This window comes from Pseudonocardia alni (assembly GCF_002813375.1).
Classification (GTDB): Bacteria; Actinomycetota; Actinomycetes; order Mycobacteriales; family Pseudonocardiaceae; genus Pseudonocardia; species Pseudonocardia alni.
In genome coordinates this window covers 3,485,749-3,595,729 of the sequence record NZ_PHUJ01000003.1, presented here as the reverse complement: position 1 = coordinate 3,595,729, position 109,981 = coordinate 3,485,749, and the positions used below count along the sequence as shown (strand labels likewise).

Annotated in this window: 116 protein-coding genes, 3 tRNA genes and 3 pseudogenes (2 of these 122 running past the window's edge); 54 read left to right on the top strand and 68 right to left on the bottom strand. The window is 73.7% G+C overall.

Annotation, left to right across the window (positions count from 1 at the left end; genetic code table 11):
* Both trpB and ATL51_RS17830 read right to left on the bottom strand, forming a co-directional pair.
* Positions 1-17 carry the beginning of a tryptophan synthase subunit beta gene (gene trpB / locus ATL51_RS17835; protein WP_208623018.1) on the bottom strand. 1,246 nt of this gene lie to the left of the window's left edge, so only the first 17 of its 1,263 coding nucleotides appear in the window; it begins with the start codon at positions 15-17; the stop codon falls past the left edge of the window.
* A 159-nt stretch (positions 18-176) separates the two neighbouring features.
* Positions 177-1,421 (bottom strand): CynX/NimT family MFS transporter, encoded by a 1,245-nt coding sequence (locus ATL51_RS17830; RefSeq protein WP_312888636.1) that lies wholly within the window; start codon positions 1,419-1,421, stop codon positions 177-179.
* Positions 1,422-1,470: 49 nt separating this feature from the next.
* On the opposite strand from ATL51_RS17830, the gene ATL51_RS17825 reads away from it, so the two are divergent.
* From ATL51_RS17825 to ATL51_RS17815, 3 genes and pseudogenes are all read left to right on the top strand, one after another.
* Positions 1,471-2,241: a FadR/GntR family transcriptional regulator gene (locus tag ATL51_RS17825; RefSeq protein WP_167410013.1), complete on the top strand. Its 771-nt coding sequence runs from the start codon at positions 1,471-1,473 to the stop codon at positions 2,239-2,241.
* 161 nt (positions 2,242-2,402) lie between these two features.
* Positions 2,403-2,780, top strand: a pseudogene (gene mscL / locus ATL51_RS29905) (large conductance mechanosensitive channel protein MscL); the annotation flags it as partial.
* Between the two features lie 638 nt (positions 2,781-3,418).
* On the top strand, positions 3,419-4,831 hold the full coding sequence (locus ATL51_RS17815; RefSeq protein WP_100879273.1) for an APC family permease: 1,413 nt from the start codon (positions 3,419-3,421) through the stop codon (positions 4,829-4,831).
* A gap of 9 nt (positions 4,832-4,840) precedes the next feature.
* On the opposite strand, the gene ATL51_RS17810 is transcribed toward ATL51_RS17815, so the two are convergent.
* Complete coding sequence (locus ATL51_RS17810; protein ID WP_073575685.1) at positions 4,841-5,821, bottom strand: zinc-dependent alcohol dehydrogenase family protein; 981 nt, start codon at positions 5,819-5,821, stop codon at positions 4,841-4,843.
* 124 nt (positions 5,822-5,945) lie between these two features.
* Between ATL51_RS17810 and ATL51_RS17805 the strand changes: the two genes are divergently transcribed.
* The 4 genes from ATL51_RS17805 to ATL51_RS17790 all read left to right on the top strand — a co-directional run bounded on the left by ATL51_RS17805 (position 5,946) and on the right by ATL51_RS17790 (position 8,566).
* The gene (locus ATL51_RS17805; RefSeq protein WP_100879271.1) at positions 5,946-6,305 is read left to right on the top strand and encodes a hypothetical protein; all 360 of its coding nucleotides are present in this window, start codon (positions 5,946-5,948) and stop codon (positions 6,303-6,305) included.
* A 127-nt stretch (positions 6,306-6,432) separates the two neighbouring features.
* The gene (locus ATL51_RS17800) at positions 6,433-6,825 is read left to right on the top strand and encodes a GntR family transcriptional regulator (protein WP_100879270.1); all 393 of its coding nucleotides are present in this window, start codon (positions 6,433-6,435) and stop codon (positions 6,823-6,825) included.
* Positions 6,822-7,700 (top strand): ATP-binding cassette domain-containing protein, encoded by an 879-nt coding sequence (locus ATL51_RS17795; protein WP_100879269.1) that lies wholly within the window; start codon positions 6,822-6,824, stop codon positions 7,698-7,700. Before ATL51_RS17800 ends, ATL51_RS17795 begins: the two co-directional genes overlap by 4 nt.
* A complete protein-coding gene (locus tag ATL51_RS17790) occupies positions 7,697-8,566 on the top strand; it encodes a hypothetical protein (RefSeq protein WP_073575681.1) in 870 nt (289 codons plus the stop codon). The genes ATL51_RS17795 and ATL51_RS17790 overlap by 4 nt, the downstream gene beginning before the upstream one ends.
* A gap of 12 nt (positions 8,567-8,578) precedes the next feature.
* On the opposite strand, the gene ATL51_RS17785 is transcribed toward ATL51_RS17790, so the two are convergent.
* From ATL51_RS17785 to ATL51_RS17775, 3 genes are read right to left on the bottom strand one after another with little or no spacing between them, the layout of a single operon-like run.
* Positions 8,579-9,535, bottom strand: a complete 957-nt coding sequence (locus ATL51_RS17785) for a TIGR03557 family F420-dependent LLM class oxidoreductase (RefSeq protein ID WP_100879268.1) — start codon at positions 9,533-9,535, stop codon at positions 8,579-8,581.
* 55 nt (positions 9,536-9,590) lie between these two features.
* Complete coding sequence (locus ATL51_RS17780) at positions 9,591-10,538, bottom strand: NADP-dependent oxidoreductase (protein WP_100879267.1); 948 nt, start codon at positions 10,536-10,538, stop codon at positions 9,591-9,593.
* 47 nt (positions 10,539-10,585) lie between these two features.
* Entirely contained in the window at positions 10,586-11,881 is a 1,296-nt protein-coding gene (locus ATL51_RS17775) for an amidohydrolase family protein (protein ID WP_100879266.1), read from the bottom strand.
* Positions 11,882-12,055: 174 nt separating this feature from the next.
* On the opposite strand from ATL51_RS17775, the gene ATL51_RS17770 reads away from it, so the two are divergent.
* From ATL51_RS17770 to ATL51_RS17750, 5 genes are all read left to right on the top strand, one after another.
* Positions 12,056-12,466, top strand: coding sequence for an STAS domain-containing protein (locus ATL51_RS17770; protein WP_083658628.1), 411 nt, complete (start codon positions 12,056-12,058; stop codon positions 12,464-12,466).
* Positions 12,430-12,909 carry a DUF7002 family protein gene (locus tag ATL51_RS17765; protein ID WP_392567403.1) on the top strand — a complete coding sequence of 160 codons (480 nt, stop codon included), beginning with the start codon at positions 12,430-12,432 and terminating at the stop codon, positions 12,907-12,909. Before ATL51_RS17770 ends, ATL51_RS17765 begins: the two co-directional genes overlap by 37 nt.
* Positions 12,906-13,622 (top strand): hypothetical protein, encoded by a 717-nt coding sequence (locus ATL51_RS17760; RefSeq protein WP_100879263.1) that lies wholly within the window; start codon positions 12,906-12,908, stop codon positions 13,620-13,622. Before ATL51_RS17765 ends, ATL51_RS17760 begins: the two co-directional genes overlap by 4 nt.
* 121 nt (positions 13,623-13,743) lie before the next feature.
* Positions 13,744-18,216, top strand: a complete 4,473-nt coding sequence (locus ATL51_RS17755; protein ID WP_208623016.1) for a Pls/PosA family non-ribosomal peptide synthetase — start codon at positions 13,744-13,746, stop codon at positions 18,214-18,216.
* A gap of 93 nt (positions 18,217-18,309) precedes the next feature.
* Positions 18,310-18,711 carry a group I truncated hemoglobin gene (locus tag ATL51_RS17750; protein WP_100879262.1) on the top strand — a complete coding sequence of 134 codons (402 nt, stop codon included), beginning with the start codon at positions 18,310-18,312 and terminating at the stop codon, positions 18,709-18,711.
* A 125-nt stretch (positions 18,712-18,836) separates the two neighbouring features.
* On the opposite strand, the gene ATL51_RS28695 is transcribed toward ATL51_RS17750, so the two are convergent.
* Together ATL51_RS28695 and ATL51_RS17745 are read right to left on the bottom strand one after the other, a co-directional pair.
* Positions 18,837-19,004, bottom strand: a complete 168-nt coding sequence (locus ATL51_RS28695; protein WP_167410012.1) for a hypothetical protein — start codon at positions 19,002-19,004, stop codon at positions 18,837-18,839.
* Between the two features lie 84 nt (positions 19,005-19,088).
* Positions 19,089-19,979, bottom strand: a complete 891-nt coding sequence (locus tag ATL51_RS17745) for a LysR family transcriptional regulator (protein ID WP_100879261.1) — start codon at positions 19,977-19,979, stop codon at positions 19,089-19,091.
* A 71-nt stretch (positions 19,980-20,050) separates the two neighbouring features.
* Here ATL51_RS17745 and ATL51_RS17740 point away from each other — a divergent pair, with 71 nt between their 5' ends.
* The gene (locus ATL51_RS17740) at positions 20,051-21,220 is read left to right on the top strand and encodes a TDT family transporter (protein ID WP_100880777.1); all 1,170 of its coding nucleotides are present in this window, start codon (positions 20,051-20,053) and stop codon (positions 21,218-21,220) included.
* A gap of 129 nt (positions 21,221-21,349) precedes the next feature.
* On the opposite strand, the gene ATL51_RS17735 is transcribed toward ATL51_RS17740, so the two are convergent.
* The 5 genes from ATL51_RS17735 to ATL51_RS17715 all read right to left on the bottom strand — a co-directional run bounded on the left by ATL51_RS17735 (position 21,350) and on the right by ATL51_RS17715 (position 24,231).
* Positions 21,350-22,219 (bottom strand): sulfite exporter TauE/SafE family protein, encoded by an 870-nt coding sequence (locus tag ATL51_RS17735; RefSeq protein ID WP_100879260.1) that lies wholly within the window; start codon positions 22,217-22,219, stop codon positions 21,350-21,352.
* Positions 22,216-22,557, bottom strand: coding sequence for a rhodanese-like domain-containing protein (locus tag ATL51_RS17730; protein WP_100879259.1), 342 nt, complete (start codon positions 22,555-22,557; stop codon positions 22,216-22,218). Before ATL51_RS17730 ends, ATL51_RS17735 begins: the two co-directional genes overlap by 4 nt.
* Positions 22,554-23,363: a GntR family transcriptional regulator gene (locus ATL51_RS17725; protein WP_301549067.1), complete on the bottom strand. Its 810-nt coding sequence runs from the start codon at positions 23,361-23,363 to the stop codon at positions 22,554-22,556. Before ATL51_RS17725 ends, ATL51_RS17730 begins: the two co-directional genes overlap by 4 nt.
* A gap of 190 nt (positions 23,364-23,553) precedes the next feature.
* A complete protein-coding gene (locus ATL51_RS17720) occupies positions 23,554-23,751 on the bottom strand; it encodes a hypothetical protein (protein ID WP_157818414.1) in 198 nt (65 codons plus the stop codon).
* A gap of 288 nt (positions 23,752-24,039) precedes the next feature.
* Positions 24,040-24,231 carry a hypothetical protein gene (locus ATL51_RS17715; protein WP_100879257.1) on the bottom strand — a complete coding sequence of 64 codons (192 nt, stop codon included), beginning with the start codon at positions 24,229-24,231 and terminating at the stop codon, positions 24,040-24,042.
* Positions 24,232-24,332: 101 nt separating this feature from the next.
* Between ATL51_RS17715 and ATL51_RS29485 the strand changes: the two are divergent.
* From ATL51_RS29485 to ATL51_RS17700, 4 genes and pseudogenes are all read left to right on the top strand, one after another.
* A pseudogene (locus ATL51_RS29485) lies at positions 24,333-24,596 on the top strand (hypothetical protein); the annotation flags it as partial.
* 76 nt (positions 24,597-24,672) lie between these two features.
* The gene (locus ATL51_RS17710; protein WP_100879256.1) at positions 24,673-26,055 is read left to right on the top strand and encodes an MBL fold metallo-hydrolase; all 1,383 of its coding nucleotides are present in this window, start codon (positions 24,673-24,675) and stop codon (positions 26,053-26,055) included.
* A 4-nt stretch (positions 26,056-26,059) separates the two neighbouring features.
* Positions 26,060-26,929, top strand: coding sequence for a sulfite exporter TauE/SafE family protein (locus tag ATL51_RS17705; protein WP_100879255.1), 870 nt, complete (start codon positions 26,060-26,062; stop codon positions 26,927-26,929).
* 73 nt (positions 26,930-27,002) lie between these two features.
* On the top strand, positions 27,003-27,629 hold the full coding sequence (locus tag ATL51_RS17700; protein WP_100880775.1) for a class I SAM-dependent methyltransferase: 627 nt from the start codon (positions 27,003-27,005) through the stop codon (positions 27,627-27,629).
* A 4-nt stretch (positions 27,630-27,633) separates the two neighbouring features.
* Here ATL51_RS17700 and ATL51_RS17695 read toward each other — a convergent pair whose 3' ends face one another.
* The 7 genes from ATL51_RS17695 to ATL51_RS17665 all read right to left on the bottom strand — a co-directional run bounded on the left by ATL51_RS17695 (position 27,634) and on the right by ATL51_RS17665 (position 32,752).
* Entirely contained in the window at positions 27,634-28,137 is a 504-nt protein-coding gene (locus ATL51_RS17695; RefSeq protein ID WP_301549066.1) for a L,D-transpeptidase, read from the bottom strand.
* On the bottom strand, positions 28,134-28,607 hold the full coding sequence (locus ATL51_RS17690; protein WP_208623015.1) for a hypothetical protein: 474 nt from the start codon (positions 28,605-28,607) through the stop codon (positions 28,134-28,136). The genes ATL51_RS17695 and ATL51_RS17690 overlap by 4 nt, the downstream gene beginning before the upstream one ends.
* Positions 28,604-29,464, bottom strand: a complete 861-nt coding sequence (locus tag ATL51_RS17685; protein ID WP_100879254.1) for a cytochrome c biogenesis CcdA family protein — start codon at positions 29,462-29,464, stop codon at positions 28,604-28,606. The genes ATL51_RS17690 and ATL51_RS17685 overlap by 4 nt, the downstream gene beginning before the upstream one ends.
* Positions 29,461-30,204 (bottom strand): DsbA family protein, encoded by a 744-nt coding sequence (locus ATL51_RS17680; protein WP_100879253.1) that lies wholly within the window; start codon positions 30,202-30,204, stop codon positions 29,461-29,463. The genes ATL51_RS17685 and ATL51_RS17680 overlap by 4 nt, the downstream gene beginning before the upstream one ends.
* A gap of 90 nt (positions 30,205-30,294) precedes the next feature.
* On the bottom strand, positions 30,295-31,233 hold the full coding sequence (locus tag ATL51_RS17675; RefSeq protein WP_100879252.1) for a M56 family metallopeptidase: 939 nt from the start codon (positions 31,231-31,233) through the stop codon (positions 30,295-30,297).
* On the bottom strand, positions 31,230-31,592 hold the full coding sequence (locus ATL51_RS17670; protein ID WP_100879251.1) for a BlaI/MecI/CopY family transcriptional regulator: 363 nt from the start codon (positions 31,590-31,592) through the stop codon (positions 31,230-31,232). Before ATL51_RS17670 ends, ATL51_RS17675 begins: the two co-directional genes overlap by 4 nt.
* Positions 31,593-31,603: 11 nt before the next feature.
* Positions 31,604-32,752, bottom strand: a complete 1,149-nt coding sequence (locus ATL51_RS17665) for a cysteine--tRNA ligase (protein ID WP_208623014.1) — start codon at positions 32,750-32,752, stop codon at positions 31,604-31,606.
* Positions 32,753-32,886: 134 nt separating this feature from the next.
* Here ATL51_RS17665 and ATL51_RS17660 point away from each other — a divergent pair, with 134 nt between their 5' ends.
* Positions 32,887-33,948: a YeiH family protein gene (locus tag ATL51_RS17660; protein WP_100879249.1), complete on the top strand. Its 1,062-nt coding sequence runs from the start codon at positions 32,887-32,889 to the stop codon at positions 33,946-33,948.
* Between the two features lie 6 nt (positions 33,949-33,954).
* Here the strand turns inward: ATL51_RS17660 and ATL51_RS17655 are convergent, their stop codons facing one another.
* Entirely contained in the window at positions 33,955-34,356 is a 402-nt protein-coding gene (locus ATL51_RS17655; RefSeq protein WP_073575656.1) for a hypothetical protein, read from the bottom strand.
* Between the two features lie 134 nt (positions 34,357-34,490).
* On the opposite strand from ATL51_RS17655, the gene ATL51_RS17650 reads away from it, so the two are divergent.
* Entirely contained in the window at positions 34,491-35,090 is a 600-nt protein-coding gene (locus tag ATL51_RS17650; protein WP_073575655.1) for a rhodanese-like domain-containing protein, read from the top strand.
* Positions 35,091-35,115: 25 nt separating this feature from the next.
* Here the strand turns inward: ATL51_RS17650 and ATL51_RS17645 are convergent, their stop codons facing one another.
* Positions 35,116-36,039 carry an ATP-binding cassette domain-containing protein gene (locus ATL51_RS17645; protein WP_157818413.1) on the bottom strand — a complete coding sequence of 308 codons (924 nt, stop codon included), beginning with the start codon at positions 36,037-36,039 and terminating at the stop codon, positions 35,116-35,118.
* 88 nt (positions 36,040-36,127) lie between these two features.
* Here ATL51_RS17645 and ATL51_RS17640 point away from each other — a divergent pair, with 88 nt between their 5' ends.
* A complete protein-coding gene (locus ATL51_RS17640; protein ID WP_100879247.1) occupies positions 36,128-36,802 on the top strand; it encodes a TetR/AcrR family transcriptional regulator in 675 nt (224 codons plus the stop codon).
* On the opposite strand, the gene ATL51_RS17635 is transcribed toward ATL51_RS17640, so the two are convergent.
* The 9 genes from ATL51_RS17635 to ATL51_RS17595 form a co-directional block, all read right to left on the bottom strand.
* Positions 36,799-38,016, bottom strand: coding sequence for an NAD(P)/FAD-dependent oxidoreductase (locus tag ATL51_RS17635; protein WP_100879246.1), 1,218 nt, complete (start codon positions 38,014-38,016; stop codon positions 36,799-36,801). The genes ATL51_RS17640 and ATL51_RS17635 overlap by 4 nt on opposite strands.
* Positions 38,017-38,092: 76 nt before the next feature.
* The gene (locus ATL51_RS17630; protein WP_062399393.1) at positions 38,093-38,293 is read right to left on the bottom strand and encodes a ferredoxin; all 201 of its coding nucleotides are present in this window, start codon (positions 38,291-38,293) and stop codon (positions 38,093-38,095) included.
* Positions 38,293-39,636, bottom strand: coding sequence for a cytochrome P450 (locus tag ATL51_RS17625; protein WP_301549065.1), 1,344 nt, complete (start codon positions 39,634-39,636; stop codon positions 38,293-38,295). Before ATL51_RS17625 ends, ATL51_RS17630 begins: the two co-directional genes overlap by 1 nt.
* A gap of 190 nt (positions 39,637-39,826) precedes the next feature.
* Complete coding sequence (locus tag ATL51_RS17620; RefSeq protein ID WP_100879245.1) at positions 39,827-41,350, bottom strand: aldehyde dehydrogenase family protein; 1,524 nt, start codon at positions 41,348-41,350, stop codon at positions 39,827-39,829.
* Positions 41,347-42,402, bottom strand: a complete 1,056-nt coding sequence (locus ATL51_RS17615; RefSeq protein ID WP_100879244.1) for an alcohol dehydrogenase catalytic domain-containing protein — start codon at positions 42,400-42,402, stop codon at positions 41,347-41,349. Before ATL51_RS17615 ends, ATL51_RS17620 begins: the two co-directional genes overlap by 4 nt.
* Positions 42,403-42,441: 39 nt before the next feature.
* Positions 42,442-42,849, bottom strand: a complete 408-nt coding sequence (locus tag ATL51_RS17610) for an SCP2 sterol-binding domain-containing protein (protein WP_100879243.1) — start codon at positions 42,847-42,849, stop codon at positions 42,442-42,444.
* Between the two features lie 176 nt (positions 42,850-43,025).
* Entirely contained in the window at positions 43,026-44,570 is a 1,545-nt protein-coding gene (locus tag ATL51_RS17605; protein ID WP_100879242.1) for an acyl-CoA synthetase, read from the bottom strand.
* 140 nt (positions 44,571-44,710) lie between these two features.
* A complete protein-coding gene (locus ATL51_RS17600; RefSeq protein ID WP_100879241.1) occupies positions 44,711-45,100 on the bottom strand; it encodes a hypothetical protein in 390 nt (129 codons plus the stop codon).
* Positions 45,101-45,160: 60 nt separating this feature from the next.
* Complete coding sequence (locus ATL51_RS17595) at positions 45,161-45,580, bottom strand: hypothetical protein (RefSeq protein WP_100879240.1); 420 nt, start codon at positions 45,578-45,580, stop codon at positions 45,161-45,163.
* Positions 45,581-45,705: 125 nt separating this feature from the next.
* On the opposite strand from ATL51_RS17595, the gene ATL51_RS17590 reads away from it, so the two are divergent.
* Positions 45,706-46,644 carry an ABC transporter ATP-binding protein gene (locus tag ATL51_RS17590; protein WP_100879239.1) on the top strand — a complete coding sequence of 313 codons (939 nt, stop codon included), beginning with the start codon at positions 45,706-45,708 and terminating at the stop codon, positions 46,642-46,644.
* Positions 46,645-46,679: 35 nt separating this feature from the next.
* Positions 46,680-47,168, top strand: a complete 489-nt coding sequence (locus ATL51_RS28310) for a COG4315 family predicted lipoprotein (protein ID WP_157818412.1) — start codon at positions 46,680-46,682, stop codon at positions 47,166-47,168.
* 67 nt (positions 47,169-47,235) lie between these two features.
* On the opposite strand, the gene ATL51_RS17580 is transcribed toward ATL51_RS28310, so the two are convergent.
* From ATL51_RS17580 to ATL51_RS29480, 14 genes are all read right to left on the bottom strand, one after another.
* A complete protein-coding gene (locus ATL51_RS17580) occupies positions 47,236-47,457 on the bottom strand; it encodes a hypothetical protein (protein ID WP_100879237.1) in 222 nt (73 codons plus the stop codon).
* A complete protein-coding gene (locus ATL51_RS17575) occupies positions 47,454-48,572 on the bottom strand; it encodes a peptidyl-prolyl cis-trans isomerase (protein WP_100879236.1) in 1,119 nt (372 codons plus the stop codon). Before ATL51_RS17575 ends, ATL51_RS17580 begins: the two co-directional genes overlap by 4 nt.
* Positions 48,572-50,941, bottom strand: coding sequence for an RND transporter family protein (locus tag ATL51_RS17570; RefSeq protein ID WP_100879235.1), 2,370 nt, complete (start codon positions 50,939-50,941; stop codon positions 48,572-48,574). Before ATL51_RS17570 ends, ATL51_RS17575 begins: the two co-directional genes overlap by 1 nt.
* Positions 50,942-51,027: 86 nt before the next feature.
* Complete coding sequence (locus ATL51_RS17565) at positions 51,028-52,455, bottom strand: MlaD family protein (RefSeq protein WP_100879234.1); 1,428 nt, start codon at positions 52,453-52,455, stop codon at positions 51,028-51,030.
* A gap of 15 nt (positions 52,456-52,470) precedes the next feature.
* A complete protein-coding gene (locus ATL51_RS17560) occupies positions 52,471-53,766 on the bottom strand; it encodes an MlaD family protein (RefSeq protein ID WP_100879233.1) in 1,296 nt (431 codons plus the stop codon).
* Positions 53,766-55,097, bottom strand: coding sequence for an Mce/MlaD family protein (locus ATL51_RS17555; protein ID WP_100879232.1), 1,332 nt, complete (start codon positions 55,095-55,097; stop codon positions 53,766-53,768). Before ATL51_RS17555 ends, ATL51_RS17560 begins: the two co-directional genes overlap by 1 nt.
* The gene (locus tag ATL51_RS17550) at positions 55,097-56,458 is read right to left on the bottom strand and encodes an MlaD family protein (RefSeq protein WP_100879231.1); all 1,362 of its coding nucleotides are present in this window, start codon (positions 56,456-56,458) and stop codon (positions 55,097-55,099) included. Before ATL51_RS17550 ends, ATL51_RS17555 begins: the two co-directional genes overlap by 1 nt.
* Complete coding sequence (locus tag ATL51_RS17545) at positions 56,458-57,852, bottom strand: MlaD family protein (protein ID WP_100879230.1); 1,395 nt, start codon at positions 57,850-57,852, stop codon at positions 56,458-56,460. Before ATL51_RS17545 ends, ATL51_RS17550 begins: the two co-directional genes overlap by 1 nt.
* Positions 57,849-59,135: an MlaD family protein gene (locus tag ATL51_RS17540; protein WP_073575634.1), complete on the bottom strand. Its 1,287-nt coding sequence runs from the start codon at positions 59,133-59,135 to the stop codon at positions 57,849-57,851. Before ATL51_RS17540 ends, ATL51_RS17545 begins: the two co-directional genes overlap by 4 nt.
* A 1-nt stretch (position 59,136) precedes the next feature.
* Positions 59,137-59,883, bottom strand: a complete 747-nt coding sequence (locus ATL51_RS17535) for an ABC transporter ATP-binding protein (RefSeq protein WP_051050105.1) — start codon at positions 59,881-59,883, stop codon at positions 59,137-59,139.
* A 476-nt stretch (positions 59,884-60,359) separates the two neighbouring features.
* Complete coding sequence (locus tag ATL51_RS17530) at positions 60,360-61,241, bottom strand: ABC transporter permease (protein WP_062399364.1); 882 nt, start codon at positions 61,239-61,241, stop codon at positions 60,360-60,362.
* Positions 61,242-61,253: 12 nt separating this feature from the next.
* On the bottom strand, positions 61,254-62,123 hold the full coding sequence (locus ATL51_RS17525) for an MlaE family ABC transporter permease (RefSeq protein ID WP_301549064.1): 870 nt from the start codon (positions 62,121-62,123) through the stop codon (positions 61,254-61,256).
* Between the two features lie 96 nt (positions 62,124-62,219).
* Positions 62,220-62,819 (bottom strand): hypothetical protein, encoded by a 600-nt coding sequence (locus ATL51_RS17520; RefSeq protein WP_100879229.1) that lies wholly within the window; start codon positions 62,817-62,819, stop codon positions 62,220-62,222.
* Entirely contained in the window at positions 62,816-63,994 is a 1,179-nt protein-coding gene (locus ATL51_RS29480; RefSeq protein ID WP_157818411.1) for a LuxR C-terminal-related transcriptional regulator, read from the bottom strand. The genes ATL51_RS17520 and ATL51_RS29480 overlap by 4 nt, the downstream gene beginning before the upstream one ends.
* 493 nt (positions 63,995-64,487) lie before the next feature.
* On the opposite strand from ATL51_RS29480, the gene ATL51_RS17510 reads away from it, so the two are divergent.
* The 4 genes from ATL51_RS17510 to ATL51_RS17495 all read left to right on the top strand — a co-directional run bounded on the left by ATL51_RS17510 (position 64,488) and on the right by ATL51_RS17495 (position 68,533).
* Entirely contained in the window at positions 64,488-65,111 is a 624-nt protein-coding gene (locus ATL51_RS17510; RefSeq protein WP_073575631.1) for a TetR/AcrR family transcriptional regulator, read from the top strand.
* A gap of 79 nt (positions 65,112-65,190) precedes the next feature.
* Positions 65,191-66,030 carry an SDR family NAD(P)-dependent oxidoreductase gene (locus ATL51_RS17505; RefSeq protein ID WP_073575630.1) on the top strand — a complete coding sequence of 280 codons (840 nt, stop codon included), beginning with the start codon at positions 65,191-65,193 and terminating at the stop codon, positions 66,028-66,030.
* A 71-nt stretch (positions 66,031-66,101) separates the two neighbouring features.
* Complete coding sequence (locus tag ATL51_RS17500) at positions 66,102-67,763, top strand: flavin monoamine oxidase family protein (RefSeq protein ID WP_100879227.1); 1,662 nt, start codon at positions 66,102-66,104, stop codon at positions 67,761-67,763.
* Positions 67,763-68,533 (top strand): carbon-nitrogen hydrolase family protein, encoded by a 771-nt coding sequence (locus ATL51_RS17495; RefSeq protein ID WP_073575628.1) that lies wholly within the window; start codon positions 67,763-67,765, stop codon positions 68,531-68,533. Before ATL51_RS17500 ends, ATL51_RS17495 begins: the two co-directional genes overlap by 1 nt.
* Here the strand turns inward: ATL51_RS17495 and ATL51_RS17490 are convergent.
* Entirely contained in the window at positions 68,524-68,895 is a 372-nt protein-coding gene (locus tag ATL51_RS17490) for a hypothetical protein (RefSeq protein WP_073575627.1), read from the bottom strand. The genes ATL51_RS17495 and ATL51_RS17490 overlap by 10 nt on opposite strands.
* A 102-nt stretch (positions 68,896-68,997) precedes the next feature.
* On the opposite strand from ATL51_RS17490, the gene ATL51_RS17485 reads away from it, so the two are divergent.
* Complete coding sequence (locus tag ATL51_RS17485; protein ID WP_100879226.1) at positions 68,998-69,963, top strand: sugar-binding transcriptional regulator; 966 nt, start codon at positions 68,998-69,000, stop codon at positions 69,961-69,963.
* Positions 69,964-70,054: 91 nt separating this feature from the next.
* On the top strand, positions 70,055-70,456 hold the full coding sequence (locus tag ATL51_RS17480; RefSeq protein WP_157818410.1) for a hypothetical protein: 402 nt from the start codon (positions 70,055-70,057) through the stop codon (positions 70,454-70,456).
* Between the two features lie 48 nt (positions 70,457-70,504).
* On the opposite strand, the gene ATL51_RS17475 is transcribed toward ATL51_RS17480, so the two are convergent.
* From ATL51_RS17475 to ATL51_RS17460, 3 genes are all read right to left on the bottom strand, one after another.
* Positions 70,505-71,764 carry an acyl-CoA dehydrogenase family protein gene (locus tag ATL51_RS17475; RefSeq protein ID WP_100879224.1) on the bottom strand — a complete coding sequence of 420 codons (1,260 nt, stop codon included), beginning with the start codon at positions 71,762-71,764 and terminating at the stop codon, positions 70,505-70,507.
* A gap of 41 nt (positions 71,765-71,805) precedes the next feature.
* Positions 71,806-72,879, bottom strand: coding sequence for a helix-turn-helix domain-containing protein (locus ATL51_RS17470; protein ID WP_100879223.1), 1,074 nt, complete (start codon positions 72,877-72,879; stop codon positions 71,806-71,808).
* Between the two features lie 604 nt (positions 72,880-73,483).
* Positions 73,484-74,344 carry an endonuclease/exonuclease/phosphatase family protein gene (locus ATL51_RS17460; protein ID WP_157818409.1) on the bottom strand — a complete coding sequence of 287 codons (861 nt, stop codon included), beginning with the start codon at positions 74,342-74,344 and terminating at the stop codon, positions 73,484-73,486.
* Between the two features lie 144 nt (positions 74,345-74,488).
* Here ATL51_RS17460 and ATL51_RS17455 point away from each other — a divergent pair, with 144 nt between their 5' ends.
* Positions 74,489-74,665, top strand: a complete 177-nt coding sequence (locus ATL51_RS17455) for a CsbD family protein (protein WP_062404020.1) — start codon at positions 74,489-74,491, stop codon at positions 74,663-74,665.
* Between the two features lie 128 nt (positions 74,666-74,793).
* Here ATL51_RS17455 and ATL51_RS17450 read toward each other — a convergent pair.
* From ATL51_RS17450 to ATL51_RS17435, 4 genes are all read right to left on the bottom strand, one after another.
* Positions 74,794-74,866 (bottom strand) — tRNA-Arg (locus ATL51_RS17450).
* Between the two features lie 69 nt (positions 74,867-74,935).
* A tRNA-Ser gene (locus ATL51_RS17445) sits at positions 74,936-75,025 on the bottom strand.
* A 99-nt stretch (positions 75,026-75,124) separates the two neighbouring features.
* Positions 75,125-77,131 carry an acetoacetate--CoA ligase gene (locus ATL51_RS17440; protein ID WP_100879220.1) on the bottom strand — a complete coding sequence of 669 codons (2,007 nt, stop codon included), beginning with the start codon at positions 77,129-77,131 and terminating at the stop codon, positions 75,125-75,127.
* 91 nt (positions 77,132-77,222) lie between these two features.
* The gene (locus tag ATL51_RS17435) at positions 77,223-78,269 is read right to left on the bottom strand and encodes an aldo/keto reductase (RefSeq protein WP_100879219.1); all 1,047 of its coding nucleotides are present in this window, start codon (positions 78,267-78,269) and stop codon (positions 77,223-77,225) included.
* A gap of 89 nt (positions 78,270-78,358) precedes the next feature.
* Between ATL51_RS17435 and ATL51_RS17430 the strand changes: the two genes are divergently transcribed.
* A complete protein-coding gene (locus ATL51_RS17430; protein ID WP_208623013.1) occupies positions 78,359-78,976 on the top strand; it encodes a TetR/AcrR family transcriptional regulator in 618 nt (205 codons plus the stop codon).
* On the opposite strand, the gene ATL51_RS17425 is transcribed toward ATL51_RS17430, so the two are convergent.
* Positions 78,948-79,649 carry a dienelactone hydrolase family protein gene (locus ATL51_RS17425; RefSeq protein WP_073575620.1) on the bottom strand — a complete coding sequence of 234 codons (702 nt, stop codon included), beginning with the start codon at positions 79,647-79,649 and terminating at the stop codon, positions 78,948-78,950. The genes ATL51_RS17430 and ATL51_RS17425 overlap by 29 nt on opposite strands.
* A 59-nt stretch (positions 79,650-79,708) precedes the next feature.
* On the opposite strand from ATL51_RS17425, the gene hisC reads away from it, so the two are divergent.
* Positions 79,709-80,761, top strand: coding sequence for a histidinol-phosphate transaminase (gene hisC, locus ATL51_RS17420; RefSeq protein WP_073575619.1), 1,053 nt, complete (start codon positions 79,709-79,711; stop codon positions 80,759-80,761).
* A 10-nt stretch (positions 80,762-80,771) separates the two neighbouring features.
* On the opposite strand, the gene ATL51_RS17415 is transcribed toward hisC, so the two are convergent.
* On the bottom strand, positions 80,772-81,446 hold the full coding sequence (locus tag ATL51_RS17415) for a response regulator transcription factor (protein ID WP_202417453.1): 675 nt from the start codon (positions 81,444-81,446) through the stop codon (positions 80,772-80,774).
* A gap of 514 nt (positions 81,447-81,960) precedes the next feature.
* Here ATL51_RS17415 and ATL51_RS17410 point away from each other — a divergent pair.
* Positions 81,961-83,577 carry a glycoside hydrolase family 16 protein gene (locus ATL51_RS17410; protein WP_083658615.1) on the top strand — a complete coding sequence of 539 codons (1,617 nt, stop codon included), beginning with the start codon at positions 81,961-81,963 and terminating at the stop codon, positions 83,575-83,577.
* Positions 83,578-83,646: 69 nt separating this feature from the next.
* Here the strand turns inward: ATL51_RS17410 and ATL51_RS17405 are convergent, their stop codons facing one another.
* Genes ATL51_RS17405 through ATL51_RS17390 form a run of 4 tightly spaced genes read right to left on the bottom strand, consistent with a single transcriptional unit; the run spans position 83,647 to position 88,265 of the window.
* Positions 83,647-85,677 carry a M3 family metallopeptidase gene (locus ATL51_RS17405; RefSeq protein ID WP_100879218.1) on the bottom strand — a complete coding sequence of 677 codons (2,031 nt, stop codon included), beginning with the start codon at positions 85,675-85,677 and terminating at the stop codon, positions 83,647-83,649.
* 26 nt (positions 85,678-85,703) lie between these two features.
* The gene (locus tag ATL51_RS17400; RefSeq protein WP_100879217.1) at positions 85,704-86,294 is read right to left on the bottom strand and encodes a GNAT family N-acetyltransferase; all 591 of its coding nucleotides are present in this window, start codon (positions 86,292-86,294) and stop codon (positions 85,704-85,706) included.
* On the bottom strand, positions 86,291-86,770 hold the full coding sequence (locus ATL51_RS17395; RefSeq protein WP_100879216.1) for an SRPBCC family protein: 480 nt from the start codon (positions 86,768-86,770) through the stop codon (positions 86,291-86,293). Before ATL51_RS17395 ends, ATL51_RS17400 begins: the two co-directional genes overlap by 4 nt.
* Complete coding sequence (locus ATL51_RS17390; protein ID WP_073575614.1) at positions 86,763-88,265, bottom strand: GMC family oxidoreductase; 1,503 nt, start codon at positions 88,263-88,265, stop codon at positions 86,763-86,765. The genes ATL51_RS17395 and ATL51_RS17390 overlap by 8 nt, the downstream gene beginning before the upstream one ends.
* A 19-nt stretch (positions 88,266-88,284) precedes the next feature.
* Between ATL51_RS17390 and ATL51_RS17385 the strand changes: the two genes are divergently transcribed.
* Positions 88,285-89,541 (top strand): M18 family aminopeptidase, encoded by a 1,257-nt coding sequence (locus ATL51_RS17385; protein ID WP_208623012.1) that lies wholly within the window; start codon positions 88,285-88,287, stop codon positions 89,539-89,541.
* 4 nt (positions 89,542-89,545) lie between these two features.
* Here the strand turns inward: ATL51_RS17385 and ATL51_RS17380 are convergent, their stop codons facing one another.
* Positions 89,546-89,953 (bottom strand): YccF domain-containing protein, encoded by a 408-nt coding sequence (locus tag ATL51_RS17380; protein ID WP_100879215.1) that lies wholly within the window; start codon positions 89,951-89,953, stop codon positions 89,546-89,548.
* Here ATL51_RS17380 and ATL51_RS17375 point away from each other — a divergent pair.
* Positions 89,940-90,907 (top strand): annotated as a pseudogene (locus ATL51_RS17375) (oxygenase MpaB family protein). The gene ATL51_RS17380 and the pseudogene ATL51_RS17375 overlap by 14 nt on opposite strands.
* A 105-nt stretch (positions 90,908-91,012) precedes the next feature.
* On the opposite strand, the gene ATL51_RS17370 reads toward ATL51_RS17375, so the two are convergent.
* Complete coding sequence (locus tag ATL51_RS17370) at positions 91,013-91,366, bottom strand: hypothetical protein (protein ID WP_100879214.1); 354 nt, start codon at positions 91,364-91,366, stop codon at positions 91,013-91,015.
* A 30-nt stretch (positions 91,367-91,396) separates the two neighbouring features.
* On the opposite strand from ATL51_RS17370, the gene ATL51_RS17365 reads away from it, so the two are divergent.
* Together ATL51_RS17365 and ATL51_RS17360 are read left to right on the top strand one after the other, a co-directional pair.
* Positions 91,397-91,831: a DUF6924 domain-containing protein gene (locus ATL51_RS17365; protein ID WP_100879213.1), complete on the top strand. Its 435-nt coding sequence runs from the start codon at positions 91,397-91,399 to the stop codon at positions 91,829-91,831.
* A 19-nt stretch (positions 91,832-91,850) separates the two neighbouring features.
* Positions 91,851-92,252 (top strand): VOC family protein, encoded by a 402-nt coding sequence (locus ATL51_RS17360; protein ID WP_301549063.1) that lies wholly within the window; start codon positions 91,851-91,853, stop codon positions 92,250-92,252.
* A 31-nt stretch (positions 92,253-92,283) separates the two neighbouring features.
* On the opposite strand, the gene ATL51_RS17355 is transcribed toward ATL51_RS17360, so the two are convergent.
* Complete coding sequence (locus ATL51_RS17355; protein WP_208623011.1) at positions 92,284-92,784, bottom strand: DinB family protein; 501 nt, start codon at positions 92,782-92,784, stop codon at positions 92,284-92,286.
* A gap of 66 nt (positions 92,785-92,850) precedes the next feature.
* On the opposite strand from ATL51_RS17355, the gene ATL51_RS17350 reads away from it, so the two are divergent.
* Together ATL51_RS17350 and ATL51_RS17345 are read left to right on the top strand one after the other, a co-directional pair.
* Positions 92,851-93,309 (top strand): SRPBCC family protein, encoded by a 459-nt coding sequence (locus ATL51_RS17350; RefSeq protein ID WP_100879210.1) that lies wholly within the window; start codon positions 92,851-92,853, stop codon positions 93,307-93,309.
* Positions 93,310-93,362: 53 nt separating this feature from the next.
* Positions 93,363-93,785 carry a DUF6194 family protein gene (locus ATL51_RS17345; RefSeq protein ID WP_100879209.1) on the top strand — a complete coding sequence of 141 codons (423 nt, stop codon included), beginning with the start codon at positions 93,363-93,365 and terminating at the stop codon, positions 93,783-93,785.
* Between the two features lie 229 nt (positions 93,786-94,014).
* Here the strand turns inward: ATL51_RS17345 and ATL51_RS17340 are convergent, their stop codons facing one another.
* The gene (locus ATL51_RS17340; protein WP_100880770.1) at positions 94,015-94,611 is read right to left on the bottom strand and encodes a TetR/AcrR family transcriptional regulator; all 597 of its coding nucleotides are present in this window, start codon (positions 94,609-94,611) and stop codon (positions 94,015-94,017) included.
* Between the two features lie 105 nt (positions 94,612-94,716).
* Between ATL51_RS17340 and ATL51_RS17335 the strand changes: the two genes are divergently transcribed.
* Both ATL51_RS17335 and ATL51_RS17330 read left to right on the top strand, forming a co-directional pair.
* Positions 94,717-95,493 carry an SDR family oxidoreductase gene (locus ATL51_RS17335; RefSeq protein WP_100879208.1) on the top strand — a complete coding sequence of 259 codons (777 nt, stop codon included), beginning with the start codon at positions 94,717-94,719 and terminating at the stop codon, positions 95,491-95,493.
* A 10-nt stretch (positions 95,494-95,503) separates the two neighbouring features.
* Positions 95,504-95,902 (top strand): GlcG/HbpS family heme-binding protein, encoded by a 399-nt coding sequence (locus tag ATL51_RS17330; protein WP_208623009.1) that lies wholly within the window; start codon positions 95,504-95,506, stop codon positions 95,900-95,902.
* A 441-nt stretch (positions 95,903-96,343) separates the two neighbouring features.
* Here the strand turns inward: ATL51_RS17330 and ATL51_RS17325 are convergent.
* Both ATL51_RS17325 and ATL51_RS17320 read right to left on the bottom strand, forming a co-directional pair.
* Positions 96,344-96,429: transfer RNA gene (locus tag ATL51_RS17325), tRNA-Ser, on the bottom strand.
* A 23-nt stretch (positions 96,430-96,452) separates the two neighbouring features.
* Positions 96,453-97,148: a class I SAM-dependent methyltransferase gene (locus ATL51_RS17320; RefSeq protein WP_157818408.1), complete on the bottom strand. Its 696-nt coding sequence runs from the start codon at positions 97,146-97,148 to the stop codon at positions 96,453-96,455.
* Between the two features lie 80 nt (positions 97,149-97,228).
* On the opposite strand from ATL51_RS17320, the gene ATL51_RS17315 reads away from it, so the two are divergent.
* Together ATL51_RS17315 and ypfJ are read left to right on the top strand one after the other, a co-directional pair.
* Positions 97,229-98,095, top strand: coding sequence for an AraC family transcriptional regulator (locus tag ATL51_RS17315; protein WP_301549062.1), 867 nt, complete (start codon positions 97,229-97,231; stop codon positions 98,093-98,095).
* An 81-nt stretch (positions 98,096-98,176) separates the two neighbouring features.
* Positions 98,177-99,112: a KPN_02809 family neutral zinc metallopeptidase gene (gene ypfJ / locus ATL51_RS17310; protein ID WP_100879205.1), complete on the top strand. Its 936-nt coding sequence runs from the start codon at positions 98,177-98,179 to the stop codon at positions 99,110-99,112.
* Here the strand turns inward: ypfJ and ATL51_RS17305 are convergent.
* Complete coding sequence (locus ATL51_RS17305; protein ID WP_100880768.1) at positions 99,109-99,699, bottom strand: TetR/AcrR family transcriptional regulator; 591 nt, start codon at positions 99,697-99,699, stop codon at positions 99,109-99,111. The two genes, ypfJ and ATL51_RS17305, sit on opposite strands and share 4 nt — an antisense overlap.
* Positions 99,700-99,781: 82 nt before the next feature.
* Here ATL51_RS17305 and ATL51_RS17300 point away from each other — a divergent pair, with 82 nt between their 5' ends.
* The gene (locus ATL51_RS17300; protein ID WP_100879204.1) at positions 99,782-100,636 is read left to right on the top strand and encodes an alpha/beta fold hydrolase; all 855 of its coding nucleotides are present in this window, start codon (positions 99,782-99,784) and stop codon (positions 100,634-100,636) included.
* Positions 100,633-101,250 (top strand): VC0807 family protein, encoded by a 618-nt coding sequence (locus ATL51_RS17295; RefSeq protein ID WP_100879203.1) that lies wholly within the window; start codon positions 100,633-100,635, stop codon positions 101,248-101,250. The genes ATL51_RS17300 and ATL51_RS17295 overlap by 4 nt, the downstream gene beginning before the upstream one ends.
* On the opposite strand, the gene ATL51_RS17290 is transcribed toward ATL51_RS17295, so the two are convergent.
* Positions 101,243-101,929, bottom strand: coding sequence for a GNAT family N-acetyltransferase (locus tag ATL51_RS17290; RefSeq protein WP_100879202.1), 687 nt, complete (start codon positions 101,927-101,929; stop codon positions 101,243-101,245). The genes ATL51_RS17295 and ATL51_RS17290 overlap by 8 nt on opposite strands.
* A 54-nt stretch (positions 101,930-101,983) precedes the next feature.
* On the opposite strand from ATL51_RS17290, the gene ATL51_RS17285 reads away from it, so the two are divergent.
* The 6 genes from ATL51_RS17285 (at position 101,984) to ATL51_RS17260 (ending at position 107,336) form a co-directional block, all read left to right on the top strand.
* Complete coding sequence (locus tag ATL51_RS17285; protein WP_100879201.1) at positions 101,984-102,970, top strand: NAD(P)H-quinone oxidoreductase; 987 nt, start codon at positions 101,984-101,986, stop codon at positions 102,968-102,970.
* 15 nt (positions 102,971-102,985) lie between these two features.
* The gene (locus ATL51_RS17280; protein ID WP_073573815.1) at positions 102,986-103,531 is read left to right on the top strand and encodes a bacterial proteasome activator family protein; all 546 of its coding nucleotides are present in this window, start codon (positions 102,986-102,988) and stop codon (positions 103,529-103,531) included.
* 87 nt (positions 103,532-103,618) lie between these two features.
* Complete coding sequence (gene wzm / locus ATL51_RS17275) at positions 103,619-104,485, top strand: galactan export ABC transporter permease subunit Wzm/RfbD (protein ID WP_083657999.1); 867 nt, start codon at positions 103,619-103,621, stop codon at positions 104,483-104,485.
* Between the two features lie 6 nt (positions 104,486-104,491).
* Positions 104,492-105,244 carry a galactan export ABC transporter ATP-binding subunit Wzt/RfbE gene (gene wzt, locus ATL51_RS17270; RefSeq protein WP_083657998.1) on the top strand — a complete coding sequence of 251 codons (753 nt, stop codon included), beginning with the start codon at positions 104,492-104,494 and terminating at the stop codon, positions 105,242-105,244.
* On the top strand, positions 105,241-106,146 hold the full coding sequence (gene glfT1 / locus ATL51_RS17265) for a galactofuranosyltransferase GlfT1 (protein WP_100879200.1): 906 nt from the start codon (positions 105,241-105,243) through the stop codon (positions 106,144-106,146). The genes wzt and glfT1 overlap by 4 nt, the downstream gene beginning before the upstream one ends.
* Before the next feature lie 176 nt (positions 106,147-106,322).
* Positions 106,323-107,336, top strand: coding sequence for a hypothetical protein (locus ATL51_RS17260; protein WP_100879199.1), 1,014 nt, complete (start codon positions 106,323-106,325; stop codon positions 107,334-107,336).
* A gap of 22 nt (positions 107,337-107,358) precedes the next feature.
* Here the strand turns inward: ATL51_RS17260 and ATL51_RS17255 are convergent, their stop codons facing one another.
* On the bottom strand, positions 107,359-107,814 hold the full coding sequence (locus ATL51_RS17255) for a GtrA family protein (protein WP_100879198.1): 456 nt from the start codon (positions 107,812-107,814) through the stop codon (positions 107,359-107,361).
* A 160-nt stretch (positions 107,815-107,974) separates the two neighbouring features.
* Between ATL51_RS17255 and ATL51_RS17250 the strand changes: the two genes are divergently transcribed.
* The 4 genes in view from ATL51_RS17250 to ATL51_RS17235 are tightly spaced (each overlapping or abutting the next) and all read left to right on the top strand, a layout consistent with a single transcriptional unit that may run on beyond the window.
* On the top strand, positions 107,975-108,586 hold the full coding sequence (locus ATL51_RS17250) for a hypothetical protein (protein WP_100879197.1): 612 nt from the start codon (positions 107,975-107,977) through the stop codon (positions 108,584-108,586).
* The gene (locus ATL51_RS17245; RefSeq protein ID WP_073573850.1) at positions 108,583-108,900 is read left to right on the top strand and encodes a transcriptional regulator; all 318 of its coding nucleotides are present in this window, start codon (positions 108,583-108,585) and stop codon (positions 108,898-108,900) included. Before ATL51_RS17250 ends, ATL51_RS17245 begins: the two co-directional genes overlap by 4 nt.
* Entirely contained in the window at positions 108,897-109,769 is an 873-nt protein-coding gene (locus ATL51_RS17240; RefSeq protein ID WP_100879196.1) for an ABC transporter ATP-binding protein, read from the top strand. The genes ATL51_RS17245 and ATL51_RS17240 overlap by 4 nt, the downstream gene beginning before the upstream one ends.
* Positions 109,766-109,981, top strand: partial view of an ABC transporter permease gene (locus ATL51_RS17235; RefSeq protein ID WP_100879195.1) — the 5' portion only. 525 nt of this gene lie beyond the right edge of the window; only the first 216 of its 741 coding nucleotides appear in the window; the start codon lies at positions 109,766-109,768; its stop codon lies off the right edge, out of view. Before ATL51_RS17240 ends, ATL51_RS17235 begins: the two co-directional genes overlap by 4 nt.

Sequence of the window (109,981 nt, the reverse complement as noted above, 5' to 3'; positions counted from 1 at the left end):
AGGGCGGTGTCGGTCACGAGTACTCCCTGACGGATCGAGGACCCCGATCTCGGGCCCCCGCCGGGCGGGGATGCGCCGGGAGATCGGACGGTCACGACGGTACACCGGGCCCACGACGCCGGACGCGGCACCGGGGGCTCTCATATATCAGCGGCCCGGCGCCGCACGGGCGGACCTCAGACGTAGCGCGGGCGCCCCGCGACCCAGCCCAGCACCATCTCGGCGACGATCACCGCGCCGAGCAGCACCAGCGACGGCGTCCAGGAGCCGGTGAGCCCGTGCAGGATCCCGAACAGGAACGGGCCGGTCGCGCCGATGAGGTAGCCGAAGCCCTGCGCCATCGCCGACAGGTCGGTGGTCTCTGCGGCCTCGCGGGTGCGCAGCGCGATCACGCCGAGCCCCAGCGGGAAGACCGCCATGCCGACGCCGAGCAGGACCGTCCACAGCCAGGGCGCGGCGGCCGGGGCGATCGCGAGTCCGGCGACGGCGGCCAGCGAGCAGCAGGCGAGCCCGACGATCCAGCCCGACTGCGACGCCCGGTTCAGCGCGATCGGCGGGATGACGAAGCTGAGCGGGATGCCGATCAGGTTGATCAGGGCGAGCATCAGCCCGGCGTCGGTGCGGGTGACCCCCACGGAGACGAACAGCTCCGAGAGCCACCCCATCGCGACGTAGGCGACACAGGCCTGGAGCCCGAAGAACGCGGTGACCACCCAGGCCAGCGGCCGGCGCACCATCGGGCGCCGCTCCTCCGCGTCGGCGGCGCGCACGACCGGCTCCGGCTCACCGTGCCGGGCCCCGATCGTCCAGACGACCAGCGCGGCCAGCGACAGCAGCGCCCACGCCCCGACCGCGCCGCGCCAGCCGCCGAGCAGCGGTTCCAGCGGCGGCGTGAACGCGGCGCCGATCCCACCGCCCGCGGCCAGCGCGGCGGTGTAGACGCCGGTGACCCGGCCGACGGCGTGCGGGAAGGACTGCTTCACCACGACCGGGATCAGCACGTTGCCGATCGCGATGCCCGCCGCGGCGACGAAGGTGCCGCCGAGCACGACCCACGGGCCGTCGACGACGCGCAGCACGAGCCCGGCGGTCAGCACCGCCATGGCGAGGCCGATCGCGCGGGCCATGCCGAGCCGGCGGGAGAGCAGCGGCGCGGCGATCGCGGCGAGGCCGAAGCAGATGGTGGGCACCGCGGTGAGCACACTGGTCCAGACCGCGGAGGCACCGAGGCCGTCACGGACCTCGCCGAGCACCGAGGACATCGAGGTCACGGCCGGGCGGAGGTTCGAGGCGGCGAGTGCCACCCCCACGACGAGCAGCGGGGTCCCGACGAGCGCACCGCGACGCGACGGCCCGGTCTCCTCGGCCCGTCCGGTGGCGATGGTCTCCTCCGCGCGTGTCTCCTGCTCAGCAATGCTCACGAAACAGTATTGTTACAGACGTAGGATGTTCGGATGGAAGGATGATCCGGTGCCTCTCGTCACAGCGCGCCGCGGTGGCCTGGTCGACCAGGTCATCGACCAGCTCCGTTCCGCCATCACCGGCGGGGAGTGGCCGGTCGGTGCCCGGATACCGCCGGAGTCGGAGCTGGCCTCGTCGTTGGAGGTCGGCCGCAACACCGTCCGCGAGGCCGTCCGCGCCCTCGCCCACGGCGGCCTGCTCGAGGTGCGTCAGGGCGACGGCACCTACGTGCGGGCCACCACCGAGCTGTCCGGGGCGCTGCGCACGCTGTGCGGCCCGGAGCTGCGCGAGGTGCTGGAGGTCCGACGCACCCTGGAGGTCGAGGCGGCCCGGATGGCGGCCGCCCGCCGGACCGACGCCGACCTGACCGTCCTGCGGGCGGCGCTGGCCGGGCGTGACCGGGCCGTCGCGGCCGTCGCGGCGTACGGCCGTCGCGGGGAGCAGCCGGACGCCGCGGACCTGGAGCGCGCGGCCCGTGCGGACACCGACTTCCACGTGGCCGTCGTCCGGTGTGCGGGCAACGGCCTGCTCGTCGAGCTCTACCGGGGTGTGGTGGAGGCGGTCGCGGACAGTGTGAAGACCACGATGCCCGGCACCGCGGGCACCGAGGACGACATCTCCCACACCGGGATCGTCGAGGCCATCGCCGACGGCGACGTGGACCGTGCCGCCCGCGAGGCCGGGGACTTCCTGGACCGGCTCATCGCGGCCCGCCCGGTCACCCCGCAGGGCCCCGCCGGGGAGCGCGGCCCGGACGCCGGGACCGGGCCCACCGCCTGACCCGCGACCCCGCGCCCGGGCCGCCCGTCGACCGGCGCGTCCCGTCCGCCGCGCCGGGCCGCACCGTGCGGGCGCAGGCCCGGCGCGGAGGTCACGGTCCGGTTAGCCTCCTTCGCCGGACCCACCCCCGCCCCCGACCCGATCTCGAGGAGTGCTCCGGCGTGCTGAAGGGCTTCAAGGAATTCCTGCTGCGTGGCAACGTGATCGACCTGGCGGTCGCCGTCGTCATCGGTGCGGCGTTCACGGCCGTGGTCACCGCCTTCACGAAGGCGTTCCTGGAGCCGCTGCTCCGGCTGTTCTCCGGCGGGGAGAACGCCGTGCCCCCGGGCACGATCCCGCTGACCGACGAGGTGCAGCTCGACTACGCGAGCTTCCTCAACGCCGTCATCACGTTCCTGATCACCGCCGCGGTCATCTACTTCCTGGTCGTCTTCCCGATGAAGTGGCTCCAGGAGCGCCGCAAGCGCGACGCCGGGGACCCGGCCCTGGAGACCGACCTCGACCTGCTGAAGGAGATCCGCGACCTGCTCCGCGACCAGGCCGAGCGGGACCGCGAGCGAGCCCTCGCCCCCGCACCCCGCGCCGTCGGACAGCCGACGGTGCCGGCGCCGCCGATGCCGTCCGGCCCGCCGCAGGGCCGTCCGGTGCCCCCGTCGCACGCGTCGCAGCCGCCGCAGCCCGGCCCGGTCGACGACGGCTACCCCGAGCCCTACCCGGACACCCCGCGCCGGTCCCGGCACCGCGGCTGAGCCTGCTCACTCCGGGTCGCTGCCCGACGGCCGCCGACCCGGTACGGCGTGGGCACCCCCTCGTACACGAGGTGCGCCATCAGGCCCTCCGACAGGTGCGTCGGGGTGCACCGCGCCGCTGCCGTCGGCGATCCGCATCCGCACCACGTCGCCGCGGGCGACCATGAACATCGGCACGTCCGGCCACATGCCGGCCTGGAGCAGGGCCTCCGGCGGGACGAGACAGGCGATCACTCGGTAGCGGTACACACGGCGACCTCCGGCTCCTGCGACGAGCGCACGCCGGACAGTGAACGCCACGTGAGCGGGGCCACACACGCGCCCTCCAGATGAACACTCCACCCTTTCGACTCGACACGGCACGAACCCCCCACCAGGCTGAGCCGGTCGCGGGCGGCACGGGCCGCCGCGGAGGGGAGCGCACCACGATGGCGGACGCCACCACGTCGACGGCGGAGGACGGGCCCGCGCTGAAGCGGGTCATGGGGCCCAGGCTCCTGCTGCTGTTCATCGTCGGCGACATCCTGGGTACGGGCATCTACGCCCTGGTCGGCCAGGTCGCCGAGGAGGTCGGCGGGGCGGCGTGGGTGCCGTTCCTGGTCGCCTTCGCCGTCGCCATGATCACCGCGTTCTCCTATCTGGAGCTGGTCACGAAGTACCCGCAGGCGGCGGGCGCGGCGCTCTACACGCACAAGGCGTTCGGCATCCACTTCCTGACGTTCATGGTCACCTTCGTGGTGATGAGCTCGGGGATCACCTCGGCGTCGACGGCGTCGCGGGCGTTCGCGGCGAACCTGAACGAGGGCTTCGGGCTGGACCTGGGCAACGGCGGCATCGTGCTGATCGCGCTGGGATTCATGCTGCTGGTCGCGGCAGTGAACTTCCGCGGCGTCGGCGAGAGCGTGAAGGTCAACGTGGTGCTCACGATCGTCGAGCTCTCCGGCCTGCTCCTGGTGATCCTGATCGGGCTCTACGCGATCGCCGGCGGCGACGCCGACTGGTCGCGGGTCGTCGCCTTCGACACCCCCGAGGACAAGGGGGTGTTCCTGGCGGTCACCTCGGCGACCTCGCTGGCGTTCTTCGCGATGGTCGGCTTCGAGGACTCGGTGAACATGGCCGAGGAGTGCCACGAGCCGCGCCGGATCTTCCCCAGGATCATGATCACCGGGCTGACCATCACCGGGGTCATCTACGTGCTCGTCGCCATCTGCGCGGTGGCGCTGGTCCCGGTCGGCCCGCTGGCGGCGAGCGAGACGCCGCTGGTCGAGGTCGTCCGCGCCGGGGCGCCCGGCATCCCGGCCGACCTGGTCCTGCCGTTCATCTCGATGTTCGCCGTCGCCAACTCGGCGCTGATCAACATGTTGATGGCCTCGCGGCTGCTCTACGGGATGGCCAACCAGGCCGTGCTGCCCAAGCCGCTGGCACGGGTGCACCCGTTCCGCCGCACGCCGTGGGTGTCGATCATCTTCACCACGCTGATCTCGTTCGCGCTGATCAGCTACGTGTCGCTGGACTCGGACTCCGACGTCGTCTCCGCGCTCGGCGGCACGACCTCGCTGCTGCTGCTCGCCGTGTTCACGATCGTCAACATCGCGGTGCTGGTGCTTCGCCGCGACCGGATCCCCGAGGACCACTTCCGGGCCCCGCCCGGCCTGCCGGTCGTCGGCGCCGTCGCCAGCCTGTACCTGGTCCTGCCGTTCTCCGGGCGGGACGCGATCCAGTACGAGCTGGCCGGGCTGCTGCTCCTGCTCGGCCTGGTCCTCTACGGGATCACGCTGCTGCTCAACCGCAGGCTCGGGGTCAAGAAGGCGACCCTGGACCCGTCGAAGCTGGACGGCTGAGCCGCCCGGTCAGGGCCGCAGGACGATCTTCCCGACCTGGGCGTTGGACTCCAGGTGCTCGTGCGCGGCGACGACCTGGTCGAGCCCGTCGAACACCCGGTCCACCTGTGGGGCGAAGTCCCCACCGCGCATCCCCGCGGCGACGAACGCGGCCGCCCGGCGCAGGCGTTCGGCATCGCGGGTCATCGCGAACAGGGTGAACGAGCGGACGACGAGGTCGGGCAGCGTCGCCGTCGGGAAGATCGTCGGTTCACCGGAGAGCCTGCCGTGGATGACGATCGTGCCGTCCGGGCGGACCGCGTCGGCCATCGTCTCGACGGCGGGTCCGGCGACGGCGTCGAACACGACGTCCAGGCCCCGCCCGCCGGTGATCTCCCGGCAGCGCGCGACCAGGTCCTCCTCCCCGGTGGCGACGACGTGTGCGGCCCCGGCGTCGAGCAGCGCCTGCGCCTTGGCGCGGCTGCGGCTGGTGGCGATCGGGACGGCGCCGATCCGGTTCGCGGTCGCGATCGCCGCCAGCCCCACGCTCGACGACGCCGCCGTGACCAGCACGTGGTCGCCCGGCTGCAGGACGCGCGGTTCGAGCAGCCCGGCGTAGGCGACGAGGAACGGCATCCAGGTCGCGGCCCCGGTCACCGCGTCCACCGGCCGCGGGACCAGGGCACGGGCCGGGACGAGGGCATGGTCGCCGTAGACGGTGTGGTCGTTCATCGAGAACGCCGGGACGATGCTCACCGGGTCCCCCGCCGACCAGCGGTCCACGCCCGCGCCGACGGCGGCGACGGTGCCCGCGGCCTCGTAGCCCAGACCGGCCGGGAGCCGGGTCGGCTCGATGTACTCACCGCGCCGGAACATCGACTCGGCCCGGTTCAGCCCGATCGCCTCGACGGCGACGACGGCCTCCCCCGGCCCCGGCTGCGGCACCGGCTCCTCGACGACCGTCAGCACCTCGGGACCGCCGAGCTCGGTGAAGCGAACGACCCTGTTCATGGCCGCCACCCTGCCGCCCGCCGGACACGCGCCGCCCCCTCCGACCGGAGGGGTTGCGCTTCCCTGCTTTCACTAGTTAACTAGTGAAAGCAGGAATCAGGCGACACCGAGGGGGAGACACGACATGCACGCACGACGCACGATCATCGGGTTCCTGGCCGCCGCGATCGCGATGGGCGGCGCCACCGGCACCGCGGTCGCCGACCCGGTCACCATCGACCCGACACCCCTGACGGTCACGTCGGGCCACGGACCGGTGGACGTGACGGTCCTGGGCCCCCACGGGAGCGGGTACTCCTTCACGCTTCCCGCCGGAGGCCGGAGCGACATCCCGACCGAGGGCGGCGGCTACGAGCGGATCGTGGTCAGCGAGAACGGGGTGACCATCGGTGAGCGGACACTGCTCAACCCGGATCTGCGCACCTACTGCGACGTCCGGCCCGCCGCCGAGGAGACGCGACTGAGCTGCGGGATCATCGCCTGAGCCACGGCCGGCGCTCCCCGGACGGAGGGGATCCGGGGAGCGCCGGCCGTCCGCCGGGCCGGGTGCCGGTGGGGGATCGGCACCCGGCCCGCATGATGTGGCACCACCGTCCGGAGAGGAGGCACCGGTGATCGAGTACCGGATCGACCGGCGCTCCGGGGTGGCTGCGTACGCACAGATCGTCCGGCAGACGCGGGAGGCGCTGCTGCTGGGCACGCTGCGGGCCGGGGACCGGCTGCCGACGGCCCGTGAGGTCGTCGAGGCCACCGCGATCAACCCGAACACCGTGCTCAAGGCCTACCGGGAGCTGGAGCGGGACGGGCTGGTCGAGGCGAAGCGCGGTGTCGGGACCTTCGTCCGCCCCGACGCCACGGCCTCGGGGCCCGCCACGAACTCGCCGCTACGGGCCGAGCTCGAGGACTGGGCGGCCCGCGCCGTCACGACCGGGCTGTCCCGGGAGGAGGCCGACGCGCTGGTGCGTGCAGCCCTCGACCGGCACTACGACCGAGGAGACGCATGACCACCGCCACGACCGATGCGGTGCGCACCTCCGGGCTCGGCCGCCGCTTCGGCGGGACCCCGGCGCTGCGCGACTGCTCGCTCACCGTCGAGCCCGGCTCCGTCGTCGCCCTGACGGGCGCCCCCGGCGCCGGGAAGTCCACGCTGCTCGGCCTGCTGGCCGGGCTCGACCTCCCGACGGAGGGCACCGCCGAGGTGCTCGGTGCACCGGTGCCCACCGGCGGGCCGCACCCGGCGGTCGGCCACCTGGCTCCGTCGAAGCCGCTGCCCGACGACTTCACCGTCGCCGAGACGCTGCGGCTGGGGGCGGCGCTCAACCCCGGCCGCTGGGACGACCGCCGGGTCGCCGACCTCACCGGGCAGCTCCCGGCGGAGCGCCGGACGGCGGCGCTCTCGAGCGGGCAACGGGCGGTGCTCGCGCTCGCGCTGGTCCTGGGCCCCGGGCCGGACCTGCTGCTGCTCGACGAACCACTGGCCGGGCTCGACCCGCTGACCCGCCGCCGGGTGCTGGCCGCGGTCACCGCGCACGTCGCGGGCACCGGGGCGACCGCGGTGCTCGCCTCGCACGAGGTCGAGGACCTGCAGGACAGCTGCGACCGGCTGCTGTTCCTCGACCGCGGGCGGGTCCTGATCGACGCCGACATCGACGACCTGCTGGCCGAGCACCGGATCCTCGACGGTCCGGCCGGGGACACCGGCTGGCCGGACGACCACACCGTCGTCGAGCAGCGGGTGCACGGTCGCGGGCAGACCGTCCTCGTCCGCGGCCGCAGCCGGCCGGAGCCGCCCGCCGGGTGGCGGGCGCACGCCCCGGGGTTGCTGGAGGTGGTCGTGGGTCATCTCCGCGCGGCCGCCGGGCGGGAGCGGTCCCGATGACGTGGGTCGTCTGGCGCACCCACCGCGGCGCGCTGCTCGTCACCGCCGGGCTGGGGGTCGCACTGTGCCTGGCGCTCGTCGTGCTGGCCGCGGTGGACGCACTCGACACCGTCGCCCGCGACCCGTTCGGGGTGATCGAGAACCCGGTGTCGGACGTCGCCGGGTACCTGGTGCTCGCGGCACCGGCCCTGGTGGGGGCGTTCCTCGGGGCTCCCCTGCTGGCCGGTGACCTGGAGCGTGGCACGCACGTGCTGCTGCTGACCCAGTCCGTGTCCCGGCGTCGCTGGGCGGGCTCGGCCCTGCTCGTCGGCGGGGGCGTCGCCGTCACGACCGTGGTCACCGCGGCCGCGGTGTACGCGGGTCTCGCCGCGACCGAACCCTGGCACGACGCGCGCACCGTCGCCGCGACCGGGCTCGTCCCGCTCGCCCGCACCCTGTCCGCGCTCACGATCGGTGTACTGACGGGGCTGCTGCTGCGCCGGGTCCTGGCCGCGTCCGTGCTGACGCTCGCGACCGTCGTCGTGACCGAGGTCGCGATCACGGCCCTGCGGGGCCACATGGTCGCGCCCCGGCTGCGGACCGGCCCGCTCCCGCTGGGGGGTTCCTCGGGCGCCGGGGAACAACGTCTCGACTCCGGCTACACCCTGACCGGTGGTGGCCTGCGCAGCGGTGCGTCCGGCACCGGCTGCACCCAGGACGACGTCGCCTGCCTGCGGGCCGCGGGCATCGACGGGAACTACGTGCTCGTGCACCCTGCGACCGACCGCTGGCCGCTGCACTGGGCGGAGGTCGCGCTGCACCTGGTCCTGGCGGCCGGCGCCGCCGCATGGCTGTTCGCACGACTGCGCCGGCCACTGGGCCGGTGAGCCGCCTGCGCGTCAGAGCGCGCGCAGCCGGCCCGCCAGCTCACCCTCGAAGAACGCGAAGAACTCCTCGACGTCCGGTCCGGCGCTGATCAGTGCGAGCCGGTCGTAGCCCGCGTCGGCGAAGCCCTTCACCGTCGCGACGTGGGTCTCGACGTCCGGGCCCGCCCCGAACGCGTCGGCCATGTCCTCCCTGCGGACGAAGGCCGTCGCAGCCTCGAAGTTGCGCACGTTCGGCAGCTCGGCCTGGATCTTCCAGCCGGTCGGGCCGAACCGGAACAGCCGGTGCGCGGACTCCAGCGCGGCGTCGACGGTGCCGGCGTAGGCCAGCGGGACCTCGGCCCAGCGGGAGCCGGTCCCGCCGGCCGCGGTGTAGGCGTCGATCAGGTCGGTGCGGGGCTCGGTGGCGAAGAGGCCGTCGCCCAGTTCACCGGCGATCCGCGCCGCCTTCGGCCCGCCCGCGGCGACGACGATGTCCGGCAGTGTGTCCGGCAGGTCGAACACCTGCGCGTCCTCGATGGACAGGTGGTTGCCGCGGTAGGTGCGGTAGCCGCCGGACCAGAGCAGCCGGATGATCTCCAGCGCCTCGCGGAGCATGGCGTGCCGCACCCCGACGACCGGCCACGGGTGTCCGGTGATGTGCTCGGACAGCTGTTCGCCGGAGCCGACGCCGAGGGTGAACCGGCCGTCGGACAGCAGTGCGGTCGTCGCCGCGGCCTGGGCGATGATCGCCGGGTGGTAGCGGATCGTCGGGCAGGTCACCCCGGTGGCCAGGCCGATCCGCTCGGTCCGCATCGCGATCGCGGCGAGGATCGACCAGGCGAACCCGGAGTGCCCGTGACTCTCCAGCCACGGGTGGTAGTGGTCGGAGATCTCGACGAAGTCGAAACCGGCCTCCTCCGCCCGGACGGCCTGGCGGACCATCTCCTGCGGCGTGTGGGCCTCGGCGAAGAGCTTGAAGCCGATCTGCACGACGGGTGTCCTCTCCTCGGGGGTGGCCCCGGCGGGGTTCCCGGCAGGCGTCGGATCACTCCTGCGGCAGCAGGACGATCTTCCCCGCGGTGTGCCGCTTCTCCAGCTCGGTGTAGGCCTCGCGGACCCCGTCGAGCGGGTACCCGGCCGCGATCGCGACCTGCAGGGCCCCGTCGGCGACGAGCGCGCCGAGCGCGGCGAGGTCGTCGCGGCCCTCGGAGTCGGCGGTGCCCCGGGTGGCGGCGCCGTGGGCCTGCGCACCCTCGAAGTCGATGATCGTGTTGATCCGCTCCGGGGCGACACCGAGCTCGCGGGCGAGCGCGACGTAGCCGCCGCCGACGAGGTCGACGACGGCGTGCACCCGGTCCGGCGTCGCGGCGCGCAGGTTCGCCAGCGTCTCCTCGGGCGAGGACCCGTAGGCGACCGGGGTCACGGCCAGCTCGCGCAGCCGGTCGTGGTTGCGCTCGGAGGCGATCCCGACGACCTCCACGTCGCGCAGCGTCAGCAGCTGCACCGCGATCTGCCCCACCCCGCCCACGGCACCGGCGACGACGACCGTCTCCCCCGGCTGCGGGTCCACCGACGCGACCGACGCGGCCGCGGCCGTCCCGGCGATGTAGAGCGCACCGGCCGTCGCGACGTCAAGACCGGCCGGGCGGCGCAGTACCTGCTCGGCGGGCACGTCGACGTGGGTGGCCTGGGAGGCGCGGTCGTCGGTCCAGCCGAAGACGTCGTCGCCGGGCTCGACGTCGGTGACGCCCTCCCCGACCGCCGCGACGACCCCGGCCCAGTCGCTGCCCTGCCCGCTGGGGAACGTGCTGGGCCAGGACTCGGCGAACACGCCTTCGCGCAGCGCGGTCTCGCCCGGGTTGATCCCGGCCGCGTGCACCTCGACCAGCACACGGCCCGGACCGGGGCCGTCGAACCCGACACCGGTCACGTACAGCTCGTCGACGCCGCCGTAGCGGTCGTACCGCACGGCCCTGCCCTCACGTGTGCTCATGTCGGGCAGCGTTCCCGCTGCGCGATCGCCTGCACCGATGAGCCGGGTCACACCGGTGGGTGCAGCTCCACGGCCGCGCCGGTGACGGTCCGGCGACCGCCCTTCAGCACCCAGCGGACCGGTGCGACGGCGGCGACCGCCGTGCCCGGGTCGGGTGCATCGAGGCAGACCAGGTCGGCCGGGGCCCCCGCGACGACCCCGGTGGCGGCGGCCGGGGTGCCGAGCACCCGGGCGGCGCGCGGGCCGACCAGGTCCAGGCAGGCCGACAGCTGCTCCGGCGACGCCTGGTGGGTCAGGTTGGCGTAGAGGTTCGCCATGCGGACCAGGGAGCCGTCGCCGTAGGGGGTGAAGGCGTTGCGGACGTTGTTCGTGGCCACCGCGGCCGCGGCGTCGCGCTCGACGAGCCGGTCCAGCACGACGACCCCGCGCGGCGCCCCGGCGCCGGTCTCCCGGCCGGTGAGGAACAGGTCCGTCGACGGCAGGGAGACCACGCCGACCCCCGTCCCGGCGCACCGGTCCAGCACCGCGGCGCGCTGCTCGGGCTCCAGGAACGACCACGCCGTGCCGTGGCCCGCGGTGACCCGGCCGCCGAGCCCCGCCCGTTCGGTCAGGTCGCACACCGTGCCGATCAGCGCGCCCTCGGCGGTGCCGTCGAACAGGTCCAGGTGCAGGTCGACGTCGGCGTCGTGGTCCGCGGCCAGCCCGAACACGCGGTCCAGCTGGCCCGCGGGGTCGTCGTCGGCGTAGGGGGCGCCGCCCACGACCGCGCGCCGGCCCGCCGCGCGGGCCCCGGCGAGCGCCTCGTCGAGCAGCCGGGCCGTCTCCGGCGAGCCGGTCAGGCCGTCCTGGGCGAACACGCAGACCTCGACGTCGACGGCCCAGGCCCAGTCCGCCGCGGCCGCCAGCACACCCTCCAGCCCGCGTCGCCCGACGGTCGGGTCGAGCTCGACGTGGGTCCGCACCCGGGTGGTGCCGTGCGCGACGCAGGACGCCAGGACGGCCCCGGCGCGGGCGGCGACGTCGTCGACGGTGAAGTCCGCCTTCATCGCCGCGGTCTCGGCCATCGCGTCGTCGACGGTGCCGCCGGACCAGGAGCAGCGGTCAGCGGTGAGCGCCTTATCCAGGTGCAGGTGCGCGTCGACGAGACCGCCGACGACGAGCCGGTCCCCCGCGTCGGTACCGGGTGCCCCGGCGGGGGCCGGGGCACCCACCGACCGGATCCTGCCGCCGGACATCACGATGTCGACGGCGCCGTCGTGGCCGGGGACGCGGGCACGCCGCACGACGGCCACGGCGCCGTCGCCGGCCGGGTCCGGGGGGCGCGGTGATGTGGAGGTGGTCACCCGGTGAAGACTCTCTCCCCGGACGGGATCCCGCAGGTCGACCGGTGGACAACGACCCGGCGCCCGGTACGGTGAACCCATCGGAAACTCGGCCGTACGTCCCCGGACATCCGGCCCCGCACCATCCGGCGGGCGGGGTCGTGGGCGAGCCGTGCCCGAATCCGGGTGGCCGTCGTGACGTCGGCCGAGCCCGGCCGCCGGCGGCTCGGCCACACGGGCAGCTGGCCGGAGCCGCACTCCCGGGTGAGCCTGCGCGAGCACACCCCGGCGCCCGGTGTGACCGTCCTCGAGGTGATCGGTGACGTCGACCTCGCCGAGGCCGAGGCGATCCGGGCCCGGATGTCGGAGATGCTCCACCAGACGCGACCGGCGCGGGCCCTGCTGGACCTGTCCGGCGTCGGATTCCTCGGGTCGCACGGTCTGACCGCGGTGGTCCGGTCCTCCCGGGCGGCCGGTGAGGCCGGGGTCCGTCTCGACGGGGTCACCGGCCCGGGCAACCGTGCGGTGATCCGGCCGGTGCGGATGACCGGGCTGGACCAGGTCATCACCTGGTACCCGGATCTCGACACGGCCCTGGGGGCCTGAGTCTGCACCCCGACGATCTCGTCCGCCGCGCGCCGCGTCTGTTCCACACCACGCCCGCCGCGTCGTGGCCCGGGATCGCCACGCACGGGCTGCTGCCGGTCGCGGGGCTGCTCGACCTGTTCGGGGTGACCGGCGACGAGCGGGAACGGCTGCTGACCACGCGTCGCCCGCGGGCGGTGCGGCTGCACCACCCCGAGCACGGCGTCGTCCTCACCGTCGACACCGCGTCGCTGCTGGCCGCGCACGGCGACCGGGTGCTCGTGACCCGGATCAACTCCGGCGCCGCGCTGTTCGCGCGGGGGCGGCGCGGGCCGGACACCTTCCTGCCGGTCGACCGGGTGCCGTCGTCGTGGCGGCCGGTGGAGGTGGCCGTGCCCGGCGGCGTCCGGGACCTGCTCGCGCACCTGGTGGACGCCCCGGCCGTACCGGAGCGCTCCGGATGAGCCGGCCGGTCGCCGTCGTGCTCGCCGACGCCTGGACCCGGCCGTCGGCCGGCGACCACACCGACGACACCGAGGCCGTCGCCGACCTGCTGCGCCGCAGCGGGCACGGGTTCGACGTCCGGACCGCGGGCCCGGCGGGCGACCGTCCGCTGCGGGAGGCACTGTCCGACCCGGACACGGTGCTGTTCGCCCACCCCGGTGCCTCCGGCGACGACGAGGCCGCGTTCCGGCGGCTGCGCGCGGACAAGGGCGCGATCCGCCGGTTCGTCCACGGGGGCGGGTGCTACCTGGGCGTCTGCATGGGCGCGTTCCTGGTGGAGCGCGGCTTCCTCAACCTCGTCGGCCTCGCCGTCGACGAGTACTGGTCCCGTCCGGGGGCCGATCCGTGCACCCCGGACCCGGCCCTGGTCACGGTCCGCTGGCGCGGAGCCGAACGACGGATGTATTTCCAGGACGGGGGCGTGATCCGGCCGACACGCCGGGCGCTCGCGGAGACCGAGATCCTGGCCACATACGCCGACGGCACGGTGGCCGCCTGCGTCACCCGGTGCGGTGACGGCGCGGTCGGTGTCGTCGGCCCGCACCCGGAGGCCCCGCCCTCGTGGTTCCACGACCACGGTGTCGACCTCCCGGCCGACCATGATCATGACCTCGGGATCGATCTCGTCGACACGCTGTTCCGGACGGTCCACGGGTCGTCGTCGCCGCCCTGACGACGGCGGACCCCTCGTCTGGCTACGCACTCCACCCGACCGGGGTTCATCGGTTTGCGAGTGATGATCGCCACGCCCGACCTGCACTTTCCGTCCCCGCGGGAAGGGGTAGGCCGGTGTCATGTCCGACGTGTCCAACCGGTCGGCCCTCACCGGTGGGGTCGACGGCGGCGACGACCGCGCCACGCAGCCGGGGCAGCCCCAGGTGATCCGCCGGGACCTGCCGTACCGCCCCTCGCCGACCCGCCGTCCGATACCGAGCCCCCGCCCCCGCCGCGGCGCCGTGCCGCTCGACGACCGCGTGCTCGTCCCCGGGGCGGCCCTGGAGGCCTCCCGGGCCCGGCCCGGCGAGCAGCTCGCCGAGGTGTTCGAGGAGGCCGTCGACCACCACCCGGACGCCGTCGCCGTCGACACCGGCGACGCCACGCTGACCTACCGCGACCTCGACGGGCGCACCAACCGTCTCGCCCGGCACCTGCGCGGGCGCGGCACCGGCCCCGGCGACGTCGTCGGGCTGCTGCTCGACGACCCGGTGGAGAGCTACACCGCCATGCTCGCGGTGCTCAAGACCGGGGCCACCTTCGTCCCGATGGACGCGGGCTTCCCCGCGGACCGCGTGGCGTTCATCCTCTCCGACTCCGCGGCCGGTCTGCTGCTGGTCACCGACAGCGCGCTGGCGAAGGTCGGCGACCCCGTGCGGGGCGACGTCGAGATCCTCTCGGTCACCGGTGCGGCTGCCGCCGACATCGCCGCCTGCTCCGACGAGCGGCTCGGGTCGGACAGTCGTCGCGCACCGGGCCGCGAGCACCCCGCCTACCTGATCTACACCTCCGGCTCCACCGGCCGGCCCAAGGGCGTCGTGATCGGACACCCGGCGATCTGCAACTTCGTGCGGGTCGCCGCCGACGAGTACGGCGTCCGCGCCGACGACCGCATGTACCAGGGCCTGACCCTGGCCTTCGACTTCTCCGTCGAGGAGATCTGGACCTCGTTCCTGACCGGCGCCACCCTCGTCCCCAAGCCGGCCGGGGTGTCGCTGGTCGGCGAGGACCTGCACGACTTCCTGATCGAGCGCCGCGTCACCGCGATGTGCGTGGTGCCGACGCTGCTGGCCACCGTCGAGGCGGACCTCGACGACCTGCGCTTCCTGCTCGTGTCCGGCGAGGCCTGCCCGCAGGACCTCATCCGTCGCTGGTGGACCCCGCAGCGCCGCTTCCTCAACGTCTACGGCCCCACCGAGGCCACCGTCACCGCGACGATGGCGCAGGTCCACCCGGACCGGCCGGTGACGATCGGGCGGCCGCTGCCGACCTACGCCGCCCTCGTCCTGGACACCACCGACCCGACCCGGGTGCTGCCGTTCGGCGAGACCGGGGAGCTGGCCGTCGCCGGGGTGGGGCTGGCCGACGGCTACCTCAACCGCGACGAGAAGACCGCCGAGGTGTTCGTCCCGGCCCCGGTCGACCTGCCGAACAACCCGTCCGGGCTGATCTACCGCACCGGGGACCTCACGCGGATCAACGCCGACGGCGAGATCGAGTACCGGGGCCGCATCGACCTGCAGGTCAAGATCCGCGGCTACCGCATCGAGCTCTCCGAGATCGAGGCCGTGCTGCAGGACCACCCGTCGGTCGCGATGGCCGTGGTGGACACGTTCGAGCCGACGCCCGGCACGAAGGAGCTCGTCGGCTACTACAGCCTGGTCCGCGGCGCGGAACCGCCGACCGACCTGCGGGCCCGCCTGCAGGACCGGCTGCCGTCCTACATGGTGCCCGCCTACCTCGAGCACCTCGAGCTCATCCCGATGACCACCAGCGACAAGGCGGACCGCAAGAACCTGCCCGCGCCGACCGGCAGCCGTGTGGCCGCGACCGGCCCGGTCGTGGGCCCGGCGACCGACGTCGAGCGCGGCCTGGTCGCCGAGCTCGCCACCGCGCTGCGGGTCGAGCCCGCCGAGATCTCGGTCGAGGCCGACTTCTTCGACGAGCTCGGCGCCACCTCGCTGCTGCTGGCCGGGTTCGCCGCCGCCGTGCGCCGTCGTGACGACCTGCCGTCGGTGTCCGCACGCGACGTCTACCGCCACCCCACCGTGCGCCGGCTCGCCGCCGCGCTCGGCGACGTCGTACCGACCGTGGCCGCCGAACCGGTCGAGCCGGTGCGCGCCCGCCCGGTGGCGCACGCGCTGACCGGGATCGCGCAGCTGCTGTTCCTGCTCGCGTCCGGCTTCGCCGCCGCCGCGGTACTGGTCCTCGGCTACCGCTGGATCTCCACCGCGCCCGACGCGGTGTCGCTCACCGGCCGGGCCGCGCTGTGGACCGCGGGGGTACTCGTCGCCGTCGTGCTGCTGCCGGTGCTCGCGAAGTGGACGCTCGTCGGCCGCTTCCGCGAACGGACCGTGCCCCTGTGGGGCGCCGCCCACCTGCGGTTCTGGGTCGTCTCGACGCTGATCCGGACCAACCCGATGGCGCTGGCCGTCGGCACCCCGCTGTACACCGCCTGGCTGCGGCTGCTCGGCGCGCGGATCGGCCGCGGCAGCGCCCTGTTCGGGGCCGTCCCGGTCGCCACCGACCTCGTCCGGGTCGGCGCCCGCACGATCGTGCACCCGGAGGCGTCGCTGCAGGGCTACCGGGCCGTGCCCGGTGCGCTGGAGTTCGGTCCGGTCGGCGTCGGCGACGACTGCGTGGTCGGCGAGGCCGCCGTGCTCGACATCCGGACCTGGATGCAGGACGGGTCGCAGCTGGGCCACGCCTCGGCGCTGCGCCCCGGTGTCACCGTCCCGGCCGGCGAGGTCTGGCACGGCTCGCCCGCCGGTCCGTCCGGCTCGGACTACCGCGGGCCCGACGCCGTCGGCGCGGGACGGCTGCGCCGGGTCGTCTACTCGGCGGTGTTCGCCGGGCTGTCCTGGGCCGTCGCGACGGCGGTGTTCGCGCTGCTCGTCGGCCTGTTCGCCCGCTTCGCCCCGCAGGTGGCCGGGCTGATCGGGCTGACCGGTGCCGACATGGGCGCGCACTGGTGGTTCTTCCTGATCGGCGCGATCGCGGTGGTGGCGCTGGTCGTGGCCGCCCTGCTGGTGGGCGTGCTCGCCGTGCTGACCCTGCCGAGGCTGGCCGCCCTGTTCGTGCCGGTCGACCGCACCTTCCCGCTCTACGGCGTGCGCCACGTCGCCCAGCAGATCGTGACCGGCGTGTCGAACGCGCGGTTCCTGGTGCTGCTGCTCGGCGACAGCTCGTTCATCACCGGCTACCTGAAGGGCCTCGGTTACGACCTGGACGACCTGCGGCAGACGGGGTCGAACTTCGGCACCCAGCTCCGCCAGGAGTCGCCGCGGCACGCCCGCGTCGGCACCGGGACGATCGTGTCCGACGGCCTGCGGATGATGAACACCGAGCTGTCGCACGACTCGTTCCGGATCCGCCCGGTGCGGCTGGGCCGGGACAACTTCGTCGGCAACGACGTGCACCTGCCGCCGGACGCCCGGATCGGCGACGACGTGCTGCTCGCGACCAAGGTCATGGTCCCGGTGGACGGGCCGGTGCGGACCGGGGTCGGCCTGCTCGGCTCGCCGCCGATGGAGATCCCGCGCACCGGCGCGGGGCCGCACCCGAACCATCCGGCCACCGACGAGGAACTGGCCCGCCGGCTGCGCTCCAAGAACCGCTACAACGCCTCGACGCTGGTCGTCACGGTTCTGCTGCGGGCCCTCGGCGTCGCGGTCGCGCTGGTCCCGCTCGGGATCTCGGTGGCGCTCTGGCCGGTGTGGGGGCTGTGGGCCCTCGGTCCGGCCGTGTTCCTCGGCCCGCTGCTGCTCATGGTGTGGTCGGCGCTGCTGGAGCGCGCGACGCTCGGCTTCCGCGGCCTGCAGCCGCGCACCGCGTCCATCTACGACCGCTACTTCTGGTTCCACGAGCGGCTCTGGAAGCTCTACGTCCGGCCGGTGCTGGCCGGGACCCCGCTGCTCGTGTGGCGCAACCGCCTGGCCGGTCTGCGCGCCGGGAGGCGCGTCTTCGACGACGGCGCCGCCCTGCCGGAGAAGAGCCTGGTCTCCCTCGGCGACGACGTCGTGCTCAACTCCGGGTCGGTCCTGCAGTGCCACTCGCTGGAGGACGGCCGCTTCGAGTCCGGCCGGATCCGGGTCGGCGACGGCGTGGCCGTCGGCGTGCGGGCGTTCGTGCACTACTCCACCGACATCGGCGACGGCGCGACGCTGGCCGCCGACTCGTTCCTGATGAAGGGCGAGCAGGTGGCCCCGGGTGAGCGCTGGGGCGGGAACCCCGCCGAGCCGGAGGCGGACGACGCCCCGGTGCCCGACCACCGCGCGCCGGCGGAGCCCGCGGTCCCGGTCTCGGTCGTGCCCGTGCTGGCCCAGCCGTTCACCGAGGAGGTGTTCCTCTCGCGGGTGCAGCAGTACCTGGAGCTGCACGACGTCGCCTGGGCCACCAACGCCTCGGTCGCGGTGCTCGACACCCTGGCCCGCAGCCTCGGCGCGGACGCCCGTGACGACCTGGCCCGGCACCTGCCGTCCGGGTTGCGGGCCCAGGTCCCGTCGCTGACCGGCTACGGCCCTGGACACGGGCAGCACGCGGTCGACGACTGACCGTACGGCCGGGAAACCGGTTGTGCACTATTGACGACACCCGCACCACCCGGGATTGTGATCGGGTCCCGACAACGGAGTGGGAGCGTCGTCATGCCCGAACAGCAGTCCCTGTACGACCGCCTCGGCGGCATCTACGCGATCGCCGGGGCGGTCGACATCCTGGTCGACCGGCTCTTCGCGAACGCCTCGGTCAACGCGAACGAAGGGGTGCACGCCCACCACGGCGACCCGGCCAACGCCCCCGGCTACAAGTTCCTGGTCACGGCCTGGTCGGTGCAGGCCGCGGGCGGCCCGCGGTGCTACCCGGGCATGGACATGATCACCGCGCACGAGACGCTGGAGATCACCGACGAGCAGTTCGACGCCGTCGCGCTGGAGATCTCCTCGACGCTGAACTTCTGCGGGGTGCCCACGCCGGAGCACACCGAGTTCATGGACATCATCGAGAGCTACCGGTCCGAGGTCGTGGAGCAGCGACCGAAGGTCGCCTGACCCGCCCGTCCCGCCGGCGCCGACGGGCGCCGGCGGGATCCGCTCACCGCGTGTCGCCGGTGAGGAGGGAGTACCTCGCCGACGCCGCCGCGCACGGCCTGACGATCGTCGGGCGGAGGTCCCGCTCAGGACCGGCCGAACAACCTCGCGAGCAGGCCGCCGCCGGAGCGCTCGGCCGGCGCGCAGCGACAGCGCTCGGCCGGCCGCACACCGGCCATGACCTGGTCCACGTGCTGCCCGCAGCCCTGCCAGGTGACCATGCCGCAGTTCCGGCAGGTGGCGCGTCGGCACATCGCGATCGTCTCCTCATATCGGTCCCGGTCGGCTGAATACCCCCGGGGGTACCCTCGAGGATACGCCGTCGCGCATGTCCGGGATCAGCGTCGTGACGCGATCCGCACCAGCACCAGCGCCGGGCCCGACGGTGCCCGGCCGCGGCGCCAGGCCGCCCGCAGCCGTCGCTGCAGGTCCGCCCCGCGCACCGGCACCGTCCGCAGCGTCCCCGCCGCGACCTCGGCCGCGACGGCGAGGCCGCTGATCACCGCGGGACCCGCCCCGCCGGCGACGGCGTTCTTGATCGCCGTCGTCGATCCCAGCTCCAGCACCGGCGGGGCCAGGGCGCCCAGCGCACGCTCCAGGAAGTCGCGGGTGCCCGACCCGGGCTCCCGGGCCACCAGCGGGGTCGACGCCAGCCGGGACGCGTCCACCGCCCGGCGCCCCGCCCACGGGTGGTCCGGAGCGACGACGAGCACCAGCCGGTCCCGCGCGACGACCTGGCCGTCGAGGTCGGCGGGCAGCTCGGGCCCCTCGACGAAGCCGAGGTCGGCGTCCCCGGAGCGGACGTCGTCGACCACCTCGGCCGTGTTGTGCGAGGTCAGGGTGACGGCGGTACCGGGCAGCTCCGCCCGCAGCGCGACCAGCCAGCGTGGCAGGAGGTACTCGGCGACCGTCACGCTGGCCGCCACCCGCAGCCGGGCCGCGCGGTCCGTCCGCAGCGCGGCGACCCCCTCGTCGAGAGCGTGCGCGGCGTCGAGCGCGGCCCGGGCCCGCTCCACCACCAGCGCGCCGTCCGGGGTGAGCCGGGTGCCCCGCGGGGACCGCTCCAGCAGGGTCAGCCCGAGCGCGGACTCCAGGCTCCTGATCCGGGCGCTGACCGCGGCCTGGGAGACGCCGTGCGCCACGGCAGCCCTGCCCATGCTCCCCAGGGTCGCGACGGAGACCAGCAGGTCGTAGGGCACGAGGTCGGCCACACGCGGAGACAGAGCCACAACCACAGCTTATGACTTCGCAACCCGGCGACGGGTACCGTCCGGCGCCTGCCGCGCGCACCGTGGAGACCATGACGACCCACCTGGACCGCCCCGCAGCCGAGGTCGGGGCCCTGCCCCGGCGGCCGCACGCGCTCGCCCGGATCGGGCTGCTGCGCGACCTCGACCGCCCCGGCGACGCCGTCTCGTCGCTGGGACCCAACTGGTTCGCGTCGGTGATGGGCACCGGGATCGTCGGCGGCGCGGTCGCCACGCTGCCGCTGCGCTCGCCCGTCCTGACGGCCTGGGGCACCACGGTGTGGGGGCTGGCCTCGGTCCTGCTCGTCGTGCTGGTCGTGGCGACCGCGGCGCACCGCCTGCGCTTCCCCGCCCGGGCCCGCGGGCACGCGGCCGATCCGGTCGCCGTGCAGTTCTACGGCGCCGTCGCGATGGCCCTGATGACCGTCGGCGCCGGTGCCGTCCAGTTCGGGATCCCGGTCCTCGGTGCCACGGCCGCACTCGCCACGAGCTGGACGCTGTGGCTGACCGGCACCGCGTTCGGCCTGGTCACCGCCGTCGGCGTGCCCTACCTGATGATCACCCGCCACGAGATCGGCCCGGACGCCGCGTTCGGCGGCTGGCTGATGCCGGTCGTGCCGCCGATGGTGTCGGCGGCCGACGGCGCCCTGCTCGTCGCCCACCTCGCCCCGGGGCCGGGCCGGGCGACGCTGCTGCTCGCCTGCTACGCGCTGTTCGGGATGAGCCTGTTCGCGACGCTCGCGCTGCTCCCGCAGATCTGGAACCGGCTGGTCGTGCACGGGACCGGCCCGGCCGCGACCGTCCCCACCCTGTGGATCGTCCTCGGCCCGCTCGGCCAGTCGGTCACCGCGGCGGGTCTGCTGGCGAACGTCGCGCCGGACACGCTGCCGGAGCCGTTCGCGATCGGCACCGCCGTGTTCGCCGTGCTCTACGGCGTGCCGGCCTGGGGGTTCGCGATGCTGTGGATGGCGCTGGCGGCCGCGGTGACCGTCCGGACGGCGCGGCGCGGGCTGCCGTTCGCGCTGACCTGGTGGAGCTTCACCTTCCCGCTCGGCACCTGCGTGACCGGGACGAACCTGCTCGCGGCCCGGCTGGGGACACCGGCGCTCGCCGTGGTGGCGGTGGCGCTCTACGGGCTGCTCGTCGCGGCGTGGGCCGTGGTCGCGGCCCGGACGGCACACGGTGCGCTGGTCCGCGGGCACCTGCTCGCCCCCGCGTCCTGACCACCGCCCCCCTTCCCGCCACCCGCCGGCTGCTTCCAGGGGAACCATCGGGGCTTCTAGGGCAACGAGAGTTCCCCTGGGAGCACCCGGAGGGGCCGGAGAGCCACAACGGCGCGGTCCCGGGGGCGGTCAGAGGGCGAGCAGGCTCTGCACCCCGACGAACAGCCCGACGACGACGAGCAGCCCGGCGAACGTCCGGTTGAGCGCCGCGCCCGACATCCGGTCGGCGACGAGCTTGCCGCCGAGCGCGCCGAGCACCGCGACCGCGGCGAACGGCCCGATGACCGCCCAGTCCAGGTCGAGGTGCCCGATCCGGGCGCCCAGCGAGCTGATCGAGTTGAAGGTGAGCACGAGCAGCGAGGTGCCGATCGCCGCGGGCATCGACAGGCCCATGAGCATGGTCAGGGCCGGGACGACGAGGAACCCGCCGCCGACCCCGAGGAACCCGGTCAGGAAGCCGACGACCGAGCCGGCCGCGACGATCTTGCCGACACGGCGGGCCACCGACCGTCGCGCGGGGGCCGCGAGGACGGCGGTCGCGCCGGCCGTCCCCGGGCCCCCGGCGGTGCGGGGTGCCGGCCCCCCTCCGGACACCGCGCCGGTCTCCGCGAGCGCCGCGCCGTCGGCCTGCTGCGCCGACGCCCCGCCCTTGACCAGCATCAGCACGGCGATGGCGAGGGTGAGGGCCGCGAAGGACAGCAGCAGGACGGGCTGGGGCACGGCACGGTTGAGCAGCGACCCCGCCCAGGCGGTGGGCACGCCGACGATCCCGAACCCGACACCGGTCCGCCAGTCGATCGTGCGCCCTCGAAGCCGGGCCAGGACGCCGACGGCGGCGATGATGCCGACGATGACGATGCTGCCGGTGGTGGCGGTGCGGGCGTCCTGGCCGAGCGCGTAGACCAGCGCGGGCACGGCGAGCACGCCGCCACCGCCGCCGAGGGTCCCGATGACGAGCCCGACGACCAGGCCCAGCGCTCCGGCCAGGACGCCGGTCACGCGACGGTCCCGGGTTCACCGTCGTCGTCGACGCACGGGAGGCCGGCCTCGGACCAGGCCGTCATGCCGCCGGCCAGGTTCCGGACGTCGACGCCGGCGTCGGCCAGCGCCGCGGCGGCCTTGCCGGACCGGTTCCCGGAGCGGCAGACGGCCACGACCATCCGGTCCCGGTCGAACGCCATCGGGTCCAGCTCGCCGAGTGGGGTGTGCACCGCGCCCTCGATGTGCCCGGCGCTCCACTCGGCCGGCTCACGGACGTCGAGGAGCAGGGCACCGCCGGCCGCGAGCTCACGGGCGTCCACCGGGTCGGTCTGCGGGATCTGGTCGGGCGTGGTCATCGTCGTGGGTCCTTCCGGTCGGGGGAGCCGAGCAGGTCGAGCTGGTAGCCGTCCTTGGTGGAGAAGTCAGCACGCAGGACGAACCGGTCGCCGCGGACGAGGGTCTGGCGCCACTCCACCGGGCGACCCTTGGCGCGGCCGAGTCGCCGGACCGAGAACGCGGCGGTGGACGGGCTGCCGCCCAGCAACCGGTGTTCGGCGGGGGTGGGCAGGATGGGCTGGATGGTCTCCTCACCGCCGGTGAGGACGACCCCGCACAGCTCGGCGTAACGCTCGTAGAGCGCGCCGGTGGTGAAATCCGCCGTCAGCAGCGGGGCGGCGAGGTCGTGCGGGAGCCACACGCGGTCCAGAGCGAGTGGGTCGCCGCCGGCGAAGCGCAGGCGCTCGAGGTGCACCAGGGGGGTGGACTCCTCGAGCCCGAGCCGGGCGGCGATCACGCCGTCGGCGCGGGTGTCCAGAGCCCGCACGACGCTCTGCTGCTCGAGTCCCATCGCGCGGACGGACTCGTGCAGGCTGTAGAGGGCGCCGAGCCGCTGGGCGATCTCCACCGGCTCGGCCTGACGCGACGGGCGTCCGCGCGTCCCGACGACACGGCCCTCGTCGCGCAGTACCTTGACCGCCTGCCGCACGGTGTGCCGGCTGACCCCGTACTCCTCCACGAGCGCCAGCTCGCCGGGGAAACCGTCGGTGAACGCGTCCACGTCGAGGCGGCGCCGCAGGTCGTCGAGCAGCTGCTCCCAGAGGAGGCGGCCGGGCTCGCGCCGGATGACGGCGGGGCCGGGGGCATCGGTCTCGGTGTCGGACACCCCTTGAATGTACGGTCATTTAACCCCGTCGGGCAAGTCCCCCGGCCGTGCCGCACACCACGTCGATGGCGCCATCGGGACCGTGCACGAGGAGCCGCCGGCCGGATGCCGACCGGCACGTGAGGCCGGTCGGAACAGGACCCGGCCGGGACCGGCCCGGGTCCCTACCGGACGTCGACCCGGACGGGCGTCAGAACGGCACGCCGGCCCGGTGCGCGGCCCGCACCGCCACCGACACCCGGCCCAGCAGGCCGGGGCGGGCACCACCCTCGGGGTGACCGTTGGGACCCCTGTCGCCCGGCGCGTCCACGGGCGGCGGCGCCTCCGCCGGAGACGGGCGAGCGGCAGCGGGCTCGCCGTCGAAGGCGGCCGCCACGGGGCGGGACATGTCAGGACGGACGGATGTGCGCACGGTCGCTCCGGGATTCCGGTGGGTCGGGACGGAAGGAGCGGCGCCGGTCCTACCGGGCCGCCCGGACTCCCCGACGACAGTGACGGTCGTCGACCGACAGCTGGTCGGTGGCGATCAGGCACACGACGAAGCCGCGATCGACCGACGGAGCTGTGGGGCACACGAGGACCACGACACCACGCGGGCACGCGCCACGCAACAGCCCGGCTCGCCGGGAGCGACCCACCGCCCCTCGGCGTACGGTGGCCTAAATGTACGATCATTCTAACCGGTGGACGACAGCGCCTTCGTCGCCGCCGTGACCGAGGGCCGGTCGGTGGCGCCGATGTACGTCGCGCACGCCGCGCAGCGCTGCCGCGAGTCCCGGCCGGTGCTCGACGAGACCTCGCGGGTCCCGGCGCTGTCGCTGTCGCAGGCCGACGACCTGGTCCGCGGCGGCGCCGTGTTGCTCGACACCCGCGATCCGCAGGACTTCGCCGCCGCACACCTCCCGCGCTCGGTCGACGTGGGCCTCGGCGGCCGGTTCGCCGAGGTGGCCGGTCAGGCCGTGCCGGCAGGTCCACGCCGACGACCCGTGGGGGTTCGCCAACTCGCCGGAGTGGGCGACGACCCGCCCGCCACCGTGGCACAACGTCCACGAGCTGCCGCGCATCCGGTCCGAGCGGCCGGCGTTCGATCTGCACCACCCGCACCTCGTGCCCCGGGCACGGGCCGAGGCAACCCACACGGGCGACCGGGCGGGGATACCGGAGGACTCCCCCCTGTTCCGGGCGAATGGGACACGTCACACTGTGCAGCAGGAATGTACGTTCATTTGGTGAAGTTGGACCGAACGTACCCCCAGGGGTATCAGCGGCCGACGGGGCCGCCGTCTCCGAGAGAGGACCGGAACCCGACATGATCACCGTTCTGACCGTCGAGACGCCCGGCCTGGGCGACCGCAGCTACCTGGCGCACGACGGCGAGGTCGCCCTCGTCGTCGATCCCCAGCGCGACCACGACCGGATCCGCGCCGCCGCCGACGAGGCGGGCGTCCGGATCACCCACGTGTTCGAGTCCCACATCCACAACGACTACGTCACCGGTGGTGTCCAGCTGGCCCGCGCGACCGGAGCGCAGTACCTCCTGAACGCGGACGACCCGGTCTCCTTCGAGCGCGTCGGCGTCCGCGACGGTCAGGTCGTCGAGGTCGGCACGATGCACGTCCGGGTCCTCCACACCCCGGGACACACCCACACCCACCTGTCGTTCGCCGTCTCCGACGGCTCCGTGCCCGGCGCCGAGCCGACGGTCGTGTTCACCGGCGGATCGCTCCTGTACGGCTCCACCGGCCGTCCCGATCTGCTGGGACCCGACCACACCGACACGCTCGCCCACGCCCAGTGGCACTCCGCGCGGCGGCTCGCCGCGGAGCTGCCCGACGCGACGGAGATCTTCCCGACCCACGGCTTCGGTAGCTTCTGCTCCGCCGCCCAGGCCACCGGCACCGCGAGCACCATCGGCGCGGAGAAGGCGGCCAACCCCGCGCTGATCCGCGAGCAGGACGAGTGGGTCCGCGAGCTGCTGGCCGGGCTCGACGCGTTCCCCGCGTACTACGCCCACATGGGCCCCGCGAACTCCGCGGGCCCGGACGAGATCGACCTCTCCACCCCGGCCGAGGCCGACCCCGCCGAGCTGCGACGTCGCATCGACGCGGGCGAGTGGGTCGTCGACCTGCGCACCGGGACCGCGTTCGCGGCGGGACACGTCGCGGGGACGGTGAACATCGGTCTCGGCGGGCAGTTCGTGACCTACCTCGGCTGGCTCATGCCGTGGGGGACCCCGGTGACCCTGCTGGGCGAGAGCCCGGCCGACGTGGCCGACGCCCAGCGCGAGCTGGTCCGGATCGGGATCGACCGGCCCGCGGCCGTGGCCACCGGCAAGCCCGAGGACTGGACCGGACCGACCCCGCTGCGCAGCTTCCGTCAGGCCACCTTCGCCGACCTCGCGGCCGAGTACGACCGTGGTGCGCGCCCGTCGGTGCTGGACGTCCGCCGGAACCCCGAGCGGGCGGACGGATTCGTCGAGGGCTCGGTCGGGATCCCGATCCACGAGGTTCTCGACCGGATCGACGAGGTCCCGGCCGGGCCGGTCTGGGTGCACTGCGCCGGTGGCTACCGGGCCGCCGTCGTGGCCGGACTGCTCGACGCCCGCGGGATCGAGGTCGTCGCGATCGACGACGCCTTCGGCAACGCCGAGCCCGCCGGCCTGCCGATCGTCGACCCGGCGGGGACGAGGTGACGTCGTGACCAGTGTCGCCCTGACCCTGGCGCTCTCGGTCGTGGTCGGCCTGTCGCTGGGCGTCCTCGGCGGCGGCGGCTCGATCCTCATGGTGCCGCTGCTGGTCTACGTGGCCGGGCTCGACGCCCGCGAGGCCATCGCGGCGTCACTGGTCGTCGTCGGGGTGACCGCGGCGGTCGGCGCGGCCGGGCACGCCCGTACAGGACGCGTGCGCTGGCGGACGGGCCTGACCTTCGGGGTCGCGGGCATGGCCGGCGCGTTCGCCGGCGGGCTCGTCGGCGCCCGGTTGCCCGCACAGGTCCTGCTGGTCGCGTTCGCCCTCATGATGACGGTGACCGCCGTGGCGATGCTGCGGGGCCGCCGGGAGATCGATCCGGCGGAGCAGCACCGCGAGCTCCCGGTCCCCCGGGTCCTGCTCGACGGTGCCGTCGTCGGACTCGTGACGGGTCTCGTGGGAGCCGGCGGCGGGTTCCTGGTCGTCCCGGCTCTCGCACTGCTGGGCGGGCTCCCGATGGGGGTCGCGGTCGGGACGTCGCTGCTGGTCATCGCGCTCAAGTCCCTCGCGGGCCTGGCCGGCTACCTCACCACCGTCTCGCTCGACTGGACCGTCGTCGGCGCGATCACCGTCGCGGCGGTGCTCGGCAGCCTCGCCGGTACCCGGCTGGTCGGCCGCATCCCGGCCGACGCCCTGCGGCGCGGGTTCGGCTGGTTCGTGCTCGCGATGGGGGCGTTCGTGCTGGTCCAGCAGGCGCCCGACGCGATCCGGGTGCCGGGCCTGCTCGTCCTGGCCGCCGTCGCGGTGTCGATGGCGGGCTGCGCCGCGTGGGTCGCGAGCTGTCCGCTGCGGCGGGTCGGGCGTCCCGGCGCGGCCTGAGACCTACCGCCCCCGGACGGCAACAATGACCGGTCATCGTCGGAAGGGTGCCCGGAACCGCTACCGTTCGCAGATGTCCGTGCCCACCGGTGGACACCGCGTCTTCGCCGCGCTGTACGACCGCGTCCTCGACCCCGTCGAACGCCGGGTTCTCGGCCCGCGCCGGGCGGCGCTGGTCGGCGACCTGACCGGCCGCGTCCTCGACGTCGGCGCGGGTACCGGCGCCAACCTGCCGTACTACCGTGACGCCGACGAGGTCATCGCCCTCGAGCCCGATCCGGCCATGCGCCGCAGGCTGCGCGACCGGGCCGGGTCCTGCGCCGCCCCGCTCACGGTGAGCGGGGCGGGCGCCGATGCTCTGCCGGCCGCCGACGGCTCGGTCGACGCGGTCGTCTTCACCCTCGTGCTCTGCACCGTCCCCGACCCGGCGCGGGCACTGGCCGAGGCGCACCGGGTACTGCGCCCGGGCGGGCGGCTGGTCGCGATCGAGCACGTCGTCGGGCACGGCCGGCCCGCGACCTGGCGACGGCGACTGGCCCCGCTCTGGGAACGCATGGCCGCGGGGTGCCGGCTCGACCGCGACACCGAGGCCGCGGTCACCGCCGCCGGGTTCGTGCCCGGCACCGTCGAGCGGTTCCCGGCCACGCCGTCGTGGGGACCGATCGGGGCGATGGTCCAGCTGACCGCGACCCGGGCCTGACGGGTCAGGACGGGCGGCGGACCTGGACCTGGTCACCGACCTCGAGCGCGTCGAAGAACGCGACCGCGTCCGGCTTCCCGAGGTGCACGCACCCGGCGGACGGTCGTTCGAGCGATCCCTCGTGGAAGGCGATGCCGCCCGGGGCGAAGAACACCGAGAACGGCATGTCCGCGTCGAACTCGCGGCTGTGGTAGTTCTGCGCCTTCCAGTCGACCGCGAACGTCCCCACGGGGGTGGGACTGCGCGGGTCGCCGTCGAGGAACGGGACCGTCCGGGTCACCTCGCCGTCGTCGAGCAGCCACGCCGTGTGCGAGGCCAGGTCGACGCAGGCATCGGCCGACGCGGTGCACGGGGTGCCGGGGACAGCGGCACCGGACGGCGTCGCCGTGCTCGCCGGGGGCGCCGGCGCCTCGGACGCGTCGCCGGCGGCGGACGCGAGACCGGCGCCTCCGACGAGGACGCCGCCGGTGGCGACGACGGTCAGGGCACGACGCAGCAGGGTGTTCACGGGATCTCCTCCGAGGACCGGGGTGTCGCCACGGGCACCGGGCAGGCCAGCGCCCCGCGCAGCCGGGCCCGCAGCGCCGCGGCCATACCGGCCACCGCCAGCACCGCCAGGAACGGCTGGACCGGTTCGAACCACGTCATGGCCCCGGCGTAGCCGAGCACCAGCAGGACGAGCTTGTTGCAGACCGGGCAGCCGACGGCGAAGAAGCCGAGCAGCGCGCCTGCCGAGGCGCGGCGGCCGCCGGGCCCGTCGGGGCTCCGGACGTAGGTGGCCGCGACCAGCCCGGACAGGATCGCGACCAGCGCGAGGACCGGGTAGGCCCAGGCCGGGGTCGGGACCTCACGCCAGAACCACGGGTTCGACAGCACGGCCGTCGGGACCGCCATGACCACGGCCGTCGCGACCGCGGACACCGTGGCGACGGTCCAGTGCCGGACGGTCCAGGCGCGCAGTGCGTCGAGCGCGTTCACCGGGCCTCCTCGTGGTCCCGCTCGGCGGCGGTGCCGGCGCCGCGACGGGAGCGCAGCAGCCTGACCACCGCGACGACCAGCGCGAGCAGGACGATCGCGAGCAGGACGACGGCGTCCGGCACCCCGCCGACCAGGTCGCGGATCGCGACCTGGGCGTCGGCCTGCTGGTCGACGGTGGTGGGCGCGATGATCCCGGCGGTCCCGTCGGTCAGCAGGAACAGCATCCCGATGCCGATGAAGAGCAGCCCCGAGACCAGGCTCGTCGTGTGGGTGCGCAACGGGCCGAGGGTGATCTCACGGCCGCGCAGCCACGGCCTGCGCCCCAGCCCGAAGCGGTCCCAGAGCAGGGCCAGCACGAACAGCGGGGCGGCCATCCCCACCGCGTAGGCGGCGAGCAGCGCCGCGCCGTAGCCCGGCTCGGCCCCGATCGCGGCGACCGTCAGGACGCTGCCGAGCAGTGGACCGGCGCAGAACCCGGCCAGTCCGTAGACCGTGCCCAGCGCGAAGGTCGACAACGGGCCCGAGACCCGGATACGCCCTGCGGCCCGGGCCGCGGAGGAGCTGGCGAACCCGATGCCGAGGACCGCGAGAACGCCGAACACGATCAGGAGCAGCCCACCGAGGGTCGTGACGAGGCCGCGGTAGCGGGTCAGCAGGTCCCCGACCAGGGCCACCCCGGCGCCGAGCGGCACGAGCACCACGAGCAGGCCTGCCAGGAAGGTCAGCGTGCGGCCGATCAGGGTGCCGACGCGGTCGAAGGCGTAGGCGAAGAACGACGGCAGCAGCAGCGCCGCGCACGGGCTGACCAGGGAGAGCAGCCCGCCCAGGAAGGCCGCCGGCAGACCGATACCGCTCACCGCGTGGCCGCCAGCGCCTGGTCGATCTGCGCCCGGAACTCGGCGACGGGCTGGGCCCCCATGAGCGGGTGCCCGTTCACGACGAAGGCCGGGGTGCTGGGCACCCCGAGCGCCGACCCCTCGTCGAGGTCGCGCTGCACCGCCTGCGCCGCCTCGGGCCCGTGCATGTCGGTCCGGAACTTCGCGATGTCGGGGACACCGACCTTCTCGGCGTAGGCGACGAGCGTGTCCTCGGGCAGGTCCGGGTGGGCACGCTCCGGGCTGTCGGCGAAGACCGCCGTGTTGAACTCCCAGAACCGGCCCTGCATCGCCGCGGCCCGACCGGCCTGGGCGGCCAGCGTGGACTCCGGCCCGAAGATCGGGAAGTCGCGCCACTCTATGCGCAGCCTGCCGTCCTGCACGTACTCGTCCACGAGCTGCTGCTCGGTGTCCCGGCTGAATTTCGCGCAGAACGGGCAGCGGTAGTCGGAGAAGGCGACCATCACCACCGGGGCGTCGGTGCGGCCGAGCGCGGCGGGATCCCCCTTCTCGCGACGGGCGATGTCGCCCAGCGGGCCGACGGCCGGCTGCCCGGCGTCGGCCGACTGCCCCGGCGTCGCGGGCGGGGCGGCGTCGTCGCCACCGGTGGCCCCGAGAACGAGGTAGCCGATCAGCCCCAGGGCCAACACGACGAGGACGACGACGATCGTCACGTCCCGCTGCCGGCCCCGGCGCTCCAGATTGCCGGTCGTGCGTCCCATGCCGGCCCCTTTCTACTATCCGAGTAGTAGCTGTCTACGAACACGGTAGTAGAGCGGTGTGAATGTCCGGTCAATAGGGGGCGCAGACCCTCAGGGCGCGAGGCAGGCCGCGAGCACCAGGGCGACCGCACCGGCCGCGGGCAGCAGCGCGGGCACCAGGGCCACCGCACCGGTCAGCAGCCGGGCCGCGGCGCCGTCGCCGCGCAGGAGGGCCGACCGGGGCGGGTCGAGCCAGGAGCGACGCACCTCGGGGAACGCGTCGAACCCGACCGCGCCGCGCGGCGTCACGGTCCGCCCCGCCGTCCCGGCGAGCGCGGCGCGGACCGCTGCGGGGCCGTGCCGGCGGACCGCCGCCGCATCGGCGGCGAGCTCGCACAGCACCCCGACCGCCCCCGGCGCCGCGCGGCACAGCGGGACCCGGGGCAGTGCGTCCGCGGCGGCGACGGCGAGCGCGACCGCCAGGTGGTGACGGCCCCGTACGTGGGCGCGCTCGTGTGCGAGGACCGCGTCGACGGCCCCGGGGCCGAGGCGGCGCAGACCGGTGGCGGCCACGACGATCCCCCGGCGACCGCCGCCGAGGGAGAACGCGACCGGGTCGTCGCACGGGATCCACCAGACGCCGTCGCGGACCTCGGCGACGGCACGCAACGCTCCGGACCGGTCGGTCAGGTGCCGTCGCTGCCGACGCAGCGACGCCGCGAACAGGACCGCGACCCGGGCCAGCAGGGCCAGCAGCGTGACCCCGACGAGGAGCCGGACCAGCAGCAGCCAGGGGACGTCGGTGCCCCGCGCCAGCGCGCGCCAGCACACGACCGCGACTCCCAGCATCCCGTCGGGCACGGACGGGTCGGGCAGCACGAGCACCGCGGCGGCGGTGACCGCCGACCCCGCCGCCGCGAGCAGCGTGACCACCCAGGCGGACAGGGCGAGGCCCGGATGCACCCGCGGGTCCGCGGTCGGCCGCAGGTAGGCGGGCCCGGTGACACCGAAGGCGACCGCGGCCAGCAGCAGACCGAGGGCGACGGTCACGGGCCGTCCCGCTCGCGGGACAGGGCCCGGCGCAGGAACTCCGACTCCCCCTCGTCCATCCCGCGGGCGAAGTGCAGCAGGACACCGCGCGGGTCGCCGAGCGAGTCGAGCATGTCGCGCAGCATCTCCGCGCCGGCCTCCTCGCGCGCCCGCGCCGGGGTGTAGACCCAGGCCCGCCCCGCGCGCTCGCGGCGCACCCAGCCCTTGCCGTGCAGATTGTCCAGCACGGTCAGGACCGTCGTGTAGGCGAGCGGCCGCTCCGCGGCGAGCGCCGTGTGGACGGCACGGACGGTCCGGGGGCCGTCGGCGTCCCACAGGGCCGCCATCACACGGCTCTCGAGCTCACCCAGACCGGCCACCGCACCTCCTGCTACTGCAGGGCCAGGGTACGGATGACCGCACGGGCCGCCTCGCCGCCCGCCTCCAGCGCCGTCCCCACCGCGCGGGGCACGTCGAGGTCGTCGAGCAGCGCGTCGCGCACCGCGTCCACCGCGGCGGCCGAACCGGGCTTGCGCCCCGCTGCGACATAGAGCTCCTCCAGCCGGCCGGTCGCGAGCGCGAGGTCCTCGGACCGGTACTCCCACGGCTGTGCCCACGGCCGGTCCAGCAGGAACAGCCGCACCGCGGCCCCCGGGGTGTCGGCGAGCAGGTCCTGCACCAGCACGAGGTTGCCGGTGGACTTGGCCATCTTGGCACCGTCGACGGACACGATCCCGGCCCGGAACCCACGTCGGGCGAACAGGCCCGCGCCGGTCGCGGCCGCGGCCATCGCCGACTGGTACGCGTGGTGCGGGAACGCCAGATCGGCGCCGCCCGCGAGCACGTCGACGACACCACCGAGGGTCGCCAGGGCCATCGCGGCGCACTCGGCGTGCCAGCCCGGGCGTCCCGGCCCCCACGGGCTCGGCCAGGCCGGGTGGTCGCCGTCGGCGGGCTTCCACAGCGGCACGTCGAACGGGTCGTCCCGGTGCGGGTCGCGGGGATCGTCGCCGTACTCGGCGGACAGGGCCAGTGCGGTGTCGCGGTCCAGGCCCGCCGCGTCCGGGACGCCGGCGCCACGGAAGTACACCGCGCCGTCGCGCTCGTAGGCGGCGCCGGTGGCCAGCAGCACCGCGGCCAGCGCGATCACGTGCTTCACGTGGTGGCGCGCGTGCGGGGCGTGGTCGGGCGGGGCCACCTGGAGGTCGGCCATGGTGCGGTCGAACCAGAACTCCTGGCGCAGGCCGAACTCGTCGTAGCCGACCCGGCGCTCGGCGGCGGTACGGGTGAGGACGTCGTCGACGTCGGTCACGTTGCGGGCCACCCGGGTCGGCATGCCGGTCGCCCGCACGACCCGGGTCAGCACGTCGGACCAGACGAACGTCGAGGCGTGCCCCAGATGGGTGACGTCGTAGGGGGTGATCCCGCACACGTAGACCCGGGCAGGCGCCGACAGCGGCAGCGACGCCCCTGCCAGCGCGAACGCGGCGCCTCCACCCCCGTCGCTCCCGACCGTGCCGTCCGCCTCGAACTGGTCCATACCGGCCATCCTCACCGATTCCCCGACGCCCGGGGAAGGGCTCCCCGGACCGGTCGTCGACATCGTGATCACGGGCGGTCCACCGTTTCACGGCGTAATGTACGTACATTGACGTCGACCGGAAGGTCCGCACCATGGCGCCCACCGCCGATCGTGCCTCCTCGACCACCGACGCACCCACCGCGTCCTTCACCGACCGGGCCCGCGACCATCTCCCCGGACTCGCCGTCGCGCTGGTCGTCGCCGCCGTCGCCACGGCGGCCGGGACCGAGATACCCGTGATCGGCGGGCCGGTGTTCGGGATCGTGCTCGGGGTGCTCGTCGCGACCGTGCTCCGGCCCGGCGACCGGCTCCGGCCCGGGCTGGCCTTCGCCTCCCGTCCGGTCCTGCAGACCTCGATCGTGGTGCTGGGCCTGACGTCGTCCCTGGCCCAGATCGCCCACGTCGGACTCACCTCGCTGCCGGTCATGCTCGGCACGCTCGCCGTGGCCCTCGCCGGCGCCTGGGGACTCGGACGACTGCTCGGGGTGCGGGGCGACGCCCAGCTCCTCATCGGCGTCGGTACCGCGATCTGCGGCGCGTCCGCCATCGCGGCGACCCAGGCCGTGATCCGGGCGAAGGAGTCGCAGGTCGCCTACGCCATCGGCACGATCTTCACCTTCAACGTGGTCGCCGTGCTGACCTTCCCCCAGCTCGGCCACCTGATGGGCCTGGCACCGCACGCCTTCGGCCTGTGGGCGGGCACGGCGATCAACGACACGTCCTCGGTCGTCGCCGCCGGATACGCCTACGGCGGTGACGCCGGGCCCTACTCGGTCATCGTGAAGCTGGCCCGGACACTGATGCTGATCCCGATCGTCCTCGTGCTCGCCACCCGGGTCGCCCGGCGGGATGCCGAAGCGGCCGGCGAGCGGACCCACTCGCTCCCGTGGCGCAAGCTCGTCCCGACCTTCCTGATCGGGTTCGCCGTCGCCTCCGCCCTGACCAGCGCCGGACTGGTGCCCGAGGCCTGGCACCCGGCGATCACCACGCTCGGCACGTTCCTGATCACGACGGCGCTGGCCGGGATCGGGCTGTCGATGCGCTTGTCCGACCTCCGTCGCGCCGGTCCGCGTCCGCTGCTGCTCGGCGCGGGTCTGTGGATCCTGGTCGGGGCGAGCAGCCTGCTGCTGCAGGCGGTGACCGGAACCCTGTGACCCCGGTCAGTCGGCCGTCCAGGTGCAGCCCCCGGTGAGGACGACCGACTCCCCGTCCAGGAACCGTGCGGCGGCCGCGCCGTGCAGCCGGGCGCTGGCGATCTCGACACCGTCGGCCGCGGTGCGCGTGTAGCCGCACTCGGCGCCGGATCCCGGGCCGTCCGTGGCCCAGGTGCCGGGCTCGATGTCGGTCCCGGCCCGGTGGACGCCCTGCCCGGCCTCGCGCGCGGGCGCCGGCGCGGCCTGGTGGGTCGCCGTCGCCCCGGCGGGCTCGTCGGCCACCACGAACGACCGGACCAGCAGCAACGGCACGACGAGTGCGAGCAGCACCCATGGCCACAGCACGGTGCGTTGCCCGGAGGCCTCGCGCTCCGCGTAGTACCGCTCGTACGGCCCGTTCCTGCCCATGCACCCGCCTCACGTCCCGACCTCACTCTGCAGATCGAAGCGGACCCCGGGATGCGTTACCGGCGTCCCGCCATGTGGTCCCAGAAGTACCCCCTGGGGTATATTGACGGTCCCACTCCTCCGAAAGGGTTCTCATGACCGCCCAGCCCACCACCCGCACCGTGACCCCCGCAGCCCTGCGCGAGTGGTCCGAGCCGCTGGTCATCGACGTGCGCAGTGCCGCCGAGTTCGAGGCGCAGCACATCCGCGGCTCGTACCACGTCCCGCTGAACACCCTCGCCGAGCACACGGCCGAGCTCGCCCGCCACCTCGACGACCCGTCGTCGCCGCTGGTGCTCGTCTGCCAGTCCGGCGTGCGGGCCGAGCAGGGCCGCAGGCATTTGGCCGCCGCCGGGCTGGACCGCGCCCACGTGCTCGACGGCGGGGTGGCCGCCTGGGTCGCCGCAGGTCACGAGGTCGTGCGGGGGCGCACCGCGTGGGCCCTGGAGCGGCAGGTCCGGCTCGTCGCCGGGTCCCTGGTGCTGACCGGGATTCTCGGCGGACGCCTCGCCACACCGAAGCTGCGGCTGCTCGCGGGCGGCATCGGCGCCGGGCTCACCTTCTCCGCGCTGAGCAACACCTGCGCCATGGGGGCGGCGCTGGCGAGGCTGCCGTTCAACCGCGACGTCACCGAGCCGGCGGCCGCCGCCGTCGTCGAGCAGGTCCGGCGCCGGGAGCCCGGCCCCGTCCGCTGATCCGTCCCGGACGACCGGGCCGGGATCAGATCGCCGGGTTCGCCACCATGCCCGAGCCGAGGGCCAGCGACAGCAACGCGAGCATCACGAGCAGCACCCCCATGAGCAGCCGCGCCTCGCCGAGCCCCTGCCGCCGGGCCCGCCGCGCGAGCGCCGCCTGCTCGGCCGCGGAGGCCACCGGCAGCGACGCCCGCACGCCGAACCGGGCGTCCAGGTCGGCGGCGGTGGTGATCCCGCCGAGCACCTCGTCGACCGGGCCGTCGGCGACGATCCGGCCGCCGAGCAGGAGCGCGACCCGGTCACCCAGGTCCCGTGCCAGGTCCAGGTCGTGGGTGACGACGAGTGCCGTCGCGTCCGCGGCACGCCGGCGCACGGCGCGCACGACCTGCTCGCGGTTGTGCAGGTCCATGGCCGGCCCGGGGTCGTCGAGCACCAGCAGCTGCGGCGCGCCGACCAGGGCCCTCGCGAGCGCGGCCCGCCGGCGCTGCCCCGCCGACACCGCCGACGGCAGCGCGGTGGCGTGGTCGGCCAGGTCGAACTCGTGCAGGATCCGCCAGGTCGCGGCGTCGGCGTCGGGCGCCCCGGCCGCCCGCAGCGGGTAGGCGACGTTGTCGAACAGCGTCAGCGACGCGAACAGCGACGCGTCGTAGACCGAGGACCCGCCGAGCAGGACCCCCATCCGGCGGCGCAGCCCGGCCAGCTCGGCGTCACGCAGACCGGCGACCGCGTGACCGTCCACCAGGGTCTCGCCCGACTCGGGCGCGTAGAGCCCGAGCAGGATCCGCACCAACGTCGTCTTGCCGACGCCGGACGGACCGAGCAGGACGGTCGTGCGGCCGGGTGGCAGCTCGAGGTCGATCCCCTCGAGCACGGGCTCGGAGTCGAAGGACATCCGGACCGCGCGGAACGAGACCGCCGGTGCCGTCGGGACCAGTACGTCGTCGATCATCGTCACCCCCTCGGGTGACGAACCCTAGGGTCGGGTGGAGCAGCGTGTACAGACATCCGCTGTGCGGCCGGAGGCTAGCCTGCCCCGCATGGTCTCCCCCGTGGACGAACCACGCCCGCCCCGGCCCCGCCGCACCCAGGGCGAACGCCGGGCCAGCAGCCGGGCGATCATCCTCGCCGCGGCCCTCGAGGAGCTGTTCGAGAACGGCTACGCGCACTCCACGACCGTGACCGTGCAGCGGCGCGCCGGGGTGTCGCGCGGCCGGCTGCTGCACCACTTCCCCAGCCGCGAGTCCCTGCTCATCGCCGCCGCGCAGCACCTGGTCGTCGAGCAGATCGCCGACATGGAGCAGTGGGTCCTGGGCTCGGAGTACGGCCGCACCACCGGGCCCGAACGGTGCGACCGGGCCGTCGAGCTGCTGTGGGGCACCTTCGCCCAGCCGTACTTCTGGGCGTCGATGGAGCTGTGGGTCGCCGCCCGCACCAGTACCGACATCCGAAACGAGCTGTTCCCCGCCGAGCGACGTCTGGGCGTCGCGGTGACCCACGTGGTCGCGACGATGTTCGGGCCGGTGCTGTCCAGCCACCCCGACTTCGACGAGTGCCGTGACCTGCTGTTCACCAGCATGCGGGGGGTCGCGATGACCTACGCGATCCACCCCCGCGACCCGGTGACCGAGCCGCACCTCCCGAGCTGGAAGCGACTGGCCCGCCGGATGCTCGACATCGACGACGCCGACCGGACGACCGGCACCGACGGCTAGGAGACCCCGGCGAACTCCAGCGCCTCGGCCCAGCTCGCGCGCTTCGAGATCAGCCGCTTGTACTTCATGATCTGGGTGGGCCGGTCGATCGTGATCGTCCCGACCAGCCGGTCCCCGCGCCGGTAGAGCGCGAGGAACCGGTCGTCGCCCAGCTCGGAGGACACGACCCGGATCTCGTCGGCGGCCGGGCGGCCGACGAACTGGATCCGGCTGGAGTACCAGTCCGACCAGAAGTACGGCACGGTCCCGAGCTCGGTGGCGTTCTCCGGGTCGAGCGCGTTCTTCGCGGCCAGCGCACCCTGCTCCGCGGCCGTCGTCCAGTGCTCCAGGCGCATGACCTCGCCGTCGAACACGTGGTTCGGGAAGTGCACGACGTCGCCCGCGGCGTACACGCCGTCGGCGGCGCGCAGGGTGGCGTCGGCGACGACGCCCCGGTCCCGCTCGTGCAGCTCGACGCCGGATCCCTCCAGCCAGTCCGTGCAGGGCGACACGCCGATGCCGACGACCACGAGGTCCGCCGGGACCACCTCGCCCGAGCCCAGCCTGACGCCGGTGACGGCGCCGTCGGCGGAGGACTCCAGCCCGTCGACCGTCTCGCCGCAGCGCAGGTCGGTACCGTGCTCGCGGTGCAGGTCGGCGCAGGCCGTGCCCATGTCCGCGCCGACCGAGCGGACCAGCGGGACCGGCAGCGTCTCGACGATCGTGGCGGACAGGCCGCGCTTGCGCGCCGAGCTCGCCACCTCCGAGCCGATGAACCCGGCACCGATCACGACGGTGCGGGCGCCCGCATCCAGCGCGGAGCGCACGGCGAGCGCGTCGTCCCAGGTCCGCAGGGCGTGCACGCCGGACAGCTCCCCGGTGCCGGGCAGCATCCGGGCCGCTCCCCCGGTCGCGACGACGAGCGCGTCGTAGGACAGCTCGGAGCCGTCGCCGATCCCGATCAGCTCCGCGGTCGTGTCCAGTGAGGTCGCCGGGCTGCCCAGGCGGAGCTCCACCCCCAGTTCCTCACGCAGGTGCTCCTCGGTCCGGTAACGCGGGTCGGCCGGCTCGGAACCGGTGTCGTCCAGGAACGCCTTGGACAGCGGGGGCCGGTCGTAGGGCAGGTGGCGCTCGGCACCGACCAGCGTGATCCGGCCGGTGTGGCCGGCCCGGCGGGCGGACTCGACGGCACGGATCCCGGCGAGCGACGCCCCGACGACGACGAGGTGCTCCACGGTGGTCCTCCTCGGGATCGAGCGGACGCCGGGGGTGGCGGCCCCCGGCGTCTGCGGTGTGGTGTGACGGGGTCGGTCAGCTCTCGACGAGGCGCAGGGCCTCGGTCGGGCAGGAGGCGATCGCCGCCTCGCAGGCCGCGCGGTGCTCGTCGGACGGGGTGGCGTCGAGGATGTCGAGCGACCCGTCGTCACGTACCTCGAACAGCTCCGGCGCCTCGGCCTCGCAGAGGCCGAGGCCGCTGCACTTGCTCTCGTCCAGCTCGATACGAAGACCCATCACTTCTCCAGGGAGAATCGGAACGGCATGCGCTTCACCCCGCGCATGAAGTTGGTGCCCAGCAGCTCGGGCTCACCGACCTCGAACTGCGGGATGCGGAACAGCAGCTCGCGGAACAGCGCCTTCAGCATGGACTTGGCGAGCTGGTTGCCGAGGCAGAAGTGGACACCGCCGCCACCGAACCCGGTGTGCGCCTTCGCGTTCTCCCGCGACAGGTCGAACTGCTCCGGGTTGTCGAAGACCTTCTCGTCCATGCAGCCCGACGGGTAGAACATGACGACCTTGTCGCCGGGGACGATCTTCTTGCCGCCCAGCTCGGTCTCGACGACCGCAGTGCGACGGAAGGTCATCACCGGGCAGGCGTACCGGACGAACTCGTCGATGGCGTTGTTGATGCGTCCGTCGTAGTCCTCCATGAGCCACTGCTTCTGCTCGGGGAAGTGGGTGAAGGCGCGGACGGTGAACGACGAGGTGTGCCGGGTGGTGTCGGTGCCGGCGACGGCCATGAGCACGAAGAACGAGCCGATCTCGAACTCGTCGAGCTTCTGCCCGTCGACCTCGGCGTTGATCAGCGAGGTGATCAGGTCGTCGGAGGGCTCGGCGGTCTTGAGCTCGATCAGCTCGGTGGCGATGTCGTGCAGGTTGGTCGCGGCCTGCACCTGCACCTCGTCGGCCTGGCGACCGGCGAGCACCTCGTCGTCGGCCCAGGCGACGATGTCCGCCGCGTTCTTCTCGGTGGCCTCGCGCAGGTGCTCAGGGATGCCCATGATGTCGCAGAAGATCCGGGTGGGCAGGACCTTCGCGACGCTGGTGACGAAGTCGATCTCGCCGGAGGTCTCGGCGACGACGCCGTCGACGACCTCCTTCGCGGCGAGCGCGATCTTGTCGTCGATCAGCTTGATCTGCTTCGGCGTGAACGCCGAGGCGACCAGCTTGCGCAGCCGGTCGTGCTTCGGGTTGTCCATCGCCAGGAAGGACTGGGTCAGCTCGAGGAAGATCGGCGGGAGCAGGTCGAACAGCACGCCCTGGCCGGAGACGTAGGTGTCGTTGTCCCGGGAGACCTTCACGATGTCGGCGTGGCTGACCACGGCCCAGTAGCCGGGGTCGTCCGGGTCGGGGGTGACCGCGTCGTCGACGGGGCGCTGCCAGGAGACCGGCTGCTCGGCGCGGAGGACCTTGAAGGTCTCCTCACGCTGCTCGGAGGTCTGGTTCCAGAACGCCTTGGTGGAGATGTCGACCGGGTAGTGCTCGGGCTTGCCCTCGCTGGTGGCCGGGATCATGTCCACGGCGTCCGGGTCGAACATCTCCGACTCGAAGTCGGTGGCGTCGAAGGTGGCGGTCATCGGGATCTCCTCCGAGCCCGGCGGGGTGCTCCGCGGGCGGAAAGCTGGTGACACACGGTCGGGAACAGTGTGCGGAGACGGGTGGGAGCGGGGCGTCTCCCCGCGAGGGCGACGTCGTACCCCCAACGGGAGAGGGAGGGGGGTCCTCCCGGCGCGGGCGGGCGCCGGGAGGACCCCGGGGTCGACGGCCTCAGTCCTCGGCGTGGCTGAGCAGCACGTCGTAGGGCCGGGCGTCGCGGGTGCCGGACAGGTCGAGGTGGACGTTCTTCTCCTCGACGTAGGGGTCCAGCGCGCGCGGGCCGAGCTCGCGGCCCACACCGGACTGCTTGTACCCGCCGAAGGGCACCTCGCAGTTGATCTGGTGTGCGTCGTTGATCCAGACCGAGCCGGCCTTGATCTTCTCGGCGACGTCCAGGGCACGGGAGTTGTCGCGGCTCCACACCGACGACGCGAGCCCGTACTGGGTGTCGTTGGCCAGGGCGACGCCCTCGGCCTCGGAGCCGTAGCGGATGACCGACAGCACCGGGCCGAAGATCTCCTCGCGGGCGATCCGCATGTCGTTGCGGACGCCGGTGAAGATGGTCGGCTGGATCCAGTGGCCGCCCTCGTACCCCTCGACGTGGGCCTCTCCGCCGCCCAGGACGGCGGTGGCGCCCTCGTCCTTGCCCGACCGGATCAGCTCGAGGATGCGGTCCTTCTGCTTCGCCGAGACGACCGGGCCCATGTCGGTCTCCCAGTCCCGGGTGTCCCCGAGCTGGATGGTGGAAGCCCGGGCGACCATGCGCTCCACGAACTCGTCGTGCAGCGAGTCCGGCAGCAGCAGCCGGGTCATCGACTCGCAGACCTGGCCGGAGTAGAGCATGCAGCCGTACAGCACGCCGTCGACGGCGATGTCCAGGTCGGCGTCGTCGAGGACCAGCGCCGGCGACTTACCGCCGAGCTCCAGGGTCACCGCCTTCACCGTGCCCGAGGCCAGGCGCATGATCTCGCGCCCGACGTCGGTGGACCCGGTGAAACCGATCTTGCCGACGCCCGGGTGCGACGCCAGGCGCGCACCCGCGTCCGGGCCGGGGCCCGGGACGACGTTGAACACGCCCGGCGGCAGCCCGCACTCCTCGGCGATCCGGGCGAACTCCAGCGCCGACAGCGGCGTCTTCTCGTCCGGCTTGAGGATCACCGAGTTGCCGACGGCCAGGGCCGGTGCGAACTTCCACAGCGAGAGCAGCAGCGGGAAGTTCCACGGTGCGATCGCGCCGACCACGCCGATCGGCTCCTTGCGGAGCGTCGACTGGCCGAGCACCGGGAACGTCGCCCGCGGCATGGGCGTCTCGAACTCGTAGCGCTCCGCCAGGCCCGCGAAGTACTCCAGGTGCGGGGCGCAGTAGCCGACGTGGAAACCGGTGGCCTGCCGCACGGTGGCGCCGTTGGCCATGATCTCCAGCTCGACCATCTCGTCGAGCCGCTCGCCGAGCCGGTCCGCGATCGCCCGCATCACCGACGCGCGGTGTGCGGGAGTGGCGCGGGACCAGCCGCCGTCGTCGAAGGCCGCCTGGGCGGCGTCGACTGCGGAGTCGATGACCGCCGCCCCGCCCGACGCCGCGGTGGCGACGAGCTCGCCGTTCTGCGGGTCGCGGATCTCCAGGTGGTCGCTCGAGTCCACGTCCTCGCCGCCGATCCGCATCGGGAAGTGGCGGACGGTCGTCCCGGCGGTCATGCGGTGGGGTCCAGGACGATCTTGGTGGCCTCGCGCTCCTCGAACATCCGGTACGCCTCCGTCGCCTGCGACATCGGCATCCGGTGCGAGATGAACCGGCTCGGGTCGAGCTTGCCCGCGGCGATCAGCGCGAGCGTCTCGTCCATGTAGTTGGTGATGTTGGCGACGCCCTGGGAGATGGTGACGCCCTTGAGGTAGAGGTCGCCGAACGGCAGCTCGATGGAGTCCTCGGTGTAGACGCCGGGGATCGAGATCGCACCACCGGAGCGCACGAGCGAGCAGGCGGAGAGCAGCGCCGACGGGTGGCCGACGGCGTCGATCACGACGTCCGCCCCGCGCCAGTCGGTGAGGTCCTGCACGGCCTCGGCCGGGTCGGTCTCGTCGGCGTTGACCGGGACCGCCCCGATCGCCTCCGCCTCCTTGAGCCGGGCCGGGACCTTGTCCACCACGATCGTCTGCGACGCGCCGAGCACGTCCGCGGCCATCGCGGCGCACAGCCCGACCGGGCCGGCCCCGACCACGGCGACGGTGTCGCCGGGCTGGATGAACTTGCGCACGGCCTCGTAGCCGGTGGCCATGATGTCGCCGACGAAGAGCTTGTCCTCGTCGTTGCCCTTGCCCTCGTCGCTGAGCTTGCGCAGCGTGCGGTCCGCGTTCGGCACGATCACGTACTCGGCCTGGCCGCCGGACAGGTTGCCGAAGGTCACCCCGAGACCGAAGATCATCGTGCCGAAGCACTGGCCGGGCCGGTTGCGGCGGCAGTTGTAGCAGCTGCCGCAGCTCACGACGCACGACGCGACGGCACGGTCGCCCTCGGAGATCAGGGTGACCCCGGACCCGACCGCCTCGATGGTGCCGAGGAACTCGTGGCCGAGGACGACGTCGTCCTCGATCACGATCCGGCCCTCGTAGGGGTGCAGGTCGGTCCCGCAGATCGCGGTGAGGTCGACGCGCATCAGCACGTCACCGGGGTCGGTGATCTCCGGCTTGGGGACCTCCATGACCTCGATCTTGTGCGGCTCGCGGAGCACGACCGCCTTCATGGTCGCCATCTCGTCGGCGTCCCTTCCTCTTCGCTCGGGTGAGGCGGATCAGGCGCTCGCGGTCGCGTCCTTCTCGGCGACCAGCTCGCGGTACATCGGGAACAGCGGCTTGGTCAGCGGGACCAGCTTCAGGATCTTGTTGACCGGGCCCTTGGCCTTGACCTCGCCCTTGGCGAGACCGACGGCGAGGTTGTACTCACCGCGCCAGAACTTGTCGCCGGTGTCGGCACGCATCATCAGCGTGATGTCGGCCTTGTCCTCGTCGGCGCCGGTGTGGACCTCCATGGCGGGCTCGTTCATCTTGACCCACATCTCGGTGTCCGGGTCGGTGTAGAGCACGCGCAGGTTGATGCCGGCGGCACGCATCTTCGGGCCCGACTCCGGGTGGTCGTTGGCCGCGCGGAAGACGCCGCCGATGTACTTGTCGACCTCGTTGCTGTCGGCGAAGAAGCCCATCTCGATCTCCTCGTTGAGTGCTGGGTGCCGACGCCCGGAAGCGGGCGCCGTCGGTGGTACGAATGCTGTCCGGGAGCGAGGGGGGTCACATCGCTCCCGGGGGGTGGTTCCGTGCTCCCTACGGATGCACGGTGCGTGACGGACGGTTCCGCGCGGTGACCGTCGCGGCGCGTCCGTCAGGCGGGGGCGACCTCGGTGTACTGCTTGCGCAGATCGCCCTTGACGAGCTTGCCGGTGGCGCTGCGGGGCAGCTCCGCGGTGAAGTCCACGCTGCGCGGGGCCTTGTAGCGCGCGATCCGCTCGCGGACGAACTCCAGCAGCTCGGCCTCGAGCTCCGGGGAGCCCTCGACGCCCTCGGGGGTCTGCACGACGGCCTTGACCTGCTCGCCCATCTCGGCGTCGGGCACGCCGATGACGGCGACGTCGTAGACCTTGGGGTGCAGGGTGAGGACGTCCTCGACCTCCTGCGGGTAGATGTTGACCCCGCCGGAGATGATCATGAAGGCCTTGCGGTCGGTGAGGAACAGGTAGCCGTCCTCGTCGAGGTAGCCGACGTCGCCGGTGGTGGACCAGTTCTCGTGGTCAGGGTGCCGCGCCTCGCGGGTCCGCTCGGGGTCGTTGTGGTACTCGAACGGCGGGACGTCGCGTTCGAAGTAGACGGTGCCGACCTCGCCGGTGGGGAGCTCGGTGCCCTCGTCGTCGCAGATCCGGATGACGCCGAGGCCTGCCTTGCCGACCGAGCCGGGCTTGGCCGCCCACGCCGCCGAGTCGATGAAGGTGACGCCGTTGCCCTCGGTCGAGGAGTAGTACTCGTGCAGGACCGGGCCCCACCAGTCGATCATCTTCTGCTTGACGTCGACCGGGCACGGCGCGGCGGCGTGCACCGCCACGCGCAGCGAGGAGACGTCGTGACGGCTGCGTGTCTCGTCAGGGAGCTTGAGCATCCGGACGAACATCGTCGGGACGAACTGGCCGTGCGTGACCCGGTAGCGCTCCAGGTGCCCGAGGGCCTCCTCGGCCCCGAACTTCTGCGCCATGACCACGGTGCCGCCGAGGGCGTGCACGATGCCGCCGAAGCGCAGCGGCGCGGCGTGGTAGACCGGGGCCGGCGAGTAGTAGACGGTCTCCTCGCCGAAGCCGTACATCGGCCCGAACACCGCGGTGTAGAGGTCACCGGGCTCGTCCACCTGGATCGTCGGCAGCGCGGGCTTGATGCCCTTGGGCCGGCCGGTGGTGCCCGAGGAGTAGAGCATGTCCGCGCCGCGGGGCTGCTCGGGCAGCGGCCCGTCCGCGGCGAGCTCCATCGCCGAGCCGAGGGACTCGTAGCCCTCGACCGCACCCCCGAAGGCGAAGCGGCGCTCGACGCCGGGGGTCCGCTCCACCAGGGCCTCGGCGAGCTCGCGCTTCGCCGCCGACGCGAACAGGACCCGCGCGCCGCAGTCGGTGACGATGTAGGCGGCCTCGTCCGGGGACAGGTGGTGGTTGATCCCGGTGACGTAGAGGCCGGAGCGCAATGCGGCCCAGTAGATCTCGAAGACCTCCGGGGCGTTGTCGGACACGAAGGCGACGTGGTCGCCGCGACGCAGGCCGGCGTCGCGCAGCACGTGCGCGATCCGGCGGGAGCGGTCGTCGAGCTCGGCGTAGGTCGTGGTGCGGCCGGTCTCGGGCTGCACCACCGCGGGGTGGTCGGGCCGGGTGCGCGCATGGATGCCTGGGAACACGGGCTGCTCTCCCCTTCGAGGGTGGGTCGGAACGGCGCGGGCGAGGCCCCGCCGTCGCAGCCCGCATCGTGTCGGCACGCTGCGTGACCCGGCATCCCTCCCGAGGGGGTGGTTCCTCCCCCACTCGGGCGCGGCCGCTCTCAGGCGGTGCGGCGGTCCCGGTTGCGGCCCGCGAGGTGCCCGGCGATCGCGCCCATGACCACCGCGGTCGCCGCGGTGAGGACCAGCTGCAGCGGGTCGAGCGTGCCGGTGCCGAGCACCACCAGCGGCAGCACCAGCGCGTAGCCCGCGACGGCCGCACCGGCCCCGTGCACGCGCGGGTCGAGCGCGTCGCCGATCCGGTAGCCGGCCAGCACGAACGCGACGACCGCGGTGATGATCAGCCAGGCCGGGCCCACCACCGGGATCTGTGAGCCCAGCGGCGCGGCGAGACCGCCGATCACCAGCACGCTGAAGGCCAGTGAGGCCCCGCGGACCAGGCTGATCCAGTCCACACGGTCGGAGAACCAGTCGAACCCCGGCACGGCCACTCCGGGCCTCCTTTCGGTCGGCTCGTGCGGGGAACCGGCACCGGGTCCCCCACGAGTGCGTCAGCGCAGGTGTCGCAGCGCCGAGGGCATCAGCAGCGGGACGGTCCCCACCACCAGCAGCACCATCGCCGGGATCGTCTCCCAGCGCCCCGCCGCGGCGAGGAGCACCACCGACACAACGGACAGGACGACCGCGGGGTAACGGCCCGCGCGGCGGCGCAGCGCCAGGGCGGCCCCCGCCACGACGAGCAGCACGGCGAGCACGAGCAGCAGCCACGGGGGGTACGGCGCGCCCGAGCCGGTCTCGACGACCGGCGCGCCCTGTCCGGCCAGCGTGCTCGCGGTGTCCTCGTCGACCGTGGACTCCGGCCGCAGCCCCGTCCACGCGACGGCTAGCAGCACCGCGGTCAGCATCCACGCGGCGGCCGACACGACCAGCGCCCACGGCATCGTGGTCCGGCTCTGCACCTGCTCGCTCATGGGCGCAGGCTAGAACGCGCGCGACGCCCGGCGGGGCCCCGCGCGCGCAGGGACACCCACTCCGGGAGAGGGAGTCACCCCCGCCGGGGGACGAGCCCTCCGGGCCGTCGTCGTCCACTGGTGTGATGACGGGACCCGTGCCGGACGAGCCGCCCCGCGGGCCCACGATCGACTTCACCGACGTCACCACGATGATCGACGACACCCCGGTGCTGTTCCGCCTGGGCCTGCACCTGGCGCCCGGCACCGTGACGGTCGTCATGGGCCCGTCCGGGTCGGGCAAGACGACGCTGGTCCGCCACCTCGCCGGGCTCGTCGCCCCGGGGCGGGGCACCGTGACCGTCGACGGCGTCGACGTGCACGCGGCGGGCGAGGCGCAGCTGCGACGGCTGCGACGCGGCATGAGCGTGCTGTTCGGCGGGCCGTCGGTGTTCGAGTCGTCGCTGTTCGGCTCGCTGTCGGTCTACGAGAACCTGACCTACGCCCTCGACGGCCGCGGCATGTCCCCCGAGCGCGTCGAGCGGGTCGCGATGCACCGGCTGCGCGAGATGCGGCTGCACGACCGGGCCGACGCGCTCCCGTCCGAGCTCCCCGCGCACGGCCGCAAGCGGCTGGCGATCGCCCGTACGCTGGCCGTCGAGGCGCCGGTGCTGGTGCTCGACGAGCTGGAGACCGGTCTGGACTCCGCCCACGCGGGCACGCTGGTGGCCGCGGTCCGCGAGCAGCACGCGCGCTCGGGGGCCACGGTGCTGGTCACCACGCACGACATCGCGCTGGCCCGGGAGCTCGCCGACACCGTCGCGATCCTGTGCCACGGCCGGATCGTGGCGTGCGGGCCGCCGTCGGAGCTGCTGCGCGGTGTCGCCGACTCCGACGACTTCGACCGCCGCTTCCGGATCTCGGACTTCCTTGGCCCGCCCGACCCGGACGCGACCCGCGCCGAGCTGGACGGGCCGCGCCGCGGCTCCCGCACCATCGAGCTCGACCCGCGGCTGCTGGTGCCCGCGCTGGTGGTGCTGGCGATGGTCACCTCGTACTGCCTGTTCCTGCTGCTCACCCGCTGAGCCGCAGCCCGCCACCCCCACCGCCCGGAGGAACCGTGCCCGCCCCGTCCCGCCACCGCGTCGCGCTGCTCCTCGCCGCGGCCGCCCTGTCCCTGGGCGCCTGCACGTCCGCCGAGCCCGCGGGCACCGAGCGGGCGTTCACGCTCCCCGGCGCCGGCACGACCATCGACGTGGTCACCTCGACGGCCGGCGCGGTGCTCGCCGACGGGCAGGGCCGGGTGCTCTACGCGCGCGTCCCGGCCGGGGAGTGCGCCGGCGAGTGCCTCGCGCAGTGGCCTGCCTACGTCGCCGAGGGGGTGCCGCACCCCGCCCGCCCGGCGCTGAACCCGTTGCGCACCGAGGTCATCGGCACCACCGCGACGGCCGGCGGCGAGCAGGTGACCTACGCCGGGCACGTCCTGCACCGCTTCGCGGGCGACACGACGCCGGGTGCGGTGACCGGCCAGGGCGTCGAGGCCTTCGGCGGGACCTGGCTGCCGCTGAACCCGAACGGCGACCCCGTCCCGGCACCCGCCGTCCGCTGACCCGCACGGGAGAGCCCCGGCCGGGTCCGGCCGGGGCTCTCCCGTGGGTGACGGTGCCGCGGCCGGCTCACACCAGCGGGACCAGCACCCCGATCACGACGAACGCGACCCCGACGACCAGGCAGGCCGTCGCGCCGCGGCGGATGACCGCGATCCGGTGCTGCTGCAGCTCGGCGGGCATCCCCGGGACGGCACCCAGCGCGGCCGCGTGCCGGCGTCCCGCCCACCCCATGAGGGCGAGCAGGACGCCGACACCGGCGAAGCTCAGGAGGCCCCAGACGGGGCTCACCCGCCACCACCGGGTGCGGGCGGGACGGTCTGCGGCGTACCGGAGGGCAGGCCGGGGCTCGCCCCGGTGGGGGCGGTGTCCGGGTCGGCGGGGCGGTAGTCGTCGGCGTAGCGGACGTCGCCCCCGCGCAGGGAGTCGTTCATCCACTGGCCCCAGACGGTGATCCGCCGGTCGAACAGCACCAGCTCGCGGAGCCGGTCCTGCACCTGGTCGAAGTTCGCCGGGACGCCCGGGGTCACCGCACCGGACCGGCCGACGTTCCAGCCGAACTGGTTCTGCACCGGCCCGAAGACCTGGCCGGCCGGGGTCTCGAAGGCGGCCTTCGCGTAGTCGGGCTGCAGCTGGTCGGCGCTGATCGGGCCGAGCGCGCCGCCGTTCGCCCGGGTGGCGTTGTCGATGGTGCTGGCCCGCGCGACGGTCGCGAAGTCGGCACCGCCCCGCAGGTCGGCCGCGATCTTGTCGGCGGCCTCCTTGCTGGCGACCACGATGTTGGACAGGTCGCGCTTCTCGGGGGTGCCGAGCCGCTCGGCGTACTTCGGGAAGTCGGCGCGCAGGTCGTCGTCGGTGACGGCGACGTCCTTGGTGACCCGGTCGAACAGCTCGCCGACCACCATCTGCTGGCGGACCTCGGTCATCACCTTGTCCTCGGTGGTGCCGACGTTGCCCAGGACCTGGACGAAGTCGTCACGGGCGCCGGGGCCGTTGCCGAGCTGCTGGGTGATGTACTCGTCGAGGGTCTGGCGGACCTTGGCGTCGGCGATGCCGACGCCCATCTCGGCCGCCCGGTCCTCCAGCACCATGCTCAGCGCGACGGCCTTGGCGGCGTCGCGGCGGAAGCCGTCCATCCGCACCGGGTCCTCGACCGGGGGCTGGACGCCGTAGAGCGCCCGCAGGGTCTGCACCCGGTCGTCGAGGTCGGTGACGGTCACGACCCGGTCGCCGACGGCCAGCGCCGCGCCGTCGGGTACCTGCTGCATCTTCCACCAGACCCCGCCGCCGATCCCGGCGACGAGGGCGAGGACGAGGACGCCCGCCACGATCCGGCCGGTCCAGGTGGTCCGGACACGGTCGAGGGCGGCGCCGGCGATCCACGCCAGTGTGGACTTCAGTCGCATCACATCACTCCAACGAGCTTCTCCGGGGCGGGGGTACTCCCGGAGATCCCGACCCCGGCCGGTGCGGGCGGGAACGCCCGCACCACCAGGCGCGCGGCCAGGTAGGACAGCAGTACGGACAGCGCCAGCAGCAGCCCGAACTCGCGCATGAGGGCGAGGTCGGACAGCGCCAGCACGGCGAACCCGGTGCCCGAGGTGAGGGCCGCCAGGGTCACCGCGGTCCGCAGGCGCGGGTCGCGCGTGCGGACGGCGTCGCAGGTCATCACGGTGAACTCGCAGCCGACGGCGGCGGTCAGCGACCCGAGCGCGACGGTGAGCGGGTTCAGCGGGATGCCGAACGCCCAGAGCAGGAACAGGTTCGCGCCGGTCGCGAGCACGGCGGCGAGCGCGGCGCGCAGCGCGTCGCGGCGGTGCCGCAGCCCGACCGCGAGCACCAGGGCCGCCGCGACCAGGCCGGCGGTACCGGCCAGGTAGCGGTCGGCGGAGACCAGCTCGTAGCCCTGCACCGCGACGGCGGGCAGCCCGGACACCTCCGCGAGGAAGCCGGGCGGGGCCGGGGGCAGCTCGGCGGCGATCGCGTCGGTGAGGTCCCGGAGCCGGTCGAGGTCGTCGAGCCGGACCCCGAACGACAGCACCGCGACCTGGCCGTCGGGCCGCAGCACGGCCCCGGTGAGGTAGGGGGGCAGCAGCCGGACCCCGGCGCGGATCTGCTCCTGGTCCGGGGTGGGGCCGAGGAACGACAGCAGCGACGGCGCCGAGAGCGCGGGGCGTGCCTCGTCGCCGTGCAGCCGCACGATCCCCTGCTGGGCGGTCGTCATCCACTCCCAGGCCTGCGGGGTGAGCACGTCGCCCGTGCCGTCGGTGGAGCGCAGCACGACGGCGAGCTCGCCGCCGGACCCGAGGACCTGCTCGACCCGGGTGGCGTCGTCGACGGCGGGCAGCCCGGCCGACAGCGCGTCCACGCTGGTCTGCAGGGGCAGGAAGGGCAGCGTGGCCCAGCCCCCGACCGCGACCAGCCCCGCCAGCACGACCGCGACCAGCCGGGACCGGCCCGGCCGCGCGATCGGCTCGTCGGCGCCGGCGGGGACCTCGCCCCCGGCGCCGCCGGCGGCGGTGCCGTCGGCGGCCCCGTCGACGGCGGGTGCACCGCCCGCGGGTGCGGCGCTGTCGGGTGCACCGCCGGCGGGTGCGGCGCTGTCGGGTGCACCGCCGGCGGGTGCGTCGGACGGGCGGTCCGGTCCGGCCCAGCCACCGGGGCGGTAGACGAACCAGCCGAGCGCCACCGCGAACGCGACACCCAGGGCCAGGGTCGACCCGAGGTCGCGCACGAACGGCAGCGGCGACAGCAGCAGCGCACCGAAACCGGCCGCCGTCCCCGCCGCGACGACGACGACCGTGCGCGGCCGCGCCCCGCGGGCGAAGTAGGTCGGGTAGTAGCTGCCGAGCCCGACCAGGACCGGCAGGAACGCGACCACGCCCAGCGAGACCGGTCGCCCGGCCCAGCCGAGCACGGCCAGCGTCGCCGCGGTCGCGGCCAGGGTGACCGCGAGCGGGATCAGCCGCCGTCGCCGTCGGGTCCAGGGCACCACGAAGAGGCACAGCCCGATCGCGACGACCGCGACCGCGCCGAGGACCGGCGCCTCCCGGTCCACCGCGGTGCCGAGCGAGGCGGTGATCGCGGGGACGCCGGAGACGGTCGCCTCGGCGGGCAGCTGCGCCTGCGTGACGGTCGCGTTCACCGCGGCGACGAGCTGCTCGGTACCGGCCTGGTCGAGTCCCTCGCGGGGCCGGACCAGGATCGCCAGCGACCGCTGGTCGGGGACGACGTAGCGCCACTGCGGGCGCGGCTCACCCCCGGACCCCATGATCGAGTGGTCGATGAAGCGCTGGTTGCGCAGGGTCGGCAGCCCGACGGGCAGGCCCTGCACGATCAGCGGGCCGTAGCGGGCGTCGAAGGCCGCGACGGCCGCGTTCCCGGCGGCGACCGGGTCCTCCCCGCGCTGCTCGGCGGTGATCGCCGCGGCCCGCTGCAGGCCGTCGCGGCGGCCGGTGAGCTCGGCGAGCAGCTTCTGCGACTGCGACGCCAGCTGGTTCAGCGTCGTCGCCGGGCCGTAGACCGACGCGACGTCGGGCAGCTGGGACAGCTGCCCCTCGACCCCGAGGACCCGGGGCAGCACGTCCCGCTCGAGCAGGCCGGGGGCCTGCGGGGCGCGCAGCAGCACGACGATCGGGTCGCCGCCGAAGGACCGGGCGAGCTCGGTGTAGCGCTGCACCGACGGGTCCGACGACGGCAGGAACGACTCGACCCCGGTCTCGACCTTCACCCGGGACACGCCCGCCACGGTCAGCGCCACCAGGGCGAGGACCATGATCAGACCCAGCGCGGAACGCCCCGAAGGGCGCAGGGCCGCGAGTGCGGCCCTACGCCCTTCGAGGGTCGTGCGGGACGGGCGGGTCATCCGCCGAGCCCCAGGAGCCCACCGCCGGACGGTTCCGGCGCCGGCGCGTCGCCGCGGGCGGCGTCGCCCTCGGGCTGCGGCCCGACGGTCGGGGCCGGTCCGGGGGGCGGCGAGTCGTTCGCCGGTCCGGGGTCGGCCACCTGCGGCGGCGGCGCGTCGTCCTCGGGGCCGACCTGGGTGCCCGGCCGCGGGTACGGGTTGTTGTCGTCCAGCGGCGGGATGTCGTTGAGCGGGACGGGGTTGCCCGCGAACGACTGGGCGTGGAACACCAGCATCACGCGCAGGAGCGTGCCGTTGGCGTCACCGCGCGACACCGTCTCACCGAAGTTGGTGAAGAACTGGTAGATGTCGCCGCCGTAGGGCTTGAGGTACTCCAGCATCGGGTTGAGCTGGAGCAGGGCCCGGTCGGCCTCGGGCAGCAGGGCGCGCAGGTCGTCGGAGAACTGCGGGACCCGGTCCAGGGTGACCGGGGCCTTGCCCAGGGTCGCGTCGAGCGAGGGCAGCAGCCCGCGCAGGTCGCGGGTGGTCGCCGGGAGCTCGTTCAGCGCCGCGTTGAGCGCGGGCGCCGCCCGGTCCAGGTTCGCCGCGACCGGGCCGAGCCCGCCGGCGAGCCGGGACAGGTCGTCGCTGGCGTCGTTGGCCGCCTTCAGCGTCGGCGGCAGCTCCCGGATGGTGTTCTCCAGGTCGGTGCGGCTGTTCGCGGTGACCTCGGTGACCAGGTTGGCGTCGGTCACCAGGTCGGCGATGCGGCCGCGCTGCACGTCCAGCGCGGCGAGCACCGCGGCGGTGTTCTGCGACAGCTGCTCGAGGTCCTTCGACTGCGCGGCGAGCGCGTCGAGGGCGGTCCCGCCCTCGCGGCCGAGCTGGCCGAGGCCGGCCAGTGCGCCGTCGACGCCCGCCTGGGTGTCCTTCGTGGCCGCACCCAGCGACTGCAGGGTGGAGGCCAGCGCGACGCGGCGGTCGTCGGGCAGCGTCCGGATCAGATCGTCGAGCAGCACCGCGGACTGCACGGCGCCGTCGGGCAGCCGGGCGCCGTCGGGCAGCTCGGCACCGCGGCCGTCGACGAGGGACACGTAGGTCTCCTCGACGAGCGTCTTCGAGTTGATCCGGCCGGTGACGCCCTCATGCAGCGGGATGGCGTTGTCGTCGGTCATGTTGACGACCACCTCGGCGCGCCCGTCCGGGGTCGCCTCGACGGTCAGGACCTTGCCGACCTTCACCCCGTTGAGGGTGACGTCGGACTGCGGGACCAGGTTGTTGACCTTGTCGACGTGGAACGCCGTCGTGTACTGCTCCTGGGTGTAGCCGGGCACGTAACCGCCGACCGAGGTCCAGAAGAACAGGAACACGAACGCCGACGCCGCGGTGAAGGCGAGCAGGATCGCCGTCCTGATCGCGGGGAGCGCGGAATGGGGGATCTTCATCCGGGGGTCACCTCCTTACCGGGGCGTCTGGGTGAGCTCGTCGGCGCCGGGCGCCGGGATGGTGGTCGGGCCGAACTGGAGCAGACCGCGGAGGATGCCGCCGTTGGCATCGCGCAGGCTGGTGACCGACGACGTCTGGTAGACGAAGGCGTTCAGGTCCGGCAGGTACTGCTCCAGGCCCGCGGTGACCGGGTCGAGCCGGCCGGAGATCTCCTCCAGCGCGGGCAGCGTGCCGTTCAGGTCGTTCACGAACGGACGCAGGTCCGCCGCGACCGGCTTGAGCTTCTGCGCGACCGGGCGGGCCTTGTCGACGGTGGTGTCGAGCGTGTCGACGGTGTCGGTCAGCCGGTCCAGGGCGTCGGGCAGCTGCTCCGAGGCGGCCAGGACGTTGTCCAGGGTCGGGTCGAGCTGGTCGGACAGCTGCTGGACGTTGCCGGTGGCCGCGCCCAGGTTGTCGACGACGCCGGGCAGCTGGTTCAGCGAGTCCCGCAGGGCCTGGCTCTGCGCGGACACCGTCCTCAGCGTGGTCGACAGCGAGTTCGCCAGGGTGGTGAGCCGCTTCTCGTCGCCGCCGACGGCCGTCGACAGCTGCCCGATCGAGGTGACCAGCCGGGCGAGGTTCTCGCGCCGCAGGTCGAGCTGGTCGACGACCGGCTTGAGCCGGTTGACCACCTCGGTCGTGGCGCGCACGCCCTGCGGGAGGTCCTGCGGCGCCGTCGCCAGCGCCACGTCGGAGGCCTCCAGCAGCGACTGCACCGCGGCCAGCGCGTTCTGGTCCAGGTGGGCCAGGGCCGCGTCGATCTGCACCGGCGGCTTCGCGTTGGCGACGGGGAGCACGCCGTAGTCGTCGAGGACCCGGCCGGCAGGGGTGCCCGGGTCCATCTCGATGTACATCTCGTTGAGCGGGCTCTTCGGCCGCAGGACCACGGTGGCGTTGTCGTAGACGGGGCCGTCGTAGTCGTTGCGGTCGATCGCCAGGAGCACCCGGCCGGTGCCCTCTGGGGTCAGCTCCGAGGAGCGGATGTCACCGACCGGGACGCCGGACATCCGGACCTCCTGGCCGCGGCCCGGGGCGAGCGCCGGGGTCTCGGAGAAGGTCGCATAGAGCATCGTCTCGTTCGCCCACGGCGTGACGAACCGCTGCTGGGACAGGATGTAGCCCCCGCAGACCAGGCCGAGCACCATCACCACGGCGAGCGCGATGACGTTGCGGCCCAGGCCCGGCTCGTTGCGGACCCGGTCCACGGCCGAGCGCACCCGGGTACCGAGGCCCCGCGGTGCGTCCTGCTGGGGCGTGGGAGTTGCCGTCATCATCGACCACCCGTCCCGTGGAAGATCTGCTGGAACATGTTCTCCAGGCTCACCGAGCCCAGGCCGGGCACGGTGCCGAGCCCGGGTCCGGGGTGGAAGGACACCGCGTGCCCGTTGGGGTCGACGTAGGCGCCGGTCTTGTTCAGGTTCGAGAACATGTGGCCGACCTCGTCCTTGAGCGGGACACCGCGGCTGTCGACCGCGGAGTAGGGGCCCTCCCCGACGAACGGGGTGTTCAGCGAGTCCAGGACCGGACCGTTGAGCCGCTCCAGCGGAGCGGGCAGGTCGTCGAGGACCCGGGTGGCGCCCTCGCTGGCCGGGATCAGGCCCTCGACCAGCGGCCGGGTGTCGACCAGCGCGGCGCGCAGGTCGGACACCAGCGGACGGGCGTCGGCCAGCACCGGCTCGGCGCGGCCGAGGAACCCGTCGAGCTCCTGGACCGCCGGCCGGGCCGGGCCCGCGGTGTCGCGCAGCTTGTCCAGCGAGACGTTCAGCCGCTTCAGGCCGGCGTCGGTGGTGTCGAGCACCCCGGGCAGCCGGTTGATCGCGTCCGCGACCGGGCCGGAGGTCTCCGCCATGACCTGCGTGGTGTCCTGCAGGTTCGCGGCGATGCCGTCCAGCTGGCCGGGCTCGCGGTTGAGCGCCCCGGTGGTCCGCTGCAGGCCCCGCACGACGTCGGTCAGGTCCTTCTCCGGCTGGGTGCCGCGCAGGGACTCGATGACCCCGGCACCCGGGCCGAGGGTCCCCGGCGCGGCGGCGAGGAGCTCGTGCAGCGCCTCGTTGCCGCCGGCGTTGCCGAGGGTCTCGTCGAACTGGGTGATCGCGGTCGTCGCGCCCTCGAGCGCGTCGGGCTGCAGCCGCTCGGCGACGTCGTCGAGCTCGGTGGGCAGCCGGGTGCGGTCCACCGGGATCTGCTCGGTCCACTCCGCGGAGCGGTCACCGCCCGGGACGATGTCGATGTAGAACAGGCCGGACAGCAGGGTCGTGGGCCGCAGCCGCGCCGACGGCTGGTCGCCGACGGCCTCGACGACCTCCGGGTCGACGACGACGGTCACGATCGCACCGCCGTCGGGGGCCGGGTCGACCGAGGAGACGACGCCGGAGTCGACGCCCGCCACCTTCGCCTTCGACGCGTCCTCGAACAGGAACTGGTTCGCGGAGAAGTGCATGGTGCGGGTCGGCGAGCCGGTCAGCTTCGCCATCAGCGTCTTCACCTGGGGCTTGTACAGACCCAGGGCCAGTGACACCAGCATCAGGCCGATGACGGCGAGCGCGGCCACCCACAGCGGGAGGCGGCGCCGCAGCCGCGGCGTCGAGGCGGGGGCGGTCATCAGTTACCTCCGAGAAGGCCGCCACCGGCGGCGCTGTCGCCCTGACCGGGCTGCTCCTCCGGGGTCCGGTTGGACGGGCCCGGGGCGGGCAGCAGGCCCAGCGAGGCGTCGTTCGGCGCCTGGCCGGGGGCCGGGTAGGGGTCGCTCGCCCGGGTCGGGTCGGGCAGGCCCGCCGCACCGGCGAAGGACTCCGGCCGGACCATCAGCGTGAACCGCAGGTGGTGGCCGGCGGCGTCGCCGTCGGACAGCGCGAAGCTGGCGTGGGTGAACCACTGCGCGATCTCCGGCGAGTAGGGCGCCAGGACCTGCAGCGGGGTGTTCGCGAACCCGACGCCCTGGGTCACCTTCGGCGCGACGGGGCGCGCGTCGGCGACGGCGGGGGTCAGGGAGCCGAGCGCGGGCTCGGCCGAGTCCGAGACGCCGGGCAGCTTGTCCAGCGGCGTCGGGGCCTCGACCAGCACGCCCCGCAGGTCCGGGGTGGAGTCGCCGAGCGAGCGGGCGCCCGGCTGCAGCTGCGTCATCGCCGAGTTCGTCGACGCGAGCGGCTGCTGCAGGTCCTCCAGGGCCCGGCGGGCGGCGGGCAGCGCCTCGGGGGCGATGTCCAGGGTGTCGGCGAGCGCCTTCCCCTTGTCCGCGTTGATCGCCGCCAGCGTGGTGTCGAGCTGCCCGACCAGGGAGGAGATCTCCTGCTCCCGGCCGGCGAAGCGCGAGGACAGGCTCTCCAGGGACTGGAGCATCGAGGTCAGGTCGCGACCGCCGTCGACCGACAGCGACCGGGCGGTCGTGCCGAGCGAGGGCAGGATCTGCGGACCGGCCTTCGCCACGTCCTGCAGGTCCTGGCCGTGTCCGGCGGCGCCGTTGCCGAGCTCCTGCAGCGCGGAGCGCGAGGCGTCCTGGGTGGCCGGGTCGAAGACCTTGGCCAGGTCGAGCAGCTGCACGGCGCTGCGGGAGCGCTGCACCGCCAGGACCTCGTCCTCACCGAGGACGCCGGCCGGCTCGCTGCCGATGTCGAGGTCCAGGTACTGCTGCCCGAGACCGGACCGGCCGGTCACCGTGGCCGAGCCGTCCTTGAAGACCTGCGTGGCGGCGTCGTCGAGCTGCATCCGGACCTGCGGGACGCCGTCGGCGAGGGTGATGTCGTCGACGCGCCCGACCCGGACCTGGCCGACCCGGACGTCGTTGCCGACGGCGAGGTCACCGGTGTCCGACACGGCCGCGGTGCGGAACTCGTGCTGGGCGAAGGGGAGACCCTTCTGGGCGGTCAGCGCGACGTAGAGGAAGAAGCCGGCCGCGACGAACATCAGCAGGCCGATCAGGCCGGACCGGAAGCGCGCGCCGCGCTTGGGCTTGGCACTCGCCATCACTGGCCTCCCAGCAGTGTTCCGAGCGCGCCCTGCTCCTGCTCGGGGCTGAGCCCGGTGGCGCTGCTCTCGGGGGTGGGCTGGCTCTGCAGCAGGGTGTTGGAGTCCTGGCCCGGCTGGGCCGCGGTCCCCGGTCCCGGCTGGGACGGGGCGGGCTGGTTCACCTGCTCGTTGGGGGTGGCGTCGGGCGCGGGCGCGGGGGCCGCGTCCGGCAGACCGCCCGGCGCGAAGCCGGTGACCGGGTCGCCGTTGAGCACGTAGCTGGCCCGGAAGTAGTGGGACAGCCCGTCCTTCTCGTTGGTGGTCAGCGCCCAGTTCCGGATGAAGCCGAGGACGTTGCCGAGGTTGCCGTTGAGGTCGCGCACGATCGGCTCGGCGCCGGTGACGGTGCGCTGCAGGTCCGGGCCCGCGGCCCGGAGCTCCGCGGCGACCGGCTGCGCCTGGTCGAGCAGCTCGCTCGCCCGGTCCAGGACCGGGTCGGCCGAGGCCAGCGCCGGGTCCGCCGAGTCGGCGAAGCGCTGCAGCTCGCGACTGATGTCCACCAGGTTGTCGGTGGTCGGCCGCAGGTTGCCCAGGGTGACCGCGGTGGACTGCGCCGTGCCGGCGAGCTCGCCGAGGGTGGCGCGGGCCGCGGCCAGGGTGCTGGGGAGCTCCTGCAGGGTGCCGCGCAGCTGCGCGTCGCGGGCGGAGGTGGTGTCGAGCAGCGACGTGGTCGAGGCGACCAGGCCGTCGAGCCGTCTGCCCTGGTCGACGGCGAGTGCGCCGGTGACCGGCTCGACCTGGTCGATGACCCGGCCGAGCAGCTCGTTCTGGTCGGACAGGACACCGACGAGCTGGTTGGTGTCCTTCATGGCCGGGGCGAGCGCGGCGAGGGTCTTCTGGATGTTCTCACCGTTGTTCTGCGTGCCCTGGCCGAGCGTGGTGACCAGCGCGGCCAACGCGCCGGCCGTCGGGTCGTCGAGGGTGTCGAGGATGTTCTGCAGGTCGGCCTCCTGGCCGGTCCGCTCGACACCGATCGGCGTGTTCATCGGCAGCTCGGGCGAGCCCGGGGTGCCGGTGTTCAGGTTGAGGAAGCGCTCACCGAGCAGCGAGACCGGGGCGACGGTCACCTTCGCGTCGGAGTGGATCGGCAGGGCACGCGCGTCGACGCGGAGCGGGACCTCGGCGACCTTGCGCTGCGGGTCGAACTGCAGCTGGCCCACCTCGCCGACCGTGACACCGTTGATCTTGACCTGCTGGCCGGCGAGGATCGGGCTGACGTCGGTGAACTCCGCGATCACGATCCGGCCGGACTCGGCGTTCGAGATGCCGGCCGCGGCGCCGGTGCCCGCGAGGAGCGCGACGAGGCCGACGGCGAGGATCCGCCAGCGGGAGAAGCCCAGGGTCGAGCTCATCGCGGACCCTCCCCGCTGGCGTCACCGAGCTGCGGCAGGAGCGGCGCGCCCGGGTTCTGCTCGCCGTTGCCGGAGGTCTCGTCGGCCGAGCCGGGGGCCGGGTTCGGGTTGGGGACGATCCCCGGCGGCGTGACGCCCGGCGGGTAGATGACCGGCGTGGCGGGGCCGGCCTGCGCGAAGATCCGCATGTAACGGCCGTTCGAGTCGAAGTTCTGGGCGGCGGAGCCCCACGTGGAGAGGAACCCGACGACCTCGGGGGTGTAGGGGCGCAGCGCCTCGAGCACCGGCGCGTAGCCGCCCGCGGTCTCGGCGAGGCCCGGCAGCGCGCGGTTCGAGGAGTCGAGCAGGCCGGGGGTGCGGTCGAGCAGCGCCGACGCCGCCTCGAGGGTGGGCTTGAGGTCGGCGACCAGCGGCCGCAGGTCCTGCAGCAGCGGGGCGAGCTGCGCGGACACGCCGGGCAGCTTCTCCGTCGCCGGGCGCAGGTCCTCCAGCAGTGGCAGTGCCTCGTCGGTGACGCCGGGGACCTTGTTCAGCGTGCCCTGCGCGGTGCGCAACGTCGGGGGCAGCTTGGCCAGCGCGGCGCGCAGCTGCTCGCGCTGGGCGGCCGTCGCGCGGGCGCTGGTGCCCAGCTCGTCGACGACGGCGCCGAGGTCCTGCTGGCGCCGGGCCAGGGTGTCGACGGTGCCGTTCAGGTCCGTGACCAGCTTGGAGATCGCGGGACCGTCGGTGCCGATGCCGCGCAGCACGTTGCCGACCGCGGCGAGCGCGGGTCCGGCGGTGTTCACGGTGGCGTTGAGGTCCTGCTCGTGCCCGGTGACGGTGTTCTGCAGGGTCCCGACCAGGCCGGTCAGGCGCGCCCGGGTGGGCTCGTCGAGGGCGGCGAGCACGTCGGCGACCTCGGTCGGCTTCGGGAAGTCGCCCTGCACCATGCCGCCGCTGGGGATCTCGGCGTAGTCCTTGGGACCGTCCTGCACGAACAGCAGGCGCTCACCGACGACGGCCTTCCACTGGACGTGGACGAACGCGCCGGCGTGCAGCGGGGCGAGGCCGTCGTCGACGGTGAACTCGACGACCGCGTGGCCCTCCTCGGGCCGGACGGAGGAGATCTCCCCGGCCTGGAAGCCGTCGATGTAGATCGGCGCACCGGGGATGAGGTTCGGGTTGCCTGCCGGCAGGACGGCGCTGACCGTGTAGGGCTGCGTGCCGCCGACGGCGACGAACACACCCCCCACCACGAGCAGCGCCACCATCCCGGCGGCGAGCTTGCCCAGGAGTCCGCTCATCTCAGTCCATCCCGAGGGGTCCGGCGGACTGCCCCGCGAGGAACTGCTTGACGAACGGGTCCTGGTGCTCGAACGCCTCGTGCGCCGGTCCGTAGTGGACGACCTCGCCCTTCCAGATCAGTCCGACGTAGTCGCTGACCTTGCGGGCGGTCTTGATGTCGTGCGTGACCAGCAGGTACGTCCCACCGTGCTGGTTGTGGACGTCCATGATGATGTCGCAGAGCAGCGAGGTACGGACCGGGTCGAGACCGGAGTCCGGCTCGTCGAACAGCACGATGTCGGGGTTCATCACCAGCGCGCGGGCGAAGCCGGCGCGCTTCTTCATGCCACCGGACACCTCGTTCGGCGCCTTGTGCGCCGCCTTGGCCAGACCGACCTCGTCGAGCGCGGTCATGACCGTCTTCTCGACCTCCTTCTCCGACATCCGCGTGTGCTTGCGGAGCGGGAAGGCGACGTTGTCGTAGAGGTTCATCGAGCCGAACAGCGCACCGTCCTGCCAGCAGACCCCGAACCGGGTCCGCATGTCGTAGCGCTCGTTCTCGCTCATCGACCAGATGTCGACGCCGCCCACGTAGACCGCGCCGCGGTCCGGGGCGAGCAGGCCGACCAGGTGCTTGATCAGCACCGACTTACCGGTACCGGACGGGCCCAGCACGGTGGTGATGGCGTCGTGCTGGAAGTTGAAGTTGATGTTCTTCAGGATCTGGGTGCTGCCGAACGACTTGGCGAGCCCCTCGACCTGCAGGATCGGGTCTGTCCCGTACCGGAACTCCCGGGTCTCGGTCGACCAGCCGGGGCCACGGGTGGCCGTGGCCTGGGTCCCCCCGTCGTGGACGGGTGGAATCTGCTGGGTGGGGTACTCGGAGCCCGATGGCGTGTGCCGCGGCTGGTTCGGCGAGGTCACTGATCCTCCTGGACGACCTGGCGCGTGCCGGCGCGGGGGAGCCGGCACGCGGATCACGTGCTGCGGGAGCGGTCCCCGGAGGCTTCCGGGGACCGTGGACGCGGCGTACGCGTCCTGCGGTGGTACGGGGAACGAGCACTGCGATCCGGGGAGCGGGCGCGGTGCGATGGACCGGGCGGGGGAGCGACGTCCGGTCCGTGGCCGGCTGGGGAGGGCCGGGCCGTGGTGGGGGGGTCTTCGTCGGGGGCGGGGATGTCGTCGGAGTGCGGGACTCCGGGGCCCGGCCGCAGGGGATGTGGCGGCGCGGGCCCCGGAGGGACTCAGTTGGCGATCGGGGAGTTCGTGTCGAGCCCCCAGAAGGCCAGGGTGCCGATCGCGCCGATCGCGGAGATCAGCACCAGGTTGATGATCATCGACTTGGCGGTGGCGCGGCCCACGCCGACCGGGCCACCGGTGGCGTTGTAGCCGTAGTAGAGGCCCACCCCGACGATCACGATGGACTCGACCATGACCTTGGTGAGGGCGGCGATCATGTCGTAGGGGCTCTGGTAGAGCCAGAACAGGTACAGGAACCCGCCGGGTGAGACGCCGCCCAGGTTCACCACCGTGACCAGGTACATGGCCAGGTAGAGGATGGCCAGACCGACGAAGTACATGAACGGCACGGCGATCACGGTGGCCGCGATCCGGGTCCCGACCAGGAAGGACTTGGACTTGATGCCCATGACCTCCATGGCGTCGATCTCGTCGGAGATCCGCATGGAACCGATCTCGGCGACGTAGCCGCAGCCGACCTTGGCCGCGAGGATCCAGCCCCACATGTACGGCGACAGCTCGCGCAGTCCGCAGTAGGCGTCGAACACCGCGGAGTACAGCGGGGCGCCGATCTGCTTGAGCGTGTAGCTGGCCTCCAGGCCGCACTGCCCGCCCATGATGAACATCATGAACCAGATGATCAGCGCGGAGCTGAAGATCAGAATGCCCGCCTGGCGGAACACCTCGGGCACGTAGCGGCGGAACATGTCCGGGAAGTCCCGGACGACGTCGGCGGTGAACCGGCCGATGTCACCGGCCTCGTTCAGGCCGGTCTTCAGCTTTCCCGTGATGGAGGAGAAGCTGACGTCCACGCCCTGCTTCTCGGGTGCCCGGAGCTCGGGCTCCTCGGGTCCGCGGCCGGAGCCACGGTCGTCGAGCTGTGTCATGTCCCCTCCTCCCTACTTGTAGACGCTCATCTGCGGGTTCAGGCCGAGCATGGTCAGCGTGAACACGAAGTTGATGACCCAGACGCCGGCGAACGAGATGACGACCGCCTGGTTGACCGCCTTGCCCACGCCGATCGGTCCGCCCTTGGCGTTGAGACCGATGTAGCAGCAGACGACACCGATGATCAGGCCGTAGAGGGCGCACTTCGCGACGCTGCCCCAGAGGTCGACCGTGTTGAGCAGGTCGAAGAGGGAGCCGTAGTAGCCGGCGTAGCTGGCGTCGAAGATCGGGCCGGCCGCGACGTAGCCGCTGACCAGGCCGACGACCAGCGCCAGGATGTCCAGGACGGCGGTCATGATCGTGCAGGCCAGCACCCGCGGCAGCACCAGCGTCCGGATCGGGTCGACGCCGAGGACCTCCATGGCGTCGATCTCGTCGCGGATGCGGCGGGCGCCGAGGTCGGCGGTGATGGCCGTGCCGACGACACCCGCGACGACCATCCCGTTGATGAACGGGGCGAACTCACGGACCGACGCGAACTCGAAGAACGCCCCGAGCCGGTAGGGGATGCCGAAGGTGTAGAAGATCGCCCCACCGGTCAGGCCGGGGGCACCGAACCCGAACCCGAACGCCGCGAGGGACATCGGGAGCCAGGTGAGCTTGAGGATGTCGAAGCACTGGTCCCGGGTGTCGGCCCAGAAGCCGACGGGCTTGCGGACGGCAAGGACGAACACCTTGACCATCAGCTGCCACATCTCGCCGGCCATCACGAACGGGTCGGCGACCTTCCTGAGTACGCCCGACCCGCCGGGACCCGCCGTCCTGCGCGGTACCTCGACGGTCTCGTCGGGCGTCTGGGTGAGGGTCCCAGGCGTGGTCATAACTCTCCTTCGAGTGCGGGCCGGAAACAGTCCGGGTCCACCGACCGGAAGTGTCGCTCCGCCGGAGAGGGGGTCACACCTCCCGTGGGGGGCGGATCACCCTCCCCCTGGGGGGGTATCGGTGGTGCCGGCGACCGGCTCTGCGGCGTGCTCCGTGGAAAGTGCCCTGCGCTGGGCCCGGCGCTGGATCAGCAGCACCGCACCGAGGACGAGCGCGGCCGACAGGGCTCCCGCCCCGAGGCCGCCGAGCAGTGCCCCGGCCACCGGCTGGACGCCGGTCAGCAGGGGAAGCGCGACGGCGCCGGCCACCACCAGGACGGTGGCGGTCAGTGCGTCGCGGACCGGCCAGGTCGGCGCACGCCAGACCCGCACCAGCCCGATCAGCCCGGTCACCCCCGCGGTCAGCAGGGAACAGCCGAGCAGGTGCACCACCACGGGGTCGCGGGGTACTGGGGAGGTACCCCCCACGGGGGTGGGAACGAGGGCCGCGGGCGGGCCGAGGCGGTCGAGGGCGCGGACGAGCCGGTCCTCCGTCGGGGCGGGACCGGCGGTGCGTGCCACCTCGCTCCAGACGTGCGAACGCAGGTCCTGGCGGGCGGTGGACGACAGGTGCCGGGCGGCGACGTCGAGCCGGTGCAGGTACTCCCGCAGGGGGGTGGGCAGCGCGCCCCGCGACACCCGGGCGCCGGCGGTCACCGGTATCCGGCCGGACCGGCGGCGGCCCGCCCGGAGCGATCGTGCTCGGCACGCAGCCAGTGCGAGACGGCCTCGGCCCGGTTGGCCGCGCCGAGCTTGCGCAGGATGTGCTTGACGTGCGACTTCACCGTGCCCTCGGAGATCACCAGGCGGCCGGCGATGCGGGCGTTGGTGTCGCCGGTGGCCATCAGCCGCAGGACCTCGACCTCGCGGCGGGTGAGCGACGGGTCGACCGGCGCGGAGCGCAGGAAGCCGTCGACGACACTGCGCTGCGGGCCGGTGTGCGCCACCGGGGCGCCCTCGGTGACCCGGCCGTTCTCGCCGTGGCCCCACCAGCCGTCGCCGAGGTCGCCCTCGCGGGCGTCGGTGACGCGGCGGGCGAGCCGGTCGACATCGGCCCGGATCTGGTCCATCTCGTCGAGGACCATCGTGCGGGACAGAGCCTGGCCGAGCCCCTGGGCGTAGAGGGTGAGCAGCTGGCGGTCGAGCGGGTCGACGTTGCGCTGCTGGTAGTAGCAGTCGGCGTGCACGAACCCGGCGACGACGCCGTGCACCACGATGGGCGCGGCGCAGTAGCTGCGCGACATCGAGGCGTCGGCGATCGGCCGGTTGACCCCTGGGCGCTCCTGCACCTCGTCGACCAGCAGGGAGGTGCGCCGGCGGACCATCTCGGACTCGACGATCCGGCCGTCGAGGGTCTGCGGGTGGGTGCGGCCCATCGCGAGGATCTCCTCGGCCCAGGCGGGGTCGCGCTCCACGTGCACGCGCTCGGGGATCCAGAGGGAGTCCGCCACACGCGAGACGATCGAGCGGTCGAAGCCGAGGCCGCAGGCGGTCGAGGCCGCCGTGTCGAGCAGGGCGGTACTGGTGCGGGCCTCGCCGAGCTGCGCGAGCGCGGCGCGGACGCGCTGCAGGGCGCGGTCCTGATGGGCGAGCTGGTCGAGCAGGAGCTGCTCGTCGATCTCCTTGACCTCGCCGAGCATGCTCACCAGCTCCGGCGACGGTGCCGTGCCGGAGCCGAGCGAGGACATGGCCTCGGCCCACACCGACCGCAGCACCGCGCGGGCCGACCCGAGGTCGACGACGTGCTCGGGGTGCGGGAGGCGGCTGTCGTCGAGGAGGCGACGGGCCGCCAGCAGGAGGTCCACCACGCACGACGACTGGGCCCTCGGCATCCGGCGTCCCTGTCCGGGCCATCGGTCGCCGGAGTCACAGCGGCGCATGTAGGCCACGCGGCTCGTGCTCTCGCCCATACCGTTCCTCCTCGTCGAGGTGGCATCCACCGGACGTCGCCGTCGGGTGCGTTGCTCACCCGTGCAACGAGACGGCAACGGCCTGGATGCGACCGTCCACACCCGCAACCCGACACAACTTCCGGTCACGCATGACGGTTTTAGGATGCGACGCGGGTCACGTGTCTGGCAAATCCACGCGGCCGGCGCCACCCGAACACGCTGGTGATGCCCCTCTCGGCCGCATCATCCGGTCACGGCGGGTGGAGAAACCGAACGCTCGGACTGTTTCTCGGAGCGACGGTCGCCACGCCGGTCGTACACAGCAGGTCCACCCGGTCGAGGTAGGCGAGGCGGGGGCGCACCCGGGCCGTCCCCGTCCTGCCGCAGCACCGGGGAGCCCGGGGGTGCGACCCGTCCGTGCTGGAATGGCGGGGTGAGCACCGGCCGGACCTACGCGGGCGCGTCCGCGTCGGACCGCGCCGAGGACCGTCGCCGCCGGCTGCTCGACGCGGGGCTGGAGGTGCTGGGGACCGACGGCTACCGGGCGGCCACCGTGCGCCGGATCTGCCGTGAGGCACGCGTCGCCGACCGGTACTTCTACGAGTGCTTCGAGGGCACCGAGGCACTGCTGCTCGCCGTCTACACCGAGTGCACCGCCCGCCTCCGCGACGCGGTGCCCCCCGCACTGGCCGCGGCGCCCGGCACCGACCCGCTCACGCTGGCCCGGGCCGGCCTCGACGCGTTCCTGCGCGTGGTGGAGGACGACCCGCGGCTCGCCCGGGTGGTCTGGTTCGAGGTGCTCGGCGTGAGCCCCGAGGTCGAGCAGACCTCGCTGGAGACCATGTCCGGCTTCGGGCGGCTGCTGCTGGCGCTCACCGCGGACCACGCCGACCCCTCCCCCGCCGACACCACCGCCACCCGTCTGCGCGCCGACGCCGTCATCGGCGGGATCAGCCACGTCGTCATGACCTGGACGGTGAGCGGGTTCGACCCGCCCCGGGACCGGGTCACGGACGCGCTCGCCCTCTTCCTCGTGGGCGGCACCGGCCTGGGATGACGCCGGTCACCCCGCTATGTGGAATCACGCGTCATCAGATTAGGGTCGCCCACCACACCCCGCTCGTGAGGAGCCGACGATGAAGTCCTTCACCGGTCGTACCGCCGCGATCACCGGAGCCGGGTCCGGCATCGGGCGCGCGCTGGCCCTGCGCCTCGCGGGCGACGGCTGCCACCTCGCCCTGGCCGACCGGGACGCCGCGGGCCTCGCCGAGACCGCCGCGCTCGCCGGGCCGCAGGTGCGGGTCACCACCGCCGAGCTGGACGTCTCCGACGAGAAGGCCGTCTACGGCTGGGCCGACGCCGTGGTCGCCGACCACGGCGCCGTCCACATGATCGTCAACAACGCCGGCGTCGCGCTGTCGGGCACCACCGGGGCACTGTCCCTGGAGGACTACCGATGGATCATGGACATCAACTTCTGGGGCGTGGTCTACGGGACCAAGGCGTTCCTGCCGCACATGGAGACCGCGGGCACCGGCCACGTGGTCAACCTGTCGAGCATCTTCGGCGTCGCCGCGCAGCCCCTGATGAGCGGCTACAACGCGAGCAAGTACGCGGTCCGCGGGTTCACCGAGTCGCTGCGCCAGGACCTCGAGCTCACCGGGTCCCCGGTGTCCGCGACCTGCGTGCACCCCGGCGGGATCCGCACCAACATCGCGAAGGCCGCCCGGGTCGACGACAGCGTCGCCGCCGCCACCGGCCGCCCGGCCGCCGACGCCACCGCCGAGTTCGAGCGGATGCTCACCACGACCCCGGACCGGGCCGCGAAGACCATCCTGGACGGCGTGCAGCGCAACCAGCGCCGTGTCCTCATCGGACCGGACGCCTGGGCCATCGACTCGATGGTGCGGCTGCTGCCGACCACCTACCAGCGGATCGTCACCGGCGTCGTGCGCTCGCGGCGCGGAAAGGGCTGATCCGGGGCGGGGATCCTGGATAGGGTCGCGGGGCCGGGTGATCCCCGGCACACGACCCGAGGAGCCCACCCATGAGCCCCGAGCAGCCACCCGTCACCGCGTTCGGCCCGGACTTCCCCTTCCCCTACGACGACTGGCTGGCCCACCCGGCCGGACTCGGCCGGGTCCCACCGGACCGGCTGGGGACCGAGGTCGTGGTCGTCGGGGCCGGGATCGCCGGGCTCGTCGCCGCCTACGAGCTGATGCGCATCGGGCTGCGGCCGGTCGTGTACGAGTCCTCCCACCTGGGCGGACGGCTGCGCTCGCAGCCCTTCGAGGGTGCCGACGGGATCGTCGCCGAGCTGGGCGGGATGCGCTTCCCCCGCTCCTCGACGGCGTTCCACCACTACGTCGACCTGCTCGGGCTGCCCACCGCGCCGTTCCCGAACCCGCTGACGGAGGCGGCCGGCAGCACGGTGATCGACCTGCACGGGCGGACGTACTACGGCCGGACCCTGGCCGACCTGCCCCCGTTCTTCACCGAGGTCGCCGACGCCTGGGCGAGCGCGCTGGAGGAGGGCGCGGGCTTCACCGACCTGCAGCAGGCGATCCGCGAGCGCGACATCCCGCGCATCCGGGCGCTGTGGGCGGAGCTCGTCGAGGTCTGGGACGACCGCACCTTCTACGACTTCGTGTCCACCTCGAAGGCGTTCTCCGACCTGTCCTTCGCCCACCGCGAGGCGTTCGGGCAGGTCGGCTTCGGGACCGGCGGCTGGGACTCGGACTTCCCGAACTCGATGCTCGAGATCCTGCGGGTGGTGCTGACCGGCTGCGACGACGACCAGCTGCTCGTCGTCGGCGGGGTGGAGCAGGTGCCGCAGGGGTTGTGGACCCGCACCCCCGACGATCTGGTGCACTGGCCCGCCGGGATCAGCCTGTCGTCGCTGCACGGAGGCGGGACCCGCCCGGGCGTCGCGCGGCTGCACCGCCTCGACGCGGACACGATCCGTGTCACCGACGTCTACGGCGGCACCCGCGACGTGTCCGCGGTGCTCACCACCTGCCAGAGCTGGCTGCTGTCCACCCAGATCGACACCGACGAGTCGCTGTTCGGCCAGGAGGTGTGGATGGCCCTGGACCGCACCCGCTACATGCAGTCGACCAAGACGTTCGTGATGGTGGACCGGCCGTTCTGGCGCGACGTCGACCCGGCGACCGGGCGCGAGGTCATGTCCACGACGCTGACCGACCGGCTCACCCGCAGCACGTACCTGTTCGACAACGGGCCGGACCGGCCCGGGGTGATCTGCCTGTCGTACTCGTGGATGAGCGACTCGCTGAAGATGCTGCCGTACCCGGTCGAGAAGCGGGTCGAGCTGGCGCTGGGCGCGCTGCGCAAGATCTACCCGACCGTCGACGTCGGGGCGCACGTGATCGGCGACCCGATCACCGTGACCTGGGAGTCCGACCCGCACAGCCTCGGTGCGTTCAAGGGCGCCCTGCCCGGGCACTACCGCTACAACCGGCGGATGTACTGCCACTTCGTGCAGGACGACCTGCCCGCCGCCGAGCGCGGGATCTTCATGGCGGGCGACGACGTGTCGTGGACCCCGGCCTGGGCGGAGGGCGCGGTGCAGACCGCGCTGAACGCGGTCTGGGGGATCGTCGCGCACCTGGGCGGGTCCACCCCGCCGGACAACCCCGGTCCCGGGGACCGGTTCGCCGAGCTCGCGCCGCCCGCGCTGCCGGACTGATGCGCGTCGCGCTGCTGCAGACCGTCTCCCGGCCGCACGACGTGGCCGGGAACCTCGCCCGGCTCGCCGAGGCGTGCGCCGCCGCGGACGCGGACCTGCTCGTCACCCCGGAGATGTTCCTGACCGGCTACGACATCGGCGCCGATGCGGTGGCCGCGCTCGCCGAGCCGGCCGACGGGCCGTCGGCGGACGCCGTCACCGCGATCGCGAGGACGTCGGGCACGGCGGTGCTCTACGGCTACCCGGAGCGCCACGGCGGACGGGTCGCCAACGCCGTCACCCTGGTCGGGCCGGACGGGACCCGGCTCGCCGGGTACCGCAAGACGCACCTGTTCGGCGCGCTCGACCGGGCCTGCTTCACCGCCTCGGACACCCCGCCCGCCGTCGTGACCTGGAACGGGTGGGGCCTCGGCCTGCTGGTCTGCTACGACGTCGAGTTCCCCGAGACCGTCCGCGCGCTGGCGCTGGCCGGCGCCGACGCGGTGCTGGTCCCGACCGCGAACATGCTCCCCTACGACCACGTGCCCCGGGTGCTCGTCCCGGCCAGGGCGTGGGAGAACCAGGTGTACGTGGCCTACGCCAACTGGTGCGGCACCGAGGGGTCGCTGACCTACGGCGGGCTGTCCTGCGTCGCCGGGCCGGACGGCGCCGTGGTGCGGGCCGGCCGCGACCCGGAGCTGCTGGTGGCCGAGCTGGACCGGTCCGCGCTGGCGGTGTCGCGGCGGGCGAACCCCTACCTGGCCGACCGCCGCCCCGACCTCTACGGCTGAGGGTCCGGCCGGGGGCCCGCCAGCAGGATCCACTCCAGGCACCCGCCGGGCCCGGGGGCGAGCACGTCGACCCGGTGGGCGTGCCCGCCCGCCACGTGCACGACCTCGTACGCGGCGAGATCCACCGACGGCCCGCCGGCCTCGACGCCCACCCGGGCCCGGCCGGCGAGGACGACGAGCAGCCGGTCGCACGGCGCGGCCGGGGCGTGCCACGCCCCGGCACCGGGGGTGAGCGCGAACCGTTCCAGGGCGAGGTCGCCGTAGCCGTCGTCGCGGCCGACGAGCAGCTGGCGCGACACCGGGGCCGGTTCCGGCGCCGGATGGTGCGCGGCTGCCGGCGTCGTGCCGATCGTCGCGGTCATGGCCTGCCTCCACTCATCTGAGCGGTCCCAACACCGTCGAGTACACGGCTGCGGGCACGGACGGTCAACATCACCGGCCGATGCGCGCGCTACGGTGCTCAGATGAGCGGTGACGACGATGCACCCGCCTGGGGCCCGGCCCGCCGGGTGCTCGCGGCCGAGGTGGCCGAGCAGGTGCTGCTGCACGGGCGGTCCCGGATCGCGGTCGGCACCGAACTGGGGCTCAGCCGGTTCCAGGTGGCCCGGCTGCTGGACGCGGCCCTCGAGCGGGGACTGGTCCGGGTCGACATCGACCCGGGCGCGGACGTCGACGCGCGGCGCTCGTCCGCCGTCCGCGCCGCCCACGGGCTGCGCCGCGCCCTGGTCGCCCGGGACGACGGCGGGGTGCCCGCGCTCGCCGCCGCGCTGCTCGCCGAGACCGTCGGCACCGGCGACGTCCTGGGCCTGGCCTGGTCCCGGACGGTCAACGACGTCGTCGGGCTCCTCCCCCGGCTCGCGCGCTGCACGGTCGTGCAGCTGTGCGGCGCCTACTCGCTGCCGTGGCGGCGCGACGGCTCGGCCACCGCGGTGTTCCGGGCCGCCGCGCTGTGCGGCGGCGACGCCTACCCGGTCTACGCGCCCCTGCTGCTGCCCGACGCCGACACCGCCCGCGCGGTGCGGGCCCAGCCGGGCGTCGCCGACGCGCTGGCCCGCTGCGCCGCGCTGGACACCGCGGTCGTCGGGATCGGGGCGTGGCGGGCCGGGCACTCCACCGTGCACGACGTGCTGACCGCCCCCGAACGACGACGGCTGGCCGCGGGCGGCGCGGTCGGCGAGGTCGTCGGGCTGCTGATCGACCGCGCCGGCCGGGTCCTCGACAGCGGACCGGCGCACCAGCTCGTCGCGGCCGGGGAGGCGGACCTGCGCGCCGCGGGCAACGTGATCGCCCTGGTCAGGGACCCGGAGCGGGCCGACGCCACCCGCGCCGTGCTGCGCTCGGGCCTGGTCCACACCCTGGTCTGCGACGCGGCGACGGCCGACGCCCTGCTCGCCCCGGGCGATGGGCGGCACCCGCCGGGCGGCGCCTGAGGTACCGGCCCCGGCCACGACGCCGTGGTGCTCACCAAGCGTCGGGCTCGACCTCGGCGGTCATGTCCCGCCACGCCACCGGCTCGGCGCAGTGTGTACAGGTGAGCCGGGGCTCGGCGGGTGGCCGCAGCCGCGGTGCACCAGCCGGACCGGCGGGACGTCGACGGCGTACCGGTCGCAGCCGGTCGTCGAGGACGTTGCTGCGCCCGCCCGCTACGTGCACTGCACCTTCACCGAGGTCCCGCCCGGCAGCGTCTCCGTGGCCGGGGAGCCGGTGGAGGGCCCGCGGATGGTCGGGCTGATCCACGACGGCCGCTCCCCCGAGGTCCGGGCCCGGCTGCTGCACGGGATCGCCGACGCGTGGTGCGCGGTCACCGGGGACGCGAAGTCCGACGGGGCGATCTTCCTGCACGAGGTGCCGCGCGCCAACGTGCTGGAGGACGGCGAGATCCTGCCCGAGGCTGCCGACGACCCGGTCGCCGCGCACGCCTGAGCTCGGGAGCGGGCCGGCCCTCTCGGCACGGGGACCGGCCCGGGGCGGTCAGGTCCCGGTGGCGAGCCGGTTCTCGGCCGAGGCCAGCGGGTCGTAGCTCGGCTCCATCAGCATCTCGTGCAGGTGCCGTCGCCGGACGCCCATGTTGCCGCCGTCGTACACGGGGAAGCACAGGACGTCCTGCATGATCCCGGCGATCGGGGTCTCGGTGGTGTAGGCGTCCACGCCGACCAGGCGCATCGCGTCGTAGACCACGTCGACCGACCGCTCCGAGGCGTAGATCTTCGTGATGTTGGCGAGCTCGCGGTCCTTGCCGCCGGTGCGGTCGAAGTGGTCGGCAGCCTTCCACGCCAGGTACCGGGTCGCCTCGATGCGGATCTTGATGTCGGCGAGCATGTACCCGGCGTTCTGGTACTCGATGACCGGGTGCGGGCCGGAGCGGCTGTCGGTCCTCGCGAACTCGTAGGCGTAGTCGAAGGCCGCCCGCATCCGCCCGACGCAGGCCGCGCCGATCGGCGCGCAGGTCCAGGTGAACGCGCTCTTCACGATCTCCATGCCGTCGCCGGGGCCCCCGATCATGTTCGAGAGCGGGACGCGGACGTCGCGGAACTCGACGCGCGGCGAGTTCGCGGCGCGGTGCCCGATGGTGTCGAGCATGCCGGTGATCTCCACGCCGGGTGTGCCCCGCTCGACCATGACGACCGCGAGCGACTCCAGTGGCGGCAGTGCCGGGTCGGTGCGGCAGACGACCGCGATGAGGTCGGCGCCCTGGCCGTCGAAGCCCGAGGCGTTGGTGGTGTAGTGCTTGGAGCCGTTGAGGACGATCTCGTCGCCCTCGATCCGGGCGAAGGTCTGCACCCCGACCTTCGGGTCCGGCGAGTCGTAGTTCGCGCCGCCGGTGACCTCGGTGTAGGCGATCGCGGCGAGCTTCGGCTCGGTCCCGCAGAAGGCCGGCAGCCAGCGCTGCTTCTGCTCCTCGGTGCCGAAGTGGACGACCGGGTACAGCCCGAGACCGGTGCCGAGGATCGCCGTGGGGGTGTTGACGTCGACGCGGGCCAGCTCCTCGACGGCCAGCACGAACTGCAGCGAGGTGAACCGGCCGCCGCCGTACTCGGCCGGGATGAGCGCCTTCACGAACCCGGCCTCGACCATCTGCCGGTAGAACGGCTCGATGGCGTAGAACCGCTCGGCGGGCTGCGGGTGCGGGGCGATCGCCGGCTCGACGCCGGTCAGGACGGTGTCGGCGAACTGCCGGGCCTGCTCGCGCAGGGCCAGCTGCTCGGCGTCGAGGGAGAAGTCCAGTGTCATCGTCGAATACCTTCCGGTCGGGCCCCGACCCGACCGTGGGGTCAGGGACGCGACGCGATGGTGGCCGTCACACCCCGTCCCGGGATCGAACCGGTGCGCACGGCGGCCGGTACCGGCGTGCACGCTCCGTCCGGGCCGCGGTCGACGTACTCCGACGGCAGGCAGCCGTGCTGGGCGCGGAAGACCCGGTTGAGGTGGGACAGGTCGGCGAAGCCCCAGCGGGCGGCGAGCTCGGTGAGGGTCCCGGTCCGCGCCGGGGCGGTGAGCTCGCGGGTGCACCCGTCGAGGCGCAGGGCCATGACGGTACGGGAGAAGCTGCGGTCGGTGCCCTCGTAGAGCTGGTGCAGCTTGCGGACCGAGATGCCGAAGCGGGATGCGACCGCGCCGGCCGAGGTGTCCCCGGTCCGCAGGTGCGCCGCCAGGTAGCGATTGACCGCGGCCCGCAGACCCGCGTCGAGGTCCGCGCGCCCGGTGTCGCGCAGCTCGTCGGAGCCACCGGCCGCGGCGGCGAGCAGCGTGGTGAACGCGGTGTCGGCGGCGTCCGCGCCGGCCGGGTCGAGCGCGTCGAGGCCGTTCCAGGTGGACAGCATGGTGGAGGCGACGATGCGGGCCATGCCGGGCGCGGTGCCGTCGTGGGTCGTCGCGGTGGCGCCGTCGAGGTCGACGACCAGCGGCAGCAGCCGGGCGCGCGGCACCCGGAACGAGACGCAGCGCCACTCCTCGGTCCGGTCGTCGGCGACGAACTCCAGCCCGTACTCGCGGGTGGTGTCGAACAGCGCGAAGCCGCCCGGCTCCACGACGCAGCGGCGCCCGGCCTGGGTCCCCACGCAGTGACCGCTGATCTGCAGGTTCACGAACACGTGGTCGGTGACGGTGCGCCGCACCTCGGCCGCGCCGTGGGTGATGAGCTGCGTCGCCGACGACACCTCGGCACAGTTGGTCGCGGTGAGCCTGCTGGAGCGCACCCAGCTGCGGATCTCGCGCGCGTGGGCCCGGCCGGTCCGCCGCGCGCCGGGCAGCTCCGCGGCGAGCGGAGTGAACGCCTCGCAGATCACCTCGCGCCAGTAGCTGAACTGCTCACCGGCCGGGCGGTCCTCAGTGGTCCAGTAGCGCACTCGGGGCCTCCTCGACAGCTCGCATCGGCTCCGCCGGCGTCGGCGCCGTGAGCAAGGACACTATCTCGCAGGCGCCTCGGAACCCAGGTTCCGGCGGGGGTACGCGGGGTGAGCGCGAAGCATGACCGCTCCGGGGTACATCGGTGTTTCCGCCGGTGAACTCCGGGTCACGACCCGGCTCGCGGGTCAGCAGGGCCGCGGACCCGCCGATCCGACCGGGCCGGTGACCGGGCGCAGGGAGGCGTCGCCGCCGGCCCGGGCCGGCGCCGCGCCGACGACCAGGTCCGCCGGCTTCACGTCGCGGTGCAGCAGGCCCGCGGCGTGCGCGGGCGTCCAGGGCGTGCGCGGCGCGCACCTCCCGCCGGAACCGCTCGACGACGACCGGGTCCCCGGCGAGGTGGGCGGGCAGCACCGTCAGCGCGACCTCGCCGCCGTGGCGGCGGTCGTGGGCCCGCAGCACGACCCCATCCCCCGGCCCCGAGCCGTCCCCGGATCTCGAAGTCCCCCAGCACCGCACCGACGGCCAGGTCCTCGTCCATGACCCCACCCCTCCCGCGTCGTGTGACCGTTCTACCGGCCGGCGGGGTCCCGTCGATCCGCAGCGCTACGCAGATCCGGCCTCGGGCCGCATCGTGGCCAGCAGCGCGGGGTGGTCGGTGGTCCCGCCCAGGTCGATCACCCGGGTGCGCGCAGCGGCCGCCGCGGGGATCACGACGACGTGCTGGACCCCGTCGTCGGCGGCCGGTGCCGACCCCGGGGGCAGACAGGACCGCAGGTCGAGGTCGTCGGCCGCCCCCAGGTTGAGGTCGGCCCCCACGACGACCGGTCCGGCGTCGGCGCGGGACCGCAGGCCCGCGACGACGGTGTCGAACAGGTACCCGCACTGGGCACGGGTGACGGCGCGGTCGGTGTAGGCCAGGTGCGAGGTGCAGACCCCGAGCGGGCCACCCGCGGTCGTCGTGTCCAGGCAGAGCCAGGCACGCTCCTCGGGGTCACGCGGGTCCTGCGCCGGGTGGATCCCGGCGCTCGCGACGCTCGACGGGGCACGCGAGACCACGCCGATGCCGTACTCGTCACCGTTCGCGCAGCGGTACGGCGCGCCGGTATCGCGCTCGCGGGCCGGCTGGAACGACGACGATGTCGACGACCCCGGCGCGGCCCCGGCGAGCGCCCGCTCGATCCGCTCGACGCCCGCGCGGCACACCTCGTTGAGGGTGACCGCGTCCGGCATCTCGGTCCGCACGAGATCGGCCGCGGCCTCGACGGCTCGCCCGGTGTAACAACCGGCGATCCCGCTGTCGCACAGGTTCATCTGGACGACCGTCACCTCCGGGGTGTCCGGCGGGCCGGGCGACGCGGGAGCCGCGGACCCGGGCGCGCAGGCGACCAGGAGCGGGAGCGCACCGGCGACGACCGCCATCCGCAGGCGACGGGACCGCGCGGCGGGGGAACGGTGACCGGGCACACCTCCATGATCCGCCCGAACCGGACGAACCGCATCCGGGCCCACCGTTTCCCGCGCCCGCCACGTGGTACCCGGTCCCACGCCGTGCGCGACACCCCCGCGGTGGCGCAGGACAGCGGTGACGAACGAGCCGAGGAGGCACCCATGGGAGCGGACGACAAGGTCGACAACAAGACCGAGGAGCTCGCCGGCAAGGCCAAGGAGACCGTCGGCAAGGTCACCGACGACAAGGAGCTCGAGGCCCAGGGCCAGGGCGACCAGGCGAAGAGCAACCTGAAGCAGGCCGGGGAGAAGGTCAAGGACGCCTTCACGAAGGACTGACCGGCTCCTGTCGGCGCGACCCCTCGGCCCCGGTCACGACGTGACCGGGGCCGAGAGTGCGAGTCGGCCGATCCGGACACGAGAACGGCCCCGACCATAGGTGCTGGTCGGGGCCGGATCCTGATGTGTGCGCCCGAAGGGATTCGAACCCCTAACCTTCTGATCCGTAGTCAGATGCTCTATCCGTTGAGCTACGGGCGCGTTGCTGTCTCTAGCGTAGCAATCTTCAGTTGTCGGCCGGCGACCGGTGTACCCACCGCCGTGCCGGTGCGGAGGCTCCGGGATTTGAACCCGGGATGGGGGGTTACCCCAAACCGCATTAGCAGTGCGGCGCCATAGACCAGACTAGGCGAAGCCTCCCCGGTGCCTGACGGCCACCAGCGAGCACAACACTACACGGGCATTCCGGCCGTCCGGAACCGGGGTCCCCCTGGCCGGGGACCCCCGGTCCGCCGCAGGTCAGGACCCTGCGAGGGCCACGAACGGGGTCAGCGCGTCGGGATTCTGGAGGGCGCCGGCCGACACCGCCTTCTCCGGCGCGGTGCCCGCGAGGATCTTCTTCACCGGGACCTCGCACTTCTTGCCGTTCAGGGTGCGCGGCACCGCGTCGACGACGACGAACCGGTCCGGCACGTGCCGCGGCGAGAGCTCTTTCCGCAGCAGCGAGCGCAGGGTCGGCTCGACGTCGTCGAGCGCGACGCCGTCGTCGAGGACGAGGAAGCAGAGCAGGGCCCCCTCCTCTCGCTCGCCGAGCGCGGTCGTGTCGATCACCAGCGAGTCCGCGACCCCGCCGACGTTCTCGACGACGGCGTAGAAGTCGGCGGTGCCCATCCGGACCCCACCGCGGTTGAGTGTGGAGTCCGAGCGACCGTAGATGACGTAGGAGCCGCGCGGGGTGCGGCGGACCCAGTCGCCGTGCCGCCAGTTGCCGGGGAAGTCCTCGTAGTAGGACTCGCGCAGGCGGGTGCCGTCCGGGTCGTTCCAGAACATGACCGGCATCGACGGGGTCGGCGTCGTGATGATCAGCTCGCCGACGTCGTCGAGCAGGTCGGTGCCGTCCTCGGCCCACGAGCGGACGTCGGAGCCGAGCGCCGCGCAGGAGAGCTCGCCCAGCCACACCGGCACCGTGGGGGCGCTGGTGAGGAAGGCCGCACAGACGTCGGTGCCGCCGGAGACCGAGCAGATCTGGATGTGCGACCCGGCGGCCTCGCCGATCCAGCGGAACCCGTCGACCGACAGCGGCGCGCCGGTGGAGCCGAGCGCGCGCATCGCGGAGAGGTCGTGGTCGTCGCCGGGGCGCAGGCCGGCCTTCATGCAGGACTGCACGTAGGGGGCGGAGACCCCGAACAGCGACACCCGGTGCCGCGCGGCGAGCGCCCACAGCGCGCCGAGGTCGGGGTGACCGGGGCTGCCGTCGAACATCACGATGGTCGCGCCCACGAGCAGGCCGCCGACCAGGAAGTTCCACATCATCCAGCCGGTGGTGGTGAACCAGAAGAACCGCTCCCCCGGCCCGAGCCCGTGCTGCAGACGCATCGCCTTCAGGTGCTCCACGACGATGCCGCCGTGGCCGTGCACGATGCCCTTGGGCAGGCCGGTGGTGCCCGAGGAGTAGAGCACCCACAGGGGGTGGTCGAACGGGACGGGCGTGAACTCCAGCGGGCCGGGCTCGGCGGTGAACCCGGCCCAGGTCGTCGTGCCGTCGAGGATCGCGTCGGGGTCGAGATAGGGCACGAGGACGGTCGCGCGCAGCGTCGGCAGCTGTCGCTGCAGGTCGGCGACCTTGTCGCGGATGTCGAAGCCCTTGCCGTTGTAGCGGTACCCGTCGACGGCGACGAGCACGGCGGGCTCGATCTGGGCGAAGCGGTCGTGCACGGCGCGGGCGCCGAAGTCCGGCGAGCAGGACGACCAGATCGCGCCGAGGCTCGCCGCGGCCAGGAACGCGACCAGGGTCTCGACGGAGTTCGGGGCGAGCGCGACGACCCGGTCCCCCTGTCCGACGCCGGCCCGGACGAGCCCGGCACGCGCGCGGGCGACCTGGTCGCGCAGCTCGGCGTGGGTGACGGTGCGCTCCAGGCCGTCCTCGCGGACGAACTCGACGGCGATGTCGTCGTCGGCGCGGCCCGGGCCGGGGGTCAGGGCGTGCTCGGCGTAGTTGAGGGTCGCACCCGGGAACCACTGCGCGCCGGGCATGTCACGGGAGCCGAGCGTGGCCGTGGGGCGGTCGTGGAACAGCACCCCGGAGTACTCGGCGACCGCCGACCAGAAGCCCTCCAGGTCGGTCACCGACCAGGTGTGCAGCTGCGCGTAGTCGGTGACGTCGGACAGCGGGGCGCTCCGCTCGTCACGCGCCCAGGTCGCGAACCGGACGATCTCGGTGTCCGCCACCCGGTCCGGGTCCGGGCTCCACAGGAGCTCGGGGGTGTCCGGATCGGTGACGGTCTGCGGCGACGACACGGGCGGCATGCCCCGAGCATCCCCGACGGCCCCGGCCGCGCACCAGTGGCCGGACCCCACTCCGGCCCGCCGCGACAGGGTGCCCGTCACAGGGGGACGGTCAGGCCGGGGCGCCGACGAGCGGCGGCGCGAGCCGGGCGAAGGCCTCCTGCCGCTCGTAGGGGAAGTACGGGTAGGGCGCGGGGCGGTGCGAGGCCGCGTCCAGCCGGGCGACCTGGTCGTCGTCCAGACGCCAGCCGACCGCGCCGAGGTTGTCCTCCAGCTGCGCCAGGTCCCGGGCGCCGACGATCACCGAGCTGACGGTCGGGCGGGAGGTGAGCCAGTTCAGTGCGATCTGGGGCACCGTGCGGCCGGTCTCGGCGGCGATCGCGTCGAGCACGTCGACGACGTCGAACAGCAGGTCGTCGGGGACGGGCGGGCCCGCCTCGGCGGTGGTGTGCAACCGGCTCCCCGCGGGCAGCGGGGCGCCCCGCCGGACCCGGCCGGTGAGCCGCCCCCAGCCCAGCGGGCTCCAGACCAGGGCGCCGACGCCCTCCTCGTGACCCAGCGGCATGAGGTCCCACTCGTAGTCGCGGCCGACCAGCGAGTAGTACACCTGGTGCGCGACGGGCCGCGGCCACCCGTGCCGGTCGGCCAGGTCCAGGGTCCGCACCAGCCGTCGCCCGGGGTGGTTGGAGACGCCGGTGTAGCGCACCTTGCCCGACCGGACGAGCACGTCCAGCGTCGCGAGCACCTCCTCGGGCGGGGTGCCCGCGTCGTAGGCGTGCAGCTGGAACAGGTCGATCCGGTCGGTGCCGAGCCGGCGCAGGGCGTCCTCGACGGCGCGGACCAGGTGGAGGCGCCCGGCGCCCGCGTCGTTCGGGCCGGGGCCGGTCGGCAGGCCGGCCTTGGTCGAGATCAGGACCTCGTCGCGGCGCTGCCGCAGCGCCGCCCCGAGGACCTCCTCCGACCCGCCGTCGGAGTAGACGTCGGCGGTGTCGAACAGGGTCACCCCCGCGTCGAGGCACCGGCCCACCATCCGGCGCGCTCCCGCGACGTCGACCGACCCCCACGCGCCGAACAGCTCGCCGCGCCCGGCGAACGTGCCCGCGCCGAAGCTCAGGACCGGGACCTGCAACCCGCTGCGACCCAACCGTCGGTACTCCATGCCCGTCCTCCTCTAAAGGAACTGTGGTTTCTTTAGAACGTAGCACGTCAAACGGGACTCGGGTTCCGTCACGGGTTAGGGTGGGCGCCGTGCCACCGGAGATGAGCAGGCCGGGCGGCCGGACCGCGCGGGTCCGGTTCGCCGTGCTGGCCGCGGCGGGCGACGCCCTGATCGAGCTCGGACTGCCGGGCCTGGACCTCGCCGAACTCGCGCGCCGGGCGGGTGTCGGCAAGACGACGGTCTACCGCCGCTGGGGCAGCGTGCCCGCGGTGCTGGAGGACCTGGTCACCGACATGATCGAGACCTCCGCCCCGCGCGCCGACACCGGCACGCTCGACGGCGACCTGCTCGCCAACGCCGAGCTGGTCCGATCCACACTGGCCGACCCGCGACAGGGGCCGCTGCTCGCCGCACTGGTCTGCGCCGCCGTCGACGACGCCGGGACCGCACGCGCGCTGCGCGGCTTCTACGACGCCCGGACCGCCGTCTGGGAGCCGTGCGTCACCGACGCCGTGGCCCGCGGCGAGCTACCGGCGGGCACCGACCCGGCCGGCGTCGTCCGCGCGGTCTCCGCCCCGCTCTACCACCAGCTCCTCACCCGCGGGACGCGTCCGGACACCGCGGACGCCCACCGTGCGGCCGCGGCGACCGCGGCCGCCGCGCGCGCCGGGGTCTTCGTCAGCGCAGGTGCGCGTCGAACCAGTTGAGGACCCGCTGCCAGGCCTCGGCGGCCGAGTCCGGGTCGTCGTCGAAGCGGTAGCCGGTGCTCGGGTAGATCACGACGTCGGTCGCCTTACCGGAGGACGCCGCGGCGTCGCGCAGGCGGGCGACGGCGTCGGTGTCGGAGGCCTCCGAGTAGATGCCCAGCCAGGGGCAGGTGAGCTCGGGCGCGGTCTCGACCAGGGCGGGCAGGCTGGACCACGGCGACGACTCGATCCCGCCACCCGCGACCGTGACCGCCGCGCCGAGGGTGCGGTTCGCCGCGACGTGCAGCGCGACCGTGCCCCCGAGGTCGAACCCCAGCACGCCCATCCGGTCGGCCTCGATACCCACGTCGCCCAGCCAGCCGAACGCGGTGTCGCAGTCGTCCATGACCTGGCGCGGCTCGAGGCTGCCGACGTGCTCGGCGACCTCGGCGTCGGAGCCGTCGGCGAGGTCACCGCCCGCACCGGCGTCGCGGTAGAGGTGCGGGGCGACGGCGAGCCAGCCGTCCGCGGCGAGGCCGGTGACGAGCAGCCTGATCGAGTCGGTGACCCCCCGTGCCTCCTGCAGGACGACGACACCGCCGCGGACCGGGCCGTCGGGTTCGGCCACGGTCAGGCGCAGCTCGCCCCCGTCGGTCAGCGGCACGCCCTCGGTCCGGACAGCGGTCGTCGTCATGACGTCACTCAACCAGAGCACGGGCCCGGGTTCGACCCCCGGCGGATACCGTTGCCGTCATGACGCTGATCCGTCCCGATCTGGACACCCTGCCCGCCTACGTGCCGGGGCGCACCGTCCCCGGGGCGATCAAGCTCGCGAGCAACGAGGTCGCCGCGCCGCCCGCTCCCGCGGTGCTGGAGGCCATCGCCCGCGCCGCCGCAGGTGGCAACCGGTATCCGGACCTCGGCGTCGTCGAGCTGACCGGACGCATCGCGGACCTGTACGCCCTGGACCCCGAGCGGGTCGCGGTCGGCTGCGGCTCGGTGACGCTGTGCCAGCAGCTCGTGCAGATCGGCTGCCTGGGCCCCGGCGACGAGGTGCTGTTCGCCTGGCGCTCGTTCGAGGCGTACCCGATCGTGACCCGGATCGGCGGTGCGGAGATCCGCACCGTGCCGCTGGACGCCGACTTCCGGCACGACCTCGTCGCGATGGCCGCCGCGGTCACCGAGCGGACCCGGGTGGTGTTCGTGTGCAGCCCGAACAACCCGACCGGCCCGGCCGTGCACCGCGACGAGTTCGTCCGTTTCCTGGACGCCGTGCCGTCGGACGTGCTGGTGGTGCTCGACGAGGCCTACGCCGAGTACGTCACCGACCCCGACGCCGTCAGCGGCCGGCCGCTGCTCGACGCCCACCGGAACCTGGTCGTGCTGCGCACCTTCTCCAAGGCCTACCGGCTGGCGGGACTGCGGGTCGGCTACGCCCTGACCTCCGAGGAGATCGCGACCGCGCTGCGCAAGGTGGCGCCACCGTTCGGGGTCAGCTCGGTCGCCCAGGCGGGTGCCGTCGCCGCACTGGAGCACCGGGAGGAGATCCTCGCCGACTGCGCCGCCGTCGTCGCGGAGCGGGACCGGGTGGCCGCCGGGCTGCGCGGGTCCGGGTTCACCGTGCCGGAGACCCAGGCGAACTTCGTGTGGCTGCCGCTCGGGGACCGGACCGCGGCGTTCGCGACGCACTGCGGCGAGCGGAAGGTGATCGTGCGTCCGTTCGCCACCGACGGGGTACGGGTCACCGTGTCCACGCCGGAGGAGAACGACCTGCTGCTCGACGTCGCGTCGTCCTTCGGATCCTGAGAATCCCGACTCAGCCGTCCAGCTGGTAGCCCAGCCCCCGGATGGTCCTGATCCGCTCGGGACCGATCTTGCGCCGCAGGTAGGACACGTAGACCTGCACCAGGTTGGCCGACACCGGTTCGGTCCAGGCGCGGCGGCCCAGGTCGTCGAGCGCGACCGGCTCGCCCGCCTGCTCGGCCAGCGCGAGCAGCAGCGCGTACTCGGTCGGGGACAGCGCGACCCGGCGGCCGTCGACGGACACCTGGCCGGCGTCGACGTCGACGGACAGGCCGCCGTGCCCGAGCACCGTCGGCGCGGGCAGCCCCGCGGCGGCACGCAGCCGGAGCCGGATCCGGGACGCGAGCTCGTCCGGGACGAACGGCCGGATGAGGAAGTCGTCGCGGTCGCCGCGCAGCATGCCGATCACCCCGGCCCGCCGTTCGCGCGGCACGACGATGATCACCGGGGTCGGCGGGGACTCGGACTGCACGGCTCCGAGCAGCACCGACGGCTCCGGGCCCGGCAGCTCCATGTCGAGCACGAGCAGGTCGGCGCCGCGGGAGCGCAGGGTGTCCAGCAGCTCGATGCCGTCGGCGACGACGACGAGGTCCACGCCCTCGGCGGCGAGGTCCTGGCGCAGCCCGCGGCCGAGCGAGGCGGTGCCCGCCGACGGCGGCAGCGCCAGCAGCACCCTGAGCGCGCGCATCTCGGCACGGGGAGCGGGGATCGGGAGGGACGGCGAGACGGGGGGAGCGTGATCGTTCACAGATCCTGCGGAGGTCGGGGAGCGGGGAGCTCGTGAGGTCGTGCGGGGAGCACCGGGGAGGCACGGCCACTGTTCCTCGACCGGCAGCCCGTCACAATCGGCTAACGGTGCGACGTACCGTGACCGCTTAGCCTGAACGGGTGATCCTGAGAGCCACGTTGCTCTATTCGGCCCAGCGATACTGCCGAAATGGCGGGATCTTGCTCTTCGGCGCTCTCCGTCGACCTGTCGGCGCGGAGACGCAACCACCCTTCTCAGCGAGGGTGTTCACACTCGGTCACCCTACCTAGAGTCCCTCCTCATGCGACGGAAGAGTTCCGCTGCGGCTGATCAGGTCGACCCCCGCGACCTGATCGCGCGACTCGCCGCCGAGCACAGCTCCCCCTCTGTGCCGTCTCCCCGGGGCAGGCATGCCGTGTCCTCCGCCCCAGCGGACGACACGGCCCGATCGGCCGTGCCCGCGGCCACCCTGCTCCAGGACCGGGTGAGCGCCTCCGGGCGGCACCGCGTCCTCGACGCCGGGTACGACGACACCGACCCCGACATCCCCGACGACACCGGTGCCGCCGTCACGGCGGACTCCCCCACCGGTGCCACGACGGCGGACGCCGGGCGGATCACCTGGGCCGACACGGCCGACCCCGACCCGTGGGCGCCGGGCGGCCGCGCGACCGGCAGCGGCTCCCGCGCCGTCACCGGCACCGGGGCGCACGCCGCCGCGGGGGACACCGCGGCCGCCGGGGACGAGACCGTCGCCGGGGGCACCGCGGTGACCGGGACGGGCGCGCACGCCGTGCCCACCACCGGGACCCCGGGCCGTCGCGCGCGACGGTCCACGCCGTCGTCGGCGGCCGGGCTGTCCGGTGTGGAGCTGTTCGGCGGGTCGTCTTCGCCCGAGGAGCCCGCGGCCCCGCAGGCCGAGGTGCCCGCACCGCGCACCGAGGTCACCGGCGGGGCCATCGCCGGCCTGCACGAACCCGAGGTGTCGGGGACGGGCTCGGTCGTCGCGATCGACCGGTCACGACCCGCCCGCTCCCGTGTCCGCCGGTTCGCCCCGCTGGGCGTCGGCGCCGCCGCGGTGCTCGCCGCGACGATGGTGCTGACGCTGCTGCAGCCCGGCACCGAGGACCCGTCGCTGTCCGCGGCGATGGTGAACGACTCGTCGCGCCGGTCGGCGTCGGACACCGCGCTGTCCGCCGGCCCGGTGCTGGCCAACGGGGGCGGCTCCGCACTCGGCGACGCCGCGCAGGGTGCGTCCGGCCAGATCGGCCAGGCCCTGGCCGCGCAGGAGGCCGCCGAGCGTCGCGCCGAACAGCGCCGCCGCGAGGCTGCCGAGCGGGCACGGGCCGCCGCGAGCCCCGGTGGTTCCGGGAGCTCCGGGAACTCGGGCGGAGCCCCCGCCGCCGGTCCGGTCGGTGGCGCCGTCCAGGTGGCCGGCGACGGCATCCAGGCCGCGCTGAAGATGGGCTGGCAGGCCATCGGTGGCGACGAGTTCCTCGGGTCCACCCTCGGGAACAACTGGTCCCCCTACAACGGCGCCGGCCACGACGGCCAGGGCCGCCGCACCTCCGACGCGATCTCGGTGGAGAACGGCAACCTCGTCATCCGCGGCGACTCGCAGGGCAACACCGGCGGCATGGCCTGGGGCACCTCCCAGAAGTACGGCAAGTGGGAGATGCGAGCGCAGTTCCCCAAGGGCGACAAGCAGTACCACCCGGTGCTGCTGCTGTGGCCGAGCGAGGTGTCCTGGCCGGAGGGCGGCGAGATCGACTTCGCCGAGACCACCAGCGCCAGCGACGACGTGTCCTTCTTCCTGCACTACGGCAGCTCGAACTCGCAAAAGGACGCCAAGAAGCAGCTCGACATCACCCAGTGGCACAACTACGCCGTGGAGTGGACCCCGGACGCGATCGTCGGCTACGTCGACGGCGTCGAGTGGTTCCGCTCCGAGGACCCGAACACGTTCCCCCCGGGTCCGATGCACGCCACGATCCAGCTCGACTACTTCCCCGACGGCGGCTCGCCGGAGCCGTCGGAGATGCGGGTCGCCTGGATGCGCCAGTACGAGTAGCACTCCGCACACACCACCGCCCGCCGCCCGGCGCTCCCCACCGGACGGCGGGCGGTCGTGTGTGCCGGGTCAGCCGGCCAGACCGCGCCGCGCCAGCAGCGGCGCGATCTCCGGGTCGCGGCCGCGGAACGCGCGATAGGCCTCCATCGCGTCGACGGCGCCGCCGCGGGACAGCACCTCGCGGCGGAACCGGTCGCCGTTCTCCCGGCGCAGGCCGCCGTGCTCGCCGAACCAGGCGACGGTGTCGGCGTCGAGCACCTCGGCCCAGATGTAGGAGTAGTACGCCGCCGCGTACCCGCTGCCGCCGAACACGTGGTTGAAGTAGGTACTGCGGTAGCGCGGCGGGACCAGCGGGTGCGCGGCCCCGGCCGCCTCCAGCGCCTGCTGCTCGAACGCGAGCACGTCGGTGATGCCGGCGGCCTCGGCCGGGGACAGCCGGTGCCACGCCTGGTCCAACAGCGACGCGGCCAGGTACTCCGTCGTCGCGAAGCCCTCGCCGTACCCGCGGGCGGCCTGCGACGCGGCCAGCAGCTCGTCGGGCAGCGGCTCGCCGGTCACGTGGTGGCGGGCGAACGAGGTGAGGACCTGCGGGTCCTCCAGCCACATCTCGTTGACCTGGCTGGGGAACTCGACGAAGTCGCGCGGCACCGACGTCCCGGCGAACGTCGGGTACTCCACCTCGGAGAACAGCCCGTGCAGGGCGTGCCCGAACTCGTGGAACAGGGTGCGGACCTCGTCGAGGGTGAGCAGCGCGGGCTCCCCGGCCGGGGGCTTGTTCAGGTTCAGCGTGTTCAGCACGACAGGCCGCGTCCCGAGCAGCGACGACTGGTCGACCAGCGAGTTCATCCATGCCCCGCCGCGCTTCGACGGCCGCGCCCACAGGTCGGCGCCGAACAGCCCGAGCGGCTCGCCGTCGCTGTCACGGACCTCCCACCAGCGCACGTCCGGGTGGTAGGCGGGCAGGTCGGTGTGCTCGGTGAAGGTGATCCCGTACAGCCCGGACGCGGCGCGGAACACGCCGTCGGTGATCACCCGGTCGAGCTCCAGGTACGGGCGCAGCGCGGCGTCGTCGACGGCGTAGCGCTCGCGGCGCACCCGCTCCGCCTCGAACGCCCAGTCCCACGGCTCCAGGTCGCCCTCGACACCGCCGGCCAGCTCCGCGGCCTCCCGGTCGGCGTTGGCGACGGCGGCGGGGACCAGCGACTCCAGCATCGCGACGGCGGCCTCCGCCGTCCCCGCGGTCGCGTCGTCGATCACGTACGACGCGTGGTCGGGGTACCCGAGCAGCGCGGCCCGCTCGGCGCGCAGCCGCACGATCGCGAGGACGGTGTCACGGGTGTCGTGCTCGCCGCCCTGCCCGCGCCCGGTGGACGCACGGAACAGCTCCTCGCGCAGTGACCGGTCGGTGAGCACCGCCAGTGCGGGCTGCGCGGTCGGCAGGACCAGGGTGATCAGCCAGCCGTCGTCGTGACCGCGCTCGGCCGCGGCGGTCGCGGCGGCGGCGACCGCGTCGTCGGACAGGCCACCGAGCCGGTCGCGGTCGGTGACGTGCACGGCCGCGGCGTTCGCCCCGGCCAGCAGCGCCGCACCGAACCGGGTGGTCAGCCCGGACAGCTCGGCGTTCAGCTCCCGCAGCCGGACCTGCTCCTCGGGGCCGAGCCGGGCCCCGGCGCGCACCATGTCGCGGTGGTGGCGCTCGAGCAGCCGCAGCGACTCGGCATCGAGACCGAGGTCGTGGCGACGGGCGTGCAGCGCGTCGATCCGGGCGAACAGGCCTGGGTCCAGCGCGATCGCGTCGGCGTGGGCGGCGAGCATCGGCGCCACCTGCGCCTCGATCTCGCGCACCGCGGGCGAGGAGTCCGCCGAGACGCGCGTGAAGAACAGCCGCGCCACCCGGTCCAGCGTGGCACCGGAGCGCTCCAGGGCGACGACGGTGTCGTCGAAGGTCGGTCCGCCCTCCCCCGCGACGATCGCCGCCACCTCGGCGCGCTGCTCGGCCGTCCCGGCCTCGAACGCGGGCAGATAGTGCTCGTCGGTGATCCGGGAGGTGTCGGGCAGCCCCCACGGCAGCGCGCTCGGGGCGAGGAACGGGTTGCTCATGGGCCCGACCCTACGGCCGGGGACCGTCAGGATCCGGCCAGTTCACGGCGCATCGCGAGCCGCGGCCACACGTCGAGACCGCGCGCGGCCTCGTGCTCCCGGATCGCGCGCAGCCCCGGGCCGGGCGCGATCAGCTCACGGAAACCGAGCCGCACCCAGTGCGGGCCGTTCCACGGCACGTCCCGGTAGGTGGTGAGGGTCAGCGCGGGCAGGCCGCGGTCCCGGGCCCAGCCGGCGAGGTGCTCGACCAGGCCCTCCCCGATCCGTCGTCCGCGCTGCGACGGCAGCACCGACACCTGCTCGACGTGCGCACAGCCGTCGACGAGATCGGCGATCAGGTACCCGACGAGCCCGGCACCGATGCTCGTTCCGACTGCGCTCCTCTCGGCACCGATGCTCGTTCCGACTGCGCTCCTCTCGGCACCGATGCTCGTTCCGCCTGCGCTCCTCTCGGCCACCCACGCCCGCCCCGCCACGACGTACGCGGCCAGTACCGCGGCCGGTGGCGGCTCCTCGTCGGCGACGACGTCGAGCCCGATCTCCCGGAACGTCTCCCCCGCGGCGCGCTCGATCTCACGCAGGGCGGGGACGTCGGCGACGCGGGCGGGACGGATCACACCGCGGGATCCTCCACCACCGCGCGGATGCGTTCCAGGGTCGTCCGCATCCCCTCGCGGTTGGTGCGCCCGCGGGCCCACCCCAGCAACGTCCAGTAGAGCCGGGTGCCGGCCGAGGGCTCCAGCCGGAAGGACTCGGTGACGTCGGTGCCCGCGGTGCCGTCCGGCGCGGGGGCCGGGGTGAACCGGTAGTGCCAGTGGTTGATCCGCCGGCCGCCGGGCAGGAGCACGACGAAGCCGAACTCGCGGCCCGGCTCGCAGGCGGTGATCTCGCACTCCGACCAGTAGGTCGGGCCGCGTCCGTTGCGGACGACCTTGCCGCGGAAACGGACACCGACGGCCGGGCCGGTCGCGCCGCCCAGCCACTGCGCGTCGACGGTCTCGGGTGAGAACCGGCCGGTGTTGCGGATGTCGGAGACCAGCTCCCAGACCCGCTCGGCCGGTGCCGCCATGTGGACGGTGACCTCGTCATGCACGGTGTTCCCCCTCGATGCCGCACACCAGGTCGGCGGCGCGCTCCCCGATCATGATCGCGGTCGCGGCCGGTCCGCGCCGCGGCGCGCGGGGCAGGACCGAGGTGTCCGCCACCCGGAGCCCGGCCAGGCCGTGCACCCGCAGGTCGGCGTCCACGACGGCATCCGGCCCGGAGCCCATCGCGGCGCTGCCGGACAGGTGCACCGAGGTCGTCAGGTGGTCGCGGATCCAGCCGTCGAGCCGGGTGTCGTTGCCGAGCTCCCAGCCGGCGGGGCCGCCGTCGTCGGGGCCCGCGCGGTCCCAGCCCGCGGCGCGCAGGATCTCCGCGGCGATCCGCACCGCGGCCCGCATCCGGTGCCGGTCGGAGGTGGTGCGCAGGTAGCGGAAGTCCAGCCGGGGCGGGTCGTCGTGGTCCGGGGAGGTGATGGCGAGCATCCCGAGGCTGTCCGGGCGCTGCACCGCGCACATCAGGTGCGCGGGACCGCCGGGTGCGAACGGGTGCGCGAACAGCAGGATCTCCAGGTCACCGGCCGGGTCGGTCCCGGAGTCGAGGTTGAGCGCGGCCTGCGGGGCGACGGCGTCGGCGGGCGGGTCCGGCAGCCCGCTGCGCAGCGGCAGGAACACCGCGGGGTGGTCCGACCAGCCACGCCCGACCCCGGGCAGCTCGTGCGCCACCGCGACGCCCGCGGCCCGCAGGGTGTCCTCCGGCCCGATCCCGGAGCGCTGCAGCAGCGCCGGGGTGCCGACCGCGCCCGCCGTCACGACGGTCTCGGCCGCGTGCAGGGTGCGACCACCGACGCGCACGCCGGTGACCCGGTCGCCGTCGAGCACCAGGGTCTCGACCGGGGTCCCCCCGAACACGGTCAGCGCGTCCTTCCACTCCGCGTTCCCCCACGGCGGCGGCAGGTAGGCGGTGGCGGCGCTGACCCGGCGCCCGTCGACGGCGTTGGTCGGGATCGGACCCGCTCCGGGTGGGCCACCGGCGTTCTTGTCCGGCTCCTCGGGGTGGCCGAGCGCGAGGCAGGCGGCCAGGAACGGGTCGGTCGTCGCGGCCCGCAGCCGGCCCGAGGGCCGTGAGATGCGCAGCGGACCGGCGTCGCCGTGCCGGTCGGAGGTGCAGAAGTCGAGGTCGCGCTCCAGCCGCCGGTAGTACGGCAGGACGTCGTCGTAGGACCAGCCCGGGACGCCCCAGTCCGCGAAGTCCGCCGGGACGGCGCGCACGAAGTAGCCGCCGTTGATCGCGCCGGAGCCGCCCAGCACGCGTCCGCGCGGCACGGTGCACTCCCGGCCCTGGCACAGCGTCGCCCGGTAGGCCCAGTTCAGGACGTGGCCGGGGGCGGTCGCGGCGAGCGAGGCGATCGGCGTCGAATCCGGTGGGACGACGACGGCGCCCGCCTCGACCAGGGCCGTGCGCACACCGCGCCCGGCCAGCCGGCCCGCGAGGGTGCACCCCGCGGACCCCGCGCCCACCACCACCACGTCGAAGCTGTCGGTCATTGCTGCCAGGATGCCCCACGTGACCGACGCTGCACGTGACCTCGCCTCGTTCCTCACCGCGAGCCCGTCGCCGTACCACGCGGTGGCCGAGGCCGTCCGCCGGTTGTCCGCGGCGGGCTTCACCGAGCAGCACGAGGACGAGCCGTGGGCCGACGGGCCGGGCGGGCGCTACCTGGTCCGCGACGGCACGGTCCTGGCCTGGTGGCAGCCCGCGTCCGGGCCCGGTGCGCCGCTGCGGATCTTCGCCGCGCACACCGACTCGCCCGGTTTCAAGGTCAAGCCCAACCCCGACGTCGGCGTCGCCGGGTGGCGCCAGGTCGGGGTGGAGGTCTACGGCGGCGCGCTGTGGAACTCCTGGCTGGACCGCGACCTCGGCCTCGCCGGGCGTCTCGCGCTCTACGACGGCCGGGTCGTCCCGGTGCGGGTGGACCGGCCGCTGCTGCGCATCCCGCAGCTGGCGATCCACCTCGACCGCGGTGTGAACCAGGGCCTGACCCTGGACCCGCAGCGGCACCTGCTCCCGATCTGGGGGCTCGGCGACCCGGACGGCGGCGACCTGGTGGAGTTCCTCGCCGTGCGCGTCGGCGAGGACCCCGAGGACGTCGCGGCGCACGACCTGTTCACCTACGACCTGACCCCGCCGGCCACTCTCGGCCGCGACGACGAGCTGCTCGCCGCCCCGCGGCTGGACAACCTGGCCTCGGTGCACGCCGGGATCAGCGCGCTGCTCACCGCCGTCGAGCGGGACCCGGGCACCGTCCCGGTGTTCGTCGGGTTCGACCACGAGGAGATCGGCTCGGCCAGCGCGACCGGCGCGGCCGGGCCGCTGCTGGAGACGGTGCTGACCCGGCTGGCCGGCGGGTTCGACGCCCGGCACGCGGTGTTCGCCCGCTCGCGCTGCCTGTCGGTGGACGTCACGCACGCCGCGCACCCCAACCACCTGGACAAGCACGATCCGGACCACCTGTCGGTGCCGAACCGGGGGCCGTCGCTGAAGGTCAACGCGGTGCAGCGCTACGCCACCGATGCGCCGGGCGCGGCCGCCTGGAAGCGGGCCTGCCGCACCGCGGACGTGCCGAACCAGGTGTTCGTCTCGAAGAACACCGTGCCGTGCGGATCCACCGTCGGGCCGATCATGGCGACCCGGCTCGGGATCCGGACCGTCGACGTCGGCATCCCGGTGCTGTCGATGCACTCGGCGCGCGAGCTGTGCGGGGTGCACGACCCGGGCCTGCTGGCCCGGGCGGGTGTGGAGTTCCTGACCGACGCCGGCTGAGCTGTCAGACCGCGACCCGCGAGCCGGGCACGTAGGCCTCGGTGTCGACGATCCGCGACCCCAGCGGCAGCAGCGAGACCGGGATGAGCTTCAGGTTCGCCCAGGCCAGCGGCAGCCCGATGATCGTGACGGCGAGCGCGAGCGCGGTGCCGATGTGCCCGAGCACCAGCCACCAGCCGAACAGCACGATCCACAGCACGTTGCCGATCGTCGACGCCGCCCCGGCCCGCGGGTCGCGCACGACGTCGCGCCCGAACGGCCACAATGCGTAGAGCCCGATCCGGAACGACGCGATCCCGAACGGGATGGTCACGACCAGCAGGCAGGCGACGATCCCGGCGAGCATGTAGCCGAGGAACAGCCAGAAGCCGGAGAGGACCAGCCAGACCACGTTCAGGATGAGGCGGAGCATGGTTCCAGCATGCCCGAGCTGTCCGGTTCCTCCTCCGGGATGTCCCCGGGTCGAACCCCGGGTTCCGGTGATCGACGTGCGCTCCCACCCCGCGCGGGGTGTCCTGGAGCACATGGTGGATCACGGTCTGTTCGGCCCCGGTTCGGTGACCTGGCGGGTGCACCTCGAACCCGTGATGTGGGTCGCCGGGATGCGCGCGCTGCTGCTGCAGTCGCTGGACCCGCGGGTGATGCGCGGGACGTACCAGAACTCGGCGCTGTTCGACCCGAAGAAGTCCTACGCGCGGTTCCAGCGGACCGTCGAGTTCGTCGGGACCCGCACGTTCGGACCGCTGCCGACGTCGACCGGGCCGGCGCCCGCGTCCGGGGACTGCACGCCGGGCTGCGCGGGCACGACCCGGACAACGGCGAGAGCTACCGGATCGACGCCCCGGAGGGCCTGCTCTGGGTGCACGCCGCGGAGATCGAGTCCTACACCGACGTCGCCCGCCGGTCGGGTCTGCTCGACGACGACTCGGCGGAGACCTACGTCGCCGAGAGCGTCCGGGCAGCCGAGGTGGTCGGCATCGACCCGGCGACCGTGCCGTCGTCGGTGGCCGAGATGGCCGAGTACATGGCCGCGGTGCGCCCCCGGCTGCGGATGACCGACGAGGCCCGCCGTGCGGCCGGGAACCTGTTCGCCCCGCAGGGCGCGGCGCCGCTGCAGGTCCGGCTCGGGATCGCGGGCCTGTCCACGCTCGCCCTGGCCACCCTGCCGCGCTGGGCCCGGAGGCTCTACGGCCTGCCCGGGCTGCCGACGACGGACTGGCCGACGACCCTCACGCTGCGCGGGCTGCGCACCGCCACCGGGGTGCTGCCGGACGTCCCGGGGCCGCCGGAGATCGAGGAGGCGCGACGGCTGGTGCGGACCGCCGGTGCCGCTGCGGGATCCGGGGGACGGGCGGCGACGCCGTGACGCCGGAGCGGGACGCGGGCGAGCAGGACGGTCTCGCGTTCCGCGGAACGCGGTCGACCCTGCACGACGGCGGCCGGTCCGGGGCCCACCGCAGCTCGCTCACCGTCAGATGGGACCCGTGATCTCCTCGACGACGCTCTCCCCGGTGCCCGGCCGGGACTCCCAGGCCCAGGTCTCGTGCGAGCGGATCCGGCCGTCGTCGAGGACCTCGAGGCGGGCCTCGCACCGCCCCGAGCTGGACGTGCCGTCGACGGACACGTGCACGTAGCGGAAGCTCAACCGGCCGCCGTCGCGGGTGCCGGCCAGTCGGCCGAGCCTGACATCGCCACCGGCGTACTCGGCCCAGACCAGCCCGTCGGACTCGTGGTAGTCGAAGACGGTGGCCCGGCCGACCTCGCCGTCGCCGGAGTTGCTGATGCCGGCGAACCGGCGACCGTCGACGCTGGGTGCGCGGCTCATGTCCCGATCCGACCACGGGAGGATGGCGGGGTGGAGTTCCCCGTGACGTTCCTCCCGCCGCTGGTGCGGACCTGCGCCGACTCGGGTGAGGGCCCCTGGAACGAGCTGCTCGGGATCATCGCACCCGACGATCCGGACGAGGAGACCTTCCTCGCCGCGTTCGACGTCGTCACCGAGGATCTCTTCAGCGGCTGGACCGCCGACCGCGTCGTCGTGTTCGCGCTCGACGACGGGCTCGCCGCCCACCATCCGCTGCTGTTCGTCGTCGACGAGCGGACCCTGCTCGACGACGGCTTCCCGATCGTCGCGGCCGACCTGCGGCAGGATCCCGGCCGAACTCTCCGGATCGCCGCAGCGGATCTGTGGTCGGTGGAGAACAACGTGTCGACCGCGAACATGGAGTTCGCCGACTTCGCCGACCATGCGCAGCTGCAGCCCGACCGGGTGTTCCGCGGCTTCTGCTGACGTTCGCTACCGTCAGGCGGTGAGCTCCACCGTCTGGCCGGTCCTGCACTACGACGACCCGGGCGCCGCGGTCCGCTTCCTGGTCGACGCCGCCGGGTTCACCGCGTCGGTCGTCGTGCACGACGAGGTCGGCGACATCGTGCACGCCGAGCTCACCCGCGACGGCGGGACCGTCCTGGTCGGCGGCACGAAACACGACGACGGCGTCCACGCCGGGCTGCGCGCCGGCGCCGTGTACGTCGCGTGCCGCTCCGACGACGACGTCGACGCCGTCCACCGGCGCGTCGCGGACGCGGGCGGGACCGTCGTGCAGGCGCCGCACCCGACCTCCTTCGCCGCGAGCGGCCCGACACGCGCCTGCGCCGTCGCCGACCCCGAGGGCAACCTCTGGACCTTCGCGACCTACCCCGGCGGCGGCTGACCCGCGTTCCGCGGAACGCGGCCGAGCGGTCTCAGACGCCGGTGCTCCCGTCGATCCGCTCGCGGACCAGGTCGGCGTGCCCGGCATGGCGGGCGTACTCGGCGATGACGTGGGTGAGGATCCAGACCACCGACACCGCGTTCCCGCCGAGCGAGCCCGTGCCGTCGAGACCGGCTGCGTCGACGACCTCGCGCGCCCTGCCGACCTCCTCCTCCCAGGCGGCCCGGGCCTCGGTGAGGCCCGCGCCCCCGAGCTCGAACCCGCCGTCGTGGCCGGTCCCGGGCTCGCGCGGATGCAGCGGCGGTACGTCCTCGCCGCCCAGGACCTGCCGGAACCAGTTCCGCTCCACCGCGGCCAGGTGCTGCACCAGGCCCAGCAGCGTGAGCGACGACGGCGGCACCGCCGCCTCCCGTACCTGCTCGTCGGTCAGTCCCTCGACCTTGCCGAGCAGGGTGGCGCGGTAGAAGTCGAGCCAGGAGGTGAGCGTGGTGAGGACGTCGGCCTGCATCGGGGGGTGGGCGCGGTCGGTCATGCCCGTGATCGTGGCAGCGGGGTCCGACATCTTCCGCTCCCGGCCGGGCGGTGGTCCACTGCGGCCGTGACCGACACTCCGCAGACCGTGGTGCACAGCAGCCGGGAGATCGACGCCGCCCCCGGGACGATCTTCGAGCTGATCGCCGACCCCGCCCGACAGCCCGAGTGGGACGGCAACGACAACCTCGCCGAGGCCGCGCAGGGGCAGCGGGTCCGCGCCGTCGGCGACGTCTTCGCCATGTTGCTCACCCAGGGCACGGTGCGGGAGAACCGGGTCGTCGAGTTCACCGAGGACCGGCTGGTCGCGTGGTTGCCGTCGGAGCCGGGGAAGCCGCCGCCCGGGCACCTGTGGCGCTGGGAGCTGGAGCCCGTCGGCGACGGCAGGACCCACGTGCGCTGCACCTACGACTGGACCGGCCTCGCCCCGGACGACGCGTTCCGCCAGAAGCGGGCCCGCGCCACCACCGCGGACCGGCTGCGGGCGTCACTGGACCGACTGGCCGTCGTCGCCGAGAGTATGTGATCTGCGACACTGCCGCCGGACGAACGATCGTGGAAAAGTGCTGATCTGGCGGCATGGACGCCGAGCAGGTCATCGCCGTACTCGCCGGGTTCCCCGGCACCCGGATCGTCGAGGGGAACGGGGACGCGTTCGCGATCCACGACCCGGACCACGACTACGAGCAGCACCCCCGCCAGGGCTGGGCGACGGTCGTACGGTCCGACGTGAACGACACCGCCTCGGATCTCGACCGCCCCGGCGCGTTCCGGCTCAACATCGGGCTGCCGACCGTCCGCTACCGGGAGCTGTTCCCGACCGATCCGGGCATCGACCCGGCGACCCGCGACGTGCTGTTCCCGCACCCCGTCTACGCCGCCCACCACTGGGTGGCGGTGGTGGATCCGGACACGACCTGGCCGCGGGCGCAGGAGCTGCTGGTCGATGCGCACGACTTCGCCGTCCGCAAGCACGGGAACGCGCTCCGGCGACGGGGGTGATCGGCGGCGAGAGTGGCGGAAGCGGGGGGATTCGAACCCCCGGTCCTTTCGGACGCCCGCTTTCGAGGCCACTGGGATGCCTCCTCGTCGACCCGATCTTGCAGGTCAGGAGTCCGTCGTCGTCCAGCGGTGTCTCGCGATTCTCCGGCGGGTTGCGGTCACGGTTGTGGTCAGCCCCCGACGCTACGGCGATATCCCCGTGCTCTTCTGTCGCGATGGTATGGACCCGTCACACAGCATGGCCGGCGTCCGGTCGATCGACAGGATGCTCAGCGCACGCCGCTTCGAGGGTCGCGACGCTCGCGGTCATCACTCGGCGGTGCTCCGCGAGGCGCGTGGACGACCACGGCTCGCCCCCGGCGAGGGTTCGCAGAGAGGGGGATGCAGTCGCCCAGGCCGTGACCAGTCCGAGGACCAGGACGAGAACGTCGACTGCACTGTCACCGAACTGATCCTTGAGCGCTTCCACCTTGGCGCGATAGGTCTCAGCCTCTCCGGAGGTCGCATCAGGGCGTTCCAGATTCGCCCACGTCGACAGGCGGAGGATCGTCGGGTCGACCAGCAGATGGTCGAACAGGCGGCCGGCGTAGCCGGGAAGATCGTCTGGAGTGAAGCTCACGGCTTCGGCCAGTTCGACGAGCCCCTGCGCGACAACCCGATCGAAGAGCTTCTCCTTGGGGCCGAAGTGGACGTAGATCGACCTCTTGTTCGCGCTGGCCCGGTCGGCGATGCGGTCGATCCGCGCTCCGGCCAAGCCGTACTGCGCGAACTCCGATCGTGCGGCGGCCAGGATCCGACGCTTGGTCTCGGTCGCATCTGGCGGCACCTCCACAGCCTACTGACCGGCGTAGGTAACTAGCCAGTTATTGACAGGCCTCGGCGGCGCTGACAGGCTAGTGAACGTATCCATCCAGATAGTTACGGAGCTATCATGACGCAGAAGATCCTGGTCACCGGGGCAAGCTCGGGCTTCGGGCGAGGAACAGTCCTTGCGCTCGCAGGACAGGGACATCAGGTCGTCGCCACGGCGGAGACCTGGCCGCAGGTCCGCGACCTGCGCGCAGAGGCCAAGCGAGCCGGCGTCGAGCTGCAGGTGATCAAGCTGAACCTGCTCGACCCGATCGATCTCGACCATGCCGGCTCGTTCGACCCGGACGTGCTCGTGCTCAACGCCGGTGTGATGGAAGGCGGCTCGATGGTCGACATTCCGTTGCAGCGGGTCCGCGAGTCATTCGATGTCAACCTGTTCGGCCATCTACAGCTCGTCCAGTCGATCGTCCCGAAGATGGTTGCACGCAAATCCGGCAAGGTGGTCTGGACCTCCTCCATGGGAGGCATCCTCGTCGTCCCGTTCCTCGGGGCGTACTGCGCGACCAAGCACGCGATCGAAGCCGTGGCCGGCTCGATGAAGGCCGAGCTCGAACCGCACGGGGTGAAGGTCGCGACGATCAACCCCGGCGTGTTCGGCACCGGCTTCAACGACACCGGCGCCGAGAGCTACGAACAGTGGTACGACGCGAGTAGTGCAGTGGTGCCGATGCCGGACTTCTCGGAATCGCTGACCGGACAGGCCGACCCGCAGGAGATGATCGACGCCATGGTCGAGGTGATTCCGGCCTCCGAGCACCTGTACCGAACGATGCGTCCCGTCGAGACGATCGAGGCGGCGAAGCAGTGGCAGGCCACCGAATGGACGCAGAATGCCTGAGCCTCGGACTGTGCCGTACCGCGGGATCGGTATCGACCACGCACACCGACTGATCGAGCAGGGGCGCGATGCAGCCGACCGCATGGGGCTACGCGCCGTGTTCGCCGTCCTCGACGCCGGGGCGAACATGGTGGCCTTCGTCCGGATGGACGGCGCTTGGCTCGCCTCACACGACCTGGCGGTGGCGAAAGCACGCACAGCTGTGATGTTCCAGTCGCCGAGCGAGGCCCTGAGCACGCCGGTTCAGCCCGGACAGCCGCTGCCACATTTCGACCACATCAGCGACCTGCTCCTGATGGGCGGAGGAATGCCGGTGTTCGACGAGGCCGGCGTCTTGATCGGTGGAATCGGCGTGTCCGGCGGCACACCGGATCAAGATGCCGAGGTCGCGCGCGCAGCGTTCGGATGAGCTGGCCCCCGGCTGAGTCGGGGTAGGTCTCCCCTCGACGTCCGTCGGCCCGGCTCACCTCCCGTGGCCTGCTCGGGCGCCGGCCTCTGCTCGTTGCCGCACCCTCGGTTCGTCCCGGCGGTGCGGCTTCTCGTCGTTTCGAGTTGGTCGACGGTGGCGGGCGTGCGCGCGCCGGCCGCCGGGCCGGAGGCGATAGGCGGACGGCAGCGACGCCGCCCGTCCGGCCCGTCAGGGCCGGCTTGAAGACGTGAAGAAGGTCCTCACCGGTCCGGAGGGGGGCTCGACAAATGATCACCGAGAACGTCCTGCTGACGCTCGCTGTCACGAGAGCAGCTCCCCGCACAGCTCAGTGCGCGCTGTCACCGGCGGGTTGTTGTCACCCGTTGTTGTCAACGAGGACCCGGGGGACCGGTCGTGATCGTCGATCATGGGTCTGACCTGTGGCGGAAGCGGGGGGATTCGAACCCCCGGTCCTTTCGGACGCCCGCTTTCAAGGCGGGTGCATTCGGCCGCTCTGCCACGCTTCCGCACGGGAGGGTAACGGGACCGCTCAGCGCTCCGCACGGTAGTAGGTGATCGGCCCCATCCTGGTCGCCCCGTGTCCGACGACCACCGCCTCGGCGAACCCCGCGGCGCCGAGCAGGTCCGGCACCGGCTGCGCGGCATGGCCGTGTCCGTGGCCGTGCCCACCGTGCCCACCGTGCCGGGATCCGCGGTGGGCCGGGTCGAGGCGCGCCAGGAGCGACAGCGCCCTGTGGACGGGGTGCATCCGTCCGCCGGTGCGCGGATCGTGGTCGAGGTCGACCAGGTGCAGGCTCCCGCCCGGCGTCAGGACGCGGTGCGCCTCCCGCAGCGCCGCGACCCGGGCGTCGACGGCGATGTGGTGCAGCATCAGCGAGGACAGGACCCGGTCGACGCTGCCGTCGTCGAGGGGCAGGTCCTCGGCGACGCCGACCTGCAAGTCCACGTCCAGTCCCGCCGCGACGGCCTTCCGGCGGGCCACGGCGACCGCCGCCGGGTCGGGGTCGATCCCGCACACGGTCGCCGTCGGGACGGCCTCCTTCGCCCGCAGCACCACGTTCCCGGTGCCGCAGCCGATCTCCAGCACGCGGTCCCGTGGGCCGATACCGGCCTGGGCCAGCAGCCGCCAGTACATCGGGAGGGCACCGCTGAGCCGGGCCACGGTGTCGTAGCCGGGCAGCAGCCGCGAGCTGACGAGCGCCGGCGTGTGGGCGTGGGTGGTCATCGCTCCCCCTCGGACGAACTTCGAGTACCCCATCGACTCTCCATGGCGTCCGAGCTGCTCACAAGGCACGATCCGTGGTCGTGGTGGGACGAAGTTCGGACGTACCGCTGATCGGTTTCGCGCACAGCCCGGTGCCGATCGCGGTCCAGCACGTCGACGGGCCGGTGGACCTGCCGCGGGTGCGCGGACCGCACGCGCACGACTTCCTGACGCTGGTGCACGTCGTGCGGGGCGCGTGCACGTACCGGGTCGACGGGCGTACCTGGGAGCTGGGCGAGGGCGACGCGTTCGTCGTCGCCCCGGGCGCCGTGGTCGACCACGCCGCGGAGGACGCGGCGCCGCCCGGCGAGCTGTGGTCGGTCATCTTCCCGGCCGATGCGGTCGCGCCCGCGTCCTGGCGGGACCACCCGCTGCTTGCGCCGTTCGTCGGACGCCACCGCGGCGGTGGCCAGCGGATCGGCGTCCCGCCGGCGGACCGGGCGACCTGGCGGGCCCGCTTCGCCGACCTCGACGATGAGCTCTCCCACCGTCGCGACGGTCACGCCGAGGCCGCCCGCGCCCACCTGACCCTGCTGCTGGTGGCGCTGGGCCGGCTCGTCGACGACGTGCCCGCCGAGTCCGGCGACCCGTTGCTCGCGGCGGTGTTCACCGTCGTCGAGGAGCGGTACGCCGATCCGCTGTCGCTGCGCGACGTCGCCGCCGCCGTCGGGCTCACCCCGGGGCACCTGACGACCGTCGTCCGCCGCGGGACCGGGCGGACCGTGCAGCAGTGGATCACCGAGCGCCGGATGCGGGAGGCGCGGCGGCTGCTCGCGTCCACCGACCTGCCGGTCGCCGAGGTGGGCGGCCGGGTCGGCTACGCCGACCCCGGCTACTTCGCCCGCCGCTTCCGGGCCGCGCACGGCGTCCCCGCCGCGACGTGGCGGGCCGGACCCGGGACCCCCTGACGAGTGGCGAGTGACGTCCGCGCCGTTGCGCTCCGGCGCGATGTGGTGGGATTTCCCCGGTCTCATCTCGGGGAGGACGACGTGCGGTTCGACGAGAACGCCCGGCTCGACACGTCCGGAGTGGACGACCTGCGCGGGTCCGGCGGCGGCCGGGGCGGCGGGGTCGGCGGCCGGGTGGCCGGGGCGGGCGGCGGCCTGGGCCTCGTCGGCGTCATCCTGTACCTGCTGCTGTCGAACTTCGCGGGCGTCGACATCTCCGGGATGGGCGCGGGCGGCGGTTACCCGGGGCTCGACCAGGTCGGCTCCGGCCAGACCGCGGACAACTCGTCGCTGCAGCAGAACTGCGCCACCGGCGAGTCGGCGAACACCTCGACGGACTGCCGCGTCGTCGCCGTCGTCAACTCCCTCGACGACTTCTGGGCCACCCAGTTCTCCTCGGGCTTCCAGCGGCCGCGGACGAACTTCTTCTCCGGCGGGGTGAGCACCGACGGCTGCGGCTCGGCGTCGTCGGACAGCGGGCCGTTCTACTGCCCGGCCGACTCCGAGATCTACATCGACCTCACCTTCTTCCGCGAGCTGCAGACCCGCTTCGGCGCGCAGGGCGGGCCGTTCTCACAGGCCTACGTGATGGCCCACGAGTACGGCCACCACATCCAGAACCTGACCGGCACCAACCGCCGGGCGGGCAACGACACCGGCCCCACCTCGGGCTCGGTGCGTCTGGAGCTGCAGGCCGACTGCTACGCGGGCGTCTGGACGAACCACGCGACGACCACTCCCGGCCCGTCGGGCAGGCCGCTGATCAGCGAGCTGAACCAGTCCGACATCGACGCCGCACTCGACACCGCGTCCCGGATCGGCGACGACTACATCCAGTCCAACCTGGGCGGCGGCCGGGTCGACGAGTCGCAGTTCTCGCACGGCAGCTCCGCGCAGCGCGAGAAGTGGTTCACCACCGGCCTGCAGAGCGGCAACCCGGACGCCTGCGACACCTTCGCCGTACGCAGCCTCGACTAGGGCCGTAGCCGCCCGAGCTGGTGGTCCAGCACGGCGAGCGCACCGGCGCCGTCGATGCCACCCAGCAGCACCGACTCCGCGAGACCACCGGCCAGCGCGAGCAACACGAGGGCCTCCCGGTCCGGGTCGAGCGCGGCGAGCTCGCCGAGGTCGCGGGCCGCGGCGAGCCGGTCGGCGACGGCCCCGTGGACGAGCCGGTCACCGGCCCGGTAGGTCTCGCGCAGCCGCTCGTCGCCGAGGGACCGGATCAGGAACGCCGAGCCGACACGGGCGTCGGTGCGGGCATCGTCGTCGAGTGGGAGCAGCGCGCCCAGCAGGGCGCGGACCTCCTCCAGCGGCGACGACGGCGCGGCCGTCGCCATCCGCGCGCGCACCCGCTCGTCGATCCGTAGCCGCAGCTGCTGGGCCGCGAAGTCCAGCAGCTCGTCGCGGGAGGCGAAGTAGTGCTGCACCCGCCCCTTGGACACCCCGGCCTCCTGCGCGACCCGCGCCAGGCTGACCGCCTCCAGGCCCTCAGCGGCCGCGATCCGCCACAGCGCCCGCGCGATCTCGTCGCGCCGCAGGCCGTGGTCGACCACCTTGGGCATCGCCACCCCGTTCCGGTCCGATCGGCTTGCGAGAAGTCCCGCCTCCTTTTACAGTCCGATCGTATCGCGAAGAGGGGGACCGATGCGCACCGGCCACTTCACCAGCACCGCGACCCGCGACCGCTTCCGCGCGCTGCACCGCGCCGTCGTCGCCGGGCTGGGGCCCACGAGCACCCGCGACATCGGCACCAGTCACGGCACCGTGCACGTCCTGACCTGCGCCGGACCGCCGGGTGACCCGATCGTCCTGCTGCCCGGGGCGGGCTCGCCGGGAGTGAGCTGGGCGTCGAACGTGCCGCCACTGCGGCGGCTCGCGACCGTGCACCTCGTCGACCCGCTCGGCGGCCCGGGTGCCAGCACCCAGGACGTACCGATCCGGTCGGTCGACGACCAGCTCCGCTGGCTGCGCGACGTGCTCGACGCGCTCGGGCCGTGCCACCTCGTCGGGACCTCGATGGGCGGGCGCCTGGCGTTCGAGGTTGCCCGCCGTGCCCCGGCCGGGATCCGGACGCTGACCCTGCTCGACCCGGCACTCACGTTCACGCGCATCCCGCCGGGGACCGTCGCCGCGTCGCTCGGTGCGCTGCCCGGCGCTCCGTCGTGGCTGCGGCGCCGGTTCGTGGCCCGGCTGGGCGGAGGTGCCGACGTCGCCGGGGACCCGGTCGCCGAGCTGATCGAGGCGGGCCTGTCCGGCTACGCCCCGGCGGTCCCGCTTCCGCCGCTGCCCACCGCCCGCGACGTGGCGGCGGTCGGCGTCGGCACCCTGGTGCTGCTCGGCGGGCGCAGCACGATGCTCGACGCCGGCCGGGCCCGCGAACGGGCCGCGCTGCTGCCGCGCGGCACCGTCGAGGTGTGGCCGGACGCCACGCACGCGCTGCCCGGCGAGTTCCCCGACCGCGTCGCCGAGCGGCTGTCGTCGCTGGTGGCGGCGTCGTGAGGCGCCGGGAGCTCGCGGCCACCGTGCTCGGCGACGTCGTCGCGCCGCTGGTGCTCTTCTACGGCCTGCGGGCGGGCGGGGTCGCGCCAGGGCCCGCGCTGCTCGCCGGGGCCGCGGTCCCGGCGGGACGGGCGCTGTGGGTGCTGCTGCGGCACCGGCGCGTCAAGTGGTTCGCGGTACTCGTGCTCGTCCTGTGCGTGGCGAGCGCGGCGACCGCGCTGGTCGGCGGCGACGACCGCGTCCTGCTCGCCCGCGAGGCGCTGGTCACCGCCGCCCTGGGCGTCGTGCTGCTCGCGAGCGTCCCCTCGGCACGGCCGGTGCTGTTCACGATCGGCAGACTCACCCTCACCGAGACCGGCCACAGCCCCGACGAGTGGGACCTCCGCTGGGCCCGTTCCGCCCGGTTCCGCGGGATCTGGCGGTGGCTGACGGCCGGTTGGGCGGCGGGCCTGTTCCTCGACGCCGCCCTGCGGGTGGTGGTCGCCCACACCCTGCCGATCGACATGGTGCCCGCGGTGCACGCCGTGCAGTGGTGCGTCGTGCTGGCGGTACTCCTCGTCGCCGGGCAGGTGTGGCTGCGTCTGCCGCGCCACCGCGAGCTGGTCTTCAGCTGACCGGCGGGTCGGCCGCCAGGAACGCCGCCAGGTCCGCGGTGTAGCCGTCGACGCCGAGCTCCCACCCGGGCCGCACGAACTCCTCCCGGGCGAGCAGCACCCGGTACTCGGTGATCCGGGCATCGCCGTGGACGATCGTGGCGGTGCCGTCGTCGCGGTACCCGAGCCGGGCCGACACGGCCGCGGACCTCGGGTTGCCCGCCAGGTACTCCGAGCGCGCCGCCACCGCGCCGAGGTGGTCGAACGCGAAGGCCAGCACCGCGGCCCGCATCTCGGTGCCGTGACCGCGGCCCTGCGCCCGTCGCACGAGGTACGAGCCGGTCGCGATCTCACGACGCACACCGAACCGGTCGCCCACGACGTCCTGCAGGCCGACCACCCGGCCCTCGGCGCGCACGACGAACTGCAGCGTCCACCAGTCCGGCGACGCCTTCGCGCGGTTCGACCAGACGTACTGCGCGATGCCGCGCCCCAGGTGCCGCGGGTCGGCCCGGGTCCACGGGACGCGGAACGGCATCTCCGACGACGGGTGGATCCCGCTCTCGTGCACGGCCGCGATCAGCTCCCGGACCGACGCGTCGTCCTCGACGCGCAGCTCCAGGCGCGGGGTCCGCAGGGTCAGCCCGGACATCGGCCACGGGTCGGGCACCGGGTCGATCGGCGCGGGGAGCACGTCCATCGGTCGACCGTGCCGGATCGCCGACGGGCGCGCCACGGAATACCGTCGGCTCCCATGTGGGCGATCACCCTGACCGAGTACGGCGGACCTGAGCAGATGACGTGGGCGGAGGTGCCCGATCCCGAGCCCGGCCCGGGCGAGGTCGTGCTCGACATCGTCTCCTCGGCCGTCAACCGGGCCGACCTCCTGCAGGTCCAGGGGAACTACCCGGTCCCGCCCGGCGCGTCGGAGATCCTGGGTCTGGAGTGCGCGGGCCGGATCGCCGCGCTCGGTGCGGGCGTGACCGGCTGGTCGGTCGGCGACGAGGTGTGCGCCCTGCTCGCCGGCGGCGGCTACGCGACGAAGGTGGCCGTCCCGGCCCCGCAGCTGCTGCCCGTCCCCGCGGGCGTCTCTCTGGAGGAGGCGGGCGGCCTCCCCGAGGTCGCCTGCACCGTCTGGTCGAACGTGTTCCTGGAAGGCCGGCTCGCCGAGGGCGAGACGTTCCTGGTCCAGGGCGGCTCGTCGGGCATCGGAACGCACGCGATCCAGGTCGCGAAGGCGCTCGGCGCGCGCGTCGCCGCCACCGCGGGCCACGCCGACCGGCTGCAGTTCTGCCGCGATCTGGGCGCCGACATCGTCATCGACTACCACGACGACATCGCCGAGGAGCTGAAGAAGGCCACCGACGGCCACGGCGCCGACGTCATCCTCGACAACATGGGCGCCAAGGGCCTGGCGAACAACCTGTCCGCGCTCGCCCGCGACGGACGACTGATGATCATCGGGATGCAGGGCGGGGTGAAGGCCGAGCTGAACATCGGCGCACTGCTCGCCAAGCGCGGCCACGTCTCGGCGATGGGCCTGCGCGGCCGCCCGGTCGACGGCCCGCACTCGAAGGCCGAGATCGTCGACGGGGTCCGGGAGAACGTCTGGCCGCTGTTCGCCGACGGCCGGGTGAAGCCGGTGGTCTTCGAGCGGTTCGCGATGTCCGACGCCGCCGACGCGCACCGCAGGCTGGACGCCGGTGGGGTGACCGGCAAGCTCCTCCTCGTGAACTCCTGAGCGGGCGGGTCCAGAATGGCGGGCATGAGCGACGAGCAGGAGACCCCCGGGGACCGGGTCGTGGTGGTCGGCGCCGACGGGCGCCCGGTGGGCATGGCCTCGGTTCCGCAGGACGACGAGGGTCAGAGCCCCGCGTCGATGGTGGAGCAGCCCGCGAAGGTCATGCGGATCGGCACCATGATCAAGCAGCTGCTCGAGGAGGTGAAGGCCGCACCGCTGGACGAGGCGTCCCGCGAGCGGCTCAAGGAGATCCACGAGAACTCCGTCAAGGAGCTCGAGGAGGGCCTGGCGCCGGAGCTGCGCGAGGAGCTGCAGCGGCTCAGCCTGCCGTTCACGGCGGACACGATCCCGTCGGAGGGTGAGCTGCGGATCGCCCAGGCCCAGCTGGTCGGCTGGCTGGAAGGTCTGTTCCACGGCATCCAGACCGCGTTGTTCGCCCAGCAGATGGCCGCGCGGGCACAGCTGGAGCAGATGCGTCGCGGGCTGCCCCCGGGCGTCGGCGGGCCGGAGCAGGGCGGCGTCCCCGAGGGCATGGGCCGGGGAACCGGGCAGTACCTCTGACGCACGACGACGACCTGCGGTTTCGCGGTGTCCCGGCCGGGGCCTCCCCTGCCGGGCCCGCGGACCGCGTCTGAGTACCCTCACCGGGTGGCCGTGACCGTGACCGACGAGCCGGGTGACGTCGTCGACCCGTCCGAGGTGTCGAGCCCGCGCAGCTGGCGGCGGGCCTTCGCGGACCTCGCCCAGGGCTGGCGGCAACGGCCGCTGTGGGGCTACCTCGGCTGGCAGGACATCAAGCAGCGCTACCGCCGCTCCGTCCTGGGACCGCTGTGGATCTCGATCAGCATGGGCGTCATCGCCCTCGGCCTGGGGATCCTCTACTCGGCGCTGTTCCAGATCTCGCTGGCGACGTTCCTGCCGCACGTCGCCGTCGGGCTGCTGATCTGGAACTTCGTGTCCGGCTGCATCCTCGAGGGCAGCGAGGTCTTCATCGCCAACGAGGGCCTGATCAAGTTCCTGCCCGCCCCGCTCAGCCTGCACATCTACCGGCTCGTGTGGCGGCAGACGCTGTTCTTCCTGCACAACCTGGTCGTCTGGGTCGTGCTGATGATCGTGTTCCCGCATCCGCTGGGGCTGTCGACGCTGCTGGCGATCCCGGCGTTCGCGCTGCTGGCGATCAACGGCGCCTGGGTCGCGATCCTCGCCGGGATCCTCGCGACCCGGTTCCGCGACATCCCCCCGATCATCGCCAGCGTCACCCAGCTGGTGTTCTACCTGACCCCGATCGTCTGGTCGGTCGACATCCTGAGCGACAACCCGGCCGCGCGCGAGCGCGCCCAGCTGGTCGAGCTGAACCCGGTCTTCCACTTCGTCGAGATCGTGCGCCAGCCGCTGCTCGGCCAGGAGATCGTCGGCCGGTACTGGCTGGTCACGGGCGTGATCACGATCGTCGGCTGGGCCGCGGCCCTGATCTGCCTGCGCAACTACCGCTCCCGCGTCGCGTACTGGGTGTGAACCTCTGTGACTGAACCCCGCATCCGGATCGACCGCGCCGCCGTCGACTTCCCGATCTTCGACGCCAAGACGCGGTCGCTGAAGAAGGCCGTCCTCGGCAAGGCGGGCGGCCGGATCGGCACCGACGCCAAGGTGCCGATCATCGAGGCGCTGCGCGACATCACCGTCAGCCTGGACAAGGGCGCCCGCGTCGCGCTCGTCGGGCACAACGGCGCCGGCAAGTCCACGCTGCTGCGGCTGATGGCCGGCATCTACGAGCCCACCCGCGGTCGCTCGCTGGTCCGCGGCAAGGTCGCGCCCGTGTTCGACCTCGCCGTCGGGATGGACCCGGAGATCTCCGGCTACGAGAACATCCTGATCCGCGGCCTGTTCCTGGGCATGACACGCAAGCAGATGGAGGCGCGGATCGACGACATCGCCGCCTTCACCGAGCTGGGCGACTACCTGGAGATGCCGCTGCGGGCGTACTCCACGGGTATGCGGGTGCGGCTCGCTCTCGGCGTCGTCACCTCGATCGACCCCGAGATCCTGCTGCTCGACGAGGGCATCGGCGCCGTCGACGCGGAGTTCCTGAACAAGGCCCGCAACCGGCTCCACGAGCTCGTCGACCGCTCCGGGATCCTGGTCTTCGCCTCGCACTCCGACGAGTTCCTCGCCGACCTGTGCGACACCGCGCTGTGGATGGAGCACGGGACGATCAAGGAGTACGGCCCGCTGCACGAGGTCCTCGACCACTACAAGGGGCGAACCCCGTCGTGACCGGACCGCTCCCGCCCGGCTCGGTCGTCGGCGTCATCGTCACGCGGCACCGGGCCGAGCTGCTCGTCGACTCGCTCGCGGCGATGGCGAAGCAGACCCACCCGCTGGCGCACCTGATCGTCGTCGACAACGGGCCGGACCTGCCCGCGCGTGACGCGGTCGAGGCCTGCCCGCTGCCGACGACGTGGCTCCCCTCGTGGTCCAACCTCGGCGGCGCGGGCGGCTTCGCCCTGGGGATGCTGCACGCACTCGCCATGGGCGCGGAGTGGATCTTCTTGGCCGACGACGACGGCCACGCCGCCGACGAGTCCACCCTCGCCACGCTGCTCGACGTCGCGTCGCGGCACGGACTCGCCGCGGTGTCACCGGTGGTCGCCGACAAGGCCGACCCGGACCGCCTCGCCTTCCCGCTGCGCCGAGGCGTCACCTGGCACCGGTCCCGCTCGGCACTGGGCCCCGACGACCTGCTCCCCGGGATCGCCTCGTTCTTCAACGGCGCCCTCTTCCGGGCCTCCACGCTGGAGGTCATCGGGGTGCCGGACCTGCGCCTGTTCGTCCGCGGCGACGAGGTGGAGATGCACCGCCGGATGGTCCGGTCCGGGCTTCCCTTCGGCACCGCGCTGCAGGCCACCTACCTGCACCCCTACGGCTCCGACGAGTTCAAGCCGATGCTGGGCGGGCGGCTGCACGCCCAGGACCCGGGCGACGAGGTCAAGCGCTACTACACCTACCGCAACCGCGGCTACCTGATGTCCCAGCCCGGGATGCGGAGGATCGGCCTCCTGGAGCTGCCGAGGTTCGCCTGGTACTTCCTGGTGACGAAACGCGACCCGCGCGCCTTCCGCGACTGGCTGACCCTGCTCCGCCAGGGCCGCCGCGAGCAGTTCCACCGCGCCCCCTGACCGATCGCCCACTGGCCCCGAACAGGCGTGGCGTCCTGTGACGTCGTGCGGCGACCGCCGCGGCGAGCGCCGCGGGACGTGACGGGTCGCCACGAACCTGTCCACAACCGGCAGGTTCGTCCACAGGGCGGTGGGGATGTCGGTGGCGGGCGGCGTACGGCGGCAGTCTCGGACGCATGGATCGCCTCGACCACGTGCCTCCGGATCCGGCCGGGCTCCTGCACCGGTCGGCGTTGCTGGGCGCAGGCCTCGCCGTCGACGAGATCGACCGCCTCGTCCGCGCCCGCGTGCTCGTCCCGGTCCGGCGGGGCTCCTACCGGCTCGGTGACGACGAACCGCGCTCGCCGGTGCATGCCCACCTGCTCCGAGCCCGGGCCACGGCGCCGCACCTCGCTCCCGGCTCGGTCCTCGGCCATGTCACCGCGGCCCTCGTCCTCGGGCTCCCGGTCTGGAACCTGCCTCTCGACCGGGTGCACGCCGTACGGGAACGCAGTACCGGTGGCGGCCGGAACCGCCACGGCACCTCCGTGCACCGGGCTCCGCTACCGGACGACGACGTCCGCGAGCTCGACGGTCTGCTGGTCACCTCGCCGGCCCGGACACTCGTCGACCTGGCTCGGACGGTGCCCGCCGAGCAGGCGCTGGTGACGGTCGATGCGGCCCTGCACCAGCACGTCCGGCCGCGGCCACGGTCCGAGCGCCCGCCGCCCGGCGCGACCACGGTCGACGAGCTGACCGAGGTGCTCTCCCGGTTCGGCGGACGCGTCGGTACCCCCGCGGCACGGCGTGTCGTCGCGCTGGCAGACGCCCACTCCGAGAGCCCCGGTGAGTCGCGTAGCCGGTTCCGGATGTACCTCGCGAGCCTCCCGGACCCGGCCACCCAGTGGGAGGTTCCAGGTCTGCCGTTCCGCGCCGACTTCGCCTGGCCGGAGCACGAAGTGGTCGGGGAGTTCGACGGCCGGATCAAGTACGGCCGCCCACTGCGGCCCGGTCAGGATCTCGGTGAGGTGCTCTGGGAGGAGAAGCGGCGGGAGGACCTCATCCGTTCCACGGGCCTGACCGTCGTGCGATGGGTCTGGTCCGACCTCGCCGACGGCAGCATGGTCGCCCGCCTCGCCCACCGTCTCGGAACCGCACGGCACCCCGTCGCCTCGCGTGGCGCCCCGTGCGACGGTCGCCGGGCGACGTGACCGGTCGCCACGCCTACGCGGGTCAGTTCTTGAAGATGACCCAGCGCAGCATGACGAAGTTGATCGCGGTGGCGGTGCCCTGGGCGATCACCCACGCCAGCGTCACGTCCCACTCCATCGGCGGCAGGACGTGCAGGACCAGCGAGTTCACAGCGACGTTGACGGCCAGCGTCGTGCCGTAGAGGGCCACGAAGCCGGCGAACCTCGCGCGGCCGCCGGTGTTCGCGCCGGTGAAGGTGAACCGCTTGTTGAGCAGGTACGCCGTCGTCGTACCGAGGATGAAGCTGATGCCCTTCGCGAACGGCACCCACAGGCCCGCGTTCAGGAGCAGGTGGTAGACGCCGAAGTCGACGATCGCGGAGAGCACACCGATCGCGACGAAGCTGCCCAGCTGGCGGACGAGGCCGAGGCGCGGGGCCGGGCCGTCGGCCGGACCGGTGGCCGGGGGCTCGGCCCGGGTGGGCTCGGTGGCGGTCACCCATCGAGGGTAGCGGCGCACGCCGCAACGACCGCGTCGACCCACCGGAGCGCAGGCCGTGCCCCTCCGAGCTGCCGATCCGTTCTCGACCGTGGACAAGGCAATGCACTTTGCCGTACAAAGTTAGTGACAGAGCAAACCAGTTGGCAGTGGGGGAACCATGCAGGACCGGACGGACACCGACGTCGACGACCAGCCGCCGCGCTCACCGGCCGACGCGCTCGCGATCATCGAGCGTGAGCAGGCCCGGCAGATCCCGCCGTACTGGATCTTCTATCTGATCTGGGGCGCGGCCTGGGCGGTCATCGGGCTCGCCTGGTTCGCGAACGGGACCGGCGCGGTCACCGCGGCCACCGCGGGCGTCCTCACGGGGCTGGCGATCGCCGGGGGGTCGATCGCCAGCGGTCTGGTCGGCGCCCGGATGGGACGCGGCGTCACCGGGCCGAGCCAGCTGCACGGCGCCCTCTACGGCTGGGTGTGGCCGGTGGCGATGATCGGGGTCGTCGCGCTGACGGTCGGTCTGGGCCGGCTCGGGGCGCCGGTCGGGTTCGCCATGCCCGCGCTGTTCGTGTTCGTCACCGGCGGCCTGTTCGCGGTCGGGGCCGCGGTCTGGCGCAACATCCCGGACTACGCGCTCGGGCTCGGCCTGCTGGTGCTCGGCGCGGCGCTGCCGTTCGTCCCGGCGCCGTGGCACGCGCTGACACTGGCGGTCGTCGGCGGTGGCGCCCTGGTCGCCACCGGGCTGTGGACGCGGGCGCGGGCGGTCCGGTGACCGAGCTCGACCCCGTCATCCACGCCCAGGCCCGACTGCGGGTCACCGCCACCCTCGCCGCCCTCGACGACGGCGACCGCATGACCTTCCCGCGGCTGCAGGAGCTGCTCGGCATGACCGCGGGCAACCTGTCCACCCACCTGCGCAAGCTGGAGGACGCGGGCTACGTCGCGATCACCAAGACCCACCAGCGGCGCACCCCGGTGACCTTCGTCGAACTGACGAGAACGGGTAGGCGGGCCTTCGAGGACTACACGGCCGCGCTGCGGGCTCTGCTCGACCCGGCGGCCGACCCGTCGGAGGTGCCGTCGTGACCGCACCGGTGGAGCTGCACGGGGTGACCCGCCGCTACGGCGACACCGTAGCCCTCGACGACGTCGACCTCGTCCTGGAACCCGGCAGCCTGACCGGCCTGCTCGGACCGAACGGGGCGGGCAAGTCGACGCTGGTCAACCTCGTGTCCGGGCTGCGCCGACCGGACACCGGCACGGTGCGGCTGTTCGGCGGGGACCCGCGTGACGCGGCGAACCGGGTCGCGCTGGGCACCACCCCGCAGCAGACCGGGCTGCCCGACACACTGCGCGTCGGGGAGATCGTCCGGTTCGTCGGCGCCCACTTCCCCGACCCGGTCGGGGCCGGTGAGCTGCTGGGGCGCTTCGGCCTCGACGGGCTGGAACGACGCCAGGCGGGCGGGCTGTCCGGCGGCCAGAAGCGTCGCCTCGCGCTCGCGCTCGCGTTCATCGGCCGCCCTCGGCTGGTGCTGCTCGACGAGCCGACGACCGGCCTGGACGTCGAGGGCCGCCGCGCCCTGTGGGACACCGTGCGCGCGTTCCACGCCGGCGGCGGGACGGTGCTGCTGACCACCCACTACCTCGACGAGATCGAGTCGCTGGCCGAGCGCGTCGTCGTCCTGGCGGGCGGGCGGATCCGCGCCGACGGCGACGTCGACGCCGTCCGCGGAGCCGTCCGGGTGGGGCGGGTGTCCTTCCGCGCGGCGACCCTTCCCGACCTGCCCGGCGTCGAGCGGACCGAGCGCGACGGCGACCACGTCACCCTGCACACCGCCGACGCCGACGAGCTGGTCCGCACCCTCGTCCGGCACGACGTGCCCTTCACCGGCCTGTCGGTGTCCCGGGCGTCGCTGGAGGACGCGTTCCTGACCCTGACCGGAGGCCCGTCGTGAGCATCGCCGCAGCGCACGCCCGCTACCTGATCCTGGAGCAGCTGCGGATCCCCGTCGCGGTGCTGTCCACCGCGCTGTTCCCGGCCCTGACCCTGTGCTTCTTCGTGCTGCCGTTCGACTGGGGCGACGACCCGGCCGCCGCGACCCGCGCGGTCGCCCAGCTCGCACTCTTCGGGGTGCTCAGCGGGTTCCTGTTCACCTTCGGCGTGGGC

Excerpts from the sequence above, each read along its gene's own strand:
- ATL51_RS17815 (WP_100879273.1), top strand. The coding sequence starts at position 3,419 with ATGGCGGACGCCACCACGTCGACGGCGGAGGACGGGCCCGCGCTGAAG.
- ATL51_RS17810 (WP_073575685.1), bottom strand. The coding sequence starts at position 5,821 with ATGAACAGGGTCGTTCGCTTCACCGAGCTCGGCGGTCCCGAGGTGCTG.
- ATL51_RS17805 (WP_100879271.1), top strand. The coding sequence starts at position 5,946 with ATGCACGCACGACGCACGATCATCGGGTTCCTGGCCGCCGCGATCGCG.
- ATL51_RS17795 (WP_100879269.1), top strand. The coding sequence starts at position 6,822 with ATGACCACCGCCACGACCGATGCGGTGCGCACCTCCGGGCTCGGCCGC.
- ATL51_RS17790 (WP_073575681.1), top strand. The coding sequence starts at position 7,697 with ATGACGTGGGTCGTCTGGCGCACCCACCGCGGCGCGCTGCTCGTCACC.
- ATL51_RS17780 (WP_100879267.1), bottom strand. The coding sequence starts at position 10,538 with ATGAGCACACGTGAGGGCAGGGCCGTGCGGTACGACCGCTACGGCGGC.
- ATL51_RS17760 (WP_100879263.1), top strand. The coding sequence starts at position 12,906 with ATGAGCCGGCCGGTCGCCGTCGTGCTCGCCGACGCCTGGACCCGGCCG.
- ATL51_RS17755 (WP_208623016.1), top strand. The coding sequence starts at position 13,744 with ATGTCCGACGTGTCCAACCGGTCGGCCCTCACCGGTGGGGTCGACGGC.
- ATL51_RS17750 (WP_100879262.1), top strand. The coding sequence starts at position 18,310 with ATGCCCGAACAGCAGTCCCTGTACGACCGCCTCGGCGGCATCTACGCG.
- ATL51_RS28695 (WP_167410012.1), bottom strand. The coding sequence starts at position 19,004 with ATGTGCCGACGCGCCACCTGCCGGAACTGCGGCATGGTCACCTGGCAG.
- ATL51_RS17740 (WP_100880777.1), top strand. The coding sequence starts at position 20,051 with ATGACGACCCACCTGGACCGCCCCGCAGCCGAGGTCGGGGCCCTGCCC.
- ATL51_RS17730 (WP_100879259.1), bottom strand. The coding sequence starts at position 22,557 with ATGACCACGCCCGACCAGATCCCGCAGACCGACCCGGTGGACGCCCGT.
- ATL51_RS17720 (WP_157818414.1), bottom strand. The coding sequence starts at position 23,751 with ATGTCCCGCCCCGTGGCGGCCGCCTTCGACGGCGAGCCCGCTGCCGCT.
- ATL51_RS17710 (WP_100879256.1), top strand. The coding sequence starts at position 24,673 with ATGATCACCGTTCTGACCGTCGAGACGCCCGGCCTGGGCGACCGCAGC.
- ATL51_RS17700 (WP_100880775.1), top strand. The coding sequence starts at position 27,003 with ATGTCCGTGCCCACCGGTGGACACCGCGTCTTCGCCGCGCTGTACGAC.
- ATL51_RS17680 (WP_100879253.1), bottom strand. The coding sequence starts at position 30,204 with ATGGGACGCACGACCGGCAATCTGGAGCGCCGGGGCCGGCAGCGGGAC.
- ATL51_RS17665 (WP_208623014.1), bottom strand. The coding sequence starts at position 32,752 with ATGGACCAGTTCGAGGCGGACGGCACGGTCGGGAGCGACGGGGGTGGA.
- ATL51_RS17660 (WP_100879249.1), top strand. The coding sequence starts at position 32,887 with ATGGCGCCCACCGCCGATCGTGCCTCCTCGACCACCGACGCACCCACC.
- ATL51_RS17655 (WP_073575656.1), bottom strand. The coding sequence starts at position 34,356 with ATGGGCAGGAACGGGCCGTACGAGCGGTACTACGCGGAGCGCGAGGCC.
- ATL51_RS17650 (WP_073575655.1), top strand. The coding sequence starts at position 34,491 with ATGACCGCCCAGCCCACCACCCGCACCGTGACCCCCGCAGCCCTGCGC.
- ATL51_RS17645 (WP_157818413.1), bottom strand. The coding sequence starts at position 36,039 with ATGATCGACGACGTACTGGTCCCGACGGCACCGGCGGTCTCGTTCCGC.
- ATL51_RS17640 (WP_100879247.1), top strand. The coding sequence starts at position 36,128 with ATGGTCTCCCCCGTGGACGAACCACGCCCGCCCCGGCCCCGCCGCACC.
- ATL51_RS17630 (WP_062399393.1), bottom strand. The coding sequence starts at position 38,293 with ATGGGTCTTCGTATCGAGCTGGACGAGAGCAAGTGCAGCGGCCTCGGC.
- ATL51_RS17625 (WP_301549065.1), bottom strand. The coding sequence starts at position 39,636 with ATGACCGCCACCTTCGACGCCACCGACTTCGAGTCGGAGATGTTCGAC.
- ATL51_RS17620 (WP_100879245.1), bottom strand. The coding sequence starts at position 41,350 with ATGACCGCCGGGACGACCGTCCGCCACTTCCCGATGCGGATCGGCGGC.
- ATL51_RS17615 (WP_100879244.1), bottom strand. The coding sequence starts at position 42,402 with ATGGCGACCATGAAGGCGGTCGTGCTCCGCGAGCCGCACAAGATCGAG.
- ATL51_RS17610 (WP_100879243.1), bottom strand. The coding sequence starts at position 42,849 with ATGGGCTTCTTCGCCGACAGCAACGAGGTCGACAAGTACATCGGCGGC.
- ATL51_RS17595 (WP_100879240.1), bottom strand. The coding sequence starts at position 45,580 with ATGAGCGAGCAGGTGCAGAGCCGGACCACGATGCCGTGGGCGCTGGTC.
- ATL51_RS17590 (WP_100879239.1), top strand. The coding sequence starts at position 45,706 with ATGACGGGACCCGTGCCGGACGAGCCGCCCCGCGGGCCCACGATCGAC.
- ATL51_RS17575 (WP_100879236.1), bottom strand. The coding sequence starts at position 48,572 with ATGCGACTGAAGTCCACACTGGCGTGGATCGCCGGCGCCGCCCTCGAC.
- ATL51_RS17570 (WP_100879235.1), bottom strand. The coding sequence starts at position 50,941 with ATGGTCCTCGCCCTGGTGGCGCTGACCGTGGCGGGCGTGTCCCGGGTG.
- ATL51_RS17565 (WP_100879234.1), bottom strand. The coding sequence starts at position 52,455 with ATGAAGATCCCCCATTCCGCGCTCCCCGCGATCAGGACGGCGATCCTG.
- ATL51_RS17560 (WP_100879233.1), bottom strand. The coding sequence starts at position 53,766 with ATGACGGCAACTCCCACGCCCCAGCAGGACGCACCGCGGGGCCTCGGT.
- ATL51_RS17555 (WP_100879232.1), bottom strand. The coding sequence starts at position 55,097 with ATGACCGCCCCCGCCTCGACGCCGCGGCTGCGGCGCCGCCTCCCGCTG.
- ATL51_RS17550 (WP_100879231.1), bottom strand. The coding sequence starts at position 56,458 with ATGGCGAGTGCCAAGCCCAAGCGCGGCGCGCGCTTCCGGTCCGGCCTG.
- ATL51_RS17545 (WP_100879230.1), bottom strand. The coding sequence starts at position 57,852 with ATGAGCTCGACCCTGGGCTTCTCCCGCTGGCGGATCCTCGCCGTCGGC.
- ATL51_RS17540 (WP_073575634.1), bottom strand. The coding sequence starts at position 59,135 with ATGAGCGGACTCCTGGGCAAGCTCGCCGCCGGGATGGTGGCGCTGCTC.
- ATL51_RS17530 (WP_062399364.1), bottom strand. The coding sequence starts at position 61,241 with ATGACACAGCTCGACGACCGTGGCTCCGGCCGCGGACCCGAGGAGCCC.
- ATL51_RS17525 (WP_301549064.1), bottom strand. The coding sequence starts at position 62,123 with ATGACCACGCCTGGGACCCTCACCCAGACGCCCGACGAGACCGTCGAG.
- ATL51_RS29480 (WP_157818411.1), bottom strand. The coding sequence starts at position 63,994 with ATGCCGAGGGCCCAGTCGTCGTGCGTGGTGGACCTCCTGCTGGCGGCC.
- ATL51_RS17505 (WP_073575630.1), top strand. The coding sequence starts at position 65,191 with ATGAAGTCCTTCACCGGTCGTACCGCCGCGATCACCGGAGCCGGGTCC.
- ATL51_RS17500 (WP_100879227.1), top strand. The coding sequence starts at position 66,102 with ATGAGCCCCGAGCAGCCACCCGTCACCGCGTTCGGCCCGGACTTCCCC.
- ATL51_RS17495 (WP_073575628.1), top strand. The coding sequence starts at position 67,763 with ATGCGCGTCGCGCTGCTGCAGACCGTCTCCCGGCCGCACGACGTGGCC.
- ATL51_RS17490 (WP_073575627.1), bottom strand. The coding sequence starts at position 68,895 with ATGACCGCGACGATCGGCACGACGCCGGCAGCCGCGCACCATCCGGCG.
- ATL51_RS17485 (WP_100879226.1), top strand. The coding sequence starts at position 68,998 with ATGAGCGGTGACGACGATGCACCCGCCTGGGGCCCGGCCCGCCGGGTG.
- ATL51_RS17475 (WP_100879224.1), bottom strand. The coding sequence starts at position 71,764 with ATGACACTGGACTTCTCCCTCGACGCCGAGCAGCTGGCCCTGCGCGAG.
- ATL51_RS17455 (WP_062404020.1), top strand. The coding sequence starts at position 74,489 with ATGGGAGCGGACGACAAGGTCGACAACAAGACCGAGGAGCTCGCCGGC.
- ATL51_RS17440 (WP_100879220.1), bottom strand. The coding sequence starts at position 77,131 with ATGCCGCCCGTGTCGTCGCCGCAGACCGTCACCGATCCGGACACCCCC.
- ATL51_RS17435 (WP_100879219.1), bottom strand. The coding sequence starts at position 78,269 with ATGGAGTACCGACGGTTGGGTCGCAGCGGGTTGCAGGTCCCGGTCCTG.
- ATL51_RS17425 (WP_073575620.1), bottom strand. The coding sequence starts at position 79,649 with ATGACGACGACCGCTGTCCGGACCGAGGGCGTGCCGCTGACCGACGGG.
- hisC (WP_073575619.1), top strand. The coding sequence starts at position 79,709 with ATGACGCTGATCCGTCCCGATCTGGACACCCTGCCCGCCTACGTGCCG.
- ATL51_RS17415 (WP_202417453.1), bottom strand. The coding sequence starts at position 81,446 with ATGCGCGCGCTCAGGGTGCTGCTGGCGCTGCCGCCGTCGGCGGGCACC.
- ATL51_RS17405 (WP_100879218.1), bottom strand. The coding sequence starts at position 85,677 with ATGAGCAACCCGTTCCTCGCCCCGAGCGCGCTGCCGTGGGGGCTGCCC.
- ATL51_RS17390 (WP_073575614.1), bottom strand. The coding sequence starts at position 88,265 with ATGACCGACAGCTTCGACGTGGTGGTGGTGGGCGCGGGGTCCGCGGGG.
- ATL51_RS17380 (WP_100879215.1), bottom strand. The coding sequence starts at position 89,953 with ATGCTCCGCCTCATCCTGAACGTGGTCTGGCTGGTCCTCTCCGGCTTC.
- ATL51_RS17370 (WP_100879214.1), bottom strand. The coding sequence starts at position 91,366 with ATGAGCCGCGCACCCAGCGTCGACGGTCGCCGGTTCGCCGGCATCAGC.
- ATL51_RS17355 (WP_208623011.1), bottom strand. The coding sequence starts at position 92,784 with ATGACCGACCGCGCCCACCCCCCGATGCAGGCCGACGTCCTCACCACG.
- ATL51_RS17345 (WP_100879209.1), top strand. The coding sequence starts at position 93,363 with ATGGACGCCGAGCAGGTCATCGCCGTACTCGCCGGGTTCCCCGGCACC.
- ATL51_RS17335 (WP_100879208.1), top strand. The coding sequence starts at position 94,717 with ATGACGCAGAAGATCCTGGTCACCGGGGCAAGCTCGGGCTTCGGGCGA.
- ATL51_RS17320 (WP_157818408.1), bottom strand. The coding sequence starts at position 97,148 with ATGACCACCCACGCCCACACGCCGGCGCTCGTCAGCTCGCGGCTGCTG.
- ATL51_RS17305 (WP_100880768.1), bottom strand. The coding sequence starts at position 99,699 with ATGCCCAAGGTGGTCGACCACGGCCTGCGGCGCGACGAGATCGCGCGG.
- ATL51_RS17300 (WP_100879204.1), top strand. The coding sequence starts at position 99,782 with ATGCGCACCGGCCACTTCACCAGCACCGCGACCCGCGACCGCTTCCGC.
- ATL51_RS17290 (WP_100879202.1), bottom strand. The coding sequence starts at position 101,929 with ATGGACGTGCTCCCCGCGCCGATCGACCCGGTGCCCGACCCGTGGCCG.
- ATL51_RS17285 (WP_100879201.1), top strand. The coding sequence starts at position 101,984 with ATGTGGGCGATCACCCTGACCGAGTACGGCGGACCTGAGCAGATGACG.
- ATL51_RS17280 (WP_073573815.1), top strand. The coding sequence starts at position 102,986 with ATGGCGGGCATGAGCGACGAGCAGGAGACCCCCGGGGACCGGGTCGTG.
- ATL51_RS17260 (WP_100879199.1), top strand. The coding sequence starts at position 106,323 with ATGGATCGCCTCGACCACGTGCCTCCGGATCCGGCCGGGCTCCTGCAC.
- ATL51_RS17250 (WP_100879197.1), top strand. The coding sequence starts at position 107,975 with ATGCAGGACCGGACGGACACCGACGTCGACGACCAGCCGCCGCGCTCA.